Origin of the sequence: Rathayibacter sp. VKM Ac-2754 (assembly GCF_009807095.1) — a bacterium.
Lineage (GTDB): Bacteria > Actinomycetota > Actinomycetes > Actinomycetales > Microbacteriaceae > Rathayibacter.
On sequence record NZ_WUCC01000002.1, the window covers coordinates 230,687 to 343,727 of the forward strand.

Genomic DNA, 113,041 nt, shown 5'->3' on the forward strand with positions numbered 1-113,041 from the left:
TCGGTCTGTTCGAGCTCAACGAGGCGTTCGCCGTGCAGGTCCTCTCGTTCCTCGACCACTTCGGCATCGACGACGACGACGAGCGGGTCAACGAGTACGGAGGCGCGATCGCGGTCGGCCACCCGCTCGCCTCCTCGGGGGTCCGCCTGATGATCCAGCTCGCCCGCCAGTTCGAGGCGCACCCCGAGGTGCAGTACGGACTGACGGCCATGTGCGTGGGGCTCGGCCAGGGCGGCACCGTCGTCTGGGAGAACCCGCACTTCGACGGCAAGCGCGCCAAGCGGAAGGGACGCTGACCCATGCTCGAAGGATTCGAGGATCTCGTCGACGTCGCCGAGGGCGAGGTCGTCACGCACTCCTACGTGCGCGACGTGCCCCTGGCCAGCGGACGGGTCATCGCGCTCATCACGCTCGACAACGACCGCGACCACACCCGTCCGAGCACCTTCGGGCCCGCGGGCCTGTTCGAGCTGGCCGACGTGCTGATCGCGCAGAAGGCGAGGGCCGCGGCCGGCGACATCCAGGGCGTCGCCGTCACCGGGAAGCCGTTCATCCTCGCCGCGGGCGCCGACCTGAGCAAGGTCGGCAGCATCCCGAGCCGCGAGCTCGGGCGCCAGCTCGCCCGTCTCGGCCACCGCACCCTAGGGATGCTCAGCGACCTCGGCGTCCCCTCGTTCACTTTCATCAACGGGCTCGCGCTCGGCGGCGGCACCGAGATCGCCCTGAACGCCGACTACCGCACGGTCGACTCGTCCATCGCCGCCCTCGGCCTGCCCGAGGTCTTCCTCGGCATCATCCCCGGCTGGGGCGGCGCGTGGCTGCTGCCGAACCTCATCGGCATCGAGAACGCCCTCAAGGTCGTGGTCGAGAACCCGCTCAAGAACAACCGGACTCTCAAGGGCCAGGAGGTCTTCGACCTCGGTATCGCGGACGCGATCTTCCCGCCCTCGGCGTTCCTCGAGGACTCCCTCCGCTGGGCCGACGGAGTGCTCGGCGGCACGGTGAAGGTCGACCGGCCGAACGCCCCCGGGAGGCTCGAGCGCCTCGTGAAGTGGGACGTCGCGATCTCGATCGCGCGCAAGCAGCTCGAGTCGAAGATCGGCACGGTGGCGGCCTCGCCGTACCGCGCTCTGGATCTCCTGAAGGCCGCGAAGAACACGACCAAGGAGGAGGGCTTCGCCGCCGAGGACGAGGCGCTGGCCGACCTCGTCTCGGGCGATCAGTTCCGCGCGAGCATCTATGCGTTCGACCTCGTGCAGAAGCGCGCCAAGCGCCCGGCCGGGGCGCCGGACAAGTCCCTGGCGAAGCCGGTCTCGAAGGTCGGAGTCGTCGGAGCGGGCCTCATGGCCACCCAGTTCGCCCTCCTCTTCCTGCGCCGACTGCAGGTGCCCGTGGTCATCACCGATCTCGATCAGGAGCGCGTCGACAAGGGCGTCGCCACCATCGTCCGCGAGATCGACACGCTGCTGTCGAAGGGCAGGATCTCCCCCGACGAGTCGAACCGCCTCCGCGGTCTGATCACCGGCACCACCGACCGCGCCGACTTCGCCGATGCCGACTGGGTCATCGAGGCCGTCTTCGAGGAGCTGTCGGTCAAGCAGGAGGTCTTCGCCGACATCGAGCGCTACGTCTCCCCCACCGCGGTGCTGGCGACGAACACGTCGTCGCTCTCCGTCGAGCGGATCGGCGAGCGGCTCGCGCACCCGGAGCGCCTCGTCGGGTTCCACTTCTTCAACCCGGTCGCGGTCATGCCGCTGATCGAGGTCGTGCGCACCCCGCACACCGACGACAAGACCCTCTCGACCGCGATGGTGACGGCGGCGAAGCTGAAGAAGAACGCCGTGATCACCCGCGACACCCCCGGCTTCGTCGTCAACCGGCTCCTGGCCAAGGTCCTCGGCGAGGCGATGCACGCCGTCGACACGGGCACGCCCTTCGAGACCGTCGAGCAGTCGCTGGCGCCCTTCGGACTCCCGATGACCCCGTTCGAGCTGCTCGAACTGGTCGGCCTCAAGGTCGGCGCGCACGTGCTCGACACCCACCACGCCGCATTCCCCGACCGCTTCTTCGACAGTGCGAACCTGCACCGCCTCGCCGAGCTCGGGCACGTCTTCGAGCGCGACACGAAGGGGCGGGTGAAGGGCGTCGACAAGCGGGCGGTCGCGATCGTCGCGGGCGGCACCGAGCCGATGACGGCCGAGGAGCTCCGGCTCCGCGTCGAGACGGGTCTCGCCGACGAGGTGAAGCGGATGCTCGACGACGACGTGGTGCACGCCGCGGAGGACATCGACCTGTGCCTCATCCTCGGCGCCGGCTACCCGTTCCAGATGGGTGGCCTCACGCCCTACCTCGACCGTGTCGGGGCGAGCGAGCGCGCGTTCGGCGACACGTTCCACCACCCGGTGATCCGCGGCGTCGCCTGACGGCACCCGGCCCGGCGCCTGCGCGAGTCGCGGTGGCCGGGCCGTCTGCGTGCCGCGGTGCGATCTGGAGGCAGCCGTCCGGTCTGCAGGCGCCGGTGCGATCTGCAGGCGCCGGTGCGGCTCGCAGGACATCCGCCTCGCATCGCCCGATCCACACGGAGGGAAGCGCTCTCGCGCTCAGAACTCCTGCAGGTCGCACCCTGTCCTGCAGACCGCACCCGATCCAGCGGTACCGACCGCGTCGGTGGTGGGTCCTACCCTGCGGTCATGACTCGCACCGTGTACTACGTCGCCTCCTCCCTCGACGGCTTCATCGCCGATGACGACGACGGCCTCGACTGGCTCCTCCAGTTCGGCTTCGACGCCTTCCAGGAGCACTACGACCGCTTCCTCGCCGGAGTAGGAGCCGTCGTCATGAGCTCCACGACCTACGAGTCCGTTCGGCGCGAGGAGCCGTGGCCGTACTCGATCCCCGCCTGGGTGCTGACGTCGGCGCCGCGCGAGTCCTCACCCGGCGCCGATGTCCGCTTCGCCGACGGAGGAGTGACCGAGCTCCTGCCGGCGATCCGCGAGAGCGCCGGCACCGGCGACGTCTGGGTGGTCGGCGGCGGCGTCGTCGCGGCGCAGTTCGCCGAGGCTTCGGCCCTCGACGAGCTCCGCGTCACCGTGATGCCGGTGCTCCTCGGGAGCGGTCGACCGCTCCTCCCGTTCCGCCGCACGATTCCGCTCGAGCTCACCGGCACGAAACCGTTCGCCGGTGGTGCGGTCGAGCTGGTCTACCGCTTCTGAGCGGGCTCAGTCGCTCCGTGCGTCGTCGTGGGCCTCGACCTCTTCGGGCAGCGGGCGGGCGACGGGGATCTTGCTGCCGAGCACCTGTGCGACGACGTCGCGGGCGATGTGCTGCGGAGTCAGCCCGACGTCCTCGAGGATCTCCTCGCGCTTAGCGTGGTCGAGGAACTGGTCGGGCAGGCCGAGCTCGGTCACCGCGGTGTCGACACCGGCCTCGCGCAGATCCTGACGGATCCGCGTCCCGATGCCGCCGACGCGCACGCCGTCCTCGATCGACACGAGGATCCGGTGATCGCGGGCGAGCTCGATGATGCTCTTCGGCACCGGCACGACCCAGCGGGGATCGACGACGGTCGCGCCGATCCCCTGCGCCGCGAGGCGCCGGGCGACGTCGAGACCCATGGTCGCCATCGGTCCGACCGTGACGATCAGCACGTCCTGGCGCTCGGCGCGCGACAGCACGTCGACCCCGTCGTCGAGGCGCTCGATCGCATCGATCTCGTCTCCGACGTCGCCCTTCGAGAAGCGCACGACGGTGGGGGCGTCGGTGACACCGACGGCCTCGCGCAGCTCCTCGCGCAGGCGCACGGAGTCGCGCGGCGCTGCGAGGCGGATGTTCGGCACCACCTGCAGGATCGCGAGATCCCACATGCCGTGGTGACTCGGCCCGTCCGGTCCCGTGACACCGGCCCGGTCGAGGACGAAGGTGACGCCGGCGCGGTGCAGCGCCACGTCCATCAGGATCTGGTCGAAGGCGCGGTTGACGAAGGTCGCGTACAGCGCGACGACCGGGTGCAGGCCACCGAAGGCGAGGCCCGCGGCGGAGGTCACGGCGTGCTGCTCGGCGATGCCGACGTCGAAGACGCGATCGGGGTACTTCTCCGCGAGGCGGTCGAGCCCGACCGGGCGGAGCATCGCGGCGGTGATGCCGACGATCGTCGGATCCTCGTCAGCGAGCGTGACGATCTCCTCCGAGAAGACCGAGGTCCACGAGCTCGCACCGCTCGCGCTCAGCGGCTCGCCCGTCTCGGGGTCGATCTGCCCGACCGCGTGGAACTGGTCGGCGAGGTCCTGGACGGCCGGACCGAAGCCCTTCCCCTTCTGGGTGATCGCGTGGACGATCACCGGCGAGCCGTAGTCCTTGGCCTGCTGGAGCGTCTCCTCCATCGCCGTGAGGTCGTGCCCGTCGATCGGACCCAGGTACTTGATGTCGAGGTTGGAGTACAGCGCTTCGTTGTTGATGAAGCGGCTGAGGAATCCGTGCATCCCGCCGCGGACACCGCGGTAGACGGCCGCGGCGGGCCCGCCGAGTCGCTCCGAGACGGCGCGGGAGCCGCGGTGCAGCGTGCGGTACGAGCGGCGGGTGCGCACTCCGTTGAGGAATCGCGCCATCCCGCCGATCGTAGGGGCGTAGGAGCGCCCGTTGTCGTTCACGACGATGATCAGGCGGCGGGAGTTGTCGTCGCTGATGTTGTTCAGCGCCTCCCAGGTCATCCCGCCGGTGAGGGCGCCGTCGCCCACCATCGCCACCACGTGCCGATCGGTCTGACCGGTCATCGTGAAGGCCCGCGAGATGCCGTCGGCCCACGAGAGCGAGCTGGACGCGTGCGAGCTCTCGACGATGTCGTGGGGCGACTCGGAGCGCTGCGGGTAGCCGGCGAGGCCGCCGCGCTGGCGCAGCTTCGAGAAGTCCTGCCGGCCGGTCAGCAGCTTGTGCACGTACGACTGATGACCGGTGTCGAAGATGATCGAGTCGCGCGGCGAGTCGAAGACGCGGTGGATGGCGATCGTCGTCTCGACGACGCCGAGATTCGGTCCGAGGTGACCGCCGGTCTTCGAGACCTCGCGCACGAGGAAGTCGCGGATCTCCTGCGCCAGCGTCTCGAGCTCGGCCGTGGTCAGGCGATCGAGGTCGCGCGGTCCGCCGATGGTCTCGAGAACAGCCATTCGCGCCGCCTTCCGGGTCGAGTGATGGGGAGTGGAGGTCTTGCGAGTCTACGCACGGAGGCCCCCGGGAACAGGTGTGCGCCTCCCCCTTGCGGGAAGGCGCACACCTTGCTCGGTCTCGATCAGACGAGCGAGCGGAGGACGTACTGCAGGATGCCGCCGTTGCGGTAGTAGTCGGCCTCACCGGGCGTGTCGATGCGCACCACGGCGTCGAACTCGATCGGCTGCCGGCCCTCGGCCGAGTGCTCGGTCGGCACGGCGACGACGTGGACCGTCTTCGGCGTGACTCCCTCGTTCAGCGCCTCGATGCCCGAGATGCTGATCGACTCGGTACCGTCGAGTCCGAGCGACGCCCAGGTCTCGCCGGCGGGGAACTGCAGCGGGACGACACCCATGCCGATGAGGTTCGAGCGGTGGATCCGCTCGAAGCTCTCGACGATGACGGCCTTGACGCCGAGGAGGCTCGTGCCCTTGGCCGCCCAGTCGCGCGACGAGCCGGAGCCGTACTCCTTTCCGCCGAGGATGACGAGCGGAGTGCCCGAGGCCTGGTAGTTCTGCGACGCGTCGTAGATGAACGACTGCGGGGCGTCGGCCTGCGTGAAGTCGCGGGTGTAGCCGCCCTCCACTCCGTCGAGCAGCTGGTTCTTCAGGCGGATGTTCGCGAACGTGCCGCGGATCATCACCTCGTGATTGCCGCGACGCGAGCCGTAGGAGTTGTAGTCCTTGCGGTCGACGCCGTGCTCGGCGAGGTACTGGCCGGCCGGGCTGTCGCCCTTGATCGAGCCCGCGGGGCTGATGTGGTCGGTCGTGACCGAGTCGCCCAGCTTGGCGAGCACCCGGGCGTCCGAGATGTCGGTGACCGGAGTCGTCTCCATCGTCATACCGTCGAAGTACGGGGGCTTGCGCACGTACGTCGACTTCGGGTCCCACTCGAAGATCGAGCCCTCGGGGGTCTGCAGTGCGCGCCAGCGCTCGTCGCCGTCGAACACGCCGGCGTACTGGGTGTCGAACATCGACTTGTCGATCGACGAGTCGATCGTGGCCTGCACCTCGGCGGCGTCGGGCCAGATGTCCTTGAGGAACACGTCGTTGCCGTCGCCGTCGGTCCCGAGCGCGTCGACCTCGAAGTCGAAGTTCATCGAGCCGGCGAGCGCGTAGGCGATGACCAGCGGCGGGCTCGCCAGGTAGTTCATCTTCACGTCGGGGTTGATGCGACCCTCGAAGTTGCGGTTGCCCGAGAGCACGGCGGTGACGGCGAGGTCGTTGTCCTGCACCGCGGCCGAGATCTCGTCGAGCAGCGGGCCGGAGTTGCCGATGCAGGTCGTGCAGCCGTAGCCGACCGTGTAGAAGCCGAGCGCCTCGAGCGACTCGGTGAGTCCCGCCTTCTCGTAGTAGTCAGTGACGACCTTCGAGCCGGGCGCGAGGGTGGTCTTGACCCACGGCTTGGCCTTGAGGCCCTTCTGCGCCGCGTTGCGGGCGAGCAGACCGGCCGCCAGCATGACGGACGGGTTCGACGTGTTCGTGCACGAGGTGATCGCCGCGATGGCGACGGCTCCGTGGTCGATCGTGAAGGTCTCGCCCTTCTCGCCGAGCTCGACCGTCGTCGGCTTCGAGACCGTCGAGGGGGCGTGCGAGCGGTGGATGTGCTCGTGCGAGCTGTGCGCGTCCTGCGGCTGGAGCTCGCCCGGGTCGGAGGCAGGGAACGACTCCGAGATCGTCAGGTCGACGATGTCGTGCGAGACGTCGGCGTAGTTGTTGAGGTCGGCCTCGAACTGCGTCTTGGCGGAGGTCAGCTCGATACGGTCCTGGGGACGCTTCGGGCCGGCGATCGACGGGACGACGGTGCTGAGGTCGAGCTCGAGGTACTCGCTGAAGACCGGCTCGACGTCGGCGTCGTGCCAGAGCTTCTGCAGCTTGGAGTACTGCTCGACGAGCGCGATCTGCTCGTCGCTGCGACCGGTGAGGCGCAGGTAGTCGAGCGTGACGTCGTCAATGGGGAACATCGCCGCGGTGGAGCCGAACTCGGGGCTCATGTTGCCGATGGTGGCGCGGTTCGCGAGCGGGACCTCGGCGACGCCGGCTCCGTAGAACTCGACGAACTTGCCGACGACTCCGTGCTTGCGCAGCATCTCGGTGATGGTCAGGACGACGTCGGTCGCGGTGACGCCGGTCGGGATCGCTCCGGAGAGCTTGAAGCCGACGACCTTCGGGATGAGCATCGACACGGGCTGGCCGAGCATGGCCGCCTCGGCCTCGATGCCGCCGACGCCCCAGCCCAGCACGCCGAGGCCGTTGACCATCGTGGTGTGCGAGTCGGTGCCGACGCAGGTGTCGGGGTAGGCGCGCAGGGCGCCGCCGACCTCGCGCGTCATCGTGACGCGGGCGAGGTACTCGATGTTGACCTGGTGGACGATGCCCGTTCCGGGCGGCACGACCTTGAAGTCGTCGAACGCCGTCTGGCCCCAGCGGAGGAACTGGTAGCGCTCGCCGTTGCGCTCGTACTCGAGCTCGACGTTGCGCTCGAGGGCGTCCGCGGTGCCGAACAGGTCGGCGATGACGGAGTGGTCGATGACCATCTCGGCCGGAGCGAGCGGGTTGATCCTGTTCGCATCGCCGCCGAGGGCCGCCACGGCCTCGCGCATGGTGGCGAGGTCGACGATGCAGGGGACACCGGTGAAGTCCTGCATCACGACGCGCGCGGGCGTGAACTGGATCTCGGTGTCGGGCTCCGACTCGGGGACCCACTCGCCGAGGGCGCGGATGTGATCGGCGGTGATGTTCGCGCCGTCCTCCGTGCGGAGGAGATTCTCGAGCAGCACCTTGAGGCTGAACGGGAGCTTCTCGTGACCGGGGACCCGGTCGATGCGGAACACCTCGTACTCGGTCGAACCGACCGTCAAGGTGTCCTTGGATCCAAAGCTGTCTACCGCGGACACGTCGCCCTCTCCTTCGCTGACGTGGTCCCGCCCACGGGCGGAGCCACCTATCCGTGTCCATCTTGGCGACCGCGCACGGCGGCCTGCCACCAAGGAGGACCTAACACTCGGGACGTCGTCGCACCGGCGGATCCGCGCCTGCACAGCCAGCGCGGACGAACGCTATTTATCTCGACGTCGAGACAATTCTACGCACGTTCGGCGTCGACTCCGGCATCCGGACCCTCTGCGGCGGTCCGGTACTCGGCGCGGACGGCCAGCACGGTGAGCACCAGGAGCGGCGCGTAGAGGGGAAGGCCGAGCACGAGCTTCCAGGTGCCGAGCGCCGTGGTGTCCTCCGCGAGGAACAGCGGGTACTGCACCGCGAGGCGGAGCAGGAAGAGACCCGCCCAGGCGAGGGTGAGCGCCGAGAAGAGACGGCGCTTGCGACGGTCTGTGCGCCACCCGGTCCCGTCGCCCATCAGGTAGCCCGCTGCCACGCCGATGAGAGGCCAGCGCACGAGAACCGAGACGAGGAACACGACTCCGTAGGCGAGGTTGGTGATGAGCCCCGGCACGAAGTTGTCGACCGCGCGGCCCGTCACCAGCGCCAGCACGGCCGAGACCACGACGCCGAGCAGGCCACCGACCGCCTGGACGACCGGGGTGCGCCCGAGGATCCGCGCGACGGTGAAGAGCACGGCCAGTCCAACGGAGGCGACGAGCGAGAGCACCAGCTCCCCCGTGATCGTGAAGAGCAGGACGAAGGCGACCCCGGGCACCACGGCCTCGAGGATCCCGCGGACGCCGCCCATCGTGCGCAGCAGTGCGCGACCGTCGAAGGGCTCTCCGTCGGCGAGAACCCCGAGACCGGAGCGCTTCGCGGCCTGGGCGATCGCGTCCGACACCTCCGGGCGCGCCGGGTCCGACTCCTCGGGGCGCGATTCCTCGGGACGGGGCGGCTCCATGCCGGTCAGCTCGCGCTCTGCTGGGTCTGGCCGCCGGTCGGGACCTTGAGCGGGATGAGATCGCGTGGGGGCATCGGCCCCGTGCCGCGGACGACCACGACGCTGCGGAAGAGCTCCTCGACCGAGGCGGCGGCCTGCTCGTCGACGGCTCCCGCTCCGGCGATCACTCCGCGGAGGAACCAGCGCGGCCCGTCGACGCCGACGAAGCGCGCCACGCGGGTCTGGCCGCCGGCGATCGGCAGCTCCGCCACGAGCTCCGGGCCGAAGGTGCCGTCGCGCTCGGTGGTGGTGCCGCCCTGCTTGGCGATCTGGTCGGCGATCTGGCCGCGGATCTCGTGCCAGAGACCCGAGGAGCGCGGCGCGGCGAAGGGCTGCACCTGGAGGGTGGACCCGGCGTAGTCGAGGCCGACGGCGATGACGCGCTTGGTCCCCTCCTCGACCTCGAGGCGGATGTGCATGCCCTCGCGCGGGAGCACCTTCACTCCGCCGAGGTCGATGTAGGGGCGGACCGGGTTCGCCTCGCGCTCGTCGAGGGGGCCGGCCTCGGCGCGGTCCGCGGGCGCGGACTTCTCGAAGTCCTGCTCGACGAGCTCGGCCGCCGCGTCGACGGGCTGGATGTCGCTCATGCGTTCTCCTTGGAGGTTCGGGCCGTCTCGGGATCGACGGCGTACCCGGTCGAGCCGAACCCGCCGGTGCCCCGCACGGAGTCGGGGAGCTCGTCGACGGGGACGAAGCGGGCGCGGACGACGGGGACGACCACGATCTGGGCGATCCGGTCGCCCGCCGCGATGCTGTAGCTCTCGCGGGCATCGGTGTTCAGCAGGGCGACTCGGATCTCGCCGCGGTAGCCGGCGTCGATCGTGCCGGGCGCGTTGACGATGGTGAGGCCGTGCTTGAAGGCGAGGCCGCTGCGCGGGACGACGAAGCCGACGTGTCCGTCGGGCAGGGCGATGGCGACTCCGGTGCCGACGCTCGCGCGCTCGCCGGGAGCGAGGACGACGTCGTCCGTCGAGCGCAGATCGGCGCCGGCGTCACCCGGATGCGCGTACGACGGGAGCTGGTCCGCGCGGATCGGGACGTCGACGGATTGATTCACGTGACGAGGGTAGACCAGTTGTCTGATGCAATAGGGACATGCAATCGCCGTACCGGGAGAGGCTGTGGCCCGCGCCCTGGCTCTTCGTCTCCACAGCCCTCGTCATCCCCGCCAGCATCCTGGTGTTCGCGCCGATCGACTTCGTCGTCGGAGTGCTCGTGGCGGTCGTCCTGTACGGCGGATGCGTGGTGTCGCTGCTGACTCTGTCGCCGACCATCGAGGTCGTCGACGGCGAGCTGCGGGCGGGGCGAGCGCACATCCCGCTCGAGCTGGTCGGCGAGCCATCGGCCCACACCGGCGATCGCGCGTTCGCCCAGCGAGGCCCGAAGCTCGACGCGCGGGCGTTCCTCGTCATCCGAGGCTGGGTCAAGGACGTGGTGCGGGTGCCGATCGAGGATCCGGCGGATCCGACTCCGTACTGGCTGCTGTCGAGTCGACGCCCCAACGACGTCGTCGCCGCGATCCAGGGATCACGGCGACGGAGCGGTCGTTCCGACGAGCGAGGAGACGCCTAGGCGGCGCACTCCAGGCAGATGGGCCCGAGCTTCTCCTCGTGGTCGATCTGCGAGCGGTGCTTCACCAGGAAGCAGCTCACGCACGTGAACTCGTCCGCCTGAGGCGGGAGCACGACGACGTCCAGGTCGAGGTCGGAGAGATCGGCGCCGGGCAGTTCGAATCCACCCGGGTTGTCGGCGTCATCGACGTCGACGCTTCCGGACATCTTGTCGGGGACTCGCTCCTTCAGGGCCTCGATCGACTCGGAGTCGTCATCGGTCTTGCGGGGGGCGTCGTAGTCCGTAGCCATTCCCATTCCACTTCTTATTCAGCTGTTCAATAAATCGGCGGGGTCAGTGTGCATCAAGACGTTTCGATTCGCAAACCGCATCGAACCGCTCTTGACAGGCACCTCGGAGTCGCCTTCGCAGGCCTCCCGACACCCTCCTCGGCGAGGTCCGGCGCGCCTGCCCCGAAGGGGTCCGCGGTGCCGTCCTTCCGCCCCAACTTCCGACCCGCCCGGGGTATTCCCGGGCAGAAGGCGCCGAGCGTGTCATCCTTGCCGCGATCGCGTCCAGAAGGAGGTCCCGCACGATGATGGAACTGAAGGTGATCGGCGTCGAGAGCGGATCGCTCGTCCTCGTCTCCGACGGCGGCGAACGATTCTCGGTGCGCATCGACGAGACGCTGCAGAGCCAGCTCCGGCCTCGCGTCCACTCCCTCCCCCCGCGGGAGAAGCGCGTCTCGCCGCGCGAGATCCAGGCGCACATCCGTGCCGGCCTCTCGGCCGACGAGGTCGCCGAGCTGACAGGTGCCTCCCTCGACTACGTCGAGCGCTTCGAGGGCCCCGTCACCGCAGAGCGCGAGCACATCGTCGCGTCGGCCCTGTCGGTCCGCGTCTACACGAGCGCCGACCCCGATCCGCTCGAGGAGGGCACGCCCTTCGGAGACGTCATCCGCGAGCGCCTCGCCGCGCTCGGCGCCGACGGCGAGCAGTGGTCGAGCTGGAAGGAGGAGGAGGGCTGGGTCGTCAAGCTCCTCTTCCGCTCCGACGAGATCGATCACGACGCCCGCTGGCGCTTCGACCCGAAGAAGGCCGTCCTCTCGCCGATCACGCCCGAGGCCACGACGCTCTCGCAGCAGGGCGAGATCCGGCCCACGCTGATCCCGAGGCTGCGGGCGGTCATCCCCGCCGCGGTCGACGAGCTGGCGACCCGGTTCGACACGGACTCCTTCGCGAAGCCCTCGTCCGACGGGCCATCAGCACGCGCCGAGCAGCCGTCGCGGCCGACTGCCGTCCGCCAGCACGCGCGCCCTGCCGCCTCGCGCCCGTCCGACACGGAGCCGCAGCCGGCGCTCTCCGAGACGCCGCGACCCGTCTCGACCCTGCCGCGACCGGTCTCGAGCACCACCGAGCAGCGCGAGCGCAACCTGAACGACACCGCCGATCTGCTCGATGCGCTCCGCCGCCGACGCGGTGAGCGCGATCACGCCTCCTCGATCCGGGTCCGGGAGGAGCCGGAAGCGCCGACCGCCGAGAAGGCACCGGAGCCCGAGCGCTCCGCGGCGCCCTCGAACGACCACCCCGCCGCCGGGATGCGCACCTCCCTCCGCAAGGGCCGCGCCGCCATGCCGAGCTGGGACGAGATCGTCTTCGGCGCCCGCAGCGACGACTGATCCCGGCGGTGGCCGCCGAGCAGAAGTCACCCGACTTCCCTCCGCGGTCCCGCCTCTCGCTGATCAGCAGGCTTCCGGGGACTCTTCGCAGCAGACCCACCTGCGTCGGAGCGCCGAGCTGCTGCCGCTGGTAGATCCTTCAGGAGGAGTGACCCCCTGCCCGACGACCCGTTCATGCTGATCGAGTAGCCCGCGCAGCGGGCGTATCGAGATCCGCGTTCGTCAGACGACCGGGGCAGAAGCCTGATCTGCTGAAGCGGGTGGGTCTCGATACGCCCCTGCGGGGCTACTCGACCAGCAAAGAGGGACGGGGCCGGCTTGTCGCCCACCGGGGACATGCCCCTCGGCTTCCGCCGCTCGGCGCCGCTCAGATGCCCGAGAGGGCTCCGAAGCCGAGCAGCGGGACCTGGATCTCCTCCGGGGTGAGCGAGCCGTGCTGGCCTATCATCGAGCGTCCGGACGAGTCCTCCGCGTCGTAGTACGCGATGGCCTTGCGGGCGGCGACGAAGACGTCGCCCATCCGCTCGGCAGCGGCGTCTCCCACGGCTCCGAACCAGCCGCTCTCGGCGACCTCGGCCCGGGTGGCGATCCACGCGCGGGAACCCTCCGCCTCGATCCAGCGGGCGGCGACCTCGTCGACGTCGGCACCGGGCTCGAGGTGCAGCTGCAGGCAGCGGGGCTCCCCCGCGAGGTGGCGGACCCCGTCGAGGAGCGGCCCGCGAGGGATCAGCACGTGCGAGGAGGCCGGGACGTCGAGCACGCCGTGGTCCGCCGTGACCAGCGCCCCCTCGCGCCCCGAGAGCCGGCGGGCGAATCCGGCGAACTCGCCGTCGAGCTGCTCGAGCGCGGCCGTCCACTCCGGCGACTCCCAGCCGCGGGCGTGCGCCGTCATGTCGAGCTCGGGAACGTAGAGGTAGACGAGCTGCCGGCCGCCCTCGTCGAGCAGGTCGCGGGCGGCCGCGAAGCGCTCCGCCACTCCCTGCGCCGGGCGGTAGTCGGCGCCGCGGAGGATGGCGCGGGTCAGGCCGGAGTGCGCGTAGCGCGAGGGACCGACGACGGTCGCGCGGACCCCTTCGTCGCCGGCTCGCTCGAACACCGTCGGCTGCGGCTGCCACTGCTCGGGGACCATGCGGTCGTCCCAGCCCGAGAGCTGATTGACGAGGCGGTCGGAGGCGCGGTCGAGCACGCGGTAGCCCACCATCCCGTGCTCCCCGGGTCGGAGCCCGGTCGTGAGGCTGGCGAGAGCGGCGGCCGTCGTCGTCGGGAATCCGGAGGCGAGGGTGCTCGCCTTCGTCAGCGCGGGTGCGAGCGTGCGGGCGTGGCCGGCGCGCTGGCGCAGGCTGGAGGCTCCGAGCCCGTCGACGAGGACGACGACGATCCTCTCGACGCGGGCGGCCCCGAAGAGCCCTGGACCGCCGAGGACGGCGTCGAGAGCGGCGGGGAGGACGTCGGCGAGGCTCCGCCGCCCGGCGGGGGCGACCGGTAGCATGTGGGTCATCGCGCCCAGTTTCGCACGGCGTCCCCGTTCGCGGGTCACGCCTCGCGGAGGCGGACGCCGGATCCGACGCCGCGCAGACAGCCCGTGTCGGTGGCGCGGTCCGTCCTCCGCTACGGCGCAGCCCGTCCCGAGCCCCCCGGCACCGCGCGCCCGGAGACTCCGTCGCCCCGCGCCCGCCACCGAAGTGAGTCATGAACGCAGCAGCCCCCTCCTCCGGGTCCTCCCTGACCGAGCGCATCGAGGACGTCGACGTCTCCTCCGAGATGGAGGGCTCGTTCCTCGAGTACGCCTACTCCGTCATCTACTCCCGCGCCCTGCCGGACGCCCGCGACGGACTCAAGCCCGTGCAGCGCCGGATCCTCTACATGATGAGCGAGATGGGCCTGCGTCCCGATCACGGGCACGTCAAGTCGGCCCGCGTCGTCGGCGAGGTGATGGGCAAGCTGCACCCGCACGGCGACGCCTCGATCTACGACTCCCTGGTGCGCCTGGCGCAGCCGTTCACCCTCCGGGTGCCTCTCGTCGACGGTCACGGCAACTTCGGCTCGCTCGACGACGGACCGGCCGCGGCGCGGTACACCGAGGCGCGACTCGCTCCCGCCGCCCTGGCGATGACCGAGCACCTGGGCGAGGACGTCGTCGACTTCATCCCCAACTACGACAACCAGTTCACCCAGCCCGAGGTGCTGCCCGCCGCCTTCCCGAACCTCCTGGTCAACGGAGCGAGCGGCATCGCGGTCGGCATGGCCACGAACATGGCCCCGCACAATCTCGTCGAGGTGATCGGCGCGGCGCGGCACCTCATCGCGAACCCCGACGCCTCCCTCGACGACCTGATGTCGTTCGTGCCGGGACCGGACTTCCCGAGCGGCGGAACGATCGTCGGCCTCGCGGGTGTCCGCGACGCCTACGCGACGGGGCGGGGCAGCTTCAAGACCCGTGCCCGCGTCTCGGTCGAGAGCATCACCGCGCGCAAGTCGGGTCTCGTCGTCACCGAGCTCCCCTATCTGGTCGGTACCGAGAAGGTCATCGACAAGATCAAGGACGGCGTCCAGAACAAGAAGCTCAGCGGCATCTCAGACGTCACCGACCTCACCGACCGCGACAACGGCCTCCGTCTGGTGATCGGCATCAAGACCGGCTTCAGTCCGGAGGCGGTGCTCGAGCAGCTCTACCGCTACACGCCGCTCGAGGACACCTTCGCGATCAACAACGTCGCCCTGGTCGACGGCGGACCCCGCACCCTCGGGCTCAAGGAGCTCCTGCAGGTCTACGTCGGGCACCGCGTGCAGGTCGTGACCCGGCGCTCCCGGTACCGCCTGCGCAAGCGCCAGGAGCGACTGCACCTCGTCGAGGGGCTGCTGGTCGCGATCCTCGACATCGACGAGGTCATCCAGCTGATCCGCGGGAGCGACGACACGGCGGCGGCGCGCGCCCGGCTGATCGAGGTGTTCGATCTCAGCGTCGTGCAGGCCGACTACATCCTCGAGCTCCAGCTGCGCCGCCTGACGAAGTTCTCGCGGATCGAACTCGAGGCCGAGCGCGACACCCTGCTCGCCGAGATCGCCGAGCTCGAGGCCCTGCTGGCGAGCCGTGCCCGCATCGACGCGCTCGTGTCCGACGAGCTCGACGACGTGGCGCAGCGCCTCGGCACTCCGCGACGCACCCTCCTCACCGAGGCGCGGCCCTCGATCGCGACGACCGGGCGGAAGGCCGCAGCCGCCGTGCTCGAGATCGCCGACGTCCCCTGCCGGGTTCACCTCAGCACGACGGGCCGCATGGTGCGCGTCGACCGCGATCCGGAGGCGGCGCCGCACCCCGAGCGTGCCACCCGCCGCAGCAAGCACGACGCCGTGCTCGGCATGATCGACACGACGACGCGGACGGAGATCGGCGCCGTCACGACGGCCGGCCGGATCCTGCGCTTCTCCCCCGTCGACGTGCCCTCCGTGCCGTCCACCTCTGTCCAGCTCGGCGCCGGCGTGCGGATGGCGGACTACCTGCCGGCTCTCGCGAAGGACGAGCGCGTGCTCGCCCTGGTGGCGTTCGACGACCCGCGGCCGATCGCGCTCGGGACTCTGCAGGGGACCGTCAAGCGCGTCTCCCTCGTCGAACTGCCCGTCCGGCCCGATCTCGAGCTGATCGCCCTGCGCCCGAAGGACGCCGTGGTCGGCGCCGCGCTCGCGAGCGACGAGGACGAGCTGGTGTTCGTCACCGGTGAGGCGCAGCTCCTCCGCTTCCCCGCTTCGTCCGTGCGCCCGCAGGGGCGGACGGCGGCCGGCATGGCGGGCGTCAAGCTCGGCGAGACCGACGAGGTCGTCCACTTCACCGTGGTGAGCGAGGAGGACCGGGACGAGACGATCGTCGCGACCGTCGCCGTCGACAGCTGGGCTCTCTCGGGGACCGACACGGGCAGCGCGAAGGTGTCGGCCTTCTCGGAGTTCCCCGCGAAGGGTCGCGCGACCGGCGGTGTCCGCGCCCAGCGGTTCCTCAAGGGCGAGACGGCCCTCGGAGTCGCCTGGGTCGGCCCCGCACCGGCGCACGCCCTCGAGGCCGACGGGTCGGTCGCCGCCCTGCCCGAGTCGGGGATGAAGCGCGATGCGTCGGGGGTGCCCCTCGCCACGCCGATCGCGAGCATCGGAGCGGCGCCCGAGCTGATCTGACGCCTCGGGTCCCGCGCGGCGTGTGCCGTGGGACCTCTGGCGCGCCGAGGTGCGATTCGCAGGAGCTGCTCCTCCGCGCGGTTCTCCCACGCGGCGGGAAGCACCTTCCGCGCCGGGTCGCCTGCAGACCTCACCTCTGGCGCTCCTGCAGACCGCACCCGGAAGTGCGTCAGACGTCGATGCGGTCCCGCGAGAGCGTCTCGGAGCCCCGGACGATGAACTCCTTGCGGGGAGCGACGTCGTTGCCCATCAGCAGCTCGAAGACGCGCCCCGCGTTCTCGGCGTCGGCCACCCGCACCCGGCGCAGCGTCCGGCGCGAGCGGTCCATCGTCGTGGTCGCGAGCTGATCCGCGTCCATCTCGCCGAGGCCCTTGTATCGCTGGATCGGGTCCTGATAGCGCCTCCCCGCCTTGGCCAGCGCCGCCAGCACGCTCTGCAGCTCCTTCTCGGAGTAGGTGTAGATCGTCTCGTTCGGCTTCTTGCCGGCGTTCATCACGACGACCCGGTGCAGCGGCGGCACCGCGGCGAACACCCGCCCGGCCTCGACCAGCGGTCGCATGTAGCGGAAGAACAGGGTCAGCAGGAGGGTGCGGATGTGCGCGCCGTCGACGTCGGCGTCGCTCATCAGGATGATCTTGCCGTAGCGCGCCGCCGTGAGATCGAACGATCGACCCGAGCCCGCTCCGATGACCTGGATCATCGATGCGCACTCGACGTTCGAGAGCATGTCGGCGATGCTCGCCTTCTGCACGTTCAGGATCTTGCCGCGGATGGGGAGCAGCGCCTGGTACTCGCTGTTGCGCGCGCTCTTCGCAGTCCCCAGGGCGGAGTCGCCCTCGACGATGAAGAGCTCGCTGTTCTCGACGTCGTTGCTGCGGCAGTCGACGAGCTTCGCCGGCAGGGACGAGGACTCGAGGGCGTTCTTGCGCCGCTGCGTCTCCTTGTGGGCGCGCGCCGAGATCCGCGACTTCATCTCGGCCACGAGCTTCTCGAGCAGCTGCGACATCTGTGCCTTGTCCTCGCGCTTGGTCGAGGAGAAGATCGCGCCGAGGGTCGAGGTGATGGTCTGCGCGACGATCGCGCGCACGGCCGGCGTGCCGAGCACCTCCTTCGTCTGGCCCTCGAACTGCGGCTCGGGCAGGCGCACGGTGAGCACCGCCGTCAGCCCCGCGAGGACGTCGTCCTTCTCGAGCTTGTCGGAGCCCACCTTGAGGCGCCGGGCGTTCGCCTCGACCTGCGAGCGGAGGAGCTTCAGCAGCCCCTGCTCGAACCCCGTCTGGTGCGTGCCGCCCTTGGGCGTCGAGATGATGTTGACGAAGCTGCGCACGACGGTCTCGTAGCCGGTGCCCCAGCGCAGGGCGATGTCGACCTCGCACGAGCGCTCGACCTCGGTGGGGACCATCGCACCGCCCGGAGTGAGCACGGGGACGGTCTCGGTGAAGGTGCCCGTGCCGGTCAGTCGGAGGACGTCGGTCACGGCCGCGTCGGGGGCGAGGAACTCGACGAACTCCGAGATCCCGCCGTCGTAGCGGAACATCTCGGCGCGACGCTCGGCCTCGCGGTCGTCGACGATGTCGATCGTCAGGCCGGGGACCAGGAAGGCGGTCTGCCGGGCGCGGGTGACGAGGTCGTCGGTCTGGAACGCCGCGCCCTTGGTGAAGATCTGCCGGTCGGCCCAGTACCGCACGCGGGTTCCGGTGACGCCCCGCTTGACCTTGCCGACGACATCGAGCTCCGACCCGTTCTCGAAGGGGGTGAACGGCGCATCCGGAGTCGGCTCGCCGCCGGCGTCGGCGAAGCGGCCGGGCTCCCCGCGGTGGAACGACATCCGGTAGGTGCGGCCGTCGCGGTCGACCTCGACGTCGAGACGCTCCGACAGGGCGTTGACCACCGAGGCGCCGACACCGTGCAGACCACCCGAGGCCGCGTACGAGCCGGAGCCGAACTTGCCTCCGGCGTGCAGCTTGGTGAAGACCACCTCGACGCCGGTGAGGCCGGTCTTGGGCTCGAGGTCGACCGGGATGCCGCGCGCGCTGTCGCGGACCTCGACGCTGTCGTCGGCGTGCAGCACGACGCTGATCTCGGAGCCGTGCCCGGCCAGCGCCTCGTCGACGGAGTTGTCGATGATCTCCCACAGGCAGTGCATCAGGCCGCGCGAGTCGGTCGAGCCGATGTACATGCCCGGACGCTTCCGGACCGCCTCGAGCCCCTCGAGGACGGAGAGGTGCCGGGCGGAGTAATCGGAGGAGGCCATTCGATCAGTTTACTTTCGGCGGGTCCGTCCCCGGCCGAGGCGCGGCAGGCCGTGCGAGGTCCAGTGTGCTGGGGCACCTACGCGCACAGCGAAATGCCGCGGGATCGTCTCTACCCGGAAACAATCGCGTGCTTTGATGGTTGCACCAGACAGAAGAAGTCGAAGAACGAGTGCAGGAGGCCAAGTCATGTCGACCACAGCAACCCAGAACGGCGTGGACGAACTCGCTGGCGCCCACCAGCTCTCAGCCGCCGACCGCTGCGACAGCTGCGGCGCGCAGGCGTACATCCGGGTCGTCGTGAACAGCGGAGAGCTCCTCTTCTGCTCGCACCACGGCAAGAAGTACCAGGAGAAGCTCTCCAGCATCGCTCAGAGCTGGCACGACGAGTCCGCGCGGCTCTTCGAAGAGCAGCGCCCCTAGTCCTCGACCGCTGTCGGTCCGACGCTCAGGCGTCCTACCGGGAGACACCGAGCCGCTTCGCGATCACTTCGCGAGCGGCTCGTGCTGTTTCATCGGCGGCACGGAGGCGATCGTCCGTCGTCGAGTACTCGAGGGAGTGACGAGCGGCGACCCTGGTGAGGATCGCATCCGCCAGTACCGGGTTCTTCGCGAGGACGGGACCGTGCAGGTGGGTGCCGAGCAGTCCGCCGCTCAGGTACCCCTCGACGCCGCGGCCGTCTCCGACTCCGTGCAGCACCGCGCCGAGGACGTGCGCCGGGTCGATGCCGTCGACGCGTCGGACATGGTTCTCGAAGCCGACCAGTACGTCGGCTCCGGACGAGACCACGAGGTCGTCGGTCGCCCGCTCCCCCGCGACCGAGCGCCCGGGGAACACTCCGACACCGCCGACGACGCCCTCGGGTGTGGTGAACGACTCGGTGAGGAGCTGCCAGCCGGCTCCGACGGCGACGATCTCGGTCCCGTCCGCAACCCAGCCCTTCAGCACGGAGCCGATGTCGCGCAGGAGCTCCAGCACGACGGGCAGATCCTGGTCGGCGCCGGTCCCCGCGACGACGACGTCCGTGCGGGTGGTGACATCGTCGACCGAGCGGAGCGGCACGAGCTCGGCGTCGAGCCCCGCCCAGCGCGCCCGCGCCACCAGGACCCGCGCGTTGGCGGCGTCCCCGTTGCTGTCGAGGACCTCCGGCGCCAGAACGCCGATGCGGAGAGCGGTCACGAGTCCTCCTCGCGGTTCGAGGCGAGCTGCAGGTGCGCACGGGTGCGGCGCATCGAGTCGGCCGAGAAGACGATGGTCTTGCGGCCGGAGGCGGGCGCGGGAAGCGCGAGGAACGTGTCCAGGGCGCGGCCGAGATCCTCGTCGACGGCGTCGATCGCGACTCCGTCATAGCGCAGCTGGAGCGCCGCCTCGTGGGCCTTCGATCCGGACACCACGCGCACGCGTCCGAGCCTCGCCGTGTCGACGGGCCAGAAGTAGGACGGATCGCGGACGTCGGATCCGATCGCCAGCATCACCTGATCGGTGCCCTCGGGGATCTCCGCGAGGTTCAGCCGGTAGCTCGCGGGGTTCTGCACGAGCACGAACTCCACCTCCTGCCCGCGCACGGTGACGACCTCGCCGCGACCGAACACGGGATCGATCGACGAGAGGGCGGCGGAGGCGGTGCCGGCGTCGAAGCGCTCGCCCAGCACGGCCCGCGCGGCAGAGACGGCGGCGGCGGCGTCGACCGCGTAGTGGACACCGCGCGCGGGCAGCCGCACCGGCAGGGAAGCGCCGTCGCTCACGATCGTGGCCGCCGCACCCGACGTCGTCTCGACGACGGTGGTCGCGCGATCCGCGACCGGATCGGCGTCGGCCGCGTAGCCGAGCCCGCCCGTGGCCGCGCTGCGGACCTCGGAGGAGACTCCGTACCAGCGGACAGCGTCGGCGGGGAGCGTCGTCGCGATCTCGGCGACGTGCCGGTCGTCCGCGTTCAGGACCACCGGGCCCGTCGCCCGTGTCGCGATGGTGCTGAGCATGCGGGCGACCATCGCCGGGTCGAAGAAGCGGTCGATCTGGTCGACCACGACGTTCGTCAGCAGCACGACCCGCGGGCTCATGCGCGGAGCGAGGCGCGCTCCGTGGCCCTCGTCCATCTCGAGGACGGCGATGTCCGCGTCGATGCGGCCGCGCAGATCCGCCCGTTCGAGGAGCGCCGAGGTCAGGCCCTGCGCGATGTTCGCGGTCGAGGGGTTCGTGAAGACGCTCAGCCCGTGCGCGCGCAGGACGGCGACGAGCATCTTGGTGGTCGTCGACTTTCCGGCCGAGCCGGTGACGACGACGAGCCCCTCCGGGAAGCCGCCGAGGACGGCGGGGAGGAACCCGGGTGCGACGCGGTTGACGACGAGCCCGGGAACGGCGGAGCCGCCGCCCGGCTTGCGCAGCCGCGCTGCGACACGGGCGGCCCTCCCCAGGAGGACCGCCGGCGCGTAGCGGATCACCGGCCTACTCGAGGTAGTCGCGGAGCGACTGCGAGCGCGAGGGGTGACGGAGCTTGGCCATCGTCTTCGACTCGATCTGGCGGATGCGCTCACGCGTGACGCCGAACGTGTCGCCGATCTGGTCGAGGGTCTTCGGCATGCCGTCGCCGAGGCCGAAGCGCATGCGGATCACGCCCGCCTCACGCTCCGAGAGCGAGTCGAGCAGTGACTCGAGCTGCTTCTGCAGCATCGTGAAGCCGACCGCGTCGGCCGGGACGACCGCCTCGGTGTCCTCGATGAGGTCGCCGAACTCGCTGTCGCCGTCCTCACCCAGGGGGGTGTGCAGCGAGATCGGCTCGCGACCGTACTTCTGGACCTCGATGACCTTCTCGGGGGTCATGTCGAGCTCGCGCGAGAGCTCCTCGGGCGTGGGCTCGCGGCCCAGGTCCTGGAGCATCTGGCGCTGCACGCGGGCGAGCTTGTTGATGACCTCGACCATGTGCACCGGGATGCGGATGGTGCGCGCCTGGTCGGCCATCGCACGGGTGATCGCCTGGCGGATCCACCACGTCGCGTAGGTCGAGAACTTGAAGCCCTTGGTGTAGTCGAACTTCTCGACGGCGCGGATCAGACCGAGGTTGCCCTCCTGGATCAGGTCCAGGAACTGCATCCCGCGTCCGGTGTAGCGCTTCGCGAGGCTCACGACGAGGCGGAGGTTCGCACCGAGCAGGTGGCTCTTCGCGCGCTGCCCGTCCTTCGCGACCCAGCGCAGCTCGCGGACGAGCTCCGGGCTGAGGTCGCTCGAGTTGGCGAGCTTGTCCTCGGCGAACAGGCCGGCCTCGATGCGCATCGCGAGCTCGACCTCCTCGGCCGCGTTCAGAAGCGCGACCTTGCCGATCTGCTTCAGGTAGTCCTTGACCGGGTCGGCGGTCGCACCGGTGATCGCGGTCGAGTAGACCGGGACCTCGTCGTCGTCGCCGCCGAAGGACAGCACGAGGGCCCCGCTCGGAAGCGGCTCCGCGGGCGCGGCCACGGCCACGGCCGGGCTGTCCGGGGTCTCGGTGTCGTCCTTGGCCTCGGGCTCGGGCTCGTCGGCGACCGTCTCGGTCTCGTCGTCCTCCGCGACCTCGGCCTCGTCGGGCTCGGGAGCGTCGGCGGTCTCCTCGTCGGCGGCAGGCGCGGCCGTCTTGGCGGAGGCGCGGGCGCGCGGGGTCTTCGCGGCGGCGGGCTTGCGCGCGGCCGGCTTCTTGGGCGTGGTCGTCGTCGCGTCGTCGTCGACGGCGTCGAGCGTTGCTGTCTTGGTAGTCCTGGTGGCCATGGCGGCACCTCTCCATCCGTTGCGTCCCGGTAGCGGACGGCGCCGAGTGAGCGTCGTCCGTCGGTGGGCATTACGAGGACCCATGTCAAGTCGGGGACGTCGCACGCCCGACGTGGGCGTGGTGCTCCTCGACCCGAACGGGTCCTATTGACAATTATTGCACGCCTGGGTAGTGGGATCGTGCCGCCGAGCCGTTCGGCGAGCGCGGATCCGCCGGAACGCCGATCAGGACGCCCCGTACCGGCGGCGGTTCCGAGAGGAGTGCGGCGGGACGGAGCCGAAGCGGCGGTCAGCGTCCCGAGCGCCCGCGACGCAGCCGATCACTCAGTGCAACCCAGAGAGGGGCCACCATTATTCCCTCGTCCTCGGCCAGGCGACGGCGCGTCCTGCGCCTCGCGCTGACGAGTCCGACGACGCCTGCGCCGACGACGACGTACTGCACGCACCAGGCGAGACGGAAGTGCTCCATCGAGTAGAGCTCGGCGGAGTCGGCGCCGGGACCTGCGAGGGCGTCGAGGACGAGGCCCATCGCGAACATCATCGTGAAGCTGGCGAGGAACCCGCCGACGTTGACGACTCCGTTCGCCGCGCCGAGGCTCCGCTTCGGATTGAAAGTGCGGGCGAAGTCGAAGCCGATCATCGAGCCCGGCCCGCCCGCGCCGATCACGACGAGCAGAAGCACGATCAGCCAGTACGGCGGGACACCGGGCCAGAGCAGGACGACGGTCCAGGCGATCCCCATCGTCGAGACGATCCCGATGACCAGGTTGCTCCGGCGCATCGGATGCCTCGCCGTCAGCACGCCGAGCACAGGACCGACCACGATGCCGGCCACGACCACGATCGTCAGAGTGGGAGCGGCCTGGCTCGGCGGGAGGCCGATCGCGTAGACGAGGAACGGGTAGCCCCAGAGCAGCGTGAACACGGTCCCCGACGACTGGGTCACGAAGTGCGACCAGAAGCCGAGCTGCGTGCCCGGCCGTCTCAGGCTGACGGCGAGCTGCGCGATCGTGGCCCGCAGGGTGGGCGGCACGAGGACTATCGGCTCCGTGCGCGGCGGGACGTCGTTCACGAGCAGGAGCACGCCGAGGAACGACACGGCGCCCAGGCTCGCGGCGGAGAGGAAGGCGGGGGTCCAGCCGGCGGAGTGCAGGAGCGCGGCGAACGGCAGGGCGGACAGGATCTGCCCGATCTGCCCGATGTTGCCGATCCACTGCGACAGCTGAGGGACGAGCGGTCCGCTGAACCAGGTGACGGTGAGCCGGATGACGGAGGTGAAGATCGCCGCGTCCCCGGCTCCCACGAGGATGCGGCCACCGATCGCGACGCCGATCGAGGGGGCGACCGCCAAGACGATCTGGCCGGCCATCATCAGCGCCGTCCCGCTGAGGATCAGCGTCTTCGGCCCGAACCGGTCGATCAGGATCCCGACCGGGATCTGCATCGCCGCGTAGACGATCAGCTGGACGACGGCGAGCGAGGAGAGGACGGCCGCCGCCACGCCGAACCTGTCGGCCGCGTCGACGCCGGCCACGCCGAGGGTGGTGCGGTCCAGCACCGCGACGAGATACGCGAACGCTCCGGCACCGAAGACGAACCAGGCTCGAGAAGATCGCACTCGTCCGAGCCTAGCAAGCGGGCTCCCGCGGCTAGGAGGCGGCGGGCTCGTCCCCGGGGCGGCGGATCGCGAGGAACTTCTCGAGCTCGGCCGCGAGGGCGTCGGCACTCGGGACGAACCCGTCCTCGTCGGTGAGCGGCGAGCGGAGGCTCGTCCCCTCCATGTAGGTGTCGTGCCGCGCCTCGAGGGCGGCGACCAGCTTCTGCAGCTCCTCGTTGCCGCCGACCTGCTCGTCGACCTTCGCGAGGAACTCGCGGCCGCTCTCGCGCAGGCGATCGGTCGGGAAGATGAGGCCGGTCGATGCCGAGATGCTCTCGAGGGCAGCGACGGCGGCCTGCGGGTACTCCGTGTCGGAGAGGTAGTGCGGGATGAGCAGGGCGAAGCCGACCGCCGACAGCCCGCGCTCGTACAGCCGGTACTCGAGCAGGTGCAGGACGTTCGAGGGGACCTGGGTGTGCGGCTTCCACACCGACATCGCCTCGACGAGGTCTTCGCGGTTGCCGCTCACCGTGACGCCGACGGGCCTCGTGTGCGGGACCGGCATCGGGATCGCGTGGACCCACGTGGTGCTCGCCACCTCGAGCCGGTCGATCAGCGCGACGATCGCCCGCGTGAAGCGCTCCCACTGGAAGTCGGGCTCGAAGCCGGTCAGCAGCAGGAACGGCTGGTGGAGCTCGTCGTGCGCGAGCGAGAGGCGGAGCGTCGCCGGACGGTAGTCGGTCAGGTGGTCCTGATCGAAGGTGATGATGGGGCGTCGGGCGCGGTAGTCGAGCAGCTGGTCCTGGTCGAACTCGACGATCACGCGGTGCTGCAGCGTGTCGAGGAGGTACTCCCCCAGCTGTCCCACGGCGCCCCCCGCGTCGGCGAAACCGGTGAGCCCGGCGACGAGGTGCAGCCCGCGCGGAACCTCCGACAGGTCGCCCTCGATCTCGAACAGGTCTTCCGGATCCAGCATGCGATCCACTGTAGACGGCGGTGCTCCGACCCCCGGGCGACCGCGCTGAGCCCTCAGCGAACAGCGCCTAGCATTGCGCGCATGCCCCTCTCCTCACTCGAGTTCACGACCGTCCCCGTCTCCGACATCGCCTCCGACGCCCTCGTCCTCGGGGTCGCGCCGGGTCCGGACGGTCCGCGGCTGGTCGGCGCCGAGGGTCTCGACGAGCTCACCGCGGCACTTCCGGCCCTCGGGGTGACCGGAGCGGTCGAGACGCTGGTCCGCGTCCCCTCGCCGCTGCGTGCGGGTGTCGTCGTCCTGGTCGGCCTCGGGTCGCCCGACCCCTCCGACACGGTGCTGCGCGCCGCCGCAGGGCTCGCCGTGCGCTCGCTCGCGGGCACCGCCTCCGTCGCCCTGGCACTGCCCGTCGCCGCCGAGGGCGCTCTCGCCGCCGTCGCAGAAGGAGCCGCGCTCGGCGCCTACGCCTTCTCGGCGTTCCGCAGCAGCACGGTCGAGTCGGTCAAGCAGCCCGTCCAGAGCGTCGTCCTCCTCGCTCCGGAGGGCGCCGACCCGGCGATCCTCGAGCGTGCGCTGGCCGTCGGTCGGGCCGTCTCCACCGTGAAGGACCTGGTCAACACGCCGCCGTCGCACCTCTACCCGCAGACGCTCGCCGAGGCCGTGCAGAGCGGGGTCGAGGGGCTGCCGCTCGAGGTCACCGTCTGGGACGAGAAGACGCTCGAGGAGGAGGGCTTCGGCGGGATCCTCGGGGTCGGCGCCGGATCCTCGCGTCCGCCCCGCCTCGTCAAGGTCGCCTACTCCCCCGACGGAGCGGGCACCCACCTGGCGCTGGTCGGCAAGGGCATCACCTTCGACAGTGGCGGACTCTCGCTCAAGCCGCCGACCTCGATGGTCGGCATGAAGTACGACATGACCGGAGCCGCGACCGTCTACGCCGTCGTGCGGGCCGTCGCCGAGCTGCGCCTCCCCGTCCGCGTCACCGCGTGGCTCTGCATCGCCGAGAACCTGCCGTCCGGCACCGCGATCCGCCCCAACGACGTCCTGATCATCCGCGGCGGCAAGACCGTCGAGGTCCTCAACACGGACGCCGAGGGGCGCCTCGTCCTCGCCGACGGCCTCGTCGCGGCGAGCGAGGAGCAGCCGGACGCGATCATCGACGTCGCGACGCTCACCGGTGCCGTGTCGGTCGCGCTCGGCAACCGCTACGTGGCCGCGATGGGCGACGACGAGCTGATCCGCACCGTGCTGGCCGCCGCCGCCCGGGCGGGCGAGCCGTTCTGGCACATGCCGCTCCCCGCGGAGCTGCGCCCCCTGCTGAACTCCGATGTCGCCGACATCGCCAACGTCAAGCCGGGGAACACGGCGGGCGGCATGCTGATCGCGGGCCACTTCCTCCGCGAGTTCGTCGGCACGCGCGGCGAGGGCGACGAGGCGAGCACCATCCCGTGGGTGCACCTCGACATCGCGGGCGCCGCCAACAACGGGGGCGGGGCGCACGGCTTCACCGCCGGCGGCCCGACCGGTGTCTCGGTGCGGGCGCTGCTCGCCCTGGCCGAGCACTTCGCGAGCGCGTAGTAGGGTCGACGGGGCGGGAGATCCCGCCTCGTCCCCCTTCTCAGGCCCCGAGCGCATCGCGCCGGTACGGCTGAGGAGGCGAGGGAACCGCACGTCGCAAGGGAGTCACTCGGTGTCGGAAGAGCGCTACGACCTCGTCGTGCTCGGTGGTGGCAGCGGCGGGTACGCGGCGGCCCTCCGTGCGACCCAGCTCGGCATGAGCGTCGCGATCGTCGAGCGGGACAAGCTGGGCGGCACCTGCCTGCACCGCGGCTGCGTCCCCACGAAGGCGCTCCTGCACGCGGCGGAGCTCGCCGACGGCGCCAAGGACGCGCAGAAGTACGGAGTCCTGGCCTCGTTCCAGGGCATCGACATCGCCGGAGTGACCCGGTACCGCGAGGGAGTCGTCGCGGGCAAGTACAAGGGGCTGCAGAGTCTCGTGTCCTCGCGCGGCATCACCGTCGTGAACGGCGAGGGACGCCTGACCGGACCGACCACGGTCTCGGTGGGCGAGCACGTGCTGCACGGCACCTCCGTCGTCCTCGCGACGGGATCGTCCTCGCGGACGCTGCCCGGCATCGAGATCGGCGGTCGCGTCGTCACCAGCGACCAGGCCCTCGAGCTCGACCACGTCCCCGAGCGCGTCATCGTGCTGGGCGGCGGCGTCATCGGAGTCGAGTTCGCCAGCGTGTGGCGGTCCTTCGGCGCCGAGGTGACGATCGTCGAAGCCCTCCCCCACCTCGTGCCCAACGAGGACGAGAGCGCCAGCAAGCAGCTCGAGCGCGCGTTCCGCAAGCGCGGCATCGCCTTCACCCTCGGCTCCCGGGTCTCGTCCGTCTCGCAGAGCGAAGACTCGGTCACCGTCTCGCTCGAGTCCGGCGCGAGCCTCGAGGTCGACCTCCTGCTCGTCGCCGTCGGGCGCGGACCTGTCACCGCCGGCCTCGGCTTCGAGGAGGTCGGTGTCGCCCTCGATCGCGGCTACGTCGTCACCGACGAGCGCCTGCAGACCTCGGTCCCCGGTCTCTACGCGGTCGGCGACATCGTCCCCGGCCTCCAGCTCGCGCACCGCAGCTTCCAGCAGGGGATCTTCGTCGCCGAGGAGATCGCCGGGCTCGGCCCGCAGGTCGTCGCCGACGTCAATGTGCCGAAGGTGACCTACAGCGACCCCGAGGTCGCCTCCGTCGGACTCACCGAGGACCTTGCCGTGGCGGAGTACGGCGCCGACCGCGTCGCCAGCTACGACTACGGCCTCGGCGGCAACGCGCGGAGCACCATCATCGGCACCACCGGGTCGGTCAAGGTCGTCCGGCTCGTCGACGGACCGGTCGTGGGCGTGCACATGGTCGGCGCGCGGGTGGGCGAGCTGATCGGCGAGGCCCAGCTGATCGTGAACTGGGAAGCCCATCCCGAGGACGTGGCCCCTCTCGTGCACGCGCACCCCACCCAGAACGAGGCGCTCGGCGAGGCGCACCTCGCTCTGGCCGGGAAGCCGCTGCACGCCCTCTAGAACCACCGAGAGCGGCGACCCGCTGCTCCCGGTTCAATACACTGAAGATCGAACAACGCGTCTTAAGGAGACAGGCTCATGAGCGAATCCGTCAGCCTCCCGGCACTCGGAGAGAGTGTCACTGAGGGAACGGTCACCCGCTGGCTGAAGAACGTCGGGGACCGCGTCGAGGTCGACGAGCCCCTGCTCGAGGTCTCGACGGACAAGGTCGACACCGAGATCCCGTCGCCCATCGCCGGTGTCATCGAGGAGATCCTCGTCCAGGAGGACGAGACCGTCGAGGTCGGTGCGGAGCTGGTGCGCATCGGCGACGGTTCGGGTGCCGCCGCTGCGGCCGAGCCCGAGGCCCCCGCGGAGGAGGCCCCCGAGGTCGCCGCCGCCGAGGAGGAGCCGACCGACGTCGCGACCCCCTCGGTCGACGCCGACAGCGACGACGAGGCCCCCGCGCCCGCCGAGCCCGAGCCGGCTCCCGCCGCCGCGAAGCCCGCCCCCGAGGTCTCGGCCCCCGCGCCGTCCACCCCGGCTCCGACCCCCGCCGCGGCCACTCCCGCGGCCCCGGCAGCCTCGGCGCCGGCACCCGCCGCGACTCCCGAACCGACCGACTCGAACCCGGGCTACGTCACGCCCCTCGTCCGCAAGCTGGCGAGCGAGCACGGCATCGACCTGACCACCCTCACCGGTACCGGTGTCGGCGGCCGCATCCGCAAGCAGGACGTCCTCGACGCCGTCGAGGCCGCCAAGTCGGCTCCGGCGCCCGTGTCGGCCCCCGCCGCCGCTGCGGCCAAGGCCGCGCGCACGCCGCTCGAGACCTCGCCCCTGCGCGGGACCACCCAGCCGATGTCGCGTCTGCGCAAGGTCCTCGCCCAGCGCGCCGTCGAGTCGATGCAGTCGACCGCTCAGCTCACCTCGGTGGTCGAGGTCGACGTCACCGCCGTCGCCCGCTTCCGCGACTCCGTGAAGAAGACCTTCCAGGAGAAGACCGGCGCCAAGCTGTCCTTCCTCCCGTTCTTCGCTCTCGCCGCCGCCGAGGCGCTGAAGGCCTACCCGGTCATCAACTCGACTCTCGACGGCGACTCGATCGTCTACCCCGACCACGAGAACATCAGCATCGCGGTGGACACCGAGCGCGGACTCCTCACCCCGGTGCTGAAGAACGCGGCCGACCTCTCGCTCGCGCAGATCGCCTCGACGATCGGCGACCTCGCCGAGCGCACCCGCAACAACAAGCTGAAGCCCGACGAGCTCGCCGGCGGCACCTTCACGCTGACCAACACCGGCTCGCGCGGCGCGCTGTTCGACACCCCCGTGGTGTTCCTCCCGCAGACCGCGATCCTCGGGACCGGCATCGTCGCGAAGAAGCCGGCCGTCGTCCAGGTCGACGGTCAGGACGCCATCGCGATCCGCTCGACCGTCTACCTCGCGCTGTCGTACGACCACCGCACGGTCGACGGGGCCGACGCCGCTCGGTTCCTCGTCGCCATCAAGGAGCGCCTCGAGGAGGGCTCGTTCGAGAACGACCTCGGCATCTGACCCGCCGACGTCGGTGACCTCCCCTAGGGAGGATCACCGGAGAAGACGTCGCGGATGAGCCAGCCGGCCTCCGTCCTGATGATCAGGACGGAGGCCGCTGTCGTTCCCGCTGAGGACTCGAGGGACACGAGCGCCGAGCCGCCGTTCTCATCGGCCAGAACGGCGCGGATCTCGGATCCGTCGGGGATCAGTGCCTCCTCGGTCTCGTCATCGGCGCGCAGGGGTGAGTCGCCGGTCGTCAGTGCCGCGAGACACGGCGCGCCCGCTCCGATGCAGGCCGAGGCCGCCGACACCAGCTCCTCAGCTGCCGACTCCGGACTCGTTCCCGCGTCGGGAGGCGTCGCGATCGGCGACGGGACGGCGGAGGACGCGGTCACCGGGACCGGCGATGCGCGGTCGGTCGCAGGACCTGCGCTGACGGCGGAGGCGACGGCCGCTCCGAGGACGATCGCGACCCCGGCGGCGAGCGGCCCGCGGTGCGTCCTCGCGACTCCGAGCAGGCGCTCCTGCCAGCCGTCGAGCGGATGGCTCCGCCGATGCCGCCCGGGTGACTCCGGCGTCGAGCTCGCAGCCTCCGCCGGAGCCGCCCGTCGGCGGTGGACGACCGCCGCAGCGCTCCGGGCGCGCCGGAGTACCGTGCCCGGCGCCCACGGCCGTCTCGGCACCGGCCCCGAGACGAGCGACTCCGCGGTGGCGGGCTCGGCCAGCAGGAGACTGCCGAGCGGTCGCGGAGGAGCGACCCGGTAGAGGAAGGCCTCGAGCGCCTCCAGCTCCGACCCGTGCTCCGGGACCACGAGTCGATCGACGCAGGCCCCTGCGCAGCGCGCGAGGAGGCTCCGGAGGGCCTCGGCCGGCGTCTCCTTCGAGTCAGTGAGGTCGGCGACCAGCACGACCGGTGCGCCGTCGCTGGTCAGGCCGATCGTGTCCGCTCCGACGACGAGATCGACACCGCTGCCGGCCGCCGCGCGGACCGCCTCGATGACCGGGCCGAGCACCGTGACGACGACGCCGGCCGACAGCGGCTCGTGCGAGGCGAGGATCCTGCCCAGAGTGGTGATCACGGGCGGCTCCATGAGCAGCACGAGCCCGCCGGGGACGACCCCGACGTCGACCAGGGACTCCCGGTGCTCGTGGCGGGGCAGTATCGCGAGCGGTCCGCGCAGCGCCTGCTCGGCGGCCTGCCTCGACCGGACCAGCGCCGAGAACCGCCTGCCGTCGTCTCCGACGACGAGCGCCCCGCGCGGAGTGGATCCGACGATCTCGAGGTCGCCCAGCCGCTCGGTCTCGCGCGCCACGGTCCGCCCACCTGATCCCATGCTCCGACACTGGACGGTCGGAGGGCCGGAGTACGACGGATCCGCCGGGTCCGTGGAAGGATCCGGCGCCGTCGCGCCTGGGGAGGACGTCCGATCCCGGCTATCGGTCCCCCACCGCGGGTCGGCTCGGTATCCTTGACCCCATGGCACGCAGCACGGAACCGTCGACGAAGGCGGTCAAGGAACCCGGACGTCTCAAGCAGATGTGGCAGGTGTTCCAGATGACCCGCCGCTACGACAGCAGCGCGGTCTGGATCATCCTCCTCGCCGCCCTCCTGCCGGTTCTCGTCGGCGTGATCCTCGGGATCCTGCTCGGCGACGGCAACGGCTTCGTCATCGCCCTCTGGGTGCTCGTCGGCGTCATGGCCGGCCTCGTCGCCGGCCTCGCGGTGCTCTCGCGCCGGGCGGAGCGGGCCGCCTACGGACAGATCGCCGGTCAGCCCGGTGCCGTCGGCGCCGTCCTGCGCAGCGGACTCCGCGGCAGCTGGACCGGTGGCGAGATGCCCGTCGCCGTCAACGGCAAGACGCAGGACGCGGTCTACCGCGCCGTCGGCCGCGGGGGCGTCGTCCTCATCGCCGAGGGCCCCTCCGGTCGCACCAAGCGCATGCTCGACGACGAGCGCCGCAAGGTCACCCGCATCCTCCCCAACGTCCCCGTCACGTTCGTCCACGTCGGTCCCGACGCCGACGCGGTCCCGCTGCACCGCGTCCCGCGCACCCTTGCGAAGACCAAGAAGGTCCTGACCAAGGCCGAGGTGCTGGCCGTCAAGAACCGGCTCGCGTCCCTCAACACCTCTCTGCCGATCCCCAAGGGCGTCGACCCGTTCAAGGTCCGCCCCCAGCGCTCCCGCTGACCACTGCCACGACGACGAGCCCGCGCCCATGACGGCGCGGGCTCGTCGTCGTCGCGGGTCAGTAGCGGACGAGGACCGTGCCGGCGACCTTGTCGTGGAAGCCGCGCTGGTCCGAGTCCCAGACGAGCGCGGGAACGAGGACCGCGAGGAGCACCGAGCGCACCAGGGGGCGCCAGACGCCGACCCAGCCGCCACCGAGGCGGATGACCCGCATCCCCAGCAGACGGTGGCCGATGCTGCCCCCGATGGTCGGGATGAACACGGCCTGCAGCACGACGAAGAGGATCAGGCTCGCCCAGCGGTCGTAGTCGAAGAACGCCAGCGACAGCAGCGCGGACACCGCCAGATCGACGGCGAGGGCGGCGACGCGGCGCCCGACGCGGCCCACCGACATCCGCCCCGCTTCGGGCAGCCCGAGGCGCTCACCCGGCCACGAGCTGGGGCCGACATCTCCGAAGGTCCTGCGCGCGTCCGATGGCATCCCCCGATCCTATCCTCGGCGTGTCGGAGCCGGTCGGGAGTCCGCCGCGAGGCGTCCCCGCGCGCTCCGTAACACGCCGGAAACAAACGGGACACGGGAGGGAAACCCCCTGTCACTACCCTGGGACGGCTGCGTCCCGCAGCAACCCGTTATGCCATTGGAGACCTTTGCATGTTTAAAGATTCTTCCGAGGTGCTCAAGTTCATCAAGGACACGGATGTCAAGTTCCTCGACATCCGGTTCACCGATCTCCCCGGTGTCCAGCAGCACTTCAACATTCCCGCCTCGACCGTGGACGAGGAGTTCTTCTCCGTCGGCCAGCTGTTCGACGGGTCGTCGATCCGCGGCTTCGCCAACATCCACGAGTCGGACATGCAGCTGATCCCCGATGTGACGACGGCCTACGTGGACCCGTTCCGCGTCGAGCGCACGCTCATCCTCGTCTTCGACATCTACAACCCGCGCAACGGCGAGATCTACTCGAAGGACCCGCGTCAGGTCGCCAAGAAGGCCGAGAAGTACCTCGCGTCGACCGGCATCGCCGACACCGCGTTCTTCGCCCCCGAGGCCGAGTTCTACATCTTCGACGACGTCCGCTACGAGGTCACCCAGAACGCCGCGTTCCACGTCGTCGACTCGGTCGAGGGCGCCTGGAACTCCGGCCGCGTCGAAGAGGGCGGCAACCTCGGCAACAAGACGCCCTACAAGGGCGGCTACTTCCCCGTCTCGCCGGTCGACAAGACCGCCGACCTCCGCGACGACATCTGCCTCAAGCTGATCGACGCCGGCCTCATCCTCGAGCGCTCGCACCACGAGGTGGGCACCGGCGGGCAGCAGGAGATCAACTACCGCTTCGACACGATGGTCCACTCGGCGGACGACATCCTGAAGTTCAAGTACATCGTCAAGAACACAGCCGAGCAGTGGGGCAAGACCGCCACGTTCATGCCCAAGCCCCTCTTCGGAGACAACGGCTCGGGCATGCACACCCACCAGTCGCTCTGGAACGACGGCAAGCCGCTGTTCTACGATGAGAACGGCTACGGCGGCCTCTCGGACATCGCCCGCTGGTACATCGGCGGCCTGCTCAAGCACGCCCCCGCCGTCCTCGCGTTCACGAACCCGACGGTCAACTCGTACCACCGCCTGATCCCGGGCTTCGAGGCTCCGGTCAACCTGGTCTACTCGGCCGGCAACCGCTCCGCGTCGATCCGCATCCCGATCACGGGCACGAACCCCAAGGCCAAGCGCATCGAGTTCCGCGCCCCCGACGCCTCGGGCAACCCTTACCTCGCGTTCGCCGCGCAGCTCATGGCGGGTCTCGACGGCATCAAGAACCGCATCGAACCGCACGAGCCCGTCGACAAGGACCTGTACGAGCTGCCCCCGGAGGAGGCCAAGCTCATCCCGCAGGTCCCCGCGACGCTCGAGGAGGCCCTGGCCGCCCTCGAGGCCGACCACGAGTTCCTGCTGCAGGGCGGCGTGTTCACCCAGGAGCTCGTCGACACCTGGATCGACTACAAGCGCGAGAAGGAGATCAAGCCGCTGGCCCAGCGTCCGCACCCCTTCGAGTTCGAGCTGTACTACGGGGTCTGATCCTCGAAGCACGACCACGAGGGCCGCTCTTCTCCGGAAGGGCGGCCCTCCGTCGTTCCCGGGCACCGTGCGCTCGATGGCTCCCGGTCAGCGGTAGGAGGGGGCCTCGCCCTCGACCGGGCCGTAGAAGCGCCGCTCGAAGACCGCGCGGGCGCGACGCGTGATGCCGAGGTAGTCGTCCTCGAGCTGCGTGGCCGAGCCGGCCGGGTACTCGAGCAGGCGGGCGACACCGTCGAGCTGCCGGCGGTCGGTCGGGAGGACGTCGCTCGTGCGGTTCGTCCACAGGGTCATCGCCGAGCGCACCCGGGAGGCGAACAGCCAGGCCGCGCGCAGGCGCTCCGCGTCCACAGGGGTCACCAGCTCCGCCTCCTCCGCCACGGCGAGGGCCGTGAGGGTCGACGTCGTCCGGAGGGCCGGCACCGAGCGGGCGTGCTGCAGCTGCAGGAGCTGCACGAGCCACTCCACGTCGCTCAGGGAGCCGCGGCCGAGCTTGAGGTGGCGGAGCGGGTCGGCACCCTGGGGCAGGCGCTCCTTCTCGACGCGCGCCTTGATCCGCTTGACCTCGCGCACGTCGCGGTCGGGGATCGCGACCGGGTAGCGGACCTCGTCGGCGAGGGCCTCGAAGTCGGCGATGAGCGTCGCGTCGCCTGCGACGCCCCTGGCCCGCAGGAGTGCCTGCGCCTCCCACGTCAGCGACCAGCGGGCGTAGTAGGCGCGGTACGAGTCGAGCGAGCGGACCAGCAGACCGTTCTTGCCCTCGGGGCGGAGATCGGCATCGAGGTCGAGCGGGAGCCGGGAGTCCTCGGTGAGCCGCACCAGCTCGGCGACCAGGAACTGCGCGTACAGCTGGGCGGCCCGGGGCTCCCCCGCCCCTGGCCGCTGGACGTACATGACGTCGGCGTCCGATCCGAAGCCGAGCTCCGCTCCCCCGTAGCGCCCCATCCCGATGACCGCGAACTCGGCGTCGGAGCCGGGTCGGGCGGTGCTCGACCGGCGGACGGCGGCGAGGACGCCGTTCAGCAGGGCCGAGATGATGTCGGTGAGGCTGCAGGCGATCTCCTCGATCGTGCTGAGCCCCAGCACGCCGCCCATGGCGGTCCGGAGGACCTCGCGGCGGCGCATCGCGCGGAGGACCGCCGCCACCGTCTCCGGAGTGTCGTGTCTCAGCAGGACGGCGCGCACCTCCTCCGCGAGGGCCGCGGCGCTGCGGGGTCGGAGGGCGTCGTCGTCCTCGAGCCAGGCCGCCGCCTCCGGGATGCGGTCGAGCAGCTCGCCGACGAAGCGCGAGCCCGCGAGCACCGTCGTCAGGCGCTTCGCCGCCCCGGAGGAGTCGCGCAGCATCCGCAGGAACCAGGGCGTTCCGCCGAGGGTGTCGCTGAGGCGCCGGAACGCGAGGAGGCCGTAGTCGGGGTCGGCGCCGTCGGCGAACCACTGCAGCATCACCGGGACCAGGTGCCGCTGGATGCTCGCGCGGCGCGACACTCCGGAGGTCATCGCCGCGATGTGGCCGAGCGCCCCCCGCGCGTCGGTGAACCCGATGGCCGCCAGACGCGCCTCCGCCTGCCCGGTCGAGAGCTCTGCTCCGCCGTCCGAGAGCGCGGCGACCGCCGACAGCAGCGGGCGGTAGAACAGCCGCTCGTGCAGGCCGCGCACGCGGTGCTTGATGCCGTTCCAGACGACGAGGAGCTCCTCGGCGCTCCGCGCGAGACCGCTCGAGCGCGCGAGGGTCCGCAGCTCGTGCTCGTCGCGGGGCATGAGGTGCGTGCGTCGCAGGCGCCGCAGCTGGAGGCGGTGCTCCAGCAGCCGGAGCGCGCGGTAGTCCTTCGCGAACTCGTCGGCCGCCGCCCGGCCGATGTAGCCCCGGTCGGCGAGGGCGCCGAGGGCGAGCAGCGTGCCCGGCATGTGGATGGCGTCGTCGGTCTGCCCGTGCACCAGCTGGAGCAGCTGCACCGTGAACTCGATGTCGCGCAGCCCGCCCGGCCCGAGCTTGATCTGGTAGTGGACGTCGTTCTGGGGGATGTTCTCGGTGACGCGCTCGCGCATCCGCTGGACCGACTCGACGAAGTTCTCGCGGGACGCGCTCGACCAGACCTTCGGTGCGACGGCCTCGACGTAGGCGCGGCCGAGCTCGGGGTCGCCGGCGAGCGGGCGGGCCTTCAGCAGGGCCTGGAACTCCCAGCTCTTCGCCCACCGGTCGTAGTAGGTGACGTGCGATTCGAGCGTGCGGACGAGGGCGCCCTGCTTGCCCTCGGGCCGGAGGTTGGGGTCGACCTCCCACAGCTCGGGCTCGAGGGCGAGAGCGGAGGTCCCTCGCATCAGGAGCACGGCCATGCGCGTCGCGATGTCGATCGCGCGCGCGTTCGACAGCTCGCGCTCGGGGTCGCCCTCGGCCACGAAGATGACGTCGACGTCGCTCACGTAGTTCAGCTCGGAGGCGCCGGCCTTCCCCATCCCGATGACGGCGAAGCGCGTCGCCTCGACCTCCTGGCGGGAGAACCTGCCTGGCCCGGATCCGTCGACGAGGTCGGTCCGGGCGACGGCGAGCGACGCCTCGAGCGCCGCGCCTGCGAGGTCGGCGAGCGTGCGGGCGACCCGGTCGATCGCGGCGACCGGATCGGCCTGGCTCAGGTCGTGCACGACGATGCGGGTCAGCAGGCGGCGGTAGCGGATGCGCAGGGCCGTCCAGCCCTCCTCCTCACGCAGTGTCGCGAATCCGTCGACCGCGCCGACCGAGTCCAGCAGCTCGCTCCGAAGCTCTGACCGGCCCGGCAGCGTGATGACGGGGTCGAGGAGGCCCGCGAGCTCAGCGGGGCGGCGGTGCAGGAAGTCGGCGAGGCCGGAGGACGCGCCGAGGACCAGCAGCAGTCGCGTGAGGGCGTCGTCGTCGGCGAGGACGACGCTCATCTGCTCGCGGTGACTCCGGAGCAGGTCGATCAGAGCGCGCAGCGCCGCGTCGGGATCGGCGACCCCGGCGAACGCGGGATCGATCGAGTCGAGCGACCGGCCGGCGAGCTCCTCGGCCTCGGCGAGGCGCGCCCCGGTCTCGCCGAGCTCGGCGAATCCGAGGCGCGCGAAGTCGCTGAGAGTGCGTTCGCGAGCCATGGTGGGGAGTGGGTCAGAGCATCTCGAGGTTGCTGCGCAGCTCGTACGGCGTCACCTGGGCGCGGTACTCGGCCCAGTCCTTGCGCTTGTTCAGCAGCACGAAGTTGAACACCTGCTCGCCCAGCGTCTCGGCGACGAGCTCCGACTCCTCCATCAGCGAGATGGCGCGGTCGAGGCTCGCCGGGAGCGGACTGTACCCGAGGGCGCGGCGCTCGGCGTCGGACAGCGACCAGACGTTGTCCTCGGCCTCGGCGGGGAGCTCGTAGCCCTCCTCGATGCCCTTGAGGCCCGCCGCCAGCAGCAGCGAGTACGCGAGGTAGGGGTTCGCCGCGGAGTCGAGAGCGCGGTACTCGATGCGGGAGGACTGGCCCTTGTTCGGCTTGTACAGCGGCACCCGCACGAGCGCGGAGCGGTTGTTGTGGCCCCACGAGACGTAGCTCGGTGCCTCGTCGCCGCCCCAGAGGCGCTTGTACGAGTTGACGAACTGGTTCGTCACCGCGGTGATCTCGGGAGCGTGCTTGAGCAGACCGGCGATGAACTGGCGGCCGAGCTTCGAGAGCTGGTACTCCGCGCCCTGCTCGTAGAACACGTTGACGTCGCCCTCGAAGAGCGAGAGGTGGGTGTGCATGCCCGAACCGGGGTGACCGGAGAGGGGCTTGGGCATGAAGGTCGCGTAGACGCCCTGCTCGATCGCCACCTCCTTGATGACCGTGCGGAAGGTCATGATGTTGTCGGCCGTGGTGAGCGCGTCCGCGTAGCGGAGGTCGATCTCGTTCTGACCGGGGCCCGCCTCGTGGTGGCTGAACTCGACCGAGATGCCGAGGTCCTCGAGCATGCGGACCGAGCGGCGACGGAAGTCGTGCGCCGTGCCCCCGGGGACGTTGTCGAAGTAGCCGGCCGAGTCGACGGGCTCGGGACCCTCGGCGCCGAACGTCGACGACTTGAGCAGGTAGAACTCGATCTCGGGGTGCGTGTAGAACGTGAACCCGCGCTCGGCGGCCTTCGCGAGGGTGCGCTTGAGCACGTTGCGCGGGTCGGCGACCGCGGGCTGCCCGTCGGGAGTCGTGATGTCGCAGAACATCCGCGCGGTCGGATCGATCTCGCCGCGCCACGGGAGGATCTGGAAGGTCGACGGATCCGGGTGCGCCAGGACGTCGGCCTCGAAGGAGCGGGTGAGGCCCTCGATCGCGGAGCCGTCGAAGCCGAGGCCCTCGGCGAAAGCGCCCTCGACCTCGGCCGGCGCGATGGCGACCGACTTGAGCGTGCCGACGACGTCGGTGAACCAGAGGCGAACGAATTTGATCCCTCGCTCTTCGATCGTGCGAAGAACGAAGTCCCGTTGCTTGTCCATCAAGGCCCTTCCTGTTTCGCCCCTAAGGCTAGTGGCTCCGCGCCGGGTGCGGCGGAGGGCTCCCCCTGCTCGCGCGCCGGTCCGCACCTAGACTTGCTGCCATGTCAGCGCAGCCCGTGAAACGCGTTCGAACCCGCCACTTCCAGAACGCGAAGGACTCGGGGGTGCGGATCACCGGACTGACGAGCTACGACCAGCTGACCGCCCGCATCTTCGACGAGGCGGGCATCGACTTCCTGCTCGTGGGCGACTCCGCCGGCAACAACGTGCTGGGCTACGACACCACGCTGCCCGTCACCGTCGACGAGCTGATCCCCTTCGCACGAGCCGTCGCCGGGGCGGTGGAGCGCGCCTTCGTCGTCGCCGACATGCCGTTCGGCTCCTACGAGTCGGGCCCCGACGACGCGCTGCACACCGCGTTCCGCTTCATGAAGGAGACGCACGCGCACGCCGTGAAGCTCGAGGGCGGAGTGCGCTCCTCCGAGCAGATCCGGCGGATCGTCGACGCCGGCATCCCGGTGATGGCCCACATCGGCTTCACTCCGCAGAGCGAGCACGGGCTCGGCGGCCACATCGTCCAGGGCCGTGGCGACGGACTCGAGCAGCTCCTCGCCGACGCGCGGGCCGTGCAGGAGGCGGGAGCGTTCGCCGTCGTGCTCGAGATGGTCCCCAGCGACGCCGCCCGCCAGGTGACCGAGGAGCTGCGCATCCCGACCATCGGCGTCGGCGCCGGCCCGCACGTCGACGGGCAGCTGCTCGTCTGGACCGACTTCGCCGGCTTCACGACCGGCCGCGTCCCCCGCTTCGTCAAGCAGTACGCCGACCTCCGCGGGGTGCTGACCGGAGCCGTCACGGCCTACCGCGACGACGTCGAGTCGGGCGCGTACCCCGCACCCGAGCACAGCTACGAGTAGAGCTCAGCGGTCCTCGGCCGCGTCCTCCTCGGCCCACTTGCGGCTGTTCTCGTGCAGCTTCTCGAGCGCGTGCTCCGCCTCCTGCCGAGACGAGAAGGGCCCCACACGGTCGACGGAGGGGGACACGAACCCCTGCTCCACCGCGCCGGACTTGAGGTTGTACCACCAGGAGTTCGCATCACCGTCAGACATGCGGCCGATCCTACGCGGCACCGCGGCCGCGGGTCCCGCCCCCGATCCGACCGGTCCCGCTTCGCTAGCATGACCCCTATGACTGCTGCGACGACCGCCATCGGAATCGACATCGGGGGGACCGGCATCAAGGGGGCGCTCGTCGACCTCGCGGAGGGGACGCTCCTCAGTGACCGGATGAAGGTCCCGACGCCCGAGGGCGGGCGCCCGAAGGACATCGTCGCGACGGTGCAGCAGATCCTCGCAACGATCCCCGGCGCCGCCCCCGGGACGCCGGTCGGGATCTGCTTCCCCGCCGCTGTGGTGCACGGCCGGACGATGTCGGCGGCGAACGTCTCGGACGAGTGGATCGGCCTCGAGGCCGAGAAGCTGTTCGAGGACGCGATCGGCCGCGACATCTTCTTCGTCAACGACGCCGACGCCGCCGGCTACGCGGAGTCGCGGTTCGGCGCCGCGAAGGACAAGAAGGGCCTGGTCCTCATGACCACCCTCGGCACCGGCATCGGCACCGCGCAGATCTACGACGGTGTCCTCATCCCCAACGCCGAGCTCGGCCACCTCGAGATCCACGGCGGCGACTACGAGAAGAAGGCGTCGTTCGCCGCGAAGGAGCGCGACGACCTCGACTACAAGCACTGGGCGAAGCGCCTCCAGCGCTACTACTCCCACCTCGAGGCCCTGCTCTGGCCCGACCTGATCATCGTCGGCGGAGGCGTCTCGAAGCACCATGAGGAGTTCCTCCCCCTCCTCGACCTCCGCACCCCCATCGTCCCCGCCACCCTCCGCAACAACGCCGGCATCCTCGGCGCCGCGGCCCTCGCGGGCGGCGGCGTGCGACGCTGAGCCGTTCGCTGCGGTGGTCCCCGCCTGCCGCAGCCGCAGTCGACTCGATCAGTCGGTAGCGCTCCATGGAGCGTCCTGCGTCCGGCTACGACGAAACGCTGACACGCGCTTCGCCGGTTCGGCTGTTCTCATACCGCGGCGGTCCCCGCCCGCCGCGGCGCGGTCGGCTCGGTCAGGTGGTTGCGATCCGCAGAGCGTCCCGCGTCCGGCTACGACGAAACGCTGACACGCGTTTCGCCTGTTCGGCTGTTCTCATACCGCGGCGGTCCCCGCCCGCCGCGGCGCGGTCGGCTCGGTCAGGTGGTTGCGATCCGCAGAGCGTCCCGCGTCCGGCTACGACGAAACGCTGACACGCGTTTCGCCTGTTCGCCTCGCGGAGGGTGGCTGGTCTGAAGGTCAGCTCGCTGGGCGGGGCTGCTTCGCGGCTCGAAGCTGAGGGAGACGACCCCTGGCGCTGCCGTCCCTGCTGGTCGAGTAGCCCCGGAGCGGCGTATCGAGACCCACCCGCGCCAGCAGATCAGCCTTTCGTTCCTGTCTTCTGAAGCTGGTGGATCTCGATACGCCCGCTGCGCGGGCTACTCGATCAGCGGGCTACGAGACCGCGTGGTCCGCTCCCCCGTGAGGCGCTGCTCTCAGCCCGATCCTCCTGAGCGCCGCCCGCAAGGAGTCGACGGCGCAGCCGAGCCATTCTGCACACCCACCCGACGCCCTTCTCAGCGGTGCAAGGGCGATCGTGCGGCAGCACGGCCGAGGCGAGTCGGGAAAACGCGTGTCAGCGTTTTGCCGGAGCCGGACGCACGACGCTCTGCGGAACGCGACCATCTGATGGGGCCGACCGCGCCGCGGCGGGCGGGGACCGCCGCGGAAGACAGGCATTGAGCCCAGAAACGCCCCGCCGCGCGGATGCGCGACGGGGCGTTTCTGGGCGAAGGGGTCGGCTGTTACGCCGGGTTCTGTTCACGCCGCGCCTCTCGGCGGGCGCTGGACGGCCATCTCTCTCGGAGTCACGTTGCCGTGACCCTCCAGCGGTCTACCCGAGGACCCGACGAGCAGCCGCATCGTCCTCTGTCTGACCTTGCTCCGGGCGAGGTTTACCGAGCGAGCCGGATCACTCCGGCCCCTGGTGGTCTCTTACACCACCGTTTCACCCTTACCGCGGGCGTGAGCCCGTGGCGGTCTGCTTTCTGTGGCACTGTCTCGCGGGTCGCCCCGGGTGGGTGTTACCCACCGCCCTGCTCTGCGGAGCCCGGACGTTCCTCGGCGCCGGGGCTCTCGCTCCGGCGACGCGACCGTCTTGCCGGCCCGTTCGCGGACCCAGTGTACGGCTCCGGTCAGGCCAGGGTCGACTCGTCGCCGCGCACGAGGATGCACTGGCTGTCGGGGCAGAGCACGACGTCGTCGGGGGCCGAGGCGCGGATCCACGAGAGGTCGGACTCGGTGAGGGCCACGCCGCTGCCCTCGGAGACCTTGCCGCGGAGCAGGGCGGCGCCCATGCCGTAGCGGGCGCGCTGCTTCTCGTAGAGCTCGACGAGGTCCTCGGGGAGGGTGGCGACGAGGGAGGCGCGGTCGCGGGCGAGCGCCTCCTGCTTGTCGGCCAGCTTCGCGGCCTGCGCGTCGCGTTCCTCGGCGAGCGTCTGCAGGGCGGCGACGACCTCGTCGCGCTCGGCCTGAGCGGCGGCGACCTCGGCCTCGATGCCCTCGATGCGCTCCATGAGGGTGAGCTCGATGTCCTCCAGGTCGCCGCGGCGCTTGACCAGGGAGGTGATCTCGCCCTCGAGCGCGGCGATGTCCTTCGAGGACGACGCGGTCTGCAGTCGCTCGCGGTCGCGGGCGAGGCGCTTCTCGACGACGGTGACGTCGGACTCGATGCGGCCGAGCTCGGTGCGGACGTCCTCGACTCGGCCCACGTGCTCGGCGAGGGTCCGGCGGGTCCGAGCGTCGCGAGCCTGCATCGCCTGGATCTTCGCGATCTGCGGCAGGGTCGCGATCGCGTGGCGCAGCTGGGCGCCTCGCGTGTCGAGACTCTGCAGGGTCAGGAGCTCGCGCTGGTCTGCGGGGCTGGCTTTCACGTCGCGGTCCTCGTTCCCGGCATGCAAGGGTGGCGTGCCGCGTCCATTCTCCCGTGCCGACCGGCGGCTAGTGGACGATCGCGAAATCCCAGGGGTCGGTGCGGGTCTCGCTGACGGCGACGGAGACGGTGGGCAGGGCCTCCCGCAGCGCCGACGCCGCCACCTCGAGCCACAGCCATTCGCTGGCCCAGTGCGAGACGTCGATGAGGGCGGGGCCGGTGCCGTGCAGGGCCTTCTCGCGCGCCTCCGACGCCGGGTGGTGCCGCAGGTCGGCGGTCACGTAGACATCGCTGGTCCGGACGGCGGGCTCCCCGAGCAGTGAGTCCCCCGCGCCTCCGCAGAGCGAGACGCGACGGACGGGCGCGTCGTAGCCTCCGGCGACCCGCACTCCCCCGGCGGTGGCGGGCAGCAGATCGGCGACGGCGCGGGCGAGGCGACCCAGCGTCACCTCCTCCGGGAGGTCGCCGACGCGGCCGAGACCGACGGACGGGTCCGCTCCGGGGACGATCGGGGTGGTGCCGGTGAGCCCGAGCCGCGTCGCGATGACGTCGGAGACGCCGTCGGCGACGATGTCCGCGTTCGTGTGCGCGGAGACGAGGGCGCAGCCGCCCCGGATCAGATCGGCGAGCAGGCGGCCCTTGTAGCCGTCCTCGGCGATCGAGGTCACTCCGCGCAGGAGCAGCGGGTGGTGCGCGATCAGCAGCTGGCGACCTCCGGCGATCGCCTCGGCGACGGTGTCGGAGACGACGTCGACGGTGAGCAGGATCCGCTCGACGGAGGCGTCGGGGTCTCCGGTGACGAGGCCGGGAGCATCCCACCCCTCCGCACCCTCCTCGGGCCAGAGTCGGTCGATGACGGCATGGACGTCGCGCAGGCTGGGCATGAGACCAGGGTAGGGGTCGGCCTCAGCGCGCGTGATCCGACTCGACGTCGCGGATCTCGGCGTCGGCGGCGGAGGCGTCCTCGTCGAGGTCTGCGGCGAGGTAGTCGTCGGAGTCGGGCAGGACGACGGTGATGCCGGCGTACTGCTCGACGGCCAGCTCGCCACGCACTCCGGAGGCGGCCAGCACGTGGCCGCCGATCGCCCCGGTCGTGTCGACGAAGTGCGTGTGGAGCCCCGCGACGCTGATGCCCTGGAAGGGCTTCGGGCCGATGAAGCCGACCAGGGTTCCCTCGACTGCGGTCAGGTGCATCTCTCGCTGGTCGTGCATCGCGTCGGCGAGGCGGAGGTACGGCTTGATCTGGGCGATCGGCTGGCGGAGAGTCAGGCTCTCGAAGCGGCCCCGGACGCGGACGCCGACGAAGACGTTCGGGCTCGGGACGGCCCTCCGCACCGCCCCCAGGAGGGCGTCGAGCGAGTCGATCCCGTCGAGCGTCGACGAGGAGCTCGGCGTGAAGCGGGCGAGCTCGGCGAAGGCGATCGTGTCCTCCGGCTCGAGGACCCGGACGGAGCCGTCGCCCCGGAACAGACGGTGGACGCCGTCGAGCACGACGAGCTCGCCGTCCATGTGGTCGCCGCAGCCCAGACCGAAGTCTCCGGCGCGGTCGGCCTCCGACCGGGAGACGACTCCGTCGAACAGACCCGCGAGCAGCGCGTCGACGATCGAGAACTGGGTGATGAGGCCGCGCGGGGCGGTCGGGTTCGGCATGGTCACAGTCTGGCCGAGAGCCGTGCGGCGGCCGTGGCCCCTCTTCGGCCCGTCGACCTCGTGCAGAGCGGCGTCCGGGACCGTCGGCGTTAACCAGAAGAAGCCGCCCTGAGGCGGCTTCTTCTCGTTCGGTGGATCCGAGGGGATTCGAACCCCTGACCCCCTGCATGCCATGCAGGTGCGCTACCAGCTGCGCCACGGACCCTTGGTGCGCTTCTCGAACAGGAGATGCAGACCGTGGGGCCTGCTCCTCCGCCCGGCGGAAGCAACTCGAATAAACTACAACACGAAATGCGTGAGGAGAAATCGGGTGCCGTCGCCGGGCGTGTTCGTCAGGACGAGGACGCTGCGGTGTCGACCGCGAGAGGGCTGTCGACCGCGGGGCCGTCGACAGTGAACGGGACCGTCGGGCAGTCCTTCCAGAGGCGCTCGAGCGAGTAGTACATGCGGTCCTCCTCGTGGAAGACGTGCACGACGAGGTCGCCGAAGTCGAGGAGGATCCAGCGGCCCTCGGCGCGGCCCTCGCGGCGCAGGAGCTTGGCGCCCGAGTCGTTCAGGCGGTCCTCGACCTCGTTCGCGATCGCGACGACGTTGCGCTCGGAGCGGCCGGTGACGAGGAAGAAGATGTCGACGAGCGGGAGCGGACCGGACACGTCGAGCGCGACCAGATCCTCCCCGCCCTTGGAGTCGGCGGCGGTGGCCGCGAGCTGGAGCAGTGCGCGGGCGGAGTCGGTCGCAGTCATGAAGCCTTCAGTGTCGGTGGTGGGTCAGAAGATGTTGAGGACGAAGCCGCCGATGAACAGCGCGATCGAGGCCACGAGGAGGACGGCCGCCGTGATGGCGAGCACGACGGGGGTGCTGATCCCGCTGCGCTTCTGCGGCGCGATCATCGCCGTGCCGGCGGCGTGCGTCGAGACGGCGCTCGAGGCCCGCACGGGCTCCGAGTCGGCGGCGGGCTGCTCCCGGTCGATGCGGTCGACATAGCGATCGACGTCCGGGGAGTCGTAGAGGTTGGGGTGCTGGCCGGTCGAGCCGAGGCTGCGCGGGAGGTCGAACGATCCTGTGACGAGCACCTCGCCGGTGTCGGCCTTCGTCTCGCCCGAGGTCGGCAGGATGAGCGCGTTCGTCGTCGTCACCGCGCCGGTCGAAGCCACACCGCTCGCGATGAGCGAGTCGAACGAGGCGTCGACCTCCTCCTTCGACTTGCTGTCGAGCTCGTCGGTGATGGCCAGGTGCTCGATCGGCGGGTGGAAGCTGCCGGTGATCTCGGTGGCCTTCTCGTCGGCGATGTCGAGGGATCCGCCGACGGTGGCGAACAGGGCGGTGTTGAGCTTGGGCTGCTCGGCGACGGCGACCTCGCCGGTGGCGGGCAGAGTCGAGGCGCGGCCGAGGGCGCGCGACACCTCCGACTCCTCCTCGCGGTCAGGCTCCGCGGGCTCCCCCTCGGCGACGAGCGGCGCGGGATCGTCGACGGGTGTCGCGGCGACCTGCTCGGCCTGCTGCTGGGCCAGGAGGGCGCGGAGCTCGCGACGCGTGAGGGGGCGCTCACCGTCGGGCGTGACGACGTCGATCGAGGACGTGCGCAGCTCGGGCTCGCTCGCGGGGGTCGGCGCGACGGGGTCGATGCGGATCGTCTGCGTCGGCGTGAGCACCGGCATCTCACCGGCGGCCGTCACGGAGGCGGTCGCGGCTCGTCGGGACGTGGTCGGCACGGCGGCGGGAGCGGCACCGGCCTCGCGTCGCTCGCGCTCGCGGATCTCGCGCCGGGTGAGCGGCTTCTCCTCGGGCTGAACTGTCATGACGTACTCCGATACAGGTGGTGCTTCGAGATGTACTGGACGACACCATCGGGAACCAGATACCAGACCGGATGACCCCGGTTCACGCGGCTCCGACAGTCCGTCGAGGAAATCGCTAGCGCCGGAATTTCCAACAAGGATACGTCCTGGGCCGGTAAACCCGAAACGTTGAGCACGTGACCCGGGCGGCTCACCGCGACGAAGTGGGCCAGCTCCCACAGCTCGTCGTAGTCCTTCCAGCTGAGGATCTGCGCGACCGCGTCGGCTCCCGTGATGAAGAACAGCTCGGCATCGGGGTGCGCGGCGTGGATGTCGCGCAGGGTGTCGATCGTGTAGGTGGTGCCGATCCGGTCGACGTCGACCCGGCTCACGGTGAAGCGGGGATTCGAGGCGGTGGCGATGACCGTCATCAGGTAGCGGTGCTCGGCCGAGGTCACCGTCTTCTTGTGCCAGGGCTGCCCGGTCGGCACGAAGACGACCTCGTCGAGGTCGAACGACTGCGCCACCTCGGAGGCGGCGACCAGGTGGCCGTGGTGGATCGGGTCGAACGTGCCGCCCATCACACCGATGCGGGGACGTCGCGGGTCTCCGCTGACGGCGGACGTCACGATCGCGGCGCCTCCGGACTAGTGGCCGTGGCCGTGCTGGTCGTGGGAGGAGCCAGCCGTCTTGTGCGAGTGGCGGTTCGCGACGTCGCGGTAGCTCCAGGTGACGAAGCCGAGCGCCGTGAAGGCCACGGCCGCGATCAGGCCGAAGACGATGGCCGGGAACGGCAGCTCCACGTGCGTGGAGGCTTCTGCGAGGACGGTCGTCGCCAGGGACATGCGGTGCTCCTTGAGGGTCGGGACGCCCCGAGGGGCTCGGTCGAGTCTAGCCCGCCGCTGCCGGGAGCTAGGCGCGGACCTGCCCGGCGCCGCGCAGGAGCCACTTCGTGCTCGTCAGCTCGGGCAGACCCATCGGGCCCCGGGCGTGCAGCTTCTGGGTCGAGATGCCGACCTCGGCGCCGAAGCCGAACTCGCCTCCGTCGGTGAAGCGCGTCGAGGCGTTCACCATGACGACCGCGGAGTCGACCTCGGCGAGGAACCGCTCGGCACTGCGGAGGTCCTCGGTGACGATCGACTCGGTGTGGTGCGTCGAGTACCGCGCGATGTGGTCCATCGCGGCGTCGAGGTCGTCGACCACCGCCACCGCGATGTCGAGCGAGTAGTACTCGGCCGACCAGTCCTCCTCCGTCGCCTCGACGGCGTCGGCGAAGAGCGCGCGGACGCGCTCGTCGCCGTGCACGGTCACTCCGGCCTCGGCGAGACGACCCAGCACCGGCGGCAGGAGGCGTGCGGCGGCGTCGCGGTGCACGAGGAGGGTCTCGAGCGCGTTGCAGGTGCTCGGGCGCTGGGTCTTGGCGTTGTGCACGATGTCGACGGCCCACTGCTCGTCGGCGCTCGCATCGAGGAAGACGTGGACGACTCCCGCACCGGTCTCGATGACCGGCACGGTCGACTCCGTCACCACCGACTCGATGAGCCCCGCGCTCCCCCGCGGCACGAGGACGTCGACGTAGCCGCGCGCGCGCATCAGCGCCTTCGCGCCCTCGCGGCCGTGGTCGTCGACGGTCTGGATCAGCTCGGCCGGGAGACCGACGGAGGCGACGGCCTCCTGCAGCAGCTCCACGAGGATGCGGTTGGTGTTCTCTGCCGCGCTGCCACCGCGGAGGATCACGGCGTTGCCGCTCTTGAGCGCGAGCGCCGCGATGTCGATCGTGACGTTCGGACGGGCCTCGTAGATCGCTCCGACGACGCCGAAGGGCACCCGCACCTGGGTCAGCGAGGCGCCGTTGGGCAGCAGGGAGCCGCGGACGGTCTGCCCGACGGGATCGACCAGGCCGGCGACCGCGACGACGGCGTCGGCGAGCGAGCCGAGGCGCGCCTCGTCGAGTCGGAGCCTGTCCTGGAGGCCTGCGCTCATGCCGTTCTCGCGACCGTTCGCGAGGTCGAGCTCGTTGGCGGGGACGATGCGCGCGGCGCCGGCGCGGACCGCCTCGGCGATCGCGAGGAGCGCGCGGTTCTTGAGGTCTGTGGTCGCGCTGCGAAGCGAGCGGGAGGCCGTGCGGGAGGCGGCGAACCGCTCGGTCAGTGCGTCGCTGCGCTCGAGGGTGGTCTGCGGCATCCGGCCAGTGTATTCGGTGGCGCGGGCGGGCGGCGGGGGTGCAGCCGGGCCGGGTGGAGATGCGATCTGCAGGAGCTGACGCGGAATACGGGGGAATCTGCGCGGAGGAGGGAGCATTTCGGCCCCGTGGCCTGCAGACCGCACCATCGCCTGCAGATCGCACCGTCACCGAGACGGAGATCGGGCTCCTGCAGATCGTGCAGGAGCCCGATCGGGTCAGTCCTCGACGGGGTCGCCCTCGTCGGCGACTCGCCAGACGCCGCCGAGGCGCTCGCGCTCGAGGTCGGCACGGGCGGCCGCCTTGGCGTCCATCCGCTCGAAGTAGTCCTCGCGGCGCTCGTTGCGGGTCTTGCGCTGGTTCTCGTCGAGGCGGATGTCCGTCCCGCGCGGGGCGGTGATCAGCTCGGCGGTCGAGGTGAGCGTGGGCTCCCAGTCGAAGACGACTCCGTCGCCGCGGCCGATGACCACGGTGGAGCCGGCGACGGCACCCGCCGAGAAGAGGCCGTTCTCGACGCCCAGCTTCGCGAGACGATCGGCGAGGAAGCCCACCGCCTCGTCGTTGGTGAAGTCGGTCTGGGCGACCCAGCGCACCGGCTTCGTGCCGAGGACTCGGTAGATGTTGCCGTAGGAGCCGCCCTCGACGCGGATCTCGAAGTCCTTCTCGTCGACGGCGCGCGGGCGGATGGTGATCCGCTCGACCTTGGGCACGGCTGCGAGCTCGAGGCGGTGCTGCTCGACGATCTCGCCGAGGGCGAAGGTGAGCTGGCGGAGGCCGGCGTGGCTGACCGCGGAGATCTCGAACACGCGGTAGCCGCGGGCCTCGAGATCGGCGCGGACGAAGGCCGCGAGCTCCTTCGCCTCGGGGACGTCGACCTTGTTGAGCGCGATGAGCTGCGGGCGCTCCACGAGCGGCACCTGGCCGTCGCCGACCGGGTACGCGGCGAGCTCACCGAGGATGACGTCGAGATCGGTCAGCGGGTCGCGGCCGGGCTCGAGGGTGGCGCAGTCGAGGACGTGCACGAGGGCGGTGCAGCGCTCGACGTGGCGGAGGAACTCGAGACCGAGGCCCTTGCCCTCGCTGGCGCCCTCGATCAGCCCGGGGACGTCGGCGACGGTGTAGCGCGACTCCCCCGCCTGGACCACGCCGAGGTTGGGGGCGAGCGTCGTGAAGGGGTAGTCGGCGATCTTGGGCTTCGCGGCCGAGATGGCGGCGACGAGGCTCGACTTGCCGGCGGAGGGGAAGCCCACCAGGGCGACGTCGGCGACCGTCTTCAGCTCGAGGACGACGTCGCCCTCCCAGCCGGGGGTGCCGAGCAGCGCGAATCCGGGGGCCTTGCGCTTGGTGGTCGCGAGCGACGCGTTGCCGAGGCCGCCCTGGCCTCCGGGAGCGATGACGTAGCGCAGCCCGGGCTCGTCCATGTCGATGAGCTCTTCGCCGTCGGGCGACTTGACCACGGTGCCCAGCGGGACGGGCAGCTCGAGGAGCTCGCCGTTGCCGCCTGCGCGGTGGTCGCCCATGCCGGGGCCGCCGTTGTCGGAGGAGCGGTGGGGGTGGCGGTGGTAGGCGAGCAGCGTGGTGGTCTGCGGGTCGGCGACGAGGACGATGTCGCCTCCGTGACCGCCGTTGCCGCCGTCGGGACCGGCCAGCGGTTTGAACTTCTCGCGACGGACGGAGACGCAGCCGTTCCCGCCGTGGCCGGCACGCAGATGCAGCGTGACGTTGTCGACGAAGGTGACCATGAGTGAGATTTCCGTCCGATGTGTAGTGGAGGCTCCGGAGTGCCGGATGCCGGTGTGCGGGGCGGTACAACGCGCAAGGGGCGAGCCGAAGCCCGCCCCTTGCGTCCTGAGCCTGTCCGGCCGAGGTGTCTGACCCTGGAGGTGGACCTAGAGGGCCGCCGCCACGATGTTGACGACCTTGCGGCCGCCCTTGGTGCCGAACTCGACCGCACCGGCCGACAGGGCGAACAGGGTGTCGTCGCCACCGCGTCCGACGTTCGCGCCGGGGTGGAAGTGGGTGCCGCGCTGGCGGACGATGATCTCGCCCGCGTTGACGACCTGACCGCCGAAGCGCTTCACGCCGAGACGCTGCGCGTTCGAGTCGCGCCCGTTGCGAGTGGAGCTCGCGCCCTTCTTGTGTGCCATTTCTCATCTCCTCGAGACCGGGGGGCCGCAGCCCCGTGCTGATTCCCTGCGGCGATGGCTCGCGGTGCAGGTCAGCTGATGTGCCGGAGGGCCGGATCAGCCCGTCGGCAGGGTTACTTGATGCCCGTGACCTTGACGCGCGTGAGGTCCTGACGGTGCCCCTGGCGCTTCTTGTAGCCGGTCTTGTTCTTGAACTTCTGGATGATGATCTTCGGACCGCGGAGATCCTCGAGCACCTCGGCGGTGACCGAGACGCCCGCGAGGGACGCGGCGTCCGAGGTGATCGACTCTCCGTCGACGAGGAGCACGGCAGGAAGCTGCACGGTGCTGCCCTTGCCGGCCTTGATGCGGTCCATCGTCACGATGGTGCCGATCTCGACCTTCTCCTGCCGACCGCCGGCGCGCACAACTGCGTAAACCACTTCTCGTACCTGTTTCTCGTCTGGACGGAGCGAGTGCGCCATCCGGGGCTTGTAGGGACGGGGCGGAGCCCCGATCTTCCGGTTCCCGCCTCGAGGACGATGCGAGGGAACCGGTACCGCGGCTCACCGTCCCGGAGGAGGCGAGCGACAGCGGAAATCTGCGTGAGCACATGGATCGCGCCACACCAACAGTCAAGAGTACGGGATACGGGGCCACCGGTCAAACGCTCCGGTACCGCCCGACCCACGGCGACGAGGCACCGGAGGCGCAGTGCACCGACCGACCGCGTCGTCCTGTACCGACGACTCCGCCACGTTAGTCGAGCAGGAGCGGCTGACGGCCGCGGCACGCCGCCTACGATCGACGGATGGCGATCCTCCTCGACGCGGCGCGCTGGCCGGCGCACGGCCGGCTCTGGGCGCACCTCGTCAGCGACGCCTCCCTCGACGAGCTGCACGCGTTCGCGCGTCGCGCAGGGGTCCCCGAGCGCAGCTTCGACCTCGATCACTACGACGTCCCGGAGGAGCGCCGGGCGGAGCTCCTCGAGGCGGGCGCGGTCGCGGTGACCGCCCGCGAGCTGGTGGTGCGGCTGCGCGACAGCGGGCTGCGGGTGAAGGGCCGGGACCGCGACACGGAGAGGGCCCGGCGCCGGCTCTCGCCGGGCACCGGGCCCCACTGACCATCGGAGGACGGGCTACTGCTGCTCTGCGCGCCGAGGGGTCTGCTCCGGGATGACCGCGACGCCCGTGAGGGCCGCCGTCGTCACGCGGCGGCTCTTCGCCCGGCCCTGGCCGGGCTGCTTGGGCGCAGGAAGGGCGTCGAGGACGGAGTCGAGCAGGTGCTCGGCGACCTCGCTGCGCACGCGGCGCTCCACCGCGGGCGGAGCGGGCGGGATCGGGATGTCGAGGATCGGCACCGCCGGGGCGGCCTCGACGGGCGCCGGAGCGCTCGCCTCCTCGGTCGGCGCATCGGCCGTCTCGGGGCGCGGCTCGCGGTCGCGGCCACGACGACGACGCTCACCCCGCGCAGGGCGGTCGCCCCGCCGGGAGGAGGTCTCGCGCTCGGACGACTGCTCCTCGGCGACGGCCTCGGGTGCCTCGATGCGGGTCGACTCCTCGGCGGCCTCGTCGACGAGCGCAGCCGCCTCCTCGGCGGCCTGACGGACGGCCGGCGGGTGGATCGTGCTGGCGGCGATCTGCGCGAGGGCGTTCTTGGCGTCGTCGGTGATGGCGTGGGTGCTGACGGCCTTGGGCGCCGAGCCGTTCTGCGCGCCTCCGCTGCCGTTCGAGCGCCGGGACGGTGCCTGGTCGCCGTTCGAGCCGCCACGACGGCGCTCCTGCTGGGGAGGGAGCGTCGAGCGGTGCTTCAGCACCGGGTCGTGGTGCACGATGACGCCGCGGCCGGCGCAGACCTCGCAGTTCTCGCTGAACGTCTCGAGCAGGCCCAGGCCCAGCTTCTTGCGGGTCATCTGCACGAGTCCGAGCGAGGTGACCTCCGCGACCTGGTGCTTCGTGCGGTCGCGGCTGAGGCACTCGACGAGGCGTCGCAGCACGAGGTCGCGGTTGGACTCGAGCACCATGTCGATGAAGTCGACGACGATGATGCCGCCGATGTCGCGCAGGCGCAGCTGTCGGACGATCTCCTCCGCCGCCTCGAGGTTGTTCTTGGTGACGGTCTCCTCGAGGTTGCCGCCCGAGCCGACGAACTTGCCCGTGTTGACGTCGACGACGGTCATGGCCTCGGTGCGGTCGATGACCAGAGAGCCGCCGCTGGGCAGCCACACCTTGCGCTCGAGCGCCTTCTCGATCTGCTCGGTGATGCGGAACGCGTCGAACGCGTCCTCCTCGCCGGAGTAGACCTCGACCCGCTCGAGCAGGTCGGGGGCGACCTGGCTGAGGTAGAGCTCGATGGTCTCGCGGGCGTCGTCGCCGGCGATGACCATCTTCTCGAAGTCCTCGTTGAAGACGTCCCGCACGATCTTGATGAGCAGGTCGGGCTCGCTGTGCAGGAGTGCCGGAGCCTGGCCCGACGCGGCCTTCTCGCTGAGCGCCGTCCACTGCGCGGTGAGGCGCTCGACGTCGACGGTGAGCTGCTCCTCGGTGGCGCCCTCGGCCGCCGTGCGCACGATGACGCCGACGTTCTCGGGGAGGACCTCCTTGAGGATCTTCTTCAGGCGCGCTCGCTCGGTGTCGGGGAGCTTGCGCGAGATGCCGTTCATCGAGCCGTTGGGCACGTAGACGAGGTAGCGGCCCGGGAGCGAGATCTGGCTGGTGAGCCGGGCTCCCTTGTGGCCGATCGGGTCCTTCGTCACCTGGACGAGGACGCGGTCGCCGGGCTTCAGGGCGAGCTCGATGCGTCGGGGGCCACCGGCGTTGTTCGCGGCGTCCCAGTCGACCTCGCCGGAGTAGAGGACGGCGTTGCGGCCGCGGCCGATGTCGACGAACGCGGCCTCCATGCTGGGGAGGACGTTCTGCACCCGGCCGAGGTACACGTTGCCGATCAGCGACGCCTCCTGCGAGCGGGCGACGTAGTGCTCGGCGAGGACGCCGTCCTCGAGGACGCCGATGCGGATGCTGTCCTGCTGCGAGCGGACGACCATCACGCGGTCGACGGCCTCGCGGCGAGCGAGGAACTCGGACTCGGTGACGACGGTGCGGCGACGACCGGCGTCACGGCCGTCGCGGCGACGCTGTTTCTTGGCCTCGAGGCGCGTGGAGCCCTTGATGCGCTGCGGCTCGGTGATGAGCTCGGGCTCGCGCTGCTCCCTCTGCTCCCGCGGCTGCCGGACGCGGACGACGGTGTTCTCGGGGTCGTCGACGCCGCCCCGGTCGTTCTCTCCGCTGCGACGGCGCGAGCGGCGGCGGACCGAGCCCTGCTCCTCGGCGGGGGCCTCGCGCTCCTCGCGGACGTCGAGCGGGGCGCCGCGCGGAGGGAGCGGGGTCAGCTCGACGTACGCCGGCAGGTCAGGCGCCTGGAACAGCAGCGACGTGCTCGGGAGGGCCGGACGGACCGACCGCTCCTCCTCCGCCATCGGCGTCTGCGGGAGCGCGTTGAAGAACACGGCGCCCGTCGACGTCGACGGCTCGTCGACGCCGGGCTCGACGGTCTCCTGCACGGTCTGGTCGGTCTCGTCGGTATCGATGATCGTTCCCCCTGTCGCTGGCGCGCTCGAGTCGGTCCGTCGGGAGGCCCGACGGCCACCGAAGAGGCGGCTGATCTTCTTGGCCCCGCTGCGGGGCTCGTCGCGGTCCGGATCGGAACCGCTCGTGCTGTTGTCTTCCACCATCGCTGGTGCACTCCTCGGCCGGGTCGTCCGCCGCGCCTTCTCACCCGGGTGCTCTTCTCGTGCGAGCGGGCCGCCTGGGGCCCGTCGCGAATCCTTCCGCTCCCCCGGTTCCGTCGCTCACGTGGCGCGGACTCTGGGTGCAGCTTCTCTCGGAACTGACTATCCGACACGTGCTCCCCCGCGGTGCGACCGTCGGTCGTCTCGCGGTGGAACGCTGATCCGTCGCGTCCATTCGCGGAACGCTGTCGATCTCCTGTGGCCCGGTACTCGCCCGGTAAACCTTCTTCGCGTCGGTGCGGGGTCTTGCCGACCGACGGATCCGATTATCGCACGCATTCCCAGAGGCGCCGATCCGCCGCGTGCCATAATCCCCCGGTGTCCAGCGATCACGCGGAGTCCCGCGCCCCGAGCAGCCCTCAACCGATCGGATTCGCGGTCCTGCTGATCGTGCTCGGAGCGATCGGATGGACGGCGGCGTTCGCCCTCACGCTCGACAAGTTCGCCGCGCTGACCGACCCGACCGCCGGGCTCGGCTGCGACTTCAGCCTGCTGGTGCAGTGCAGCGCCAACCTGGACTCGCCGCAGGGCGCGATCTTCGGGTTCCCGAATCCGCTGATCGGAGTCGCGGCGTGGATCGCGCCGGTCGTGGTCGGCGCGGGGCTGCTCGCCGGTGCACGCTTCGACCGCTGGTTCTGGGCGCTGTTCAACCTGGGCTTCGTCTTCGCCCTCGGCTTCGTCTGCTGGCTGATCGCGACGAGCGTCTTCGCCCTCGGCACCCTCTGCCCGTGGTGCATGCTCACCTGGGCCGTGGTGATCCCGGCCTTCTGGCTGGTGACGCTGCGCAACCTCCGCGAGGGCGTCTTCCCCGTGCCGGAGCCGGTGCGGCGGTTCGCAGCCGCCGCCTACGGCTGGATCCCGTTCATCACCCTGATCTGCTATCTGGCGATCGCGGTGCTGGCGCAGGTGCGTCTCAACGTCCTCTCCTACCTCTGAATTCTTGCATCGCGATAATCCGCGATGCCGCAGTCGGCTTCCCGGGTGGTCGCGGTCCGCAGAGCGTCCTGCGAACGGCGACGGGAAAGCGCTACGACGCGCTTTCCCGGATACGCCTCGAGGATGGCGGGCCATCTGCAGGCCGCGCCCTCGGATGTGGCGGGGCAGAGGTGACGTCCGCGAGCCAGCCTGTCGGTCGAGTAGCCCCGCAGGGGCGTACCGAGACCCACCTCCCTCAGAAGGAGGGACTGACGACTTCCTCTTCTGAAGCTGGTGGATCTCGATACGCCCGCTGCGCGGGCTACTCGATCAGCGGGCTGGCAGGCAGCGACCGCCCGAGGCAGACGCGTGACGGTGTCGTCACCGTGCAGAATGGGCGACCACCTGGAAGGCGTATCCGGGAAAGCGCGTCGGAGCGCTTTCCCGTCGCCGAAGGCGGGACGCTCTTCGGAGCGCAACCGCCTCTGGAGGCCGACTGCGGTTTCGCGGATTACCGCGAAACGCGAGGACTCAGCCGAACCAGAGCGCGAGCTCTCTCGACGCGGATTCGGCGGAGTCCGAGCCATGGACGAGGTTCTGCTGGACCTTGAGGCCCCAGTCGCGTCCGAGGTCGCCGCGGATGGTGCCGGGGGCGGCGGTGGTGGGGTCGGTGGTGCCGGCGAGGGAGCGGAAGCCCTCGATGACGCGGTCGCCCGCGATGCGGAGGGCGACGATGGGGCCGCTCTCCATGAACTCGACGAGGGGCTCGTAGAAGGGCTTGCCCTCGTGCTCCGCGTAGTGTGCGGCGAGCAGCTCGCGATCGGCCTCGACGAGCTTGATGTCGACGAGGGAGTAGCCCTTCGCCTCGATGCGGCGGAGGATCTCGCCGGTGAGGTTGCGCGCGACGCCGTCGGGCTTGACGAGGACGAGTGTCTCCTGGATGGCCATGGTTCAGCGGTCTCCTTCGATGGGGTCGGTGGGCCCGGGGGCCGGTGGGCGTCCCTGGGCGTCGAGTCGGGTGCCGGTCACCATGCAGTACGTCCACAGGGCGACGAACGCCGCTCCGATGACGAACATGATCGGGACGAGCAGACCCGTGGCCACGATAACGAACTGGAGCGCCCAGCCGATCCGGAAGCCTACGGGTCGGTTCAGGAGGCCGAGGGTCGCGACCATCGCCAGGCAGAGCACGCCTCCGCCGACGAGCACCACGACCGGGTCGGCGGCCTTCAGCCCGAAGGCGACGAGCGTCGCCAGGAACACGATCACGACCTCGAAGCCGAGCACGATCGATCCGAGGCTCTCCCGGACCGTCCTGCTGCGCCGCGGGCGCCCGGCTCTCACGCGCCGAGCCAGTTCTCGTCGCGGGCGACGGTGATCGTGCGGCCGACGAGGGTGATCGATCCCGTCACGATCAGCGCGCCCTTGTCGGTGCGCGCGGCGAGGAGGCGGCCGGCCGTGAGCGCGCCGTGCGGGTCATCGGCGACGTGGACCGCCTCCTCCGGGAACACGGTGCGCGCGAGGGCCGCGAGCTCGTCGGCGGGGAGCGCCCTGTCGCTCGGCGCTGTCGTGACGATCAGCTCGTCGACGACCGGGAGCAGGGCCCGCAGGATCCCCTCCGCGTCCTTCTCGGCCAGCACGCCGACGACGGCCGTCACGCGGTCGAAGTCGAAGTAGCGGCCGAGCGCGGCGGTGAGGGAGGCGGCGCCGTGCGGGTTGTGCGCGGCGTCGACGATCGTGCGCGGCGAGAGGCCGACGAGCTGCAGGCGTCCGGGCGAGGTGGCGGCGGCGAAGCCCTCGTCGAGCACGTCGCCGGTGAGCTGCTGCGTGCCTCCGCCCAGGAACGTCTCGACCGCGGCGACCGCGACCGCCGCGTTCTCGGCCTGGTGGTCGCCGAAGAACGGCAGCAGGAGCTGCTCGTACGAGGCGACGAGTCCGCGGACGGACACGAGCTGGCCGCCGACGGCCACGGTCATCGAGGCGACGTCGAAGTCTGCGCCCTCGAACACGATCGACGACTCGGTGACGGACGCCGCGTCGCGCAGCACCGCCTCCGCCTCGGGGGTCTGCTTCGCCGAGACGACCGAGGCCAGCGGCTTCACGATGCCGGACTTGGTGCGCGCGATCTCCTCGATCGTGGAGCCGAGGCGGTTCATGTGGTCGAGCGCGATCGGCGTGAAGACGGCGACCTGCGCGTCGGCGACGTTCGTCGAGTCCCACTCGCCGCCCATGCCGACCTCGACGACGGCGACGTCGACCGGGGCGTCGGCGAAGGCCGCGAAGGCGAGCACGGTGATCGCCTCGAAGAACGACAGCGGCGCCTCGCCCTGCTCGGCGAGCTCTGCGTCGGTCATCCGGATGTACGGCTCGACGTCGTTCCAGTTCTCGACGAGGCTCTCGTCCGAGATCGGCTCGCCGTCGATGACGATCCGCTCGTTGAAGCGCTCGAGGTGCGGGCTGGTGAACAGCCCGACGCGCAGTCCGTGGGCGCGCAGCAGGCTCTCGATCATGCGGCTGGTCGACGTCTTGCCGTTCGTGCCGGCGATCTGGATGACCGGGTACGCGCGTTGCGGGTCGCCGAGGATCTCGACGGCGCGCCGCGTGGGAGCGAGGCGAGGGCGGACGCTCGCCTCGCCGAGGCGCTCGAGCAGGGTCGCGTAGACGGCGTCGGCCGCCTGGCGACGGCCCTCCTCGTCGAAGAGATCAGACATCGGCGCCCTCGACCTTCTCGATGCGGATGATGGCGGTTCCCGCGGGGCCGAACGCCACAGCGCCCTCTCCGCCCTCGAGCGCCGTGGTGAGCGGAGCGAAGGCGAAGCCGGTCGCGAGGGTCTCCTCGGCGATCCACACGGCGTGAGGCTCGAGCGCCGCGAGGCTCGGCTCGTCGAGCACCACCTCGAGGACGATGCGGTCGCTGACGTCGAGACCGGCGCCCTTGCGCGCGTCCTGCACCGCGCGGATGAGGTCGCGGGCGAGCCCCTCGGCCTCGAGCTCGGGAGTCGTCGCCGTGTCGAGCAGCACGAACCCGCCGCGGGGAAGCAGCGCGATGGCGCGGTCCTCGCCCGCACCGCCGACCTCGAGGGTCAGCTCGTACTCGCCCTCGACCAGCTCGACACCGCCCGCGGTGACGACGCCGTCGGTCTCGCTCCAGTCGCCGGCCTTCGCCGCCCTGATGACGGTCTGGACGCCCTTGCCCAGTCGCGGTCCCGCGGCGCGGGCGTTGACCGAGAGGCGGGAGGTGACGCCGTAGTCGGCGGCGCTGGAGTCGACGAGCGGCACGAGCACGACCTCCTTCACGTTCAGCTCGTCGCGCAGGATCGCCTCGAAGGCGGCGAGCTCGTCGGCCTCGGACACGACCACCGTCAGGCGGGCGAGCGGGAGCCGGACGCGCAGCCCGGCCTGCTTGCGCAGGGAGAGCGCGGTGGACGAGATGGCGCGCACGGCGTCCATCGCGTGCACGAGGGTCTCGTCGACCGGGAACTCGGAGGCGTCGGGCCAGTCGGTCAGGTGCACGCTGCGGCCGCCGGTGAGCCCCTGCCAGATCTCCTCGGAGACCAGCGGGAGCAGAGGCGCGGCGACGCGGCACACCGTCTCGAGCACCGTGTACAGCGTGTCGAAGGCCTCGGATCCGCGACCCTCGTCGTCGACGCCCTGCCAGAAGCGGTCGCGCGAGCGCCGCACGTACCAGTTGGTGAGCACGTCGGCGAAGTCGCGGAGCGCCGCCGCGGCGAGCGTCGAGTCGAGCGCCTCGAGGTGACCGGTGACGGTCTCGATCAGGTCGTGCGTCTTGGCGAGCAGGTAGCGGTCGAGCACGTCCCGTGAGTCGGTGCGCCGGGTCGCGCTGTAGCCCTCGGGCCCGGAGGCGTTGGCGTAGAGCGAGAAGAAGTACCAGGTGTTCCAGAGTGGCAGCAGCACCTGGCGGACGCCCTCGCGGATGCCCTCCTCGGTGACGACGAGGTTGCCTCCGCGCAGCACCGGGCTCGACATCAGGAACCAGCGCATCGCGTCGGAGCCGTCGCGGTCGAACACCTCGGCGACATCGGGGTAGTTGCGCAGCGACTTCGACATCTTCTGGCCGTCGTTGCCGAGGACGATGCCGTGGCTGACGACATTGCGGAACGCGGGCCGATCGAACAGCGCGGTCGAGAGCACGTGCAGCGTGTAGAACCAGCCGCGCGTCTGCCCGATGTACTCGACGATGAAGTCGGCCGGGTTGTGCGAGTCGAACCAGTCGGCGTTCTCGAAGGGGTAGTGCACCTGCGCGAACGGCATGGACCCGGAGTCGAACCAGACGTCGAGGACGTCGCTGATCCGGCGCATGGTCGAGCGGCCGGTCGGGTCGTCCGGGTTCGGCCGGGTGAGCTCGTCGATGAACGGGCGGTGCAGGTCGTCGGGGCGCACGCCGAAGTCGCGCTCGAGCTCGTCCAGCGAGCCGTAGACGTCGATGCGCGGGTACTCGGGGTCGTCGCTCTTCCAGACGGGGATCGGCGAGCCGAAGTAGCGGTTGCGGCTGATCGACCAGTCGCGGGCGCCCGAGAGCCACTTGCCGAACTGGCCGTCCTTAACGTTTCCGGGAACCCAGGTGATCTCCTGGTTGAGCTCCTCCATCCGGTCGCGGATCGCCGTGACGCGGACGAACCAGCTCGAGACGGCCTTGTAGATCAGCGGATTTCGGCAGCGCCAGCAGTGCGGGTACGAGTGCTCGTAGCTCGCCTGGCGGAGCAGGCGGTGCTCGGCGCGCAGGAGCTGCGTCAGCGGCTTGTTCGCCTCGAAGACCTGGAGGCCGGCGACCTCGTCGATCTGCGGCAGGAACCGGCCGCCGTCGTCGACGGAGATGATGACGGGGATGCCCGCCGCCTCGCAGACCTTCTGGTCGTCCTCACCGTAGGCGGGAGCCTGGTGCACGATGCCCGTGCCCTCGCTGGTCGTGACGTAGTCGGCGACGAGGATGCGCCACGCGTTCTGCGTGCCCCAGAGCTCGGTGTCGGCGTAGTGGTCCCAGAGCCGGTCGTAGCTGACGCCCTCGAGCTCGCGGCCGCGGTGCGTGCGGGAGACGGCGGCGAGGGCGTCCTCGGCGGAGGCGTAGCCCAGGTCCTTCGCGTAGGCGCCGACCTGGTCGATCGCGAGGAGGTACTCGGCGGCGAGCTCGCGCTCCTCCGGCTCGCCCTTGCCGTCGGCGGCGCCGTTCGGCCCGGCGGGAACGACCGCGTACTCGATGTCGGGACCGACCGCGAGAGCCAGGTTGGTCGGGAGGGTCCACGGAGTCGTCGTCCACGCGAGCGCGCGCACCGCGGTCAGGCCCAGCGCCTCCGCCGTCTCGCCGACGAGCGGGAAGGTGACGGTGACCGTCTGGTCCTGACGCATCTTGTAGACGTCGTCGTCCATCCGCAGCTCGTGGTTCGACAGCGGGGTCTGGTCGCGCCAGCAGTACGGCAGGACCCGGTAGCCCTCGTAGGCGAGGCCCTTGTCGTAGAGCTGCTTGAACGCCCAGATCACCGATTCCATGAAGGTGGGGTCGAGCGTCTTGTAGTCGTCGTCGAAGTCGACCCAGCGTGCCTGGCGGGTGACGTAGTCCTGCCACTCCCCCGTGTAGCGCAGCACCGACTCCTTCGCCGCGGCGTTGAAGGCGGCGACGCCCATCTCCTCGATCTGCGACTTGTCGGTGATGCCGAGCTGCCGCTCCGCCTCGAGCTCGGCGGGCAGGCCGTGGGTGTCCCAGCCGAAGCGGCGGTGCACCTGCTTGCCGCGCATCGTCTGGAAGCGCGGGAAGACGTCCTTCGCGTAGCCCGTGAGCAGGTGCCCGTAGTGCGGGAGGCCGTTCGCGAACGGCGGGCCGTCGTAGAACACCCACTCGGGGGCGCCCTCGCGCGCGCGGATCGACTCCTGGAAGGTGTCGTCGGCCTTCCAATGCGCGAGGACCCGCTCCTCGATCTCGGGGAAGCGCGGCGACGCGCTCACTCCGCGCCCGAAGGCGGAGTCTCGGCGGGCGGGCGGGGTCAGCGGATAGCTCACGTGCGGTCTCCTGGCAATGATGCTGGTCTGCACGAGGACGGCCCGCCCGGATATTCCTGCCCGGGCCGGGTCGCGGTACCACCTCGCTTGGTCCGCTCAGCTGACGCTGGTCGTTCCCACTCGATCGGCTGTCACGGGCCGTACCCGTCCGGTTCTACCGGGCTCGGGCCGGGGCCCTCGCCGTTCTTCCGGAGACTCGCCGGTGATGGCCGGGTCGATGTCGTCCACCCGATATCGTAGCGCGTCGGCGGAGGCGGGGCAGGAGCGGTCATGGCGGGCACAGCAGCACGAGGACGGCCCCGCGCGTCGTCGCGATCGATGCTCGAGGACGCGGCCCTCGACCTCTTCGTCGAGCAGAGCTACGCGGGCACGACGGTCGAGCAGATCGCCCAGCGTGCCGGAGTCTCGCGCAACACCTTCTTCAACTACTTCGAGTCCAAGAGCGACGTCTTCTGGGTGCTCGTCGACGACCGTCTCGCCGAACTGCCGGAGGCGCTCGCCGCGGCCGATCCCGAGCTGCCCGCCATGGAGGCGCTCCGTTCCGCCCTGCTCGCGGTCGGCTCGGGATTCGGGCCGTCGACGGTGCCCTGGGCGCTCACCCAGTCCGAGCTCATCGGCAGTGTGCACGAGCTCCAGGCGTCCGCTCTCTCGCGGCTCGTGCGGCAGGCCGCCGTGGTCGCCGCGTTCGTCGAGCGGCGCTCCGCGCATCCGCTGCCCTCGCACGTCACCCGGGCCGTCGCCTACGCGAGCGTCGGAGCCGCCGTCGCCGCCGTGCAGGCCTGGGCCGCCGCCGGGCCCACACGGGGCGAGCTGGTGCCCTACCTCGACGAGGCGCTCGACCCGGTCTGCGCGGGCTTCTCCCCCGTCGTGGACGCCGCGCTCCCCCGGTAGAATCGGGGCGGCCGTCGAGCGATCCTGCTCCAGCGCCCCCATCCAGGCATCATCACCACCGACACGGTGCCGCCCATATCGAACCGGAGAACCATGACTTCCGCCGAGCACCTCCCCGCCAAGCCCGCCCTCGAGGGGCTCGAGAGCAAGTGGGGCCTCGTCTGGCAGACCGACGGGACCTACCGGTTCGACCGCACCGGGCTCACCCGCGACGACGTCTACTCGATCGACACCCCGCCGCCCACCGCCTCGGGCTCGCTGCACATCGGCCACGTCTTCTCGTACACGCACACCGACGTCGTCGCCCGGTTCCAGCGCATGCGCGGCCGGAGCGTCTTCTACCCGATGGGCTGGGACGACAACGGACTGCCGACCGAGCGCCGGGTGCAGAACTACTACGGGGTGCGCTGCGACCCGACCCTGCCCTACGAGGCCGGCTTCACGCCTCCGTTCGAGGGCGGCGACAACAAGAGCAGCAAGGCGGCCGATCAGAAGCCGATCTCGCGCCGCAACTTCATCGAGCTGTGCGAGCGGCTGACCGTCGAGGACGAGAAGCAGTTCGAGGACCTCTGGCGCACCCTCGGCCTCTCGGTCGACTGGACGCAGAGCTACCGCACCATCGGCGAGGAGTCGCAGGCCGCCTCGCAGCGCGCCTTCCTGCGCAACCTCGCCCGCGGCGAGGCCTACCAGGCGCAGGCTCCGACTCTCTGGGACATCACCTTCCGGACCGCGGTCGCCCAGGCCGAGCTCGAGGACAAGGACCAGCCCGGCGCTTACCACCGCATCGCCTTCCACGGCGCCGAGGACGTCTTCATCGAGACCACGCGGCCCGAGCTCCTCCCCGCCTGCGTCGCCCTCGTGGCGCACCCGGACGACGAGCGCTACCAGGCGCTGTTCGGCACCACCGTGCGCACCCCGCTCTTCGACGTCGAGGTGCCCGTGCTCGCGCACCACCTCGCGCAGAAGGACAAGGGATCGGGCATCGCGATGATCTGCACCTTCGGCGACGTGACCGACGTCGTCTGGTGGCGCGAGCTCGACCTGCCCAACCGGGCGATCCTCGGCTTCGACGGCCGCATCGTCTCGGAGGCGCCGGCGGTCATCACGAGCGAGGCGGGCCGTGCCGCGTACGAGCAGCTCGCGGGCAAGACCGTCTTCTCGGCCAAGCAGGCCGTGGTCGCGCTGCTCCAGGAGTCGGGCGAGATGGTCGGCGATCCCCGCCCGATCACGCACCAGGTCAAGTTCTTCGAGAAGGGCGACAAGCCGCTCGAGATCGTGTCGACCCGGCAGTGGTACATCAGCAACGGCGCTCGCGACGCCGACCTCAAGGCGCGCCTGCTCGAGCTCGGCCGCGACGTGCGCTTCGTGCCCGAGTTCATGCGGGTCCGCTACGAGAACTGGGTCAACGGCCTCTCGGGCGACTGGCTGATCTCCCGCCAGCGCTTCTTCGGCGTGCCCATCCCGGTCTGGTACCCGCTCGACGGCGACGGCAACCCGGTGTTCGACGCCCCGATCGTGCCGGAGGAGTCGACGCTGCCCGTCGATCCCTCCTCCGATGCGGCGCCCGGCTACTCCGAGGACCAGCGCGGCGTCCCCGGCGGCTTCCAGGGCGAGCTCGACGTGATGGACACCTGGGCGACGTCGTCGCTCACGCCGCAGCTGGCCGGCGGGTGGGAGCGCGACGACGAGCTCTGGCAGCTCGTCGCGCCCTACGATCTGCGCCCCCAGGGCCAGGACATCATCCGCACCTGGCTCTTCTCGACTCTCCTGCGCTCGCAGCTCGAGGACGGGCGGGCCCCGTGGAGCAACGCCACCGTCTCGGGCTTCATCGTCGATCCCGACCGCAAGAAGATGTCGAAGTCGAAGGGCAACGTCGTCACCCCGGCGGGCATGCTCGAGCAGCACGGCTCGGACGCGGTGCGCTACTGGGCGGCCTCGTCGCGCCTCGGCACCGATGCGGCGTTCGATCCGCAGAACCCGACGCAGATCAAGATCGGGCGGCGCCTGGCGATCAAGGTGCTCAACGCGGCCAAGTTCATCCACGGGTTCGCGGTGCCGGCCGAGGGCGCCGAGATCACGGATCCGCTCGACCTCAGCATGCTCGCGACCCTCGACCGGGTCGTGACGGAGGCGACGACCGCGCTCGAGAACTACGACCACGCCCGCGCGCTCGAGACGACCGAGGCGTTCTTCTGGACCTTCTGCGACGACTACCTCGAGCTGGTCAAGGAGCGCGCCTACGGCGAGGACGGCGCCTCGGCGGCGGCCGCGCTGCACCTCGCGCTCGACGTGCTGCAGCGGCTCTTCGCCCCGTTCATCCCGTTCGCGACCGAGGAGACCTGGTCGTGGTCGCACGACGGGTCGGTGCACGTCCAGGCGTGGCCCGAGGCGGGCGGGCTCGGCGGCGACCCCGTCGTGCTGTCGGCGGCCAGCTCGGTGCTCACCGCCGTGCGCCGCGCCAAGACCGATGCGAAGGCCTCGCAGAAGACGCCTGCGCGCAGGGCCGTCGTGACCGCGCCCGCCGAGCTGGTGGCGCCCCTGCGGCTCGCCGCCGCCGACCTCGCCGCGGTCGGCCGGATCGCCGAGCTCGAGGTCGTCGAGGGTGCGACACTGGCGGTCGAGATCGAGCTCGAGACCGAGTAGTCGTTCGCGTGGGGCCGCCTCCGGGCGGCCTCTCGCGCCATCGTCCTGACGAGAGGAAATCCCCCATGCAGCTCGGAACCCGCTGGCCCGTCGGCGCGCAGCCGCCCCAGACCCTGCCCGAGATCGTGGTGACCGCGATTCAGGATGTCGAGGAGGAGCTGGGCTCCTCCGGCACCGACGCCTCCGACTGGCGCTGGCAGCTGACCTGGCTCGAGGGCAAGCCGGTGCTCGAGCTCGACGACGGGACGACGATCACCTACAAGCCCGACGAGGACGCGGCGTACATCACGCAGCCGCAGGGCCGCGTCGAGGGCGAGGACGACGACGACGACTGGGGCTGAGGGCTGCTGGCAGCCTTGCTGATCGAGTAGCCCGCGCAGCGGGCGTATCGAGATCCACGTTCGTCAGAAGAACAGGGCAGAAGCCCCCTGTTGACGCCGGCGGGTCTCGGTACGCCCCTGCGGGGCTACTCGACCAGCATGGGGTCGGCGCCCGTAGGCTCGCAGGATGAGCGCCCCCGAGAACGTCGCCGTCCTGCTGGAGCCGAGCATCCTGCCGCACGGGCTGCCGGATTTCGCGGCGGTCGACGCCGGCGCCTACCGGGAGGCGTTCGAGGAGGCGCTGCGCCGGCACCGCGCCGAGATCGAGGCCGTCGCCGGCTCGCCGGACGAGCCCACCGTCGAGAACACGCTCGTCGCTCTCGAGCGCTCCGGACGCGCGCTCCGCCGGGTGAGCGCGGTCTTCTTCACCGTCAGCGCGTCCGACCGCACCGAGCTCACCGACGCCCTCGAGGAGGAGCTGGCGCCGCTGCTCTCGGCGCACGACGACGCGATCACCTTCGACCCTCGACTCGTGGCGCGCCTCCGACTCCTGGCCGACCGGGCGCCGGAACTCGACCTCGACCCCGAGACCGCCTACCTGCTCGAGCGCGTGCTGACCCGCTTCGAGCGCGCCGGCGCTCTGCTCGACGAGGAGGACAAGGCGCGGCTGAGCATCCTCAACGAGCAGCTCTCGGCCCTGACCACCCGCTTCGAGAAGAACCTGCTGGCCGAGACGAACGAGCGGGCGGTGCTGCTCGACTCCGCCGCCGAGCTCGACGGCCTCGACGCCTCCGAGATCGCCGCGGCCGCCCGCGCCGCCGCCGAGCGCGGGCTCGAGGGGCACCTGGTCACCCTGCCGCTGTACTCCGGTCACCCCTGGCTCGCCCGCCTCCGCGACCGCGCGGTCCGCGAGCGGATCCTCCGCGCCTCCGTCGGTCGTGCGGGCGAGGGAGGCGAGCACGACAACCGCGAGGCTCTGCAGCGGATCGCCGCCCTCCGCGCGGAGCGCGCGCAGCTGCTCGGCTTCTCCTCGCACGCCCACTTCGTGATCTCGGGCCAGACCGCCGGCTCTCCCGAGCGCGTCCGCGCCCTGCTCGAGGAGCTCGCCGTCCCCGCGGCGCGCAACGTCCGCGCCGAGCTCGAGCGGATGCAGGAGCTCGCCGACGCCGAGCAGGACGCCGCCGGTGCCCCGCGCTTCGCCCTCGAGGCCTGGGACCGCGCGTACTACGAAGAGCGCGTGCGGGCCGCGAGCTACGCCGTCGACTCCAGTGCGCTGCGCCTCTACTTCGAGCTCGAGCGCGTGCTCCGCGAGGGCGTGTTCGCCGCGGCCGAGGGCCTGTACGGCATCCGGTTCGAGGAGCGGAGCGATCTCGTCGGCTACAGCGCGCACGTCCGCGTGTTCGAGGTGCTCGAGGAGGGCGGGACCCCGCTCGGGCTGTTCCTCTTCGACCCGTTCACCCGCGACTCGAAGCGGGGCGGCGCCTGGATGAACTCGCTGTCGACGCGAACGACGCTGCTGGGCGACTCCGCCGTGGTCGTCAACAACCTCAACATCAGCGACCCGGGGCCCGGTCGCCCCGCGCTGCTCAGCCTCGACGAGGTCGAGACGCTCTTCCACGAGTTCGGTCACGCTCTGCACGGACTCTTCGCGACCACGCGCTACCCGCGCTTCGGCGGGACGAGCGTGTTCCGCGACTTCGTCGAGTTCCCCAGCCAGGTCAACGAGATGTGGGTGCGCTGGCCGACGCTGCTGCCCCGCTACGCCCGGCACGTCGAGACCGGCGAGGCCCTGCCGGCCGAGACCGTCACCCGGCTCGAGGCCGCAGCGCTCTGGGGCGAGGGCTTCGCGACCGCCGAGTACCTCGCCTCCGCTCTGCTCGATCTCGCCTGGCACGAGCTCGAGGCGCCGGTGGCCGAGCGCGACGTCGCCGCCTTCGAGGCGACGGTGCTCGGCGACGCGGGTCTGCTCCTGCCCGCGGTTCCCCCGCGCTACCGCAGCAGCTACTTCGCCCACGTCTTCTCGGGCGGCTACTCGGCGGGCTACTACTCCTACATCTGGAGCGAGATCCTCGACGCCGACACGGTCGAGTGGTTCACCGAGAACGGCGGACTGGACCGAGCTGCCGGCGAGCAGTTCCGCCGGATGATCCTCGGCATCGGGGGCTCCCGCGATCCGCTCGTCGCCTACCGCGAGTTCCGCGGTCGCGACGCGCGCACCGAGCCGCTCCTGCGCCGCCGCGGCCTGGTCTGATCGGGCGGCGCCCTCCGGTCCGATCGACCGGCGCGGTCCGAACCGTTCAGGCCGCGCGGCGGGGTCGGAGCCAGGCGAGCACGACGAGCCCGACGACCAGCCCCCAGAAGGCCGAGCCGATACCGGCGATCGCCGTTCCGGACGCCGTGACGAGGAGTGTCGCCGCGGCCGGCAGGCGCAGGCTCGCGTCCTCGACCGCCCCCTGCACCGCCGAGACGAAGACTCCGAGCAGCGCGAGGCCGGCGACGGCCTCGATGAGGAGGGGGCTGGCGGAGGAGACCAGCGCGCTGGCGGCTCCTGCGACGGCACCGAGCACGAGATAAGAGGCACCGGCGCTGACGGAGGCGATCCAGCGCTTCTCGGGCAGCGGAGACGCCTCCGGCCCCGCGGTCAGCGCGGCGCTCAGCGCGGCGAGGTTGATCGGCACTCCGCCGAACACCGCGGCGACTCCCGACAGCGCTCCCGACGAGACGATCGCGGGTCGCGAGGGGGCCTCGTAGCCGAAGCTGGAGAGGACGGCGATGCCGGGGATGTTCTGCCCCGCCATGGTGACGACGTAGAGCGGCAGCCCGATGCCCACGACTGCGCCGATCTCGAAGACGGGAGTGACGAACTCGAGGCTCGGCAGCAGCGGAGCACCGGCGAGCGCTCCTCCGTCGGTCACGAGCAGCAGCACGATAGCGAGGGCGATCGATGCGGGCACCGCCCAGCGCGGCAGGAGGCGCAGCAGGATCAGCCACAGCAGGATCACCGGCAGAGCGAGCAGCGGGATCTCCACCGCAGCGCGCACCGGCGCCAGCACCAGCGGGAAGAGGATCCCCGCGAGCATCGCGTTCGCGATCGGGCGCGGGATCCGGCCGACCAGCCTGCCGAGCGCCGGCCACAGGCCCGTCACCACGAGCAGAGCGGAGGCGACCAGGAAGGCACCGACGGCCCGGTCGAATCCCCCGGGCAGCGTCGCCGTGGCCGCGAGCAGGGCGGCGCCCGGGGTGCTCCAGGCGAAGGTGACCGGGATCCGGTAGCGGACGCTCAGCGCGATGCAGAGGACGCCCTGGAGGATGCAGACCGCGAGCAGACCCGATGCGGCCTGACGGCCGGTCGCCCCGACCGCGACGACGCCGGCCAGGACGATCGCGAACGAGCTCGAGAAGCCGGTGAGCGCGGCGACGATCCCGGCGAGGAGCGGCTGGACGATGGTGTGCCTCCGGTCGCGGTCTCCGCGCGATCAACGACCGACGGGCGCCCATCCGAGGCGCTCCGCCAGAGTAGGGAGCGCCGTCGGCGGCAGTCGGCCGCCGGAGCGTGCCAATCGGCGCGAACTGGACGCGCCGAGCGGACTCAGGCGCTCTTCTCCTGGCGACGGGGGGCGTGCGGGACGATCGTCGGGGCGGCGTTGTCGAGCACCGCGGCGCGGGTCACGACGACTCGCGCGACCTCGTCCGACGACGGCACCTCGAACATGATCGGCCCGAGGACCTCCTCGAGGATCGCGCGGAGCCCTCGGGCGCCGGTCTGCCGCAGCACGGCCAGGTCGGCGATGGCCTCGAGCGCGCCGCGGTCGAACTCGAGCTCGACCCCGTCGATCTCGAACATCCGCTGGTACTGCTTCACGAGCGCGTTGCGCGGCTCGGTCAGGATCTGCATCAGCGCGTGCTGGTCGAGCTGCGTGACGGTCGTCACGACCGGGAGGCGCCCGATGAACTCGGGGATCAGACCGAACTTGTGCAGATCCTCGGGCAGGACCTCGCTGAAGATGTTGATCTCGTCGTCCTTGTTGTGCAGCGGGGCGCCGAAGCCGATGCCGCGCTTGCCCGCCCGCGACGAGATGATGTCCTCGAGTCCGGCGAACGCCCCCGCCACGATGAACAGCACGTTCGTCGTGTCGATCTGGATGAACTCCTGGTGCGGGTGCTTGCGACCCCCCTGCGGCGGGACCGAGGCGACGGTGCCCTCGAGGATCTTGAGCAGCGCCTGCTGCACGCCCTCGCCCGAGACGTCTCGGGTGATCGAGGGGTTCTCGGCCTTGCGGGCGATCTTGTCGACCTCGTCGATGTAGATGATGCCGGTCTCGGCGCGCTTGACGTCGTAGTCGGCGGCCTGGATGAGCTTCAGGAGGATGTTCTCGACGTCCTCGCCGACGTAGCCCGCCTCGGTGAGGGCGGTCGCGTCCGCGACGGCGAAGGGCACGTTGAGCCGCTTCGCGAGCGTCTGAGCGAGGTAGGTCTTGCCGCAGCCGGTCGGGCCGATCAGCAGGATGTTGCTCTTCGCGATCTCGACCTCGTCGTGGATCGCATCGGCGGCGGTGATCGTGTTGCGGGCCCGCACGCGCTTGTAGTGGTTGTAGACGGCGACGGCGAGGGCCTTCTTCGCCGCCTCCTGGCCGATGACGTACTCCTCGAGGAAGCCGAAGATCTCCTTCGGCTTCGGGAGGTCGAACTCGTGACTCGTCTCCTCACTCGACTCCGAGAGGCGCTCCTCGATGATCTCGTTGCACAGCTCGACGCACTCGTCGCAGATGTAGACGCCGGGGCCCGCGATGAGCTGCTGGACCTGCTTCTGGCTCTTTCCGCAGAACGAGCACTTCAGCAGATCGGCGCTTTCTCCGATACGTGCCACGGGGAGCCCCACTTCCTTGTCGTGCGTCTTGACGGCGAGCGTCGGTTCGTCGGTCGTGTCGTGCGCCCTGGGGCACGGATCCCGCGCGGTCTGCGGGGACCGCCGATCTCTGGTTCGAGCCTAGCCGCTCCCTCGCGCGGGCCCGGCAGGCGGGCCGCTTTCAGCGCCCATTGCCGCGGACGGTGTCGGTTTGCTACGGCGATCGGGTACGGAGAGCGCTCCGCGGCACTCCTGACATGCCGAAGGGCCGGGCGGCGGATCGCTCCGCCTCCCGGCCCTTCGGCTCCCGACTACGCCGTGAGAGCGGGGAGGCTCTTGCGGCTGGTCAGGATCTGATCGATCAGACCGTACTCGAGCGCGTCGTCCGCGCCGAGGATCTTGTCGCGGTCGATGTCCTTCTTGACCTGCGCCGGGGTGCGGTTCGAGTGGTGCGACAGAGTCTCCTCCAGCCACTCGCGCATGCGCATGATCTCGGCGGCCTGGATCTCGATGTCCGAGGCCTGGCCTCCGCCCTGCTGCACGGCGGGCTGGTGGATGAGGATGCGCGCGTTCGGCAGGGCGAGGCGCTTGCCCGGCGTGCCGGCCGCAGTGAGCACGGCGGCAGCCGAGGCGGCCTGACCGAGCACGACCGTCTGGATGTGCGGACGGATGTACTGCATCGTGTCGTAGATCGCCGTCATCGCGGTGAAGGATCCACCGGGCGAGTTGATGTACATGACGATGTCGCGGTCGGGGTCCTGGCTCTCGAGGACGAGCAGCTGCGCCATGATGTCGTCGGCCGACGCGTCGTCGACCTGGACGCCCAGGAAGATGATGCGGTCCTCGAAGAGCTTGGCGTAGGGGTCCTGGCGCTTGTAGCCGTAGGCCGTGCGCTCCTCGAACGTGGGGAGGATGTAGCGCGAGCTCGGCGCGGCACCTGAGCCGAACGCCGTGCCGCCGAAGGTGGGGATGGTCATTGTCTGTTCCTGATCTCTCGGCTCGTCTGGTGCGTCAGTCGTCGATGGCGGTGCCGCCGCCGCCGGCGACGTCGGTCGCGGAGGCGCGGATGTGGTCCACGAATCCGTAGGCCAGGGCCTCCTCGGCGCTGAACCAGCGGTCGCGGTCGCCGTCCTCGTTGACCTGCTCGACGGTCTTGCCGGTCGCCTTGGCGGTGATCTCGGCGAGGCGCTTCTTCATGTCGAGGATGAGCTGCGCCTGGGTCTGGATGTCGGACGCCGTTCCGCCGAAGCCGCCGTGCGGCTGGTGGAGCAGGACGCGGGCGTTCGGCGTGATGTAGCGCTTGCCCTGGGTCCCCGCGGTGAGCAGGAGCTGACCCATGGACGCCGCCATGCCGATGCCGACCGTCACGATGTCGTTCGGGACGAACTGCATGGTGTCGTAGATCGCCATGCCCGCCGTGATCGAGCCACCGGGCGAGTTGATGTAGAGGAAGATGTCCTTCTCGGCGTCCTCTGCCGCGAGGAGCAGGAGCTTCGCCGCGATCTCGTTCGCGTTCTCGTCGCGCACCTCAGAACCGAGCCAGATGATCCGGTCCTTGAGCAGGCGGTCGAAAACACTGTTGGGCATAACCATGTCGGCCATGTGTAGCTCCGTTTCAGTTGTCGCTTCGGAGGCGAATCTATCGGACGCTCCCCGGCCGATCCGGCCGTGTTCGCCCGGGGCGGAGCCTGAGCCCCCGGTGTTCGCCCGGGGCGGATTCCCGCCCCTGTGCGAACGACGAGAGCCGCCCCCGACGGATCGGGAGCGGCTCTCGGAGGGGGTGACGCGTCGGCTACTCGGCGGCCGGGGTCTCGTCGGCGGCGGCCTCGTCGGCGGCGGGCTTCTTCTTGGCCGGTGCGCGCTTGCGCTTGGGAGCGGGAGCGGGCTCCTCCTCCGCGGCGGGCTCGGCGACGGCCTCGGTCTCGGCGACCTCGTCGGTGCCCGCCTCGATCGACTCGTCGGCGTCGTCGGCCGCGTCGTCGTCCCCGGGGACGGCCGTGAAGCTGGTCAGGTCGACCGGGTTGCCCTCGGTGTCGGTGACCTTCGCCTTGCCGAGGACGATCGCGAGCGCCTTGTTGCGGGCGACCTCGCCGACCATCTGGCCGATCTGGTTGTTCTCGGACAGGATCCTGATGAACTCGTTCGGCTCCATGCCGTACTGCGCCGCACCCTGGATCAGGTACTGCGTGAGTTCGTCCTGGCTGACCTGGACCTTCTCCTGCTCGACGACGTGGTCGAGGAGGATCTGCGTCTTGAAGGTCTTCTCGCTGGCCTCGGTGACCTCGGCGCGGTGCTCGTCGTCCTCGAGGCGGTTCTCGCCCTCGAGGTGGCGGTGCACCTCGTCCTCGACGAGCGACGCCGGCACGGGGACCTCGACGAGCGCGAGGAGCGCCTCGACGAGCTTCTCGCGGGCCTGGCCGCCCTGGCCGAAGACCTTCTGCTGCGACGCCTGCTCCTTGAGCGACTCGCGCAGCTCGGCGATGGTGTCGAACTCGCTCGCGATCTGAGCGAAGTCGTCGTCGGCCTCGGGGAGCTCGCGCTCCTTGACCGCGGTCAGCGTGACGGCGATCTCGGCCTGCTCGCCGGCGTGGTCGCCACCGAGCAGCGGAGCGGTGAACGTGGTGCTCTCACCCGCGGTGAGCGAGTCGAGCGCCTCGTCGATGCCCTCGATGAGCTCGCCCGAGCCGAGCTCGTACGAGATCGCGTTGGCGGTGTCGACCTCGACGCCGTCGATCGTCGCGATGAGGTCGATCTGGGCGAAGTCGCCCGTGGTCGCCGGCCGGTCGACCGTGACGAGCGTGCCGAAGCGGCTGCGGAGGTTGTCGAGCTCGGTGTCGACGTCGACGTCGGTGACCTCGGCGGCGTCCACGGTCAGCTCGATGCCGTCGTAGTCGGGGACGGTGATCTCGGGCCGCACATCGACCTCGATGGCGAGCTCGAGGTCGCCGGTGAAGTCCTTGTCGCTGGGCCAGGTCACGATGTCGGCCTGCGGGCGGCCCAGGGGGCGCACCTCGCTCTCGCGGACGGCCTCGCGGTAGAAGCCGTCGAGGCCCTCGTTCACCGCGTGCTCGAGGACGGCGGCCTTGCCGACGCGCTGGTCGACGATGGCCGGCGGGACCTTGCCCTTGCGGAAGCCGGGGACGTTGATCTGCTCGGCGATGTGTCCGTAGGCGTGCTTGATGCTCGGGCCGAGCTCGTCCGGGCTGACCGAAATCGCGAGCTTCACGCGGGTCGGGCTGAGCTTTTCTACCGTGGTCTTCACGTGAGGGGATCTCCTGTGCTGGTTGGTGTCGGCGCCGTATGACGGGTCGTCACGGGTCGAGGTCGTCACGATGAGTTCTCGTGGTCGGGGCGACAGGATTCGAACCTGCGACCTCCCGCTCCCAAAGCGGGCGCTCTAGCCAAGCTGAGCTACGCCCCGGAGTGCCCGGGCCAGCGGACCGTACCGGCCGTGGTCCACGCGATGAGGACTCTCGTCGAGCCCTTCCCGCCCGTCCGCTCGCGCGACACGCCGAAATGGCCTTCGCAAGTGTACTGCACGGCGGCTCGGCCGCCGGGGACCCGTCCCGCGCTCGGCGCGGTGGAGACCGCTCCGGCGATGCACTACAGTTTCGGGGGAGCCGACGCGGGAACCTCCGCCCGGCGCCACCGGATCAGCCGGCGATCTCGATCGCCCGCCGAATTCGGGGCTGTAGCTTAGTGGTAAAGCCTCTGTCTTCCAAACAGATGATGCGAGTTCGATTCTCGTCAGCCCCTCCCAGGAGAGAGACCCCCGGTTCGCCGGGGGTCTCTCCGTTTCCGGGCGCGGATCGACCCCGGGCTCGTGGAATCGCGTTCGGCTCGTCGAATCGGTCGATTCCCGCGAGCCGAACGGCTTCTCACGAGCCGAACCGTGTTCCGCGAGCCGGAGGCGGCGCCGGCGGTCAGCGGACCGTCAGCGTCACCGGCGCGCTGGTCGAGGCGTTGCCGGTCCGGTCGACCGGCTTGGCGACCACCGGGTGCGGGCCCTTCGCGAATCCGGCGGTCGAGACGGTCAGCCTCCACGTGCCGTCGGTCGCCTGCTTCGCCGTCCCGATGCGGACACCGCCCGTCCAGAAGACGAGCGAGGCGGTGTCCGGGTCGGAGACCGCGACGAGGGTCACGGTGCCGACCACGGTGCTCCCCGCGGCAGGGCTGGTGATCCGCGCGACGGGTGCCGTGCTGTCGCGAACGGGCGTCGGCGTGGTCGAGGGCGCTCGGGAGGGGGTCGCGGTCGGCGTGGGCGTGCGCGTCGGGGTGGGCGCCGCGGTCGCTGTGGGTGTCGCAGTCGCAGTCGGCGACGGCGTGGCGGTGGGCGCAGGAGCCGTGGTCGGCGACGGGGTCGGCGCGGCGGTCGGCGACGGGGTCGGCGCGGCGGTCGGCGACGGCGTGGCCACAGGAGTCGGCGAGACGGTGGGCGCGGGGGTCGCCGTGATCGACGGGGTCGGAGTCGCAGCAGGAGACGGAGTCGATGACGACGTCGCAGGGACGGACGGTGTCGGAGTCGGCGTGACCGACGGCGCCGCGGTCGGTGCGGGCGCGGACGTCGCCGTCGGCGTCGGGGTCGGATCCGCGGTCGGGGCGACCGTCGAGGTCTCCGTCGGCACAGCAGTCGGCACAGCGGTCGGCACGGCCGTCGGACCGCTCGAGGTCGGCACGGGCGTCGGGCCCTGCGTCCCCTCGGGCACGGCCCACGCCGGCACCGGCGCCGGCCCCCAGAGCACGCCGGCGATCAGCGCCTGGCCGCGCGGGTTCGGGTGGAACCAGTCCACCGTCGAGACGATGTCGGGCGTCAGCGGTGTCGCGGTGAAGGCGCCACCGTCCCAGACGCAGCGCGGGCCCACCGCGGAGCAGGCCGCGGCGAGCGCGGAGTTGAAGTCCTTCGTGCGGGTGGCCGCCGCGAGCAAGGAGGCGGCGTAGGCGTCTCCGGTCAAGGCCACGTTCTCGGACGTCACGCCCCGGGTCGTCCGGCACAGCTTGCTCTTCGGCCATGCGGTCTCGGCGGGTCCGCCCCGCAGGCCCGCCCACTCCGAGGCGACGTCCGGCAACGAGCCGAGAAGGATCGTCGCCTCGGGCCAGGTGGTGCCGATCTGCCGCAGGAGGCTCGAGGCCGACGCCGAGAACGCGGCGGTCGTGGTCATCGTGTAGCCGTCGGCCGCCGCCTTGAGGTCGCCGTGGCAGAGGTCGTTGCCGCCGATCAGCAGCGTGACGTAGTCCGGTTCGAGCCGCGCGCCTGCGGCTGCGGTCACCATCGCCGACACGGCGCTGATCCTGCTCCCGCTCTTGGCGTAGTTCTCCGCGGTCACGACGCTGCCGGGATTCACCTCCTGCAGCCTGGTCGCGATCGACCGGACGAGCGGCGCGGATCCGGTCGCCCACGAGTTGACGGGGCAGTCGGCCCTCGAGGTGCAGCTCGCGGTGCCGCGCGTGACGGAGTCGCCGAACGAGACTACGGAGATCGCGGGCGGCTCGGCGGCGGAGACCGGCACGGCGACGGCGCTGCCGAGGAGCAGCAGTGCTACGAGCACGACGAGCGATCGGATCGGTCGCCGGTGGGCGGGGGCGGGCATGTCACTGCTCTCGAAGGAGGTGGCGCGGTGCACGGCGGCCGGCGGTCGGAGGAGACCGGCGATGGGGCGCCGGATCCGAAGGGACGGATCGGCCCGAGTCTGTCGGCGTCCGCACACCCGGGCAAGTGCCCGGACCTCCGATCGCCGAATCAGTCAGTCAACGGCCATCGCTCCGCGGTGCAGATCGACGAGGGCGATGTACGAGGCCGCATTGCGCCGGATCCCCGCGCGCTCCTCCTCCGTCAGCTCGCGTCGCACCTTCGCCGGGACACCTGCCACCAGCGAGCCCGGAGGGACCCGCGTGCCCTCGAGGACGACGGCCCCGGCGGCGACGAGCGAACCGGTGCCGATGACGGCCCCATTGAGCACCGTGGAGTTCATGCCGACGAGCACCTCGTCCTCGAGCATGCAGCCGTGGAGCACTGCGTTGTGCCCAACGGAGACGCCCGCACCGATCGTGGTGTCGAACCCCGCATCGACGTGGACCACCACACCGTCCTGCAGATTGCTGCCTCGGCCCAGACGGATGCGGGCGCTCTCGGCGCGGAGGACGGCGCCGTACCAGACGCTCGACTCCTCCCCCAGCTCGACCGAGCCGACGAGCACCGCGCCCGGAGCGACCCACGCGGAGGCCGCCAGCATCGGCGAGCGGCCCGCGCCGAGATCGAGTAGTCGGGGCTGATCGTGAGACGAGGTCATGGGTACGGTCCTTCCGAGGAGTTCCCAGTATCGACAGTGACGAGGAATCGACAGCGATGGAGCCGCGCCTGTTCCTGGGGCTGATTCCGGGCGTGTCACCGCCTCGGGCTCGCGCCGACAGGACGGCGGGTCCTATCCTACGAACGTCGCGATCTGTCCCCGGTTCAGGGGGACTGCCTCTCGACTCCACCGGGGGGAACGACATGCAACGACCGACTCTGCGCGCGATGACCGTGGGACTGCTCGCCGCGGTCCTGGTCGTGCCGCTCGCGCTCTCGGCGGGCAGCAGCGCTGTGGCCGCCGCTGACACGGTGAAGCCGGCCGTCTCGATCACGGCTCCGACCGCGGGGGCGACCCTCGGCGGGTCGACGACCCTCAAGGCCACCGCGACCGACAACGTCGGCGTCACCGCGGTCTCGTTCTGGGAGGGGTCGCGCCGACTGGGCTACGCCACGGCGCAGGGGTCGGCCTGGTCGCTCCCTCTCGACACGCGCACGCTCGCCGAGGGCTCGCACGTCGTCGTGGCGAAGGCGCGCGACGCGGCGGGGAACCTCCGCGACAGCGTCGCCGTGCGCTTCTCGGTCGCGAACACCGGCACGACTCCCACTCCGACTCCGACTCCGACCGCCACGGCGACCCCGAAGCCGACCGCGACCCCGACCGCGACCCCGACCGCGACTCCGACTCCCACCGCGACTCCGAAGCCCACCGCGACCGCCACCCCCGCTCCGACAAGCACCGGGTCGCCCCGCCCCGACACCATTAAGCCCACCGCGAGGATCGTGTCGCCCGCGAGCGGCACGAGCGTCTCGGGCAGCACCACCCTGGTCGCGACGGCGACGGACGATGTCGCCGTGACCGCCGTGTCGTTCTGGTCGGGGTCGCTGAGGGTCGGCAATGCCACGCAGAACAGCGCGGGCGAGTGGGTCCTGGTGACCTCGGCCACGATCCTCCCCGTCAAGACGCACACGATCATCGCGAAGGCGCGCGACGCCGTCGGCAACATCGGGAGCAGCGCTTCGATCACCCTCGTAGTGACGGCGACCCCGGGCCCCCCCGCAACGCCCACCCCGACGGCCACGCCCGCCCCGACAGCCACGCCCACCCCCACGCGGACGCCCACGGCGAGTCCGACCGCCACGCCCGGCCCGACCGCCACTCCCGCGCCCTCGAACCCCGCCGTGCCCGCACCGCTGGCCCAGTGGGACTTCACCCAGCCAGCGGCGCCGTACTACTCGACCGCGAACGACCTCCCGCTCCTCCAGGCCGGCCGGACCAAGGCGACGAGCGTCGGCACCCCCTGGGGCTCGGGCATCCTGATGACGGGATCGAGCTACCTGCGCATCCCGGCCGAATCGACCGGCCGGCTGACCGTCGGAGCCAGCGGCAACGCCGTGACCGTCGCGAGCTGGGTCTACATGACGGACGCCAGCACCGGCTACGTCGCCGGGTCGTGGACCGAGCACACGGGCAACCCCACCCGCTCGTACGGCCTCTTCTACGACCTCGGTCTCTATGGAGGCGATGAGCGCTCCGTCTTCCACGTCTCGCGCACCGGAGGCGCGACGCCGGGCTACCCCTTCTCGCGCGACTACTCCGCGTCGGGCAACCTCTTCACCCGCAACACCTGGCAGCTGCACGTCGGCACCTACGACGGCACCTACGCGACCTCGTACCTCGACGGGAGCGCCGTCGCGTATCCGCGCTTCGTCGACAACCAGGGCAGCACCTACGCCAAGAACCCCTACCTCTTCACCGAGGGCCTGAACCCGAAGGCCGGCGACTTCACGGTCGGAGCGGTCGAGCTCACGTCAGGGCCGGGGAACTACGCGCAGGGGACGTTCGCGAAGGTCCGCGTCTGGGACAGGGCGCTCACCCCCGCGCAGGTCAAGGCGCTCTACGACACGGAGCGCACGGCGCTCGGCTAGGGTCTGTCGAGCACGATCCCGTGTGCTCCGCTCGGCCTGATCGCACGATCTGCGACGGCGGTCCCGTGTTCAGCAGCCCCTAGGGCGTCAGCGGCCGTTCCGCAGCCAGGCGAGCACGGCCAGCACCCGCCGGTGGTCGGAGCCCGAGTCCTCCAGGCCCAGCTTCTGGAAGATCGACGTCACGTTCTTCTCGACGGCCCCGACCCCGATGAACAGGGCGGAGGCGATCCCGGCGTTGGTCCGTCCCTCGGCCATCGCCTCGAGCACCTCGCGCTCGCGCGGGGTGAGACCGGCGAGCGGATCGCGGTTGCTCTGCAGCAGTGACGCGACCACCTGCGGGTCGAGAACGGTCCCGCCGGCGGACACGCGCTCGACCGCGTCGCGCAGTTCGTCGACCGAGGCGACCCGGTCCTTGAGCAGGTAGCCCATCCCGCCCTCGCCCGATCCGAGCAGCTCGTGGGCGTAGGTGACCTCGACGTACTGGCTCAGGAGGAGCACGGCGACGCGCGGGTGTCGGCGCCGGATCTCGAGGGCGGCGCGCACTCCCTCGTCGCGGAAGGTCGGCGGCATGCGCACGTCGAGGACGGCGACGTCGACCGAGGACGGCGCGGCCGCGAGGGCTGCGAGGAGTCCGACGGCATCGCCGTACGCGCCGACCGAGGCGAAGCCGGCGTCCTCGAAGAGTCGGACGAGACCCTCGCGCAGGAGCACGGAGTCCTCGGCGATGGCGACACGGATCACAGCAGCGGGCGGCACGACCCCAGGATAGGGCGACCGGACGGCCCCGCCCGGGGCCCGTTCTCGCCGGCGGAGCCGTCGTCGGCGGCCCCCGTGCGTTCCGCGGACGCCGTCTCCGTCGGCGAGAACGGCGGAGTCTGAGAATGCGCTCCATCCCGGTGACCCTGTGTCCCCCCGCCGGGCGCGCGGCGTCGAGGCCGCCTCTCCTAGGCTGATTTCGCGTCAGGACTTCCTGTCGAGGCGACAGGGGGCGTAGTGCATCGATCCGGCAGGCGCGCGACGCTGATCGGAGTGCTGGCCGCCCTCCTCGTCGTGCCGATCGCCCTCTCCGGGCCGGGGAGCACGGCGGTCGCCGCCCCCGACACCGTGAAGCCCGCCGTCACCATCACGGCGCCGACAGCGGGCTCGAGCGTCGGAGGGACGACCTCTCTGGAGGCGAGAGCGACGGACGACGTCGCGGTCACCGTCGTCTCGTTCTGGGAGGGCTCGCGCCGACTCGGCTACGCGACCGCCCAGCCCGACGGCTGGACGCTCCTCCTGGACACCCGCTCGCTGACCGACGGCAGTCATCTCCTCCTCGCGAAGGCTCGCGACGCCGCCGGCAACATCAAGGACAGCGCCACCGTCCGCTTCTCGGTCGCGAACGCCGCGACTCCCTCGCCGACACCGACGACCAGCCCGTCGCCGACTCAGGGGCCGACGTCCTCCGCGACGCCCGCACCCAGCCCGACCGCGACGCCCGTGCCGTCAGCGACGCCCACGACCGGCGCGACACCCACGGTCGCGCCGACTCCGTCGCCCACCGCGTCGTCGCCGACACCCCGACCGACGCCGACCGCGTCGCCGACGCCGACCGCGACGCCCTCGCCGACCGCTGCTCCGACGCCGACCGCGGCGCCCACCGGCTCGCCCCGGCCCGACACCGTCAAGCCGACCGCGGGGATCACGTCGCCCTCGAGCGGAGCGACGGTCGGCGGCACGACCACGTTGACCGCCACCGCGGCGGACGACGTGGGCGTGACGAACGTCTCCTTCTGGTCGGGCTCGACCCGGCTGGGGAACGCCGCCCAGACCAGCGCCGGTGAGTGGGTGCTCGTCACCTCACCCTCGACTCTGACGGTCGGGACCCACACGGTCCTCGCGAAGGCCCGCGACGCGGCGGGCAACATCGGGAGCAGCCGGACGATCTCCCTGACCGTGGTCGCTGTACCGCCGTCGCCCACCGTCACCCCTACGCCGACACGGACACCGACAGCGACGCCGACCGCCTCCGCGACGCCCACAGCGACGCCGACCGCCTCCGCGACGCCGACGCCGACGCCGACCGCCTCCGCGACGCCGACGCCGACCAGGAGCCCGACCCCGACCGCCTCTCCGACGCAGACCCCGACTCCGACTCCGACCGCGACGCCCACGCCGACCGCGACGCCCACGCCCACCGCGAGCCCGACTCCCTCCCCCGCCCCCGGGGTGCCCGCGCCCCTGGCCCAGTGGGACTTCTCCCAGCTCTCCGCCCCCTTCTACTCGACGGCGAACGACCTCCCGCTGGTACAGGCGGGACGCACCCAGGCCGTGAGGACCTCGACCCCCTGGGGCACCGGCATCCGCATGACGGGGACGAGCTACCTGCGGATCCCGGCCGAGTCCACCGGCCGCCTGACCATCGGCGCCACCGGCAACGCCGTGACCGTCGCGAGCTGGGTGTACATGACCGACAGCAACACGGGGTTCGTCGCGGGCTCGTGGAAGGAGAACGCCGCGAACCCGAGCCGCTCCTACGGTCTGTTCTACGACCTCGGCACCTACGGCGGTGACGAGCGGGCCAACTTCCACGTCTCGCGCTCGGGCGGACCGACGCCCGGCTACCCGTACTCCCGCGACTACTCCGCGTCGGGCAACACGTTCTCGAGGTACAGCTGGCAGCTCCACGTCGGGACCTACGACGGTGCCGCCGCGATCTCGTACCTCGACGGCACGGCCGTCGAGTATCCGCGGTTCACCGACAACAAGAAGAACACCTACGCCAAGAACCCCTACGTCTTCACCGAGGGCCTCAACCCCACCCCGGGTGACTTCACCGTGGGGGCGGTCGAGCTCTCGGGCGGGCCCGGGAACTACGCGCAGGGCACCTTCGACAAGATCCGGGTCTGGGACACGGCGCTCACCGCCGACCAGGTGAAGGCGCTGTACGATGCCGAGCGCCCGCCGCTGCTCGGTCGCTGAGCCGGGAGCGGTACCGCCTCAGGACGGATCGGGCGGCACGGGCCGGAAGGGCACTTGCACCCCGATCGTCGTCGGTCCGCCCGGGGGCGACTCCACGGTGAGCACCCCGCGGAGACCGCGGACACGGCCCTCGAGCCCCTCGAGACCGTGGCCCGGCGTCTGCGCGGCACCGCCGACTCCGTCGTCGATCACCCACACGTCGAGCCAGCGCTCCCCCGCAGCCCCGGCGTCTCGCACGTCGAGGTGCACTCGCACGGCCTGCGCCGAGGCGTGCTTGGAGGCGTTCGCGAGCAGCTCCGCCACGACGAAGTAGACGCTGCGCTCGACCTCGGGAGGCACGCCGTCGATCGCGTGCTCGGTGAGGACCTGCACGGGGACCGGGCTCATCACCGCGAGCGAGTGCACCGCGGCCTCGAACCCGCGGTCCTGCAGGATGGGCGGCGCGACTCCGCGGGACAGCGCACGCAGCTCGTCCAGGGCCGATCTGACGTGCTCGCGCGCCTCGTCGATCAGCACCGCCGCCGCCTCGGGATCGGTGCCGACCCGACTCCGCGCCGACCCGAGGTCCATCTGCACCCGGATCAGTCGCTGCTGCGGACCGTCGTGGATGTCGCGCTCGAGCTGCCGCAGCGCCCGGTCCTCGGCCGCGACCGCGGCACCCCGGGAGGCGCTGAGCTCCGCCACCTCGCGCTGCAGCGCCTCCGATCCCCACGGGCCGAGCAGCAGCCGGTCGACCAGGTAGCGGGCGAGGGTCAGCCCGCGCGTGACGAACGGAAGGGTCGAGACGAAGAGGACGACCATGGCCGCCCCGGCCAGGGCGATGAGGACCGCCGGCGGCTCCGGGAGACCGAGGACGCCGGTCGCGCGGGCGGCGAGCCACTCGGCGAGGCCCGCCGCTCCGCCGCCCGAGCCGTCGAGCATCGCGACCAGGGTGCCGAGCCCCGCCCAGATCCAGATCGCGACGACGGTGGCGAAGAGCAGGGCGAGCAGCGGCGCGACCACCAGGGTGTGCAGGAGCGCCAGCCAGTAGTGGCCGTCGATCACCGGTCCGTAGAGCGAGAAGGTCGCGGGAGCCACCGAGGCGGGTGCGCGCCGCCACTGCGGCTCGGGGATGCTCGGACGGCCCGCCAGCGAGTCCAGGGCGGCGGCGATCCGTGCGAAGAAGCGCGAGACGAGGAGGGCGAGCGGGAGGAAGACCAGCCCGATCAGCAGGCCCGCGAGTCCGAAGGCCAGCACCAGCGCGGCGCCCACGGCGAGGGAGCCGACGGTGGAGAGCGGAAGGGCCAGCAGCAGGGCGAGCACCTCGCGCGGGAGGTCGCGCCACAGGCGCAGGTAGGCACGGCTCGCCTCGGCGAGAGCGGAGGGTGCAGTGCTCATCCGACTCTCCTCCCGTGCTCGGCGGAGGGCCGGGCACCGTTTCGAGAGTATCGGCGCACGGCGGGTCGGACGCGGGGGCTGACCCCCTGAAGGAGGCGCTGAAGGGGCGGCGGGAGGCGGGTGCGCACCCAGGCGAGCCTGCCCTTCTCCGGCGTTAGCGGAGCCTCCGCTTCCTTGCGAGCGCTGGGCTGCGGCGTACAGTTGACGATCAGTCACCCCCTCTCGAAAGGAAGACGATGTCCACTGCATCCGTCACGTCGCTCACCTCGTCGAACCCGGATGTCGCATCCGGAGTCGCTCAGTTCCTCAGCCCGGTCGTCATCGAGATGACCGCGCTCGCCGTCAACGGCAAGCAGGCGCACTGGCACGTCCGCGGCGCCAACTTCATCGGCGTCCACGAGCTGCTCGACACGATCGTCGCGCACGCCATCGAGTGGGCCGACCTCGCCGCGGAGCGCGTCGTCGCCCTCGGCCTCCCGGTCGACGCCCGCATCCAGACCGTCGCCGCCGCGACGCAGACCCAGCCGCTGACCCCCGGCTTCCAGCGCTCCGAGAACGCCATCGTCGAGGTCATCAACCTGATGGACGTCGCGATCACCACGGTCAACACCGCGATCGCCGAGCTCGCCGACATCGACGCGAGCAGCCAGGACGTCGCGATCGAGATCGGCCGCGGCCTCGAGAAGGACCGCTGGTTCCTCTTCGCCCACGTCAGCGAGAGCTGAGCGCACTCCCCCCTCGCGAACGGCCCGTCGGATCCCCGGATCCGGCGGGCCGTTCGTCGTCCGTCCGTCCCCGCGACATGCTGCTCCGGCACGCACGCGTGGGTATCTCGCGGGAGGCGTCAGAGCTCGTGGGTGAAGCGGCCGCCGACGAGGGTCGCGGCCACCGGCATCGTCCGCAGCTCCTCGGCGTCGGAGGCGAGCGGGTCGCGGTCGAGGACGACGAGGTCGGCGGGATCGCCGTGCTCAGGGCGGAGGCGGCGCGCCCGAACCGACGCGACGAGCGCCTCCTCGACGGTGAGGCGCTGCTCCGGGTGCCAGGCCTCCTCGCACGCCCGTGCCCGCGCCACGGCGGCCGCGATCGCGACCCACGGGTCGAGCGGCGCGACCGGCGCGTCGGAACCGAGGACGACGGTCGCTCCGGAGTCGACGAGGGAGCGGAGGGCGAACGCCCGGTCGGTCCGGCCGCGCCAGTACCGCTCTGCGACCTCCCGGTCGTCGAGGGCGTGGGCGGGCTGCACTCCGGCGACGACGCCGAGCTCGGCGAACCGGGGCAGGTCGGCCGCCGCCACCAGCTGGGCGTGCTCGATCCGGCCACCGCCGACCCGCGCGAGGGAGTCGAGCGCGACCGAGACAGCGGCGTCACCGAGGGCGTGCACGGTCGGCCGGATCCCGGCGGCACAGGCCCGCGCGAGCAGGCCGTCGAGCTCGTCGGGTCCGACGGTCAGCACCCCGCGGCCGGCGCCCTCGCCCTCGTAGGGGTGCGTGCAGTACGCGGTCCGGGTGTTCAGCGATCCGTCGATCAGAACCTTGAGCGGCCCCATCCGGAGGAGCCCCTCCCCGCCCGCGAGCTCGTCGCCCGTGCGCAGGCCCGCGGCGATCGCGCGCTCGAGATCGTCGCGGTACACGCCCGTGTCGACCCGGAGCGCTCGGGTGCCGCGGGCGACCCGCCTCGTCCAGTCGCCGACGTTCCAGCTCATCTCGAGGTCGACGACTCCCACGACTCCGCGCGCCGCCGCTCGGCGCGCCGCGACGTCGACCAGGTCGTCCAGATCGTCGTCGCTGAGGGCCTCGAGTGCTCCGACGAGACGGAAGCACGAGTCCTCGCGGAGGATGTCGTCCTGGGGAGTGAAGCCGTAGCGCTTCAGCGCCGCCGAGTTCGCCCACGCCGAGTGCAGGTCGCCGCTGACGAGGACGACCGGGTGCGCCGGCGCCGCCTCGTCGAGCAGCGTCGTGGTCGGCAGATCCGGCCACAGACCGTCGCGGAACCCGAAGCCGATCAGCGTCGAGCTCGTATCGGTCGAGGACGCGAGGCGCCCGCGGACCGCCTCCACCGCCTCCTTCGCCGACTGCGCCGCCGAGACGTCGAGCCGCGGCGCCGTCATCGACCACTGCGAGAAGTGCACGTGCTCGTCCCAGAGCCCCGGCATCACCCAGCGGCCGTCGAACTCGCGCACCTCATCCGCGGCGAGCGAGCCGTCGGGTCCGATCGCGGCGATCGCGCCGTCGCGCACGAGGACCGAGACCGGCTCGTCCGCGCCGAGCAGCCGCGCGCCGCGCAGGAGCAGGTCGCCGCTCATCGCGCGTCCCGGCGGGCGCGGACGCCCTCGGTGTCGCTGAGCAGGGAGCTCGGGTTCTGGCGCATCGGGTCCTCTCGAGGGTCAGACGGTCACGACTGGCACACCGGGCACCAGTAGAGCTTGCGCGCGCCGATCTCCTCGATGAGGACGTTGGTGCCGCAGACGCGGCAGGGCAGCCCCTCGCGCTTGTAGACGTAGTTGCGCTCGGCACGGCTCCTGACGGCCTTGGACCGCTCGGTCTTCGTGAGTCCGCGGCGGGTGATCATCATCCCGGTGCGGATGCCGTCCTCGAGCAGCAGCGCCCAGTCGGTCCACAGCTCGCGCGCCAGCTCGAGCGGCACCTGCTTGCCGGGAGTGTGCGGATCGAGGCCGGCCCGGTAGAGCAGTTCGGCGCGGTAGATGTTGCCGATCCCGCTGACCACCGACTGGTCCATCAGCACGAGGCCGACCGGAGTCGCGGTCTTGCGCAGGCGGTTCACGAAACGATCGCGCGCCTCGTCGGAGTCGTCGTCCGCCGGGTCGGGCCCGAGCCGGGCGAGCAGCGCCTCGACCTGGGAGGGGTCCATCACCTCGCACGCGGTCGGGCCGCGCAGGTCGGCGACCGTCTCCTCCGTCCGGATGCGCACCCGCACCGCTCCGATCGGCGGCGGCGGGAACTCCTCGAGGTCGGTGTCGGTCTCGTGCTCCGTCTCGGACAGGCGGACCGCCCGGCGCCGGCGGGGAGCCCCGATGCTGCTGCCGGCCTCGCCGTCGGGGAACAGCGGTGAGACGTGACCGAGGAAGTCCCAGGCCCCGTAGAGCCCGAGGTGCACGTGCAGCGTCGCGTCGCCCTCGAACCGCAGCAGGAGGTGCTTGCCGACCGCGGTCGACGCGAGGACCTCGCGCCCGTCGAGGAGCGCGGCGCCCTCGACGAAACGGCCCTGCGGGCTGCTGGTCGCGACCCGGTGCCCGACGACGTCGCGCTCGAACTGCAGCGCGATCCGGTGGACGGAATGCCCCTCCGGCACCTAGCGGCCGCTCACGGCGGAGTCGACCACGCGCCCGGCGATGTCACCGGTGGCCTCGTACTCGGCGAGCTGCGCGATGCGGCGGACGTGCCGCTCCTCGAACGAGAACGGCTCGGCGACGAACGCGTCGATGAAGCCGGTCGCCTCCTCCACCGTGTGCTGGCGGGCGCCGATCGAGATCACGTTGGCGTCGTTGTGCTGGCGGGCGAGCACGGCCGTGCTGAGGCTCCAGACGAGGGCGGCGCGCACTCCGGTGACCTTATTGGCGGCGATCTGCTCGCCGTTGCCCGAGCCGCCGAAGACGATGCCGAGCGCCTCGACGCCCGCCTCCTGGTCGCGGACGACCGCCGCCGCCGCGTTGATGCAGAACGACGGGTAGTCGTCGAGCGGGTCGTACGACGTCGGTCCGTGGTCGACGACCTCGTGGCCCGCAGCACCGAGGTGATCGATCAGGTGCCGGCTGAAGTCCAGCCCTGCGTGGTCCGTTGCGATGTGGATGCGCACGCGCTCGTCCTCCGGAAGTACTGTTCGACGCCCGGGGAGCCGGGCCGGATGTCAGGGTAGCGCCCGAGCGCTCAGTCGAAGATCGGGTCGCGGGTGCGCGAGCGCTTCAGCTCGAAGAAGCCGTCGTACGAGGCGGCGGCCACGATGCCGTCCCACAGCGCGAGCGCCTGCTCGCCCTTGGGCGCCGGAGAGAGGACGGGGCCGAAGAAGGCGACGTCCCCGATCGCGATGACGGGGGTGCCGACGTCCTGGCCGACGCGCTCGATACCGTCGAAGTGCGAGGCGCGCATCGGCTCGTCGTACTCGTCGGTGTCGGCGAAGGCGGCCAGCCCCGCGTCGAGACCGACCTCCTCGAGCGACTCGGCGATGATCGCGTCGACGTCCTTCCGGCCGCCCACGTGGATCCGCGTGCCGAGAGCGTCGTAGAGCGGCTTGACGTGCTGCTCTCCCTCGCGCGCGGCGACCGCGGCGACCAGGCGGGTGAAGCGCAGCGCGCGCGGGAAGAAGGCGCGGTACGACTCGTCCACGTCCTTGTCCTCGTTGAGGACGGCGAGGCTCATGATGTGCCAGCGCACCTCGAGCTCGCGGGCGGGAGTCACCTCGTCCACGAACCGCGAGGTCATCCAGGCCCAGGGGCAGGAGGGATCGAACCAGAAATCGACGGTGGTCATGGCACAACGCTACCTCCCGGCGCGACTCCCCCAGGCGGCTCTAGGGTAGATCGGCGGCGCCAGCACCCCGGCGCCCGGCAATGCCGCGCCCGCGACGAACGGATGGAGCACCACGTGCCAGGAGACAACCTCACCCGGAGCGAAGCGCAGGAGCGCGCCTCGCTGATCCAGGTCACCGACTACGACGTCACTCTCGACCTCACCCGGGGCGCCGAGACCTTCCTCAGCACCACCACCGTGCGGTTCACCGCGGCGGAGGGCGCCTCGAGCTTCATCGACGCCATCACGAAGACCGTGCACTCGGTGACGCTCAACGGCGTCGAGCTCGATCCCTCCGACGTGGCCGACGGCGTGCGCATCCGCCTCGACGCGCTCGCGGCCGACAACGAGCTGACCGTCGTCGCCGACGCGCTCTACACGAACACCGGCGAGGGACTGCACCGCTTCGTCGACCCGGTCGACGGCGAGGTCTACCTGTACTCGCAGTTCGAGGTCCCGGATTCGCGGCGCGTGTTCGCGGTGTTCGAGCAGCCCGACCTGAAGGCCGCCTTCCGCTTCACGGTCACCGCGCCCGCCGCCTGGCAGGTGGTCTCGAACCAGCCCACCCCCGAGCCGGTCCCCGCGGGCGAGGGCACCGCGACCTGGAGCTTCGAGCCGACCCCGCGGATCTCCTCGTACATCACCGCGCTCATCGCCGGCCCGTACGTGGTGCGCACCGACTCCCTCGTCTCCTCCGACGGCCGGACAATCCCGCTCGGGGTCTTCGCGCGCGCCTCCCTCGCGCCGTTCCTCGACGACGACTACGTGTTCGAGAAGACCAAGCAGGGCTTCGCCTTCTACGAGGAGAAGTTCGGAGTCCCGTACCCGTTCGACAAGTACGACCAGCTCTTCGTCCCCGAGTTCAACGCGGGCGCCATGGAGAACGCCGGAGCGGTCACCTTCACCGAGACCTACGTCTTCCGCTCGAAGGTCACCGACGCGATCAAGGAGCGACGGGTCGTCACGATCCTGCACGAGCTCGCGCACATGTGGTTCGGCGACCTCGTCACGATGAAGTGGTGGAACGACCTCTGGCTGAACGAGTCGTTCGCCGAGTACGCGTCGACCCTCGCGACCGCCGAGGCGACCGAGTGGACCGAGGCCTGGACCACCTTCGCGGCGATGGAGAAGAGCTGGGCCTACCGCCAGGACCAGCTGCCCTCGACCCACCCGATCGTCGCGACGATCAACGACCTCGAGGACGTGCAGGTCAACTTCGACGGCATCACCTACGCCAAGGGCGCCTCGGTGCTCAAGCAGCTGGTGGCGTGGGTCGGCGAGAAGGAGTTCCTCGCGGGGGTGCACGAGTACTTCGTGAAGCACGCCTTCTCGAACACCGAGCTGCGCGACCTGCTCGTCGAGCTCGAGGCCACCAGCGGCCGCGATCTCACCGAGTGGTCGTCGCTCTGGCTCGAGACGGCGGGCGTGAACACCCTCCGCCCCGAGATCTCCGTCGACGAGTCGGGCGCGATCGCCTCCTTCGCGATCCTGCAGACGGCCGTCGAGGAGTACCCGACCATCCGCCCGCACCGCCTCGCTATCGGCCTCTACGACTTCGAGGGCGACCGCCTGGTGCGCGTCGACCGCCTCGAGCTCGACGTGGACGGCGAGCGGACCGAGGTGCCCGAGCTGATCGGACGCACCCGCCCCGCGCTCGTGCTGCTCAACGACGACGACCTCGCCTACGCGAAGATCCGCCTCGACGACTCCTCGCTCGCCGTGGCGATCGAGCACCTGGCGAGCATCGAGAGCCCGCTCGCGCGCTCGCTGGTCTGGGGTTCGGTGTGGGACGCGACGCGCGACGCGGAGGCGGCCCCGCGCGACTTCGTGCGCCTCGTGCTCGGCAACATCGCGACCGAGACCGAGTCGACCACGCTGCGGACGGTGCTGGGCCAGCTCGTGTCCACCGCGACCCAGTACGTCGCTCCCGAGCACCGCACCGCGATCGTCGAGGAGGTCGGCGACCGGCTCTGGGCCCTGGCCCGCGAGGCGGAGGCCGGCAGCGACGCGCAGTTCCAGTTCGTCAAGTTCTTCGCCGCTGTCGCGTCCACCCCGGCGCACCTCGACGCCGTGCAGTCGCTGCGCGACGGCGGGACGACGCTCGACGGACTCGAGATCGACACCGACCTGGCGTGGGAGCTGCTGATCGCGCTGGTCGCCGGCGGACGCGCGGGGGCGAGCGAGATCGACGCCGCACTGGCCGAGGACAACACGGCGACGGGAGCGCAGTCCGCGGCGAACGCCCGGGCCGCGATCCCGACGGCGGAGGCGAAGCGCGCGGCCTGGGACTCGGTCACACTCGACGACTCGGCGCCGAACACGATCGTCCGCTCGACCGGGCTCGGCTTCCAGCGCACCTCCGACCCGGCGCTGCTGGACGCGATGGTGCCGGTGTACTTCGGAGCACTGCGCGATCTGTGGGACAGCAAGAGCTACAAGATCGCCGAGTACCTGGTCGTGGGCTTCTACCCCGCCGCGACCCCGACGCGCGAGATCGTCGACGCGACCCGGGAGTGGCTGGCCGCCAACCCCGACGTCCCGGCGCTGCGACGCCTGGTGATCGAGAACCTCGCCGGCGTCGAGCGCGCCCTGCGCGCGCAGGAGCGCGACGCGCAGGACTGAGCTCGATCCCATGCTGGTCGAGTAGCCCCGCAGGGGCGTTTCGAGACCCACCAGCGTCAGCAGATCAGGCTTCGGCCATGGCCTTCTGACGCACGTGGATCTCGATACGCCCGCTGCGCGGGCTACTCGATCAGCGAGGATGAGGCCCGTTTCCCACCCGGGCCGCACGCTCGATCTGCGAGGAGTCGGTCAGCTCGCCCGACCCGGCACCGACCGGCGGTCCGGGCCGTCGTAGGCCGACAGCGGCCGGATGAGCGCGTTCGACGCGCGCTGCTCGAGCACGTGCGCCGTCCAGCCGACCACCCTCGCCGCCACGAACAGCGGCGTGAAGATCTCGGTGTCGAAACCCATCAGCCGGTAGGCGGGACCGGACGGATAGTCGAGGTTCGGGAGGATCCCCGTCCGCTCGGCCATCGCCTCCGCCAGCGCGTCGTAGAGCTCGAGCATCTCGACCGCGTCCTCGTGCGCGGCGACGCGGCGCAGCGCCGCCTCCATCGTCGGCACCCGCGAGTCGCCCGACTTGTACACGCGGTGACCGAAGCCCATCACCTTCCGGCGCTCCCCCAGTGCCGTCGCGAGCCACTCCCGCGAGCGCGTCGCCGCCTCCGGGCCCAGCCCGATCTCGTCGAACACGTGCAGCACCGCCTCGTTCGCGCCTCCGTGCAGGGGCCCCTTCAGCGCGCCCACGGCCGCCGTCACGGCGGAGTAGACGTCGGACAGCGTCGACGTCACCACCCGGCCGGTGAAGGTCGACGCGTTGAACGAGTGCTCGGCGTAGAGCACCAGCGAGACGCGGAACGCGTCGACGACGACGGCGTCCGGGACGGCGCCGAACGTCATCCAGAGGAAGTTCTCGGAGTAGTCGAGGTCGCGTCGCGGGGCGATCGGCTCCTCTCCGCGTCGGCGGCGCTGGGCGTAGGCGACGATCGCGGGCAGAGCCGCCCAGAGCCGCACGGAGCGATCCAGCACCTCCTCCGGCGCCTCCGCGTCCGGGTCCGGATCGAGCGCCCCGAGCGCGCTGACGGCCGTCCGGACGACGTCCATCGGGTGGGCGCCGATCGGAAGGAGGTCGATGAGCGCACGGATCTCAGGCGCCAGCGCGCGGTGGGCCCGCTCGAAGGAGCGCAGCGTCCGAGCCTCCTCCGCCGTCGGCAGCTCGCCGTGCCAGAGCAGCCACGCGACGTCCTCGAACGTGCACGTCGCCGCGAGCTCCTGCACGGGATAGCCCCGGTACAGCAGCGAGTTCGACTCGGGGTCGACCTTCGAGATCGCCGTGGTGTCGACGACGACGCCGACGAGTCCTTTCCGGATGTCCTGATCGGTGGTGCTCATGTCCGCTCCTTCGCGAAAGGGGCCTGGGTGCGCCGAGTGCGGCGCACCGTCGTCAGGCGCCGTGGTGGTCGGCGAGGCTGAAGTCGAAGACGCCCTCGTCGAACCGGCTGTACGAGGCGTAGTCGAGCAGGTCGTAGAGCTCGGCGCGCGTCTGCATCCCGGAGACCTCGGCGCGGAGGGATCCGTCGGCCTTCAGCGTGTCGAGGGCGCGCATCGCCGCTCCCATCGCGATCCGCAGGAGCGAGACCGGGTAGATGACGATGTTGACGCCCACGTCGGCGAGCTGCCGCGCGGTGAAGAGCTCGCTCTTGCCGAACTCGGTCATGTTCGCGAGAACGGGGACGTCGACGGCCGCGCGGATCGTCTCGAACTCGCCCAGGTCGCGCATCGCCTCGGGGAAGATCGCGTCGGCGCCCGCATCGACGAGGCGCTTCGCCCGGTCGACAGCGGCCTGCATCCCCTCGAGGGCGCGGATGTCGGTCCGCGCCATGATCACGAGATCGGAGTCGCGGCGCGCGTCGACCGCCGCGGCGATCCGCCGGACCGAGGTGCTCTCGTCGACGACGGCCTTGCCGTCGAGGTGCCCGCAGCGCTTCGGATTGACCTGGTCCTCGATGTGCAGCGCCGCGACTCCCGCGTCCTCGAGCATCTGCACGGTGCGCGCGACGTTGAGCGGCTCGCCGAAGCCCGTGTCGGCGTCGACGAGGACGGGCAGGTCGGTCATCCGCGCGATCTGCTGACCGCGGCCCGCGACCTCGCTGAGCGTCGTGAGGCCGATGTCGGGGAGGCCGAGCTCGGCCGAGAGCACGGCTCCCGAGACGTAGACGCCGTCGAAGCCCTTCTCCTCGATCAGACGCGCCGAGAGCGGAGTGAAGGCGCCCGGCAGCTGCAGCAGCTCGCCGGTCGCGAGCCGCTCGCGGAAGAGGCGGCGCTTCTCAGCGGGGGTCCGGGTCGAGTGGAGCATCGGGCGTCCTTCCCCAGCGGGGTCTGAGTGCGAGCGGAGGCGAGTCGACGCCTCCGGTCGAATCTATACGGCGGCTCGCAGGCTCGGGCGAGGGGGCCCCGAAGAGGGCCTCCGTCCGCCGGTCTCGGAGGGAGGGGTCCCGTAGCCTGGACGGGTCATGCTGCTACTCGAGACCTCCACCCCCGACCCCGTCGCCGCCACGATCTCGTTCTTCGACTCCGAGATCTTCTGGAAGATCATCGCCGTCCTCTCGATCGTGATCGGCGCGCTCATCGTGCGCGTCATCGCGCACTTCGTGATCGGCCGCGTCGTCGACCAGATCGTCTCGGGGGTGAAGAAGCGCCAGCGGGTCGAGGACACCCAGTCGATCGCCGCGTCGCCGCTCGCGGCGGTCCGCGTCGTCCAGCGCACGCGGACCCTCGGCTCGATCCTCAACAACATCAGCTCGATCCTCATCGTGATCATCGCGCTCGTGATGGTGGTCAGCACCATCGACCAGAACCTGATCGGCTCGTTCGCCCTGCTCACCGCGGCCCTCGGCGCCGGGCTCGGCTTCGGCGCGCAGAACATCGTCAAGGACGTGCTCAACGGCCTCTTCATGGTCGCGGAGGACCAGCTCGGCGTCGGCGACGTCGTCGACACGGGTCAGGCCACCGGAGTCGTCGAGTCGGTCGGCGTCCGGGTCACCCAGATCCGCGACGTGAACGGCACCCTGTGGTTCGTGCGCAACGGCGAGATCATCCGGGTCGGCAACATGTCGCAGGGCTGGTCGCGCGTCATCATCGACCTCGCGGTGCCCTACGAGACAGACCTGGAGTCGGTGCAGTCGTCGATCCTGCAGACGGCGAACGAGCTCGCGGCCAGCAGCCGCTGGCGCGCGCGGATCATCGACAAGCCCGAGCTGTGGGGGCTCGAGTCGATCGCCGACGACGCCCTCGTGGTGCGCCTCGTGCTGAAGACCCGCACGACGGCCAAGGACGACGTCGCGCGCGAGCTCAAGGTCCGGCTCAAGCGTGCGCTCGACGCGCTCGACGTGAAGCTGCCCTCCCTGTCGGCCGTCGTCCTGAGCGGCTTCGAGGGCGCGGCGAGCGTCGGAGGCGCCAAGGGCCCTCGGACGACCCCGTCGCCGACGATCACGACTGAGCACGGCAAGCCCGTGCGCCTTCCCCGGGCCACCCGCAAGCAGCGCGAGACGCGTCCACAGGACGACGGCCAAAGCACAGGACCGACGCAGGAGCCGCGCGCATGAGCGGCCTGCAGATCGGCGGGACGCCTCCGATGCGCAGCTTCTGGGACCACATCGGCGGCCGCCCCACGTTCGAGAAGCTGGTCCGCCGCTTCTACGCGGGCGTCCGCGACGACGCGGTGCTCTGGCCGATGTACCCCGAGCACGACCTCGAGGGCGCGATCCAGCGTCTCACCGGCTTCCTCGAGCAGTACTGGGGCGGCCCGAGCACCTACAGCCAGGAGCGCGGTCACCCGCGCCTGCGGATGCGGCACCAGCCTTTCCACATCAACCCGGAGGCACGCGACCACTGGCTCCAGAACATGCGCGTGGCGGTCGACGAGCTCGAGCTCTCCCCCGCCGACGACGCGATGCTCTGGGACTACCTGGAGCGCGCCGCCCACGCGATGGTGAACACGTTCGAGGAGTAGCTCAGGCGGGAGTGCGCACCAGCACGTGACCCCGCTTGGAGGTGAGCCGGCGCCACGGTCCGCTCTCGAGCAGCGCCACGGGGTCGGCGGGGTCGAGGAAGCCGAGCGCGAAGAGCGCGAACGCCGCGCCGGCGGGGACGTCCGCGAGCCCGTCGAGCGGTCGCCCCCACACCGAGGAGCGCACGCGCGAGACGATCTGCTCGCCGGTCTCGGAGCCGACCGCCGCGGCGATCTCGTCGATCCCCTCGCGGGCCACCCGCTCGAGGAACACCGGATCGACGGGCTCGCGGCGCAGCCAGCCTCCGCGGGGAGGAGCGATGCCCGCCCAGGCCCCTGCGGTCGCGTCGTCGCCGTCGGGCAGCGGGACGGGCTTGCCGTCGGCTCCCCCGGGTTCCCACTGGAGCCGGGCGAGCCGGTCGGAGAGCGCGCGGATGGGGACGACGCGGTCGAACGCGGCGGGCTCGTCGAGCGCGAACACCCGGAGGCCGAGCACGGTCGACGAGCGGTCGAGGATCCCGCGGGGCTGCAGGATCGCGGTGTAGGCGGCCAGGATCCGGTCCTGCGCGAGGAGGCGCACGGCGCCGTCGTCGACTCGGGCCGACCTGCCGAGGAAGACCCGCAGATCGGACAGGCTGGGGGGATCTGCGAGCGAGAAGGACGCACTCATCGCATCGATAAACTTACTCTCAGGTCGCTCACCCGGCCGGTCGACACCCCGGAGGTACTGTGCCCGATCCCCTCTCCTCGCTCCTGACCGCCCTCGACCTCACCGACACGGGGGCCCGCACCAGCGAGGACATCTTCACCGGTCCGTCCCAGTGGCAGCCCGAGGGGCGGGTCTTCGGCGGACAGGTTCTCGCTCAGTCGCTGATCGCCGCGGGGCGCACCGTCGACGACGACCACGGTGTCCACTCGATGCACGGGTACTTCCTCCGGCCCGGGGATGTGACGCTGCCGATCACCTTCTCGGTCGACCGGATCCACGACGGCCGCTCGTTCTCGACCCGGCGGACCCAGGCGTATCAGAACGGGGTGCCGATCCTCTCGATGATCGCCTCGTTCCAGACGGAGGACGAGGGTCTCGACCACCAGACGCCGATGCCCGAGGGTGTTCCGGAGCCGGAGTCGCTGCCGAGTGCCGCGGAGGTCCTCGGCGGCATCGACCACCCCGTCGGCAACTTCTGGGCCACGCAGCGCCCCTTCGACGTGCGCCACGTCGAGCAGCCCGTCTACCTCCGGGCCGACCCGGGCCGCTCCGCGCAGCAGAGCGTGTGGATGCGGGCACTCGGCACGCTCCCCGACGACCCGATGCTGCACCGCGCGGCCCTCGCCTACGCGAGCGACTACACGATCCTCGAGTCGACCCTGCGGCGGCACGGGGCGGCCTGGATCACGCCGGGGCTGCGCATCGCGAGCCTCGACCACGCGATGTGGTGGCACCGCCCCTCCCGCGTCGACGAGTGGCTGCTCTACGTGCAGGAGGCGCCGAGCGCTTCGGGCGGGCGCGGCCTGTCGCTCGGGCGCATCTACTCGCGCGACGGAGCGCTCGTCGCAAGCGTCGCCCAGGAGGGCATGGTGCGGGTCCCCCGCTGACCTCGCGCTCGCAGGAACGACGTTCGGCTCGCAGAACCACGGCCGGCTCGTGGAACAACGGCGGGCTCGTGAGAGCACCGACCTCCGGCTCGTCGAAACGCGTTCGGCTCGTCGGATCCGAGGATTCCGGCGAGCCGGATCGGATTCGACGAGCCGAAGGTCGACATCGGCGCTCCACGGGGCCGGGACACGCACCCGAACGGCGGGCACCGCGCACCCGGGCCTCGGGCGACGAGCGACGCGCTTAGCCGCGCTTCGAGAACGCGATCGGCTCGTCGACGTACGGCGCCCAGACGGTGCGGAGCTCCTCGGGGATGCGCTCCGGCCGCCCCGTCGCGGCGGTGACCATCACCAGGGTCGTCGCCGCCTTCGTGTACAGCACGCGCGGAGTGACGCCCTCCGGCGAGTACAGCTCGTAGCAGACCTCGAGGCTCGCGCCGCCGATGCGTCCGATCCACAGCTCGATGTCGATCGGGGCCCGCATGTACGGGATCGGCGCGAGGTACTCGATCTCCTGGCGCGCGATCAGGCTGATCGTGCGAGCGCCCGGTCGCGCGTCGAGCACCGCCGTCGCCCTCCCGCCCGCCTCCGGCGAGTCGGGCGCCCAGAACGCCTGGATGCGCGCCTCCTCGAGGAGGCGCAGCATCTCGGCGTTGTTGACGTGCGCGTAGGCGTCGAAGTCCGACCAGCGCAGCGGGATGGCGACGTGCAGGCGCATCAGTCGCGCGTGAGCTTGCGGTAGGCCGAGCGGTGCGGCTTCGCCGCGTCGGGGCCGAGGCGCTCGATCTTGTTCTCCTCGTAGGCCTCGAAGTTGCCCTCGAACCAGTACCAGTTCGCCGGATCCTCCTCGGTGCCCTCGTAGGAGAGGATGTGCGTCGCGATCCGGTCGAGGAACCAGCGATCGTGGGTGATGACCACGGCGCAGCCCGGGAACTCGAGGAGCGCGTTCTCGAGGCTGCCGAGGGTCTCGACGTCCAGGTCGTTGGTGGGCTCGTCGAGCAGGAGGAGGTTGCCGCCCTGCTTGAGCGTCAGCGCGAGGTTGAGGCGGTTGCGCTCTCCACCCGAGAGGACGCCGGCCTTCTTCTGCTGGTCGGGGCCCTTGAAGCCGAACTGCGAGACGTAGGCGCGCGACGGGATCTCGGTCCGGCCGACCGTGATGTAGTCGTGGCCGTCCGAGACGACCTCCCAGAGGTTCTTGTTCGGGTCGATGCCGCCGCGGCTCTGGTCGACGTACGAGATGTCGACCGTCTCGCCGATCTTGAGGTCGCCGGAGTCGAGGGGCTCGAAGCCCACGATCGTCTTGAAGAGCGTGGTCTTGCCGACGCCGTTCGGGCCGATCACGCCGACGATGCCGTTGCGCGGGAGGGTGAAGCTGAGGTCCTCGATGAGCACGCGCTCACCGAACGCCTTGTGCAGCTTCTTCGCGTCGATCACCTGGGCGCCGAGGCGCGGGCCGACGGGGATGACGATCTCCTCGAAGTCGAGCACGCGAGTCTTCTCGGCCTCCGACGCCATCTCCTCGTAGCGCGCGAGACGCGCCTTCGACTTGGCCTGGCGGCCCTTCGCGTTGCTGCGGACCCACTCGAGCTCGGTCGTGAGGCGCTTGGCGAGCTTCGCATCCTTCTTGCCCTGCACCTCGAGGCGCGCGCGCTTCTTCTCGAGGTAGGTCGAGTAGTTGCCCTCGTAGGGATAGAGGTGGCCGCGGTCGACCTCGGCGATCCACTCCGCGACGTTGTCGAGGAAGTACCGGTCGTGGGTGACGGCGAGGACGGCGCCGGGGTACTTCGAGAGGAACTGCTCGAGCCAGAGCACGCTCTCGGCGTCGAGGTGGTTGGTGGGCTCGTCGAGCAGGAGCAGGTCGGGCTTCTGCAGGAGGAGCTTGGTCAGCGCCACGCGGCGCTTCTCGCCACCGGAGAGGTTCGTGACGAGCGAGTCGCCCGGAGGCGTCCGCAGCGCGTCCATCGCCTGCTCGAGCTGCGAGTCGAGGTCCCACGCGTCGGCGGCGTCGATCGCCTCCTGGAGGACCCCCATCTCTGCCAGGAGCGTGTCGAAGTCCGCGTCGGGGTCGGCCATCGCGAGCGAGATCTCGTTGAAGCGGTCGATCTTGCCCTTGATCTCGCCGACGCCCTCCTGGACGTTCTCGAGCACGGTCTTCGTCTCGTCGAGCTCCGGCTCCTGCATCAGGATGCCGACGGAGTAGCCCGGGCTCAGCCGTGCCTCTCCGTTGCTGGGGGTGTCGAGCCCCGCCATGATCTTCAGGATCGTCGACTTGCCGGCGCCGTTCGGGCCGACCACGCCGATCTTGGCGCCGGGCAGGAACGACATCGTGACGTCGTCCAGGATCAGCTTGTCGCCGACCGCCTTGCGGGCGCGCACCATCGAGTAAATGTATTCAGCCACTTCAGTCCTCAACCGCTCGTACGTTCTCGGTACCCCGCTCTCCGCCGGGCAGGTCCCGTGGATCGGGAGGGCCTCGGCCGGATGACGCCGTCTGTCGACCGCCGCACCGCTCGAGTGAGCGGCGGAGTCGATGGCCGGGGACCCGTTCGAGGATACCGGCTCGATCCCCCGAGCGGGTCGGACTCCGATCGGCCGGACTCCGAGCGGGTCAGCCGTCGAGCGGGACGGTCTGGCCGATCAGGCAGGCGCCGGTGGCGATGGGCGCCGCGACGACGACGTGCACACCGTCGCTCTTCGGCCCGTACTGCCCGATGAGGCACGCGTCGGACATCTTGACGGAGACCTGGACCGAATCGGCCTCGAGACCGATCGAGGTCTCGTCGGCCGTCAGCTGCATCGACTCCTTCGCGAATCCGTTCGCGACGAGGGCGTCGACGACGCTGCGGCCGGGCGCGGACGGATCGGCGCCGACGACTCCGGTGACGACCTGCTCGAAGAACGGGCGGTTCTCCTCCGCGGTGCCCCCGGGCACGAGGGCGACCGGAGCGGAGGGAGCCTCGGAGGCGGTCGGTACGGCCGCGGCCGACGAGGAGACCGTCGGAGCAGGAGTGTCGGAGGCGGTGCAGCCCGCGAGCAGGAGCATCCCCAGGACGAGCGCACCCTGCGCGATGACGGAGGACGCCGCGGCCCGCGGCGGCACCTTGCTCCTCGGTGGCACGGGGCTCCTCTCGCCGGCAGCGGATCTCGAGCCGGACCCACCGCGCGCGGACGCTCGCGAAGGAGCTCTCAGAACGGGGTGTCCACCGATTCTAACGACGGCTCCGCGGCCGCACCGGGCGACACCGCACCCCAGTCGCCCGAGGTCTCCGCTCCGTCGGCGGACGGGGCGGTCTCGCTCCACGCGGGCGCGGCGCCGGGAGCTGCGGGGGCGGCGGACTTGCCGACCGTCCTGCTGTAGCTGGTCGTGCCCCAGGCGAGGTCGTGGCCGATCCCGTCGGCATTGACCGCGACGTCGGTGCCCGTCTTGCCTCCCGCCTCCCACGGACGCACGGTGAGGCGGCCGGTGACGATGACGCGGTCGCCGCGGGCCAGGGATGCGAGCGAGTTGCCGGCGAGTCCGTTGAAGGCGTTCACGGTGTACCAGTTGGTCGCGGCGTCGACCCAGCGCTGTGCGGCGCGGTCGTAGCGCCGCTGGGCGGAGGCCAGCCGGAAGGTCGTCATCGCAGTGCCGTTCGCTGTGTCGATGCTGCGCGGGTCGGTGCCGATGACTCCGATGACGGTCATGGTGTCGGTCATTGTCGTGTCCTCTCGTCGGTGATCGCGGGTGCGATCGAACGGCGCCCGATCGGAGGGGGCTGGTACCGACCGGGCGCCGCAGGGACAGTGTCACGACGAACGGCCCGCCTCCGTTCGGAGTGCGGGCCGTTCTGGGGAGGAGCCGATCGAGACGGCGCCTGGGGAGGAGCGCTAGGACGCCGTGATGTAGGACGAGTAGGACTTGCGGATCTTGTTCACCTTCGGCAGCGCCACGGCGAGGCAGTAGCCCTGGCCGGGGTTCTTCGTGAAGAAGTCCTGGTGGTAGTCCTCGGCCTCGAAGTACACGCCCAGCGGCGAGATCTCGGTGACGATCGGGCCGTCCCACCACTCGGCGGCGCGGTCGCGAGCCGTCTCGAACAGCTCCTTCTCCTCGTCGCTCGAGTAGTACATCGCCGAGCGGTACTGCGTGCCGACGTCGTTGCCCTGGCGGTTCAGCTGGCGCGGGTCGTGCAGGGTGAAGAAGACGTCGAGGATGACCGACTCGGGGATGACGTCGGGGTCGAAGGTCACGGCGACCGCCTCGGCGTGGCCGGTGCGGCCCGTGCAGACGGCCTCGTAGGACGGGTCCGGCGTGGATCCGCCGGTATAGCCGGAGACGACGTCGGTCACGCCGTCGAGGACGCGGTAGACGGCGTCGAGACACCAGAAGCATCCTCCGGCGAGTACGAATGTGCGCATTGCGTGTGGCTCACTTCCTGTCGCAGCGACGCAGCCGGGGCGCCGGTCGCGTCACTCGAGTCAACACCCTGTGACGCCCGCGCATTCCGCCGGGCGGAGGCCTGGAATAGAGTCCACAGGTGAGCTACGACGCCGCCCCCGACCGCTACGACCGCATGGACTACCGACGAGTGGGAAGGAGCGGGCTGAAGCTGCCCGCCCTCTCACTCGGACTGTGGCACAACTTCGGTTCCGACCGCCCCCTCGACACCCAGCGCGCGATCCTGCGCCGCGCCTTCGACCTCGGGATCACGCACTTCGATCTCGCGAACAACTACGGCCCTCCCTACGGCGCGGCCGAGACGGCGTTCGGGCGGATCTTCGCCGAGGACTTCCGCCCCTACCGCGACGAGATCGTGCTCTCCTCCAAGGCCGGCTACGACATGTGGCCCGGGCCCTACGGCGACGGAGGCTCGCGCAAGTACCTGCTCTCCTCGCTCGACCAGAGCCTCGAGCGCCTCGGAGTGGACTACGTCGACGTCTTCTACTCGCACCGCCCCGACCCGGCCACGCCGATCGAGGAGACGATGGGGGCGCTCGCCTCTGCCGTGCAGCAGGGCAAGGCGCTCTACGTCGGCATCTCGAACTACGACCCCGAGCAGACGCGGGCCGCGCAGAGCGCTCTCGCCGAGACCGGCGTGCCGCTGCTGATCCACCAGCCCCGCTACTCGATGTTCGACCGTCACGTCGAAGACGGCCTCTTCCCGGTCCTCGAGGAGATCGGTGCCGGCTGCATCGTCTTCTCGCCCCTCGCGCAGGGGCTGCTGACCGACCGCTACCTCGACGGCGCCATTCCGGAGGGGTCGCGCGCCGCGACCTCGCGCTTCCTCTCCTCCGAGCGCATCGACCAGGCCTACCTCGACCGCGTGCGCGGTCTCGCCGCGATCGCCCAGGCCCGCGGGCAGTCGGTGGCGCAGCTCGCCCTGGCCTGGGTGCTGCGCTCGCCCGCCGTCACCAGCGCGGTGATCGGCGCCTCGAGCGTCGGCCAGCTGGAGCAGAACGTGGCGGCCCTGGACGCCGGCCCGCTCAGCGCAGAGGAGATCGAGGAGATCGAGGAGTTCGCCGTGCACGGCACCGGGCTCTGAGCCGCCCTCGGGGAATGTCGGTGGTCGCTCGTAGTCTGCGAAGGCACTCGGCCGCGGGGTGCGCCGAGCACTCGAGCAGGAGGTCCCGATGTCCCTGTCCACCTTGCACGCCACCCGCGTCCCGCCCACTCTCACGCGGGTGAACCCCCGCCTCTGGCGGGTCGCCGCGACCTCCGGTGCCGTCGTCGGCCACATCGAGCTGGTCGACGACCCCCGGGGGGAGCGGTTCCGGGCCCGGCTCCTCCGCGACGGCATGCCGTCCGGGGCCGAGATCGGCGAGTTCTGGAGCGTCGACGACGCGGTCGAGGTCTTCCGCGTCGCCTGAGGCTCCTGTTCGGCGGCCGCCGTGCCACTCCCCCGTGCTGCTGTCCCGTGCGGCTGCCCCCGCGCGCCGCGCCGATCGCCAGTCGGTCGGCGCGGCACACGGGCGGCGGCACGACGGCGGGCTAGCGTTCGCCTCATGCAGTGGTGGAACGAGTTCGTGACCTGGATCCAGACGACCGACGGGCACCGATCGGTGTTCCTCGCCGTCGTCATCCTGCTCGCCGTGGTGATCGGAGTGATCGTGACGGCCGCGGTCTTCCGCGGCTCGATCGCGCGCCTGATCCGGCAGCAGGAGCACGAGCGCAAGAACGCGGTGATCGCGACGCTCATCGATGCCGCGGTCGACGCCTCCGCCTGGAACGTCCTCACGCAGGCCGAGCGCATCCTCAGCGACCGCGCCGCCGCGCAGGCCGAGACGCACCTCCGCCTGCTCCCGATCAAGGGGTCCGGAGTCGCCGCGAACTGGGCGGCGCACGAGCTCGCCGATCTCAAGCACACCTCCTCGACCGGCGGCTACCAGACTCAGGCGAGCATCGGCGAGTTCCGCGACCGCCTCGTGCAGTGGCGCGACAAGCCGAGCCGCGCGCGCAAGGCCTTCCTCGCCGACCTCGAGCGCTGGCGCTTCTCCGAGACCTCTCGGCCCGAGACTCCCGCGGCCCCCGGATCCGAGCGGGCCCCCTCGTCCGAGACCGCTCCGACGACCCGAGTCGCGACCGAGCCCTCGACGGCGCAGCCCGCTCCCCCGGCAGCCCCGGTCGTCATCGGCGCCGGCACCGCCGAGTCGTCGGACACCTCCTACCAGCGGCCGTCGACTCCGACGATCGTGCTCCCGCCCGCGCCATCGGCGTCCTCACACGATGAAACGCGCCAGCTTCTCGACGACGTGGACCGCCTCGACGTGCCCTCGCGGGAGCGCCCGGTCGAGGAGCTGCCCCCGGTGGAGCAGCCGTCCCCGGCCTCGAACGACGAGACCCGCGAGGAGTCGCCCACGACCGCGCCCTCCGCTCGCAGCGCCGACTGACACGGCGCCGGCCGACGGAGGCCGATCGGACAACGAGAGAAGGCCCCTGCCGCAGATGCGGCGGGGGCCTTCTCCCTGGTGCGGATGGTGCAGGTTGTACGCCTCAGACGTGTGCATCACGTGCACGAGCGACTCGGCCGACCAGCACGGCGAGGGGCGCCGCGACGATCGTCCACGCAACGGCGATTCCACCGAGAATGGCGAGGAGCAGCATGGTCGTACCTCCGTTCCTTACGTCGTTGTAATTCCGGACACCTCCACAGTAGGTGCCTGGAACACACTCAAGACGCAGTTGCTCGGAAACACGCCGGTGTTGCCTCGATATTCGAGGTGTGTTAGGTGACTTTAAGCCGTGGGCGCGCGTCGCGCCCGCTCGTATCAGTGGGGTGCCCCCGGCAGGAATCGAACCTGCGGCCAAGAGATTAGAAGGCTCCTGCTCTATCCGCTGAGCTACGGGGGCGTCGTCGATCGAGAATACCGGGCCGACGGCGACTCGGCGGCGTCAGGAGCCCTGGACGAGCCCGAGGACGCCGACCACCAGAGAGACCGCCGCGAGCAGCAGCGAGGCGCCGATCAGGATGGTGTGCACCCGGAGGAACGTCGTCGCCTTCCCGCTCGCGTCCCGGGCGCGCGGATCCTTGCGGATCCGGCGGAGGAACGGGGGCCAGACGACGGCGTTCCACACCGCGTTGGCGATCAGGATCCAGCAGACGAGGGTCATCACGAACCCCGATTCTAGGAGGCCGCGCGGTGAGGCCCCGTCATCGGTGCCCGGAGCGTGTCGGTGGTCGCCGATACACTCTCCCCCATGAGTAGCGCCCCCGATCGTCTTGTCTGGATCGACTGCGAGATGACGGGACTCGACCTCGCCGTCGACGAGCTCGTCGAGATCGCCGTCATCGTCACCGACTTCGACCTCGAGCCCCTCGACGCGGGACTCTCGATCGTGATCCGACCCGACGACTCCGCGCTGGCGAACATGGGCGACTTCGTCCGCACGATGCACGAGGCCTCGGGGCTCCTCGACGAGATCCCGTCCGGGGTCAGCGTGGCCGAGGCCGAGTACGAGGTCCTCGAGTACGTGCTCAAGCACGTTCCGGCCGAGCAGCACGCCCCCCTCGCCGGCAACTCCATCGGCACCGATCGCGCCTTCCTCGTCAAGTACATGCCCAAGCTCGACTCGCACCTGCACTACCGCAACGTCGACGTCTCGACCGTGAAGGAGCTCGCCCGCCGCTGGTTCCCGCGGGTCTACTTCAACGCTCCGGCCAAGCACGGCGGTCACCGGGCCCTCGCCGACATCCTCGAGAGCATCCGCGAGCTGCGCTACTACCGGCGTGCCGCCTTCATCGCCGAGCCCGGCCCCACGACCGCCGAGGTGCAGGCCGTCTCGGCCGCCGTCGTGGACGAGTTCGCGTCACGGATGTAGTACTCTCGTACAGTTGCTTCGCGGGGTCGCCCCCGCGGATCGCGATCCTGGTGGGTATAGCTCAGTTGGCAGAGCGCCTGGTTGTGGTCTAGGAGGTCGCGGGTTCGAGCCCCGTTACTCACCCCAGCATCAGGAGACACCGAACCCTCGAGGTCGGTGTCGATGAAGGAAGAACCGCGTCTCGGTTCTGCGTGAAGGGCTCGGAGTCGAAGGACTCCGGGCCCTTCGTGCGATCAGCGGCGAGAGAGGCGTGGAGCATGCTGGACCTGGACAAGGCCGCCTTCGAGGCACTCGTCGTCGCCGAGCTCGACGCACTGCCCGACGACATGGTCGACGGCCTCGACAACGTGGTCTTCGTCGTCGAGGACCGCCCCGAGGACGGCTCGCTCGACCTGCTCGGGATCTACGACGGCGTCGCGCTGACCGAGCGGGAGCGCTACGGCTTCGGCGAGATGCCCGACCGCATCGTCCTCTTCCGAGAGCCCCACCTCGCGGCCTGCGACGACCTCGACGAGCTGCGGGACGAGATCCACGTGACCCTCGTCCACGAGATCGCCCACTTCTACGGCATCGACGACGACCGGCTGCACGAGCTCGGCTGGGCCTGACCCTCCTCCGCGCACGGCCCGTCACCGGTGTCGAGCACGAGGTCCGCGCTCTCGCGGGGAGCCTCGCGATCGCAGTAGCGCCGGAACTGCAGGTCCCAGTCGTCCCAGTGCGGCTCGAACAGGGCGCCGTCGCGGGCGAGGGCACGGGTGCGACGCTCCTGCTCCGAGGCCTCGATCCACACCGAGAGGTCGGCTCGGGCGCGGTTCGCCGCGCCGGCGGCACCGCAGCCCTCGAGCAGGAGGAGCGGAGCCGTCACGACTCGAGTGCCGGTCGTCGTGCCGGCCGCCCAGTTCCAGGGGCGCCATCGCGAGGCGAGGCCGAGCGCGTGCGGCCGGACGAGCTCGCGATGACTCGCGACCACGGCACTATCGAGGCCCGACCATCCGGGGTACAGGTCGTCCATCCGCACCAGCGCCGCCTCCGGTGCCCTCGCGGTGGAGCGGATCGCGCGCAGCAGCTCGACGGCGAAGGTCGACTTGCCGGAGCCGCTCGGGCCGTCGATCAGCAGCGTCCGCACCCGGCGGTCGACGACGCGGCGCGCGAGAGACCTCACGACGCGTTCGCTCGACGGCACGGGCTCAGACATCGAGGAGGAAGCTCCAGGTTCCCGCGAGGACCGCGGCCGTCACCGCGAGGACGGCGACGACGGCCCCGCCGAGGATCAGCAGCAGGTCGCCCGGGCGGAGCCGCGACTCCCGAGCCCAGGTGCGGGGAGCGTCGGAGCCGAAGCCCTTCGCCTCCATGGCGGTCGCGAGTCGGCTCCCCCGCCGGATCGCGAGGACGAGGAGCGAGAAAGCGCGCGACGCGAGGCTGCGCACCGCGTGGATCGGGCCGCGACCGTCCGCCAGCCCGCGGGCGCGACGCGCCATGGCGAGGGTGCGCCAGTCCTCCACCAGCAGGCCGACCAGGCGCATCCCGGCCAGCCCGCCCAGCACGAACCGAGCGGGCAGACGGAGGATCTGGGCGAGCCCGTCGGCGAGATCGGTCGGATCGGTCGTCGCGATCAGGACCACGCTGGGCAGGCCGATGGCGAGGACTCGCAGCGCGATGGCGGCGCCCAGCGCGAGCGACCCCTCCGTCACGCTGATGAAGAGGACCTGCGCGAGGACACTCCCCTCGTCACGCCCGTACAGCACGGTGGTCGCCCCGGCGAGCGGGGCGGCGATCCACAGTGGAGAGGTCCGCCGGAGGAGCTCCCCGAAGCGCAGGCCGGCGAAGGGCAGCACCAGGAGCTCGAGGGCGAGAGCCGTCGCGGCCGAGACGACGTCGACGGTCAGGACGAGGACGAGCGCGATCAGGAGGCTCGCGAGGAGCTTCGCGACCGGATTGGCGCGGGCGATCGGCCCGCGGGCCGGGACCGCCTCGAGCAGGCTCATCGGCCGGCTCCCGCGGGCTCGCCGATCAGGACCGTCTCGTCGGCCAGCGCCGCGACGAGGTGCTCGTCGTGGGTGACGGCGAGCACCGCCCTCCCGTCGTCGCGCAGCTCCGCCAGGAGATCCGCCACGACCTGCCAGGTGAGCCGGTCCTGGCCGAAGGTGGGCTCGTCGAGCACGACCACCGCGGGGCGGCGGACGAGCGCCGACGCCACAGCGAGCCTGCGCTTCTCGCCTCCCGAGAGGGTGAAGGGATTGGCCTCGGCCAGCGCCGAGAGACCCAGCCGGTCGAGCAGCTGGTCGGCGCGGCGTCGCTCGACCTCGTCGCGCACGCCGAGCCGGAGCTCCTCCCGCACCCGCGCGGTGAGGAACTGGTGCTCCGGCTCCTGGAACACCATCGCGACCCGGTCGGCGAGCTGCGCCGAGCTCCACCGGTGCGGGTGCGGCGACGCTCCGTCGCGGACCTCGGCCGAGGCCACCACCTCTCCCCCGGCGGGCGGCAGCAGGCCGGCGAGCGTGAGAGCGAGCGTGGACTTGCCGGCGCCGTTGGGTCCGAGCACGGCGGCGACCCGGCCGGCGGAGATCGCGAAGTCGAGCCCCGACACCACCGGCACGGGCTGACGCCGCCCGAAGACGGGCCGGCCGACGGCGAGATCCTGCGTGCTCAGAGCCAACGGCGCGGGGCCGTCGGCAGTCGGGAGGCGCGCGGGGACCTCGCCCGGCACCCACACTCCGGCGGCCGCGAGAGCGGTCCGGGCGCCGATCAGGACAGTCCGCGGATCGCCGTCGGCGATCACGGCCCCGTCGGCCCCCAGCACGACGACGCGATCGACGAGGTCGATCCACACGTCGACACGGTGCTCCACGACGACGAGCGTGGCGCCCGACCGCTCGAGACTGCGCTCGACCGCCGCCCTGACCTCGCGGACCCCCGCGGGATCGAGGTTCGCCGTCGGCTCGTCGAGGAGCAGGAGGCGCGGCTGCATCGCGAGCACGCCGGCGAGCGCGAGTCGCTGCTTCTGACCGCCGGACAGCGCCGAGGTCGATCGGTCGAGCGCCACGTCGAGCCCGACGTCGTCGAGGGCGCGGCGCACCCGCTCGGGGATCTGCTCGCGCGGCACGCCGAGGTTCTCGCAGGCGAAGCCGACATCGTCCCCGACCCGGGCGAGGACCGCCTGCGTGTCGGGATCCTGGAGCACGAGACCGGCGGCACCGCGGCTCGCGAGGGGCGCGAGCCCGTCGATGGCGAGCTCACCGGCCGACGCACCGTCCTCCTCCCCGCCGAGGACACCCGCGAGAGCGTGCAGGAGGGTGCTCTTGCCCGCACCTGAGGGACCGAGCAGCAGGACCTTCTCGCCCGGAGCGACGGCGAGATCGAGGCCCGTTATTGCCGTGCGGGAGCGCCCGGCGTGGCGCCAGCTCCAGCCACGGGCCCGGACGGACGCGCCCGTCATCGACCGCCCGCGCCCACTCCCTCGACGACCCGGCCCTCCCTGCCGGACGCGAAGCGGTCGAGCGCCCCCGATGCGGCGAGGGCGCGCACCGCGAACCACGGCAGCAGACCGGCCAGGACGGCTCCCGAGACGATCGAGGAGACGACGTAGACGGTCGCGAAGAGGCCGTCGATCCCGGCGTAGTAGACGATCAGATCGTTGATCGCGAGGGCGAGACCGGAGGCGGCGCCCGCGAGCAGCGCGACGATCGGCCGACCGCTGCGGTAGAGGAAGAGCGCGAAGACGATCTCGGCCCCGAGACCCTGGACGAGGCCGGACAGCAGGACGACGAAGCCCCACTGAGTGCCGATGAGAGCTGAGACGAGCGCGGCGACCAGTTCGGTGAACAGCGCGGCCCCGGGCTTGCGGATGATCAGGCCGCCGAGGACGCCGGCGAAGAGCCAGCCGCCGCCGAGGATGCCGCCGAGCCCGGGGAGGAAGTCGAAGACGACGCCGACAGCGGTCGTCGCGAGGCCCCAGGCCCAGAAGACGATGCCGCTCGCGACCGCGACCACGCTGGCGATGACGATGTCGACGACCCGCCAGCGGAGGACGCGAGCCGGACGGCTCGCGGTCGACGAGGAGGAGAGGGATGAGTTCTGCACTGACGTGCCCTTTCGTGGAAGCGAATAGGCACGGGTAGTAAGAGGAGATCGAAACGTTCCTTCGCTGGCATGACCCAGATCAGGTTCGACGGTCGAAGGCTGCGTGCCTTCCTCTCAGTCCGGTGCACCGGACTCCCGTGTTCGTCAGCAATCATAGACAGCATGTCGTGGTCGGTGGTCGTCGTGCTCGCGGTGATCCTGCTGGTGCTGCTGCAGGCGCTGCTGTGGCAGCGGAGGCGGCGCATCCGGCGGGAGCTGCTCAGCTACGGCACCCGCGTCGCCGGACGGGTCCTGGCCCACGATCCTGCGCGCGGGGACCGCGCCGCGACGGCGGAGCTCGGGCGGCTGCTCGTCGCCTACCGCCTCGCGGACGGCGAGGAGCGCCGGGCCCTGAAGGTGCCGCAGCGCCGCGGGGACGCGTGGATGGCGGGTGAGCCCGTGGCCGTGATCTACGATCCGCGCCGACCGGACGACGCCGAGCGCCTGATCGTCGGATTCGGACGGACCCAGAAGAAGTGGTTCACCGCGAGGCAGCAGCGCCTCCGCTGATCGCGGAGGGCGCCGCGGGGCGCCCTACTTCTTGAGGGCGCGGATGATGCGCGCGAGCGCCTTGCCGGTGACCCAGACGAACGGAATGCCGACGGCGAGCACGGAGACGACGTTCGGCTGGAAGCGCAGCCCGAGGTCGTCCTTGATGTAGGCGCCGATCGGGACGACCGCACCGCCACCGCCGCCACCGCCGCCCTCCTGGCCATCCTCGGAGCCGCTGCCGCCGCCGAAGCCGAACCAGCGCAGGGCGACGGGCACGAGCGACACTCCGTCGACCGTCACCGGCTCCCCGTAGATGGTCGCGGCACCCGCGGAGGTGACGGAGTCGGCCAGGGACACGGCGATGTTGGGCATGCCCGAACGCTACTCCGCCCCTCTCGACGCCGACAACCGGCGCTGCGACTCGCACAGGACTCCCCCACCCCCGCCCGACCGTCAGCGGCCATACTCGTCGGATGCCTCAGCACCCCCGCCGTCGCCGGCCCGCTCGCGCGGCCGCCGTCGTCGTGCTGAGCGCCGCTCTGGCCGCTTTCCTCGCCTTCCACCGCGTGCTGCCCGACGCGGCAGGATGGCTCTCCGTCGTCGAGACGGGGATCCCGTGGACCGGGCTGGCCGTGCTGCTGCTCGTCTCGAGCGCCATCGCGCTGCGATCCCGCGCGGCCGGAGCCGCGGCGACCGTCCTGGTGATGGTCTACGGCGTGCTCGTCCTCCCGGTCGCTCTCCCCGGACCCGAGGTCCGCTCCGGCCGCTTCACCGTCGTCAGTCAGAACCTCGCGGCGAGCGGCGACGGCGCGGCCGAGCTCGTGACCTCGCTCGCGGCGGAGGGACCCGACGCCATCGCCCTCCAGGAGCTCGACGGCGACGCCCGGTCGGCGGTCGACGACGTGCTGTCCGAGCAGTACCCGTACTCGTACGTCGTCGGGACGGTCGGCGTGTGGAGCCGCACCGAGCTGTCGGACGGCACGCCGCTCGACCTCGGTCTCGACTGGAACCGGGCTCTCGCCGTCGACATCGACACCCCGCTGGGCCCGAGCCGCCTGTTCGTCGTGCACCTCGCCTCCTTCCGGCTCGGCGACCACGAGGAGCGCGACACCATGCTCGGCGGCCTCGCCTCGGCTCTCGCCGAGGACAGCTCCGACCGGACCCTCGTCGTCGGCGACTTCAACACCGCGACCGACGACCACCTGCTCGCACCCGTCCTGGCGGAGGCTGCGCTGGTGCGCGGCTCGGGAGTCGGCTTCCCCGCGACCTGGCCCTCACTGCTCCCGGTCGTCTCGCTCGATCACGCGCTGGCCGACGGGGTCCCCGCCTCCACACTGCGGGTGCTGCCGGCGAACGGCTCCGACCACCGGCCGATCAGTCTGACGATCGGTTCCGCGTAGCCAGGGTGTCGCTGAGGTCGATGCCCTTGGCCGACTCGGGAGCCGACTTCGCCAGGAGGGACGCCGGCCGGACGGCCCCGCTGCCGAAGCGCGCGGACACACCGTCGACGGCGAGCTCGGCGTCGCGCCAGTCGTCGGAGTCGCTCCAGAGCGAGAAGGCGACCTCGTCGCCCTCGACCAGCTGCTCGCCGCGCACGCCGATCAGCCTGACGGGCCGACGGAGCGGGTTCGCGGCCTCGAGGAGCGCGGAGGACGCCTCGTAGATCACCCGGGCGACGTCGGTCGGCTCGGGGAGCGTTCGCGAGCGGGTGAGAGTGCTGAAGTCCCCGAAGCGGACCTTGACCGCGACGGTCCGGCAGCGCACTCCCGCGTGCCTCAGGCGCACCGCCACCTTGTCCGAGAGGCGCAGCAGCTCTCGGCGCACCAGCTCGGGGTCGGCGACGTCGTCGGCGAAGGTGATCTCGTGACCGGCGCTCTTCTCGATCTGGCGCGTGTCGACCGAGCGCGGATCGACTCCGTTCGACAGAGCGTGCAGGCGGCGGCCCGTCGCCTCGCCGAGCGAGGAGATCAGCACCGGCAGCGGAGTCGCGGCGACGTCGGCGACCGTGCGCAGGCCCCGCCGCAGCAGCGCCTCCTCGGTGCTCGCCCCGACGCCCCACAGCGCGCTCACCGGGAGTGGATCGAGGAAGGCCTGCACGCCGTCGGAGGGGACGACGAGCAGCCCGTCGGGCTTGGAGCGACCCGAGGCGAGCTTGGCGACGAACTTGGTGCTCGCTATGCCCACGGAGCAGGTGAGCCCGAGCTCGGAGTGCACCTGCGCGCGGATCGCCGTGCCGATCGCCCAGGGGGAGCCGGAGATCCGGCGGGCACCCGCGACGTCGAGGAACGCCTCGTCGATGCTGAGCCGCTCGACCAGGGGCGTGAAGGAGTCGAAGATCGCCATCACCCGGCGCGACGCGTCGCGGTAGCGGTCCATGTGCGGCTCGAGCACGATCGCCTGCGGGCAGCGTCGGAGCGCGACCGCCATCGGCATCGCCGAGTTCACGCCGTAGCGGCGGGCCTCGTAGGTGGCGGCCGTGACGACGGACCGCGCGCCGCGGTGGCCGACGATGACCGGGAGGCCGCGGAGCTCCGGGTGCTCGAGCAGCTCGACCGAGGCGAAGAACGCGTCCATGTCGATGTGCAGGATGTGCGCGCGGGGGTCGTCGAACGGCTCGGTCGTGACCTGCCGCCCCGTGCCGTCCTGTTTGCTCACGTACCGTCCTGATCGCTCGACTCCCGCCTGTCCTCATGGTCGCACGCACCTCCGACATCGTGGTCGGAGGCCTCGGAGCGATCGAGCGGGAGGGAATGACCGGCGACCCGCCGCGGTTGACCCGAGCACCGACGACGACGCTCCGGAGAAGACATGACGCACCAGCAGCCCGACTCCCCCACCGCCCTCGAGATGAACCGCTGGCTCGACCTCCAGGAGCGCGCGCACGCCGCGTTCGAGGTCCGCCTCGCCCTGGTCGCCGACTGGACGGCGCCCACCCCCGACACCGAGTGGGACACCCGTGCTCTCGTGCTGCACGTCGTCCGCGAGCAGCAGCGGGCGCACACCCTGCTCTCGGGCGGGGACGAGTCGCCCATCCGCCTCGAGCCCGTCGCCGCCGATCTGCGCAGCGAGTGGCGCCGGGTCACCGACCGCGCCCGCGAGGCGGCCCGCGCCGTCGACCCCGAGGCCGTCCTGCGACTCGGCCGCGACACCGTCACGGCGCTCGAGCTCGTCCGCGAGCAGGTCTCCGACGTGACGATCCACGCCTGGGACCTCGCCCGCGCCACGCGGAGCGACGAGCACCTCGACGACGAGCTCGTCGCCGCCGTGTGGGAGCTGTTCGCCCCGCAGGAGGCGACGCTGCGCGCGAGCGGTCTCTACGCCCAGCCCGTGGCCGTCGATCTGGAGGCTCCGCTCCAGAGCCGTCTGCTCGCGATCACCGGCCGCGACGACCGACTGGCCGCCTGACCTCCCTCCCATCCGCGACCGGCAGGATGGGAGCACCGCAACGACCCCCGGGGCCACCAGCCCCGCAGACGAGAGGAAGACCCATGACACGCGTCGCCGTCATCGGAGCCCACGGCAAGATCGGCCAGCGGATCCTGCACCTGCTGTACGACGCCGGACACGAGTCCGTCGGAGTCGTCCGCAACCCGGATCACGCCGAGGACATCATCCGGCTGGGGAGCGAGCCGCTGGTGCACGACCTCGAGTCGTCGAGCGCGGCCGACTTCGCCGCCGCCCTCGAGGGCGTCGACGCCCTGGTCTTCACGGCCGGCGCCGGCCCCGACTCCGGGATCGAGCGCAAGCGCACCGTCGACCTCGGCGCCTCCGTGCTCAGCCAGGAGGCCGCCTCGATCGCCGGGATCCGCCGCTTCGTCCAGATCAGCGCGATCGGCGTCGACGAGCCGCTCGCCGACGACACGGACGAGGGCTGGCGCGCCTACGTCGAGGCCAAGCGCGACGCCGACGCCGCCCTGCGCGCCACCGATCTCGACTGGACCGTCCTGCGCCCCGGCGCTCTGACGACCGACGAGGGCACCGGCCGGATCGCCCTCGGCGAGACCGTCGAGCGCGGCAGCATCCCGCGTGACGACGTCGCCGCGACGGTCCTCGCCGTTCTCGCCGATCCCACCTCGATCGGCCGCACCTGGGAGATCGTCTCGGGAGACGTCGCCATCGAGGACGCCGTCGCGCAGGCCTCCTGACGACTCCGGCCACACCTAGAGTGGGCGGGTGAGCAGTCACCCGCCCCGTCCCTGGCTCCGGAGCTACGCCCCCGGAGTGCCCACCGATCTCGACCTCCCGACCGGGTCGCTCGTCGACATCGTCACCGAGTCGGCCGAGCGCTATCCGCAGACCGTCGCCCTCGAGTTCTTCGGGAGGGCGACGAGCTACGCGCAGCTCGCCGAGGACGTCGAGCGGGCGGCCGAGGGGCTCCGGCGCCTCGGCGTCCGCGCCGGCGACCCCGTCGCGCTGATCCTGCCGAACTGCCCGCAGCACGTGGTCGCGTTCTACGCGGTCCTCCGGCTCGGCGCGGTGGTCGTCGAGCACAACCCGCTCTACACGCCGAGGGAGCTCCGCCACCAGTTCGAGGACCACGGGGCCCGCGTCGCGATCGCCTGGGACCGCGTGGTCCCGACCGTCCAGGACCTCCCCGCCGACCTCGGCGTCGAGACGGTCGTGGCCGTCGACCTCACCCGCGCCATGCCCGCGTCGATGCGCGCCGCGCTTCGCCTGCCGCTGAAGAAGGCTCGCGAGTCGCGGGCCGCGCTGACCGGTCCTGTCCGCGGCGCGGTCGAGTGGGAGTCGCTCCTCCGCCGTCGGATCGAGCCCGCCCACCCCCGCCCGGTCGCCACGGACCTCGCCGTCATCCAGTACACGAGTGGGACGACGGGCGCCCCCAAGGGCGCCGAGCTCACCCACCTCAACCTGACCGCCAACGCAGCACAGTCGCGCGCGTGGGTGCCGCAGGTGCGGCGGGGCGACTGCGTCGTCTACGCGGTCCTCCCGATGTTCCACGCCTACGGGCTCACGCTCTGCCTCACTTTCGCGATGAGCATGGGCGCTCGACTCGTCCTGTTCCCCAAGTTCGATCCCGACCTCGTCCTCAAGGTCGTCCGCAAGCATCCGGCGACGTTCCTCCCCGCGGTGCCCCCGATCGCCGAGCGGCTCGCCGCCCGGGCACGGGAGCGCGGCGAGTCGCTGCAGGGCATCGAGATCGCCATCTCGGGAGCGATGCCCCTCGACCCCGACCTCGTCGAGGGCTTCGAGGCGCTCACCGGCGGCACGCTGGTCGAGGGCTACGGCCTGTCGGAGACGTCGCCCGTCCTGATGGCGAACCCGGTGGGGCCGACCAGGCGCGCCGGTACCGTCGGACTGCCGCTGCCCGGCACGGACGTCCGGATCGTGGATCCGGAGGACCCGGACGTCGACGTTGCGCCAGGAACCCAGGGCGAGCTCGTGG

The 113,041-nt window shown here is 71.1% G+C and carries 99 protein-coding genes, 5 tRNA genes, 1 other RNA gene and 1 riboswitch (2 of these 106 cut by a window edge); of the genes, 39 read left to right on the forward strand and 66 right to left on the reverse strand.

The window, feature by feature from the left end:
• From GRS92_RS04415 to GRS92_RS04425, 3 genes are all read left to right on the forward strand, one after another.
• Positions 1-296: the final stretch of a thiolase family protein gene (locus GRS92_RS04415; protein WP_159853687.1), read on the forward strand. 919 nt of this gene lie to the left of the window's left edge; only the last 296 of its 1,215 coding nucleotides appear in the window; its start codon lies off the left edge, out of view; it ends in the stop codon at positions 294-296.
• A 3-nt stretch (positions 297-299) separates the two neighbouring features.
• Positions 300-2,423 (forward strand): 3-hydroxyacyl-CoA dehydrogenase NAD-binding domain-containing protein, encoded by a 2,124-nt coding sequence (locus GRS92_RS04420; RefSeq protein ID WP_159853689.1) that lies wholly within the window; start codon positions 300-302, stop codon positions 2,421-2,423.
• Positions 2,424-2,690: 267 nt separating this feature from the next.
• Complete coding sequence (locus tag GRS92_RS04425; RefSeq protein WP_159853691.1) at positions 2,691-3,212, forward strand: dihydrofolate reductase family protein; 522 nt, start codon at positions 2,691-2,693, stop codon at positions 3,210-3,212.
• A 6-nt stretch (positions 3,213-3,218) separates the two neighbouring features.
• Here the strand turns inward: GRS92_RS04425 and dxs are convergent, their stop codons facing one another.
• The 5 genes from dxs to dut all read right to left on the reverse strand — a co-directional run bounded on the left by dxs (position 3,219) and on the right by dut (position 10,138).
• Complete coding sequence (gene dxs, locus GRS92_RS04430) at positions 3,219-5,159, reverse strand: 1-deoxy-D-xylulose-5-phosphate synthase (RefSeq protein ID WP_159853693.1); 1,941 nt, start codon at positions 5,157-5,159, stop codon at positions 3,219-3,221.
• Positions 5,160-5,281: 122 nt separating this feature from the next.
• Entirely contained in the window at positions 5,282-8,095 is a 2,814-nt protein-coding gene (gene acnA / locus GRS92_RS04435) for an aconitate hydratase AcnA (RefSeq protein ID WP_159853695.1), read from the reverse strand.
• A gap of 188 nt (positions 8,096-8,283) precedes the next feature.
• Entirely contained in the window at positions 8,284-9,042 is a 759-nt protein-coding gene (locus GRS92_RS04440) for a DUF3159 domain-containing protein (RefSeq protein ID WP_159853697.1), read from the reverse strand.
• 5 nt (positions 9,043-9,047) lie between these two features.
• On the reverse strand, positions 9,048-9,668 hold the full coding sequence (locus GRS92_RS04445) for a DUF3710 domain-containing protein (RefSeq protein ID WP_159853699.1): 621 nt from the start codon (positions 9,666-9,668) through the stop codon (positions 9,048-9,050).
• Positions 9,665-10,138: a dUTP diphosphatase gene (gene dut, locus GRS92_RS04450; RefSeq protein WP_159853701.1), complete on the reverse strand. Its 474-nt coding sequence runs from the start codon at positions 10,136-10,138 to the stop codon at positions 9,665-9,667. The genes GRS92_RS04445 and dut overlap by 4 nt, the downstream gene beginning before the upstream one ends.
• Positions 10,139-10,176: 38 nt before the next feature.
• On the opposite strand from dut, the gene GRS92_RS04455 reads away from it, so the two are divergent.
• A complete protein-coding gene (locus GRS92_RS04455) occupies positions 10,177-10,653 on the forward strand; it encodes a DUF3093 domain-containing protein (RefSeq protein ID WP_159853703.1) in 477 nt (158 codons plus the stop codon).
• Here the strand turns inward: GRS92_RS04455 and GRS92_RS04460 are convergent.
• Positions 10,650-10,943 carry a DUF4193 domain-containing protein gene (locus GRS92_RS04460; protein ID WP_056043739.1) on the reverse strand — a complete coding sequence of 98 codons (294 nt, stop codon included), beginning with the start codon at positions 10,941-10,943 and terminating at the stop codon, positions 10,650-10,652. The genes GRS92_RS04455 and GRS92_RS04460 overlap by 4 nt on opposite strands.
• A 284-nt stretch (positions 10,944-11,227) precedes the next feature.
• Between GRS92_RS04460 and sepH the strand changes: the two genes are divergently transcribed.
• Positions 11,228-12,310: a septation protein SepH gene (gene sepH, locus GRS92_RS04465; protein ID WP_159853705.1), complete on the forward strand. Its 1,083-nt coding sequence runs from the start codon at positions 11,228-11,230 to the stop codon at positions 12,308-12,310.
• Positions 12,311-12,677: 367 nt separating this feature from the next.
• On the opposite strand, the gene GRS92_RS04470 is transcribed toward sepH, so the two are convergent.
• The gene (locus GRS92_RS04470; RefSeq protein ID WP_235021816.1) at positions 12,678-13,808 is read right to left on the reverse strand and encodes an alkaline phosphatase family protein; all 1,131 of its coding nucleotides are present in this window, start codon (positions 13,806-13,808) and stop codon (positions 12,678-12,680) included.
• Positions 13,809-13,999: 191 nt separating this feature from the next.
• Between GRS92_RS04470 and GRS92_RS04475 the strand changes: the two genes are divergently transcribed.
• The gene (locus tag GRS92_RS04475) at positions 14,000-16,471 is read left to right on the forward strand and encodes a DNA gyrase/topoisomerase IV subunit A (protein ID WP_159853707.1); all 2,472 of its coding nucleotides are present in this window, start codon (positions 14,000-14,002) and stop codon (positions 16,469-16,471) included.
• A gap of 169 nt (positions 16,472-16,640) precedes the next feature.
• Here GRS92_RS04475 and GRS92_RS04480 read toward each other — a convergent pair whose 3' ends face one another.
• Positions 16,641-18,725 (reverse strand): DNA gyrase/topoisomerase IV subunit B, encoded by a 2,085-nt coding sequence (locus GRS92_RS04480; RefSeq protein WP_159853709.1) that lies wholly within the window; start codon positions 18,723-18,725, stop codon positions 16,641-16,643.
• A 187-nt stretch (positions 18,726-18,912) separates the two neighbouring features.
• On the opposite strand from GRS92_RS04480, the gene GRS92_RS04485 reads away from it, so the two are divergent.
• A complete protein-coding gene (locus GRS92_RS04485) occupies positions 18,913-19,146 on the forward strand; it encodes a DUF7455 domain-containing protein (protein ID WP_056043754.1) in 234 nt (77 codons plus the stop codon).
• A 34-nt stretch (positions 19,147-19,180) separates the two neighbouring features.
• Here GRS92_RS04485 and GRS92_RS04490 read toward each other — a convergent pair whose 3' ends face one another.
• From GRS92_RS04490 to GRS92_RS04510, 5 genes are all read right to left on the reverse strand, one after another.
• The gene (locus GRS92_RS04490) at positions 19,181-19,903 is read right to left on the reverse strand and encodes a cobyric acid synthase (protein ID WP_159853711.1); all 723 of its coding nucleotides are present in this window, start codon (positions 19,901-19,903) and stop codon (positions 19,181-19,183) included.
• The gene (locus tag GRS92_RS04495; RefSeq protein WP_159853713.1) at positions 19,900-21,165 is read right to left on the reverse strand and encodes a Mur ligase family protein; all 1,266 of its coding nucleotides are present in this window, start codon (positions 21,163-21,165) and stop codon (positions 19,900-19,902) included. Before GRS92_RS04495 ends, GRS92_RS04490 begins: the two co-directional genes overlap by 4 nt.
• Positions 21,166-21,169: 4 nt before the next feature.
• Positions 21,170-22,462, reverse strand: a complete 1,293-nt coding sequence (locus GRS92_RS04500; protein ID WP_159853715.1) for an RNA polymerase sigma factor — start codon at positions 22,460-22,462, stop codon at positions 21,170-21,172.
• Between the two features lie 289 nt (positions 22,463-22,751).
• Complete coding sequence (locus GRS92_RS04505; protein ID WP_159853717.1) at positions 22,752-24,080, reverse strand: MFS transporter; 1,329 nt, start codon at positions 24,078-24,080, stop codon at positions 22,752-22,754.
• 31 nt (positions 24,081-24,111) lie between these two features.
• Positions 24,112-25,035 carry a proteasome assembly chaperone family protein gene (locus GRS92_RS04510; RefSeq protein ID WP_159853719.1) on the reverse strand — a complete coding sequence of 308 codons (924 nt, stop codon included), beginning with the start codon at positions 25,033-25,035 and terminating at the stop codon, positions 24,112-24,114.
• 81 nt (positions 25,036-25,116) lie between these two features.
• On the opposite strand from GRS92_RS04510, the gene GRS92_RS04515 reads away from it, so the two are divergent.
• The 3 genes from GRS92_RS04515 (at position 25,117) to sucB (ending at position 29,623) form a co-directional block, all read left to right on the forward strand.
• Positions 25,117-26,607, forward strand: coding sequence for a leucyl aminopeptidase (locus GRS92_RS04515; protein WP_159853721.1), 1,491 nt, complete (start codon positions 25,117-25,119; stop codon positions 26,605-26,607).
• Positions 26,608-26,719: 112 nt separating this feature from the next.
• The gene (lpdA, locus tag GRS92_RS04520) at positions 26,720-28,093 is read left to right on the forward strand and encodes a dihydrolipoyl dehydrogenase (RefSeq protein WP_159853723.1); all 1,374 of its coding nucleotides are present in this window, start codon (positions 26,720-26,722) and stop codon (positions 28,091-28,093) included.
• A 78-nt stretch (positions 28,094-28,171) separates the two neighbouring features.
• Entirely contained in the window at positions 28,172-29,623 is a 1,452-nt protein-coding gene (gene sucB, locus GRS92_RS04525) for a 2-oxoglutarate dehydrogenase, E2 component, dihydrolipoamide succinyltransferase (RefSeq protein WP_159853725.1), read from the forward strand.
• A 23-nt stretch (positions 29,624-29,646) separates the two neighbouring features.
• Here the strand turns inward: sucB and GRS92_RS04530 are convergent, their stop codons facing one another.
• Positions 29,647-30,918 (reverse strand): hypothetical protein, encoded by a 1,272-nt coding sequence (locus GRS92_RS04530; RefSeq protein ID WP_159853727.1) that lies wholly within the window; start codon positions 30,916-30,918, stop codon positions 29,647-29,649.
• A gap of 164 nt (positions 30,919-31,082) precedes the next feature.
• Between GRS92_RS04530 and GRS92_RS04535 the strand changes: the two genes are divergently transcribed.
• Positions 31,083-31,793, forward strand: coding sequence for a DUF4191 domain-containing protein (locus tag GRS92_RS04535; RefSeq protein WP_159853729.1), 711 nt, complete (start codon positions 31,083-31,085; stop codon positions 31,791-31,793).
• Between the two features lie 58 nt (positions 31,794-31,851).
• Here the strand turns inward: GRS92_RS04535 and GRS92_RS04540 are convergent, their stop codons facing one another.
• On the reverse strand, positions 31,852-32,274 hold the full coding sequence (locus tag GRS92_RS04540; RefSeq protein ID WP_159853731.1) for an RDD family protein: 423 nt from the start codon (positions 32,272-32,274) through the stop codon (positions 31,852-31,854).
• A gap of 171 nt (positions 32,275-32,445) precedes the next feature.
• On the opposite strand from GRS92_RS04540, the gene glnA reads away from it, so the two are divergent.
• Positions 32,446-33,870 carry a type I glutamate--ammonia ligase gene (gene glnA, locus GRS92_RS04545; protein ID WP_159853733.1) on the forward strand — a complete coding sequence of 475 codons (1,425 nt, stop codon included), beginning with the start codon at positions 32,446-32,448 and terminating at the stop codon, positions 33,868-33,870.
• A gap of 87 nt (positions 33,871-33,957) precedes the next feature.
• On the opposite strand, the gene GRS92_RS04550 is transcribed toward glnA, so the two are convergent.
• Positions 33,958-36,972, reverse strand: coding sequence for a bifunctional [glutamine synthetase] adenylyltransferase/[glutamine synthetase]-adenylyl-L-tyrosine phosphorylase (locus GRS92_RS04550; protein ID WP_159853735.1), 3,015 nt, complete (start codon positions 36,970-36,972; stop codon positions 33,958-33,960).
• A 13-nt stretch (positions 36,973-36,985) separates the two neighbouring features.
• Positions 36,986-38,323 (reverse strand): glutamine synthetase family protein, encoded by a 1,338-nt coding sequence (locus tag GRS92_RS04555; protein ID WP_159853737.1) that lies wholly within the window; start codon positions 38,321-38,323, stop codon positions 36,986-36,988.
• A 101-nt stretch (positions 38,324-38,424) separates the two neighbouring features.
• Here GRS92_RS04555 and panB point away from each other — a divergent pair, with 101 nt between their 5' ends.
• Positions 38,425-39,237: a 3-methyl-2-oxobutanoate hydroxymethyltransferase gene (gene panB, locus GRS92_RS04560; protein ID WP_159853739.1), complete on the forward strand. Its 813-nt coding sequence runs from the start codon at positions 38,425-38,427 to the stop codon at positions 39,235-39,237.
• 3 nt (positions 39,238-39,240) lie between these two features.
• Here the strand turns inward: panB and GRS92_RS04565 are convergent, their stop codons facing one another.
• Complete coding sequence (locus GRS92_RS04565; RefSeq protein ID WP_159853741.1) at positions 39,241-39,429, reverse strand: SPOR domain-containing protein; 189 nt, start codon at positions 39,427-39,429, stop codon at positions 39,241-39,243.
• A gap of 78 nt (positions 39,430-39,507) precedes the next feature.
• Between GRS92_RS04565 and ppgK the strand changes: the two genes are divergently transcribed.
• A complete protein-coding gene (gene ppgK / locus GRS92_RS04570; protein ID WP_159853743.1) occupies positions 39,508-40,272 on the forward strand; it encodes a polyphosphate--glucose phosphotransferase in 765 nt (254 codons plus the stop codon).
• A gap of 926 nt (positions 40,273-41,198) precedes the next feature.
• Here the strand turns inward: ppgK and rnpB are convergent.
• The 13 genes from rnpB to rplU all read right to left on the reverse strand — a co-directional run bounded on the left by rnpB (position 41,199) and on the right by rplU (position 50,519).
• An RNA gene (gene rnpB, locus GRS92_RS04575) (RNase P RNA component class A) lies at positions 41,199-41,577 on the reverse strand.
• Between the two features lie 26 nt (positions 41,578-41,603).
• Positions 41,604-42,341 (reverse strand): zinc ribbon domain-containing protein, encoded by a 738-nt coding sequence (locus GRS92_RS04580; RefSeq protein WP_159853745.1) that lies wholly within the window; start codon positions 42,339-42,341, stop codon positions 41,604-41,606.
• Between the two features lie 67 nt (positions 42,342-42,408).
• Positions 42,409-43,224: a Nif3-like dinuclear metal center hexameric protein gene (locus tag GRS92_RS04585; protein ID WP_159853747.1), complete on the reverse strand. Its 816-nt coding sequence runs from the start codon at positions 43,222-43,224 to the stop codon at positions 42,409-42,411.
• Positions 43,225-43,246: 22 nt separating this feature from the next.
• Positions 43,247-43,990, reverse strand: a complete 744-nt coding sequence (locus GRS92_RS04590) for an acetolactate decarboxylase (RefSeq protein ID WP_159853749.1) — start codon at positions 43,988-43,990, stop codon at positions 43,247-43,249.
• A gap of 132 nt (positions 43,991-44,122) precedes the next feature.
• A tRNA-Ala gene (locus GRS92_RS04595) sits at positions 44,123-44,195 on the reverse strand.
• A 127-nt stretch (positions 44,196-44,322) separates the two neighbouring features.
• Complete coding sequence (rsfS, locus tag GRS92_RS04600; protein WP_159853751.1) at positions 44,323-44,733, reverse strand: ribosome silencing factor; 411 nt, start codon at positions 44,731-44,733, stop codon at positions 44,323-44,325.
• Between the two features lie 24 nt (positions 44,734-44,757).
• On the reverse strand, positions 44,758-45,789 hold the full coding sequence (locus tag GRS92_RS04605) for a hypothetical protein (RefSeq protein ID WP_159853753.1): 1,032 nt from the start codon (positions 45,787-45,789) through the stop codon (positions 44,758-44,760).
• A complete protein-coding gene (nadD, locus tag GRS92_RS04610) occupies positions 45,786-46,397 on the reverse strand; it encodes a nicotinate-nucleotide adenylyltransferase (RefSeq protein ID WP_159853755.1) in 612 nt (203 codons plus the stop codon). The genes GRS92_RS04605 and nadD overlap by 4 nt, the downstream gene beginning before the upstream one ends.
• A gap of 18 nt (positions 46,398-46,415) precedes the next feature.
• Positions 46,416-46,613 carry a hypothetical protein gene (locus tag GRS92_RS04615; RefSeq protein WP_159853757.1) on the reverse strand — a complete coding sequence of 66 codons (198 nt, stop codon included), beginning with the start codon at positions 46,611-46,613 and terminating at the stop codon, positions 46,416-46,418.
• Positions 46,614-46,680: 67 nt separating this feature from the next.
• Entirely contained in the window at positions 46,681-47,952 is a 1,272-nt protein-coding gene (locus GRS92_RS04620) for a glutamate-5-semialdehyde dehydrogenase (protein WP_159853759.1), read from the reverse strand.
• 216 nt (positions 47,953-48,168) lie between these two features.
• Positions 48,169-49,692, reverse strand: a complete 1,524-nt coding sequence (gene obgE, locus GRS92_RS04625; protein WP_159853761.1) for a GTPase ObgE — start codon at positions 49,690-49,692, stop codon at positions 48,169-48,171.
• A 147-nt stretch (positions 49,693-49,839) separates the two neighbouring features.
• The gene (rpmA, locus tag GRS92_RS04630) at positions 49,840-50,097 is read right to left on the reverse strand and encodes a 50S ribosomal protein L27 (RefSeq protein ID WP_056043871.1); all 258 of its coding nucleotides are present in this window, start codon (positions 50,095-50,097) and stop codon (positions 49,840-49,842) included.
• Positions 50,098-50,210: 113 nt separating this feature from the next.
• Complete coding sequence (gene rplU, locus GRS92_RS04635) at positions 50,211-50,519, reverse strand: 50S ribosomal protein L21 (RefSeq protein ID WP_159853763.1); 309 nt, start codon at positions 50,517-50,519, stop codon at positions 50,211-50,213.
• A gap of 368 nt (positions 50,520-50,887) precedes the next feature.
• Here rplU and GRS92_RS04640 point away from each other — a divergent pair, with 368 nt between their 5' ends.
• A complete protein-coding gene (locus GRS92_RS04640; RefSeq protein ID WP_159853765.1) occupies positions 50,888-51,199 on the forward strand; it encodes a DUF4031 domain-containing protein in 312 nt (103 codons plus the stop codon).
• Positions 51,200-51,214: 15 nt separating this feature from the next.
• Here the strand turns inward: GRS92_RS04640 and GRS92_RS04645 are convergent, their stop codons facing one another.
• Positions 51,215-53,551 carry an Rne/Rng family ribonuclease gene (locus GRS92_RS04645; RefSeq protein ID WP_442966221.1) on the reverse strand — a complete coding sequence of 779 codons (2,337 nt, stop codon included), beginning with the start codon at positions 53,549-53,551 and terminating at the stop codon, positions 51,215-51,217.
• Between the two features lie 630 nt (positions 53,552-54,181).
• Between GRS92_RS04645 and GRS92_RS04650 the strand changes: the two genes are divergently transcribed.
• Positions 54,182-54,799, forward strand: coding sequence for a vitamin K epoxide reductase family protein (locus GRS92_RS04650; RefSeq protein WP_159853769.1), 618 nt, complete (start codon positions 54,182-54,184; stop codon positions 54,797-54,799).
• A 510-nt stretch (positions 54,800-55,309) separates the two neighbouring features.
• Here GRS92_RS04650 and ndk read toward each other — a convergent pair.
• From ndk to ileS, 4 genes are read right to left on the reverse strand one after another with little or no spacing between them, the layout of a single operon-like run.
• A complete protein-coding gene (gene ndk / locus GRS92_RS04655) occupies positions 55,310-55,726 on the reverse strand; it encodes a nucleoside-diphosphate kinase (RefSeq protein ID WP_159853770.1) in 417 nt (138 codons plus the stop codon).
• 3 nt (positions 55,727-55,729) lie between these two features.
• Entirely contained in the window at positions 55,730-56,065 is a 336-nt protein-coding gene (locus tag GRS92_RS04660; RefSeq protein WP_235021817.1) for a DUF4233 domain-containing protein, read from the reverse strand.
• A gap of 53 nt (positions 56,066-56,118) precedes the next feature.
• Complete coding sequence (locus GRS92_RS04665; RefSeq protein WP_159853771.1) at positions 56,119-57,489, reverse strand: bifunctional folylpolyglutamate synthase/dihydrofolate synthase; 1,371 nt, start codon at positions 57,487-57,489, stop codon at positions 56,119-56,121.
• On the reverse strand, positions 57,482-60,790 hold the full coding sequence (gene ileS, locus GRS92_RS04670) for an isoleucine--tRNA ligase (protein WP_159853772.1): 3,309 nt from the start codon (positions 60,788-60,790) through the stop codon (positions 57,482-57,484). The genes GRS92_RS04665 and ileS overlap by 8 nt, the downstream gene beginning before the upstream one ends.
• 270 nt (positions 60,791-61,060) lie before the next feature.
• Between ileS and GRS92_RS04675 the strand changes: the two genes are divergently transcribed.
• The 4 genes from GRS92_RS04675 (at position 61,061) to GRS92_RS04690 (ending at position 66,895) form a co-directional block, all read left to right on the forward strand.
• Positions 61,061-61,681: a TetR/AcrR family transcriptional regulator gene (locus GRS92_RS04675; protein WP_159853773.1), complete on the forward strand. Its 621-nt coding sequence runs from the start codon at positions 61,061-61,063 to the stop codon at positions 61,679-61,681.
• A gap of 93 nt (positions 61,682-61,774) precedes the next feature.
• A complete protein-coding gene (gene valS, locus GRS92_RS04680) occupies positions 61,775-64,324 on the forward strand; it encodes a valine--tRNA ligase (RefSeq protein ID WP_159853774.1) in 2,550 nt (849 codons plus the stop codon).
• Between the two features lie 65 nt (positions 64,325-64,389).
• Complete coding sequence (locus GRS92_RS04685; RefSeq protein WP_159853775.1) at positions 64,390-64,665, forward strand: hypothetical protein; 276 nt, start codon at positions 64,390-64,392, stop codon at positions 64,663-64,665.
• Between the two features lie 166 nt (positions 64,666-64,831).
• Positions 64,832-66,895, forward strand: coding sequence for a M3 family metallopeptidase (locus GRS92_RS04690; RefSeq protein ID WP_159853776.1), 2,064 nt, complete (start codon positions 64,832-64,834; stop codon positions 66,893-66,895).
• 46 nt (positions 66,896-66,941) lie between these two features.
• Here GRS92_RS04690 and GRS92_RS04695 read toward each other — a convergent pair whose 3' ends face one another.
• The 6 genes from GRS92_RS04695 to GRS92_RS04720 all read right to left on the reverse strand — a co-directional run bounded on the left by GRS92_RS04695 (position 66,942) and on the right by GRS92_RS04720 (position 72,911).
• Positions 66,942-68,090, reverse strand: coding sequence for a benzoate/H(+) symporter BenE family transporter (locus tag GRS92_RS04695; RefSeq protein WP_159854092.1), 1,149 nt, complete (start codon positions 68,088-68,090; stop codon positions 66,942-66,944).
• Between the two features lie 143 nt (positions 68,091-68,233).
• Positions 68,234-69,511, reverse strand: a complete 1,278-nt coding sequence (gene clpX, locus GRS92_RS04700; RefSeq protein WP_056044578.1) for an ATP-dependent Clp protease ATP-binding subunit ClpX — start codon at positions 69,509-69,511, stop codon at positions 68,234-68,236.
• Between the two features lie 290 nt (positions 69,512-69,801).
• Positions 69,802-70,467: an ATP-dependent Clp protease proteolytic subunit gene (locus tag GRS92_RS04705; protein WP_159853777.1), complete on the reverse strand. Its 666-nt coding sequence runs from the start codon at positions 70,465-70,467 to the stop codon at positions 69,802-69,804.
• A 34-nt stretch (positions 70,468-70,501) separates the two neighbouring features.
• Positions 70,502-71,092 (reverse strand): ATP-dependent Clp protease proteolytic subunit, encoded by a 591-nt coding sequence (locus GRS92_RS04710; protein ID WP_085475767.1) that lies wholly within the window; start codon positions 71,090-71,092, stop codon positions 70,502-70,504.
• Positions 71,093-71,282: 190 nt separating this feature from the next.
• The gene (gene tig, locus GRS92_RS04715) at positions 71,283-72,752 is read right to left on the reverse strand and encodes a trigger factor (protein WP_159853778.1); all 1,470 of its coding nucleotides are present in this window, start codon (positions 72,750-72,752) and stop codon (positions 71,283-71,285) included.
• 81 nt (positions 72,753-72,833) lie between these two features.
• Positions 72,834-72,911 (reverse strand) — tRNA-Pro (locus GRS92_RS04720).
• 264 nt (positions 72,912-73,175) lie between these two features.
• Here GRS92_RS04720 and GRS92_RS04725 point away from each other — a divergent pair.
• Positions 73,176-73,246: transfer RNA gene (locus GRS92_RS04725), tRNA-Gly, on the forward strand.
• A 167-nt stretch (positions 73,247-73,413) separates the two neighbouring features.
• Here GRS92_RS04725 and GRS92_RS04730 read toward each other — a convergent pair.
• Both GRS92_RS04730 and GRS92_RS04735 read right to left on the reverse strand, forming a co-directional pair.
• Positions 73,414-75,078, reverse strand: a complete 1,665-nt coding sequence (locus GRS92_RS04730) for a GDSL-type esterase/lipase family protein (protein ID WP_159853779.1) — start codon at positions 75,076-75,078, stop codon at positions 73,414-73,416.
• 153 nt (positions 75,079-75,231) lie between these two features.
• Positions 75,232-75,777 (reverse strand): gamma carbonic anhydrase family protein, encoded by a 546-nt coding sequence (locus GRS92_RS04735; protein WP_159853780.1) that lies wholly within the window; start codon positions 75,775-75,777, stop codon positions 75,232-75,234.
• Positions 75,778-75,980: 203 nt separating this feature from the next.
• Between GRS92_RS04735 and GRS92_RS04740 the strand changes: the two genes are divergently transcribed.
• Complete coding sequence (locus GRS92_RS04740) at positions 75,981-77,705, forward strand: Ig-like domain-containing protein (RefSeq protein ID WP_159853782.1); 1,725 nt, start codon at positions 75,981-75,983, stop codon at positions 77,703-77,705.
• 87 nt (positions 77,706-77,792) lie between these two features.
• On the opposite strand, the gene GRS92_RS04745 is transcribed toward GRS92_RS04740, so the two are convergent.
• Complete coding sequence (locus GRS92_RS04745) at positions 77,793-78,461, reverse strand: response regulator transcription factor (protein WP_159853784.1); 669 nt, start codon at positions 78,459-78,461, stop codon at positions 77,793-77,795.
• Between the two features lie 237 nt (positions 78,462-78,698).
• Here GRS92_RS04745 and GRS92_RS04750 point away from each other — a divergent pair, with 237 nt between their 5' ends.
• Positions 78,699-80,666, forward strand: a complete 1,968-nt coding sequence (locus GRS92_RS04750; protein ID WP_159853786.1) for an Ig-like domain-containing protein — start codon at positions 78,699-78,701, stop codon at positions 80,664-80,666.
• Between the two features lie 18 nt (positions 80,667-80,684).
• Here the strand turns inward: GRS92_RS04750 and GRS92_RS04755 are convergent, their stop codons facing one another.
• Positions 80,685-82,043, reverse strand: coding sequence for a sensor histidine kinase (locus tag GRS92_RS04755; RefSeq protein ID WP_159853788.1), 1,359 nt, complete (start codon positions 82,041-82,043; stop codon positions 80,685-80,687).
• Between the two features lie 236 nt (positions 82,044-82,279).
• Here GRS92_RS04755 and GRS92_RS04760 point away from each other — a divergent pair, with 236 nt between their 5' ends.
• Positions 82,280-82,768 (forward strand): Dps family protein, encoded by a 489-nt coding sequence (locus GRS92_RS04760; protein WP_159853790.1) that lies wholly within the window; start codon positions 82,280-82,282, stop codon positions 82,766-82,768.
• A gap of 119 nt (positions 82,769-82,887) precedes the next feature.
• On the opposite strand, the gene GRS92_RS04765 is transcribed toward GRS92_RS04760, so the two are convergent.
• The 4 genes from GRS92_RS04765 to GRS92_RS04780 form a co-directional block, all read right to left on the reverse strand.
• Positions 82,888-84,345: an amidohydrolase gene (locus GRS92_RS04765; protein ID WP_159853792.1), complete on the reverse strand. Its 1,458-nt coding sequence runs from the start codon at positions 84,343-84,345 to the stop codon at positions 82,888-82,890.
• A gap of 89 nt (positions 84,346-84,434) precedes the next feature.
• Positions 84,435-85,352 (reverse strand): Fpg/Nei family DNA glycosylase, encoded by a 918-nt coding sequence (locus GRS92_RS04770; protein ID WP_159853794.1) that lies wholly within the window; start codon positions 85,350-85,352, stop codon positions 84,435-84,437.
• On the reverse strand, positions 85,353-85,856 hold the full coding sequence (locus GRS92_RS04775) for a ribose-5-phosphate isomerase (protein WP_159853796.1): 504 nt from the start codon (positions 85,854-85,856) through the stop codon (positions 85,353-85,355). It lies immediately after the preceding gene.
• A gap of 71 nt (positions 85,857-85,927) precedes the next feature.
• Complete coding sequence (locus GRS92_RS04780; protein ID WP_159853798.1) at positions 85,928-86,527, reverse strand: mycothiol-dependent nitroreductase Rv2466c family protein; 600 nt, start codon at positions 86,525-86,527, stop codon at positions 85,928-85,930.
• Between the two features lie 114 nt (positions 86,528-86,641).
• Here GRS92_RS04780 and pepN point away from each other — a divergent pair, with 114 nt between their 5' ends.
• Positions 86,642-89,188: an aminopeptidase N gene (gene pepN, locus GRS92_RS04785; RefSeq protein WP_159853800.1), complete on the forward strand. Its 2,547-nt coding sequence runs from the start codon at positions 86,642-86,644 to the stop codon at positions 89,186-89,188.
• Between the two features lie 189 nt (positions 89,189-89,377).
• On the opposite strand, the gene GRS92_RS04790 is transcribed toward pepN, so the two are convergent.
• Positions 89,378-90,520, reverse strand: a complete 1,143-nt coding sequence (locus GRS92_RS04790; RefSeq protein WP_159853802.1) for a bifunctional 2-methylcitrate synthase/citrate synthase — start codon at positions 90,518-90,520, stop codon at positions 89,378-89,380.
• A 52-nt stretch (positions 90,521-90,572) separates the two neighbouring features.
• Positions 90,573-91,484 (reverse strand): methylisocitrate lyase, encoded by a 912-nt coding sequence (prpB, locus tag GRS92_RS04795; RefSeq protein ID WP_159853804.1) that lies wholly within the window; start codon positions 91,482-91,484, stop codon positions 90,573-90,575.
• A 157-nt stretch (positions 91,485-91,641) separates the two neighbouring features.
• On the opposite strand from prpB, the gene GRS92_RS04800 reads away from it, so the two are divergent.
• A complete protein-coding gene (locus GRS92_RS04800; protein ID WP_159853806.1) occupies positions 91,642-92,733 on the forward strand; it encodes a mechanosensitive ion channel family protein in 1,092 nt (363 codons plus the stop codon).
• Positions 92,730-93,140 carry a globin gene (locus tag GRS92_RS04805; protein WP_327437422.1) on the forward strand — a complete coding sequence of 137 codons (411 nt, stop codon included), beginning with the start codon at positions 92,730-92,732 and terminating at the stop codon, positions 93,138-93,140. The genes GRS92_RS04800 and GRS92_RS04805 overlap by 4 nt, the downstream gene beginning before the upstream one ends.
• A 1-nt stretch (position 93,141) precedes the next feature.
• On the opposite strand, the gene GRS92_RS04810 is transcribed toward GRS92_RS04805, so the two are convergent.
• Positions 93,142-93,807, reverse strand: a complete 666-nt coding sequence (locus tag GRS92_RS04810; RefSeq protein ID WP_159853808.1) for a hypothetical protein — start codon at positions 93,805-93,807, stop codon at positions 93,142-93,144.
• Positions 93,808-93,866: 59 nt separating this feature from the next.
• On the opposite strand from GRS92_RS04810, the gene GRS92_RS04815 reads away from it, so the two are divergent.
• The gene (locus tag GRS92_RS04815) at positions 93,867-94,733 is read left to right on the forward strand and encodes an acyl-CoA thioesterase (RefSeq protein ID WP_159853810.1); all 867 of its coding nucleotides are present in this window, start codon (positions 93,867-93,869) and stop codon (positions 94,731-94,733) included.
• A 244-nt stretch (positions 94,734-94,977) separates the two neighbouring features.
• Here the strand turns inward: GRS92_RS04815 and GRS92_RS04820 are convergent, their stop codons facing one another.
• From GRS92_RS04820 to msrA, 5 genes are all read right to left on the reverse strand, one after another.
• On the reverse strand, positions 94,978-95,451 hold the full coding sequence (locus tag GRS92_RS04820; protein ID WP_159853812.1) for an acyl-CoA thioesterase: 474 nt from the start codon (positions 95,449-95,451) through the stop codon (positions 94,978-94,980).
• A complete protein-coding gene (gene ettA, locus GRS92_RS04825) occupies positions 95,451-97,133 on the reverse strand; it encodes an energy-dependent translational throttle protein EttA (RefSeq protein WP_159853814.1) in 1,683 nt (560 codons plus the stop codon). Before ettA ends, GRS92_RS04820 begins: the two co-directional genes overlap by 1 nt.
• A 208-nt stretch (positions 97,134-97,341) precedes the next feature.
• Complete coding sequence (locus GRS92_RS04830) at positions 97,342-97,851, reverse strand: DUF6993 domain-containing protein (protein ID WP_235021818.1); 510 nt, start codon at positions 97,849-97,851, stop codon at positions 97,342-97,344.
• Between the two features lie 68 nt (positions 97,852-97,919).
• Positions 97,920-98,429, reverse strand: coding sequence for a single-stranded DNA-binding protein (locus GRS92_RS04835; RefSeq protein WP_159853816.1), 510 nt, complete (start codon positions 98,427-98,429; stop codon positions 97,920-97,922).
• A 171-nt stretch (positions 98,430-98,600) separates the two neighbouring features.
• Positions 98,601-99,128, reverse strand: coding sequence for a peptide-methionine (S)-S-oxide reductase MsrA (gene msrA, locus GRS92_RS04840; protein ID WP_159853818.1), 528 nt, complete (start codon positions 99,126-99,128; stop codon positions 98,601-98,603).
• Positions 99,129-99,247: 119 nt separating this feature from the next.
• On the opposite strand from msrA, the gene mgrA reads away from it, so the two are divergent.
• The 3 genes from mgrA to GRS92_RS04855 all read left to right on the forward strand — a co-directional run bounded on the left by mgrA (position 99,248) and on the right by GRS92_RS04855 (position 101,597).
• The gene (gene mgrA, locus GRS92_RS04845; RefSeq protein WP_159853820.1) at positions 99,248-100,252 is read left to right on the forward strand and encodes an L-glyceraldehyde 3-phosphate reductase; all 1,005 of its coding nucleotides are present in this window, start codon (positions 99,248-99,250) and stop codon (positions 100,250-100,252) included.
• Between the two features lie 88 nt (positions 100,253-100,340).
• A complete protein-coding gene (locus GRS92_RS04850; protein WP_159853822.1) occupies positions 100,341-100,577 on the forward strand; it encodes a hypothetical protein in 237 nt (78 codons plus the stop codon).
• 135 nt (positions 100,578-100,712) lie between these two features.
• Complete coding sequence (locus GRS92_RS04855) at positions 100,713-101,597, forward strand: hypothetical protein (protein WP_159853824.1); 885 nt, start codon at positions 100,713-100,715, stop codon at positions 101,595-101,597.
• Positions 101,598-101,984: 387 nt separating this feature from the next.
• On the opposite strand, the gene GRS92_RS04860 is transcribed toward GRS92_RS04855, so the two are convergent.
• A tRNA-Arg gene (locus GRS92_RS04860) sits at positions 101,985-102,057 on the reverse strand.
• A gap of 42 nt (positions 102,058-102,099) precedes the next feature.
• Positions 102,100-102,318, reverse strand: coding sequence for an SCO4848 family membrane protein (locus GRS92_RS04865; protein WP_204162155.1), 219 nt, complete (start codon positions 102,316-102,318; stop codon positions 102,100-102,102).
• An 87-nt stretch (positions 102,319-102,405) separates the two neighbouring features.
• On the opposite strand from GRS92_RS04865, the gene orn reads away from it, so the two are divergent.
• The 3 genes from orn (at position 102,406) to GRS92_RS04880 (ending at position 103,634) form a co-directional block, all read left to right on the forward strand.
• The gene (gene orn, locus GRS92_RS04870; protein ID WP_159853828.1) at positions 102,406-103,026 is read left to right on the forward strand and encodes an oligoribonuclease; all 621 of its coding nucleotides are present in this window, start codon (positions 102,406-102,408) and stop codon (positions 103,024-103,026) included.
• A 50-nt stretch (positions 103,027-103,076) separates the two neighbouring features.
• Positions 103,077-103,152, forward strand: a tRNA-His gene (locus GRS92_RS04875).
• A 131-nt stretch (positions 103,153-103,283) separates the two neighbouring features.
• Positions 103,284-103,634, forward strand: coding sequence for a metallopeptidase family protein (locus GRS92_RS04880; RefSeq protein WP_159853830.1), 351 nt, complete (start codon positions 103,284-103,286; stop codon positions 103,632-103,634).
• On the opposite strand, the gene GRS92_RS04885 is transcribed toward GRS92_RS04880, so the two are convergent.
• Genes GRS92_RS04885 through GRS92_RS04900 form a run of 4 tightly spaced genes read right to left on the reverse strand, consistent with a single transcriptional unit; the run spans position 103,589 to position 107,106 of the window.
• Positions 103,589-104,188: an ATP-binding protein gene (locus GRS92_RS04885; protein ID WP_204162082.1), complete on the reverse strand. Its 600-nt coding sequence runs from the start codon at positions 104,186-104,188 to the stop codon at positions 103,589-103,591. The genes GRS92_RS04880 and GRS92_RS04885 overlap by 46 nt on opposite strands.
• A 25-nt stretch (positions 104,189-104,213) precedes the next feature.
• Positions 104,214-105,011, reverse strand: coding sequence for an energy-coupling factor transporter transmembrane component T family protein (locus GRS92_RS04890; protein ID WP_159853832.1), 798 nt, complete (start codon positions 105,009-105,011; stop codon positions 104,214-104,216).
• On the reverse strand, positions 105,008-106,462 hold the full coding sequence (locus GRS92_RS04895; RefSeq protein WP_159853834.1) for an ABC transporter ATP-binding protein: 1,455 nt from the start codon (positions 106,460-106,462) through the stop codon (positions 105,008-105,010). Before GRS92_RS04895 ends, GRS92_RS04890 begins: the two co-directional genes overlap by 4 nt.
• Complete coding sequence (locus GRS92_RS04900) at positions 106,459-107,106, reverse strand: ECF transporter S component (protein WP_159853836.1); 648 nt, start codon at positions 107,104-107,106, stop codon at positions 106,459-106,461. The genes GRS92_RS04895 and GRS92_RS04900 overlap by 4 nt, the downstream gene beginning before the upstream one ends.
• A gap of 39 nt (positions 107,107-107,145) precedes the next feature.
• Positions 107,146-107,254, reverse strand: a riboswitch (TPP riboswitch).
• A 14-nt stretch (positions 107,255-107,268) separates the two neighbouring features.
• Here GRS92_RS04900 and GRS92_RS04905 point away from each other — a divergent pair.
• Positions 107,269-107,655 (forward strand): DUF3592 domain-containing protein, encoded by a 387-nt coding sequence (locus GRS92_RS04905; protein ID WP_159853838.1) that lies wholly within the window; start codon positions 107,269-107,271, stop codon positions 107,653-107,655.
• 24 nt (positions 107,656-107,679) lie between these two features.
• On the opposite strand, the gene GRS92_RS04910 is transcribed toward GRS92_RS04905, so the two are convergent.
• Entirely contained in the window at positions 107,680-108,009 is a 330-nt protein-coding gene (locus tag GRS92_RS04910; protein ID WP_159853840.1) for a hypothetical protein, read from the reverse strand.
• 101 nt (positions 108,010-108,110) lie between these two features.
• On the opposite strand from GRS92_RS04910, the gene GRS92_RS04915 reads away from it, so the two are divergent.
• Positions 108,111-109,037, forward strand: a complete 927-nt coding sequence (locus tag GRS92_RS04915; protein WP_159853842.1) for an endonuclease/exonuclease/phosphatase family protein — start codon at positions 108,111-108,113, stop codon at positions 109,035-109,037.
• On the opposite strand, the gene dinB is transcribed toward GRS92_RS04915, so the two are convergent.
• Positions 109,012-110,292, reverse strand: coding sequence for a DNA polymerase IV (gene dinB, locus GRS92_RS04920; RefSeq protein ID WP_159853844.1), 1,281 nt, complete (start codon positions 110,290-110,292; stop codon positions 109,012-109,014). The two genes, GRS92_RS04915 and dinB, sit on opposite strands and share 26 nt — an antisense overlap.
• A 153-nt stretch (positions 110,293-110,445) precedes the next feature.
• Between dinB and GRS92_RS04925 the strand changes: the two genes are divergently transcribed.
• From GRS92_RS04925 to GRS92_RS04935, 3 genes are all read left to right on the forward strand, one after another.
• Entirely contained in the window at positions 110,446-111,042 is a 597-nt protein-coding gene (locus GRS92_RS04925) for a TIGR03086 family metal-binding protein (RefSeq protein ID WP_235021819.1), read from the forward strand.
• Positions 111,043-111,125: 83 nt separating this feature from the next.
• Positions 111,126-111,782: an SDR family oxidoreductase gene (locus tag GRS92_RS04930; protein ID WP_159853846.1), complete on the forward strand. Its 657-nt coding sequence runs from the start codon at positions 111,126-111,128 to the stop codon at positions 111,780-111,782.
• 28 nt (positions 111,783-111,810) lie between these two features.
• Positions 111,811-113,041 carry the 5' portion of a long-chain-fatty-acid--CoA ligase gene (locus GRS92_RS04935; protein WP_159853848.1) on the forward strand. The gene runs 455 nt beyond the window's last position, so only the first 1,231 of its 1,686 coding nucleotides appear in the window; the start codon lies at positions 111,811-111,813; its stop codon lies beyond the right edge, outside the window.

Bases quoted from the DNA above. Each gene is read 5' to 3' on its own strand.
- GRS92_RS04420 (WP_159853689.1), top strand. From the start codon at position 300: ATGCTCGAAGGATTCGAGGATCTCGTCGACGTCGCCGAGGGCGAGGTC.
- GRS92_RS04425 (WP_159853691.1), top strand. From the start codon at position 2,691: ATGACTCGCACCGTGTACTACGTCGCCTCCTCCCTCGACGGCTTCATC.
- dxs (WP_159853693.1), bottom strand. From the start codon at position 5,159: ATGGCTGTTCTCGAGACCATCGGCGGACCGCGCGACCTCGATCGCCTG.
- GRS92_RS04440 (WP_159853697.1), bottom strand. From the start codon at position 9,042: ATGGAGCCGCCCCGTCCCGAGGAATCGCGCCCCGAGGAGTCGGACCCG.
- GRS92_RS04445 (WP_159853699.1), bottom strand. From the start codon at position 9,668: ATGAGCGACATCCAGCCCGTCGACGCGGCGGCCGAGCTCGTCGAGCAG.
- GRS92_RS04455 (WP_159853703.1), top strand. From the start codon at position 10,177: ATGCAATCGCCGTACCGGGAGAGGCTGTGGCCCGCGCCCTGGCTCTTC.
- GRS92_RS04460 (WP_056043739.1), bottom strand. From the start codon at position 10,943: ATGGCTACGGACTACGACGCCCCCCGCAAGACCGATGACGACTCCGAG.
- sepH (WP_159853705.1), top strand. From the start codon at position 11,228: ATGATGGAACTGAAGGTGATCGGCGTCGAGAGCGGATCGCTCGTCCTC.
- GRS92_RS04470 (WP_235021816.1), bottom strand. From the start codon at position 13,808: ATGACCCACATGCTACCGGTCGCCCCCGCCGGGCGGCGGAGCCTCGCC.
- GRS92_RS04475 (WP_159853707.1), top strand. From the start codon at position 14,000: ATGAACGCAGCAGCCCCCTCCTCCGGGTCCTCCCTGACCGAGCGCATC.
- GRS92_RS04480 (WP_159853709.1), bottom strand. From the start codon at position 18,725: ATGGCCTCCTCCGATTACTCCGCCCGGCACCTCTCCGTCCTCGAGGGG.
- GRS92_RS04485 (WP_056043754.1), top strand. From the start codon at position 18,913: ATGTCGACCACAGCAACCCAGAACGGCGTGGACGAACTCGCTGGCGCC.
- GRS92_RS04500 (WP_159853715.1), bottom strand. From the start codon at position 22,462: ATGGCCACCAGGACTACCAAGACAGCAACGCTCGACGCCGTCGACGAC.
- GRS92_RS04510 (WP_159853719.1), bottom strand. From the start codon at position 25,035: ATGCTGGATCCGGAAGACCTGTTCGAGATCGAGGGCGACCTGTCGGAG.
- GRS92_RS04515 (WP_159853721.1), top strand. From the start codon at position 25,117: ATGCCCCTCTCCTCACTCGAGTTCACGACCGTCCCCGTCTCCGACATC.
- sucB (WP_159853725.1), top strand. From the start codon at position 28,172: ATGAGCGAATCCGTCAGCCTCCCGGCACTCGGAGAGAGTGTCACTGAG.
- GRS92_RS04535 (WP_159853729.1), top strand. From the start codon at position 31,083: ATGGCACGCAGCACGGAACCGTCGACGAAGGCGGTCAAGGAACCCGGA.
- GRS92_RS04540 (WP_159853731.1), bottom strand. From the start codon at position 32,274: ATGCCATCGGACGCGCGCAGGACCTTCGGAGATGTCGGCCCCAGCTCG.
- glnA (WP_159853733.1), top strand. From the start codon at position 32,446: ATGTTTAAAGATTCTTCCGAGGTGCTCAAGTTCATCAAGGACACGGAT.
- GRS92_RS04550 (WP_159853735.1), bottom strand. From the start codon at position 36,972: ATGGCTCGCGAACGCACTCTCAGCGACTTCGCGCGCCTCGGATTCGCC.
- GRS92_RS04555 (WP_159853737.1), bottom strand. From the start codon at position 38,323: ATGGACAAGCAACGGGACTTCGTTCTTCGCACGATCGAAGAGCGAGGG.
- panB (WP_159853739.1), top strand. From the start codon at position 38,425: ATGTCAGCGCAGCCCGTGAAACGCGTTCGAACCCGCCACTTCCAGAAC.
- GRS92_RS04565 (WP_159853741.1), bottom strand. From the start codon at position 39,429: ATGTCTGACGGTGATGCGAACTCCTGGTGGTACAACCTCAAGTCCGGC.
- ppgK (WP_159853743.1), top strand. From the start codon at position 39,508: ATGACTGCTGCGACGACCGCCATCGGAATCGACATCGGGGGGACCGGC.
- GRS92_RS04585 (WP_159853747.1), bottom strand. From the start codon at position 43,224: ATGCCCAGCCTGCGCGACGTCCATGCCGTCATCGACCGACTCTGGCCC.
- GRS92_RS04590 (WP_159853749.1), bottom strand. From the start codon at position 43,990: ATGCCGAACCCGACCGCCCCGCGCGGCCTCATCACCCAGTTCTCGATC.
- rsfS (WP_159853751.1), bottom strand. From the start codon at position 44,733: ATGACTGCGACCGACTCCGCCCGCGCACTGCTCCAGCTCGCGGCCACC.
- GRS92_RS04605 (WP_159853753.1), bottom strand. From the start codon at position 45,789: ATGACAGTTCAGCCCGAGGAGAAGCCGCTCACCCGGCGCGAGATCCGC.
- GRS92_RS04615 (WP_159853757.1), bottom strand. From the start codon at position 46,613: ATGTCCCTGGCGACGACCGTCCTCGCAGAAGCCTCCACGCACGTGGAG.
- GRS92_RS04620 (WP_159853759.1), bottom strand. From the start codon at position 47,952: ATGCCGCAGACCACCCTCGAGCGCAGCGACGCACTGACCGAGCGGTTC.
- obgE (WP_159853761.1), bottom strand. From the start codon at position 49,692: ATGGTCACCTTCGTCGACAACGTCACGCTGCATCTGCGTGCCGGCCAC.
- rpmA (WP_056043871.1), bottom strand. From the start codon at position 50,097: ATGGCACACAAGAAGGGCGCGAGCTCCACTCGCAACGGGCGCGACTCG.
- GRS92_RS04640 (WP_159853765.1), top strand. From the start codon at position 50,888: ATGGCGATCCTCCTCGACGCGGCGCGCTGGCCGGCGCACGGCCGGCTC.
- GRS92_RS04645 (WP_442966221.1), bottom strand. From the start codon at position 53,551: ATGGCGGAGGAGGAGCGGTCGGTCCGTCCGGCCCTCCCGAGCACGTCG.
- ndk (WP_159853770.1), bottom strand. From the start codon at position 55,726: ATGGCCATCCAGGAGACACTCGTCCTCGTCAAGCCCGACGGCGTCGCG.
- GRS92_RS04665 (WP_159853771.1), bottom strand. From the start codon at position 57,489: ATGTCTGATCTCTTCGACGAGGAGGGCCGTCGCCAGGCGGCCGACGCC.
- GRS92_RS04675 (WP_159853773.1), top strand. From the start codon at position 61,061: ATGGCGGGCACAGCAGCACGAGGACGGCCCCGCGCGTCGTCGCGATCG.
- valS (WP_159853774.1), top strand. From the start codon at position 61,775: ATGACTTCCGCCGAGCACCTCCCCGCCAAGCCCGCCCTCGAGGGGCTC.
- GRS92_RS04685 (WP_159853775.1), top strand. From the start codon at position 64,390: ATGCAGCTCGGAACCCGCTGGCCCGTCGGCGCGCAGCCGCCCCAGACC.
- GRS92_RS04690 (WP_159853776.1), top strand. From the start codon at position 64,832: ATGAGCGCCCCCGAGAACGTCGCCGTCCTGCTGGAGCCGAGCATCCTG.
- GRS92_RS04705 (WP_159853777.1), bottom strand. From the start codon at position 70,467: ATGACCATCCCCACCTTCGGCGGCACGGCGTTCGGCTCAGGTGCCGCG.
- GRS92_RS04710 (WP_085475767.1), bottom strand. From the start codon at position 71,092: ATGGCCGACATGGTTATGCCCAACAGTGTTTTCGACCGCCTGCTCAAG.
- GRS92_RS04730 (WP_159853779.1), bottom strand. From the start codon at position 75,078: ATGCCCGCCCCCGCCCACCGGCGACCGATCCGATCGCTCGTCGTGCTC.
- GRS92_RS04735 (WP_159853780.1), bottom strand. From the start codon at position 75,777: ATGACCTCGTCTCACGATCAGCCCCGACTACTCGATCTCGGCGCGGGC.
- GRS92_RS04740 (WP_159853782.1), top strand. From the start codon at position 75,981: ATGCAACGACCGACTCTGCGCGCGATGACCGTGGGACTGCTCGCCGCG.
- GRS92_RS04755 (WP_159853788.1), bottom strand. From the start codon at position 82,043: ATGAGCACTGCACCCTCCGCTCTCGCCGAGGCGAGCCGTGCCTACCTG.
- GRS92_RS04760 (WP_159853790.1), top strand. From the start codon at position 82,280: ATGTCCACTGCATCCGTCACGTCGCTCACCTCGTCGAACCCGGATGTC.
- GRS92_RS04765 (WP_159853792.1), bottom strand. From the start codon at position 84,345: ATGAGCGGCGACCTGCTCCTGCGCGGCGCGCGGCTGCTCGGCGCGGAC.
- GRS92_RS04780 (WP_159853798.1), bottom strand. From the start codon at position 86,527: ATGACCACCGTCGATTTCTGGTTCGATCCCTCCTGCCCCTGGGCCTGG.
- GRS92_RS04790 (WP_159853802.1), bottom strand. From the start codon at position 90,520: ATGAGCACCACCGATCAGGACATCCGGAAAGGACTCGTCGGCGTCGTC.
- prpB (WP_159853804.1), bottom strand. From the start codon at position 91,484: ATGCTCCACTCGACCCGGACCCCCGCTGAGAAGCGCCGCCTCTTCCGC.
- GRS92_RS04800 (WP_159853806.1), top strand. From the start codon at position 91,642: ATGCTGCTACTCGAGACCTCCACCCCCGACCCCGTCGCCGCCACGATC.
- GRS92_RS04805 (WP_327437422.1), top strand. From the start codon at position 92,730: ATGAGCGGCCTGCAGATCGGCGGGACGCCTCCGATGCGCAGCTTCTGG.
- GRS92_RS04810 (WP_159853808.1), bottom strand. From the start codon at position 93,807: ATGAGTGCGTCCTTCTCGCTCGCAGATCCCCCCAGCCTGTCCGATCTG.
- GRS92_RS04820 (WP_159853812.1), bottom strand. From the start codon at position 95,451: ATGCGCCTGCACGTCGCCATCCCGCTGCGCTGGTCGGACTTCGACGCC.
- GRS92_RS04835 (WP_159853816.1), bottom strand. From the start codon at position 98,429: ATGACCGACACCATGACCGTCATCGGAGTCATCGGCACCGACCCGCGC.
- msrA (WP_159853818.1), bottom strand. From the start codon at position 99,128: ATGCGCACATTCGTACTCGCCGGAGGATGCTTCTGGTGTCTCGACGCC.
- GRS92_RS04850 (WP_159853822.1), top strand. From the start codon at position 100,341: ATGTCCCTGTCCACCTTGCACGCCACCCGCGTCCCGCCCACTCTCACG.
- GRS92_RS04855 (WP_159853824.1), top strand. From the start codon at position 100,713: ATGCAGTGGTGGAACGAGTTCGTGACCTGGATCCAGACGACCGACGGG.
- GRS92_RS04865 (WP_204162155.1), bottom strand. From the start codon at position 102,318: ATGACCCTCGTCTGCTGGATCCTGATCGCCAACGCGGTGTGGAACGCC.
- orn (WP_159853828.1), top strand. From the start codon at position 102,406: ATGAGTAGCGCCCCCGATCGTCTTGTCTGGATCGACTGCGAGATGACG.
- GRS92_RS04880 (WP_159853830.1), top strand. From the start codon at position 103,284: ATGCTGGACCTGGACAAGGCCGCCTTCGAGGCACTCGTCGTCGCCGAG.
- GRS92_RS04890 (WP_159853832.1), bottom strand. From the start codon at position 105,011: ATGAGCCTGCTCGAGGCGGTCCCGGCCCGCGGGCCGATCGCCCGCGCC.
- GRS92_RS04895 (WP_159853834.1), bottom strand. From the start codon at position 106,462: ATGACGGGCGCGTCCGTCCGGGCCCGTGGCTGGAGCTGGCGCCACGCC.
- GRS92_RS04905 (WP_159853838.1), top strand. From the start codon at position 107,269: ATGTCGTGGTCGGTGGTCGTCGTGCTCGCGGTGATCCTGCTGGTGCTG.
- GRS92_RS04910 (WP_159853840.1), bottom strand. From the start codon at position 108,009: ATGCCCAACATCGCCGTGTCCCTGGCCGACTCCGTCACCTCCGCGGGT.
- GRS92_RS04915 (WP_159853842.1), top strand. From the start codon at position 108,111: ATGCCTCAGCACCCCCGCCGTCGCCGGCCCGCTCGCGCGGCCGCCGTC.
- GRS92_RS04925 (WP_235021819.1), top strand. From the start codon at position 110,446: ATGACGCACCAGCAGCCCGACTCCCCCACCGCCCTCGAGATGAACCGC.
- GRS92_RS04930 (WP_159853846.1), top strand. From the start codon at position 111,126: ATGACACGCGTCGCCGTCATCGGAGCCCACGGCAAGATCGGCCAGCGG.